Below are 115,343 nucleotides of genomic sequence, written 5' to 3'. Positions count from 1 at the left end.
CAAACGAGCGCCCGAGAAATTGCGGCTTTTCGAGAAGAAAATGTGCGTGTTGTTCCGGCGCAACATCACCTGTTGGTGAGGCCGAACGCAATAGAACCTTCGATGGGATGAACGTCAGCCGCGGCTGGACCGGCGATTGGCGGCGACTTGAATCCCGGGCGAGCCGCGATCGGCGCGCGCGAACTCGGCAAGCAGGCGTTCGGAGCAGATGACGCGGTTGCGGCCGAGCCGTTTTGCCGCATAGAGCGCCTCGTCGGCCGCACCCAGCAGCCGGTCGGGGCTGCCGTCGGCCTCAGTGGGAATATGACTGGCGACGCCGACGCTGAGGGTGACGTGGTCGCCGGCTCCAACAGCTCCATGAGCGATCCGCAAGGCCAAGACGGCACCGCGGATCTCCTCGGCGATGGCGCAGGCGGCATCGCAATCCATGTCGGGCAGGATCAGCGCGAACTCTTCCCGCCATAGCGGCTGGCGAGGTCGAGCGGGCGCACGGCGTGGCGGCTGACGACATCAGCGACCGCACGCAGGCATTCGTCGCCGCTCTGGTGGCCGTGCCGGTCGTTGAACAGCTTGAAATGATCGACGTCGACGAACAGCAGCGCCATCGGCTTCTGCGTCCGCTGGGCGCGAGCCCATTCGCTCATCAGCATCTGGTCGAAGGCGCGCCGGTTCGACAGGCCGGTCAGCCCGTCCTTGGTGGCGAGCTCCTTCAGTGCCATCTCGGCGCGCTTCTGATCGGTGAGGTCGCGCAACGTCTCCACCACGGCGATCAGATGGCCGGCCTCGTCGTGGATAGGACCGGCGTCGATCGCGAGATAGAGCTGGCTGCCGAGCTTGGGCATTACGCACCAGTTCTCCGCGGAAAAGCCGAGCCCGTTGTGGCCGCGTGCGGCATATTCCGAATAAAACTCCGGCAGCTGCTCGGGACGGTCGAGCGCGACCAGGTCGGCGAGGCAGGGGCGCCGGGTCTCGTAGAAGGCCTGCCAGTGTTTCGTCGTGCCGATCACCTCCGCGGCGGGGACGCCGGTCAGCCGCTCGCAGGCTCTGTTCCAGATCACGACGCGGCGCTTGGGGTCGATCACGAAGGTCGGCACCACCAGATGCTGCATCAGCCGTACGGCATAGGAATCCGCGACGTCGACGGCTTTCGCTGACGTTTTCCTCGGCTTCGCCATCTCAGGCCACCGCCGCCACCGGCGCGGCATCGTTCGGACCGAACAGCTTTCGCACCTCGGCGGCCGGCTTCGGTTTGCTGAACAGATAACCCTGCATCTCCGTGCAGCCGAGCGCGCGCAGCATCTCGCGCTGCGCCTCGGTCTCGACGCCCTCGGCGACGGTGGTCATGTGGCTCGCCGCGGCGATGTTCACCACCGCCTGCACGATCACGGGCGCGCCACTGGTCTCCGCGATGTCGGCGACGAAGCAGCGGTCGATCTTGATCTTGTCGAACGGGAAGCGCTTCAGATAGCTCAGCGAGGAATAGCCGGTGCCGAAATCGTCGAGCGCGATGCGCACGCCGATGGACCGGAGCTGGTGCAGGATCGAGAGCGCGGCCTCGTCGTCGCGGATCAGCACGGCCTCGGTGATTTCGAGCTCGAGCCGGGAGGGAGAGAGCCCGGAGGCGGCGAGTGCGCCGGCAATCCGCAGCGCCAGCGTGTCGCATTTGAGCTGCACCGGCGAGACGTTGACCGCAATCCGCACATGCGCCGGCCAGGTCGCGGCCTCGTTGCAGGCCATGCGCAGCACCCAGTCGCCGAGCTCGTTGATCAGGCCGGTATCCTCGGCGATCGGAATGAACTCCGCCGGTGACACCCAGCCGCGTTCGGGATGCCGCCAGCGCAGCAGCGCCTCGCAGCCCGACACGTCGTTGGTGCGCAGGTCGACCAGCGGCTGGTAGTGGATCTCGAAGCCGCCGTTCACCAGCGCCCTGCGTAGATCCTGCTCCATGGTCAGGCGCGCCTTGGCGCTCGCATCCATCTCCGGCTCGAAGAAGCGGTGGGTGCGGCGTCCTTCGGCCTTGGCGCCGTACATCGCAAGATCGGCGTGCTTGATGAGCTGGTCGAGATCGGTCCCGTCCTGCGGCGCCAGCGCGATGCCGATGCTGGCGTCGGTGGAGAGCTGATGGCCGAGGCAGTGATAGGGCTGGCGGATCGCCTCGTAGATCCGCGTCACGAACGACAGTACGTCCGCAGAGGACTGGATTCCGGTCTGGATCACCGCGAATTCGTCGCCGCCGAGCCGCGCGATCAGGTCGCTCTTCTTGAGGCAGCCGCGCAGCCGGGTCGCGATCGCCTTCAGCAGCTCGTCGCCGACGTGATGGCCGAGCGAATCGTTGATGCCCTTGAATTCGTCGACGTCGATATAGAGCAGCGCGAACTGCTCGCCGCCGGCGACCTTCGCCAGCTCGCGCTCGATCTGTTCGCGGAACAGCGTGCGGTTCGGCAGGTCGGTCAGCGCATCGTAATGCGCCATATGCGCGATCTTCTCATGGGCGCGCCGCCGCTCGGTGACATCCTCGACGACGCTGATGAGGTAGCGCGGCTCGCCGGACTTGTCGCGAATGCCGATCCGGGTCGAGGTGATGTAGCGCGGTCCCTTGGTCTGGCTCTGCCAGGCGTGCTCGTCCTTGAACAATCCCCCGGGCGCCTGCAGCGCCTTGCTGTCGTCGTCGTTGACGATCCTGGCGGCGGCCTCCGGATACATGTCGAAAGGAGTCTTGCCGACGATGACGTCACCCGACTGGCCGAACTGCTCCTCGGCGGTCCGGTTGACCAGCAGATATTGCCGCGTCAGGGCATCCTTCACCGTGATCTGCGAGGGGATGTGATCGATGATCTCGCGCAGGAACATGTAGTTGCGGTCGCGCTCCTGCTCCAGATTGCGCCGCTCGGTGATTTCCTCGATCGTGGCGACCCATCCGCCCTGCGCCAGCGGGGTGTTGATGACCTGGAAGGCGCGGCCGTTGGGCAGTTCGTGGATCCTGCTGGAGACCTTGCCCTCGGCGACGACCCGCATCACATCGGTGCAAAACGTCTCGACGTCGCCGCCGAACGTGCCACGCTCCTTGCGATGCTGCATCGCCTCGCGGATGTGACAGCCGGGCTTGATGATGTCGTCGGACAGGCCGAACATCTCGGAGTAGCGGCGGTTGCAGGTGACGATAAATCCGGCGGCGTCGTACAGGATCAGCCCTTGCGACATGTTGTTCAGGGCGGTGTCGAGCCGCAGCCGTTCCGCTTCGATCCGCTCCTGGGCTTCCCGGTTCTGCCGGCTGATCTGGCGGATGATCAGGAAGAGGATCAATGCGATCACGATCGCCGAAAGCGTTGCCGTGGTGACCATGAAGCCGGTCTGCTGACGCCAGTCGGCCAGCGCGGCGCTCGTGGTGTTGGTCGCGACGATGACCAGCGGGAAATGCGACAGCGAGGCCCCCGAGCCGAGGCGGTCCTCGCCGTCGATCGGTCCCTTGACGCGCAGCGTGTGCCGGCCGCCCTCGGCCAGCATCTTGCGCATCAGCGGCGCGTCCTTGAAATTCCTGCCGATCAGCTCTTCGACATGCGGATAGCGCGCCAGCATCTTGCCCTCGCGATCGAACAGCGAGATCGCCGTACCCTCGGCAAGCGCGACAGAAGCGAAATACTGCCGGTAGCTGTCCGGATCGATTCGCCGGACCATGGCGCCGAGGAAGGTGCCGTCCGCGCCGCTCAGCCGCCGCGCGACGATCGTGGTCCATTTGCCGATGATGAAGCTGCGGACGGATTCCAGGATGACCGATTCGGCCATCGGATCGGTTTTGAACGTCTGGAAATAGGCGCGCGAGGAGACGTTGATCTTGGGCAGCGGCTCGGCCCGCGACCAGTTGATCAGCTCGCCGTCGGCATCGTAGATCGCGATGTCGCCGAGATAGGAGACGGAGCTGATCTTGCTCCGCAGCATCTGATTCGTCGCGAGCCCGGACATGCGCTCGCGGAACATCGCCGGCGAGGTGATCTCCGGCAGGTTCATCTGCCCGATCAGGTCGGCGGCGACGACGTCGGAATCCTGGAATTGCTGATCGAAGTGCCGTGCGATCAGCTGCACCGTGTTTTCCAGCTCGCGCTCGCGGTTGGCCAGGGTGCGCTCGCGGAATTCGCCGACGGCCATGGCGGTCACGGCGAAGATCCCGGCGACCAGCAACACGCCGCACAGGGTCAGCCAGAGGACAGGACCACGCCGCGCCAAGGCCGCCCAGCCGTTGGTCGCGGCTGATGACATTCCGGCTGTCACCGTGGAAAAGACCTGGCGCATTCCCCCTCCCTGGAAGGACAGGAATACACCGCACAAATGGCGCAAACCTTAGGAAAGCCAGTTACCTGAGCATTAATCCGGTTGTGCAGTCGCGCCCGTATGCAGTGGGGCGGGAATCACGTCGCGGTTGTGCTATGCCCATCACAACCGCTGCGCTGCATCATTAATGCCGGCTTAATGCAAGGCACCCGCGCTCTTGTCGCGGCCGGCATTGCGCAGACGTCCGACGACGCCGGTCGGGAAGAAGTAGACGCTGGCGATGAACAGCAGCCCGAGCCACAGCAGCCAGCGATCGGGATGCAACAGCCCCGGCAGCAACGGCAGGCCGGCTTCGCTCGCCGCCTTGGAGGCGACGCCCATCAGCGACTGAAGGTAGTTCTGGGCGAGGATGAAGATGGTGGCGCCGATGATCGCGCCGTAGATCGTGCCCATGCCGCCGATCACCACCATCAACAGAATGTCCAGCATGATCGAGAAGCTGAGCGAGGTGTCGGGACCGGCATAGCGCAGCCACAGCGCGTTCAAAATGCCGGCGCTGGCGGCGACCAGCGCGGCGAGGCAGTTGGCGTAGGTCAGGTGGAAGACGGTGCGAAAGCCGAGCGCCTCGGCGCGAAAGCGGTTCTCGCGGATCGCCTGGAGCACGCGTCCGAACGGCGAGTTCACGACACGCAACAAAGCGAGGATCATCAGGGCCGAGACGGCGAACACCAGGTAGAAGGTGAGGATGCGGCCGTTGATCTCGAATCCGAACAGGTTCTTGGAGATCAGCACCGTGCCGGGCCGCAGCAACTCCGGCAGCTGGAAGCTGCGTCCGTCCTCACCGCCGGTCAGCCAGGAGAGCTGCGAGGCCAGCACCTGGAAGGCGGAGGCGACCGCGAGCGTGATCATGGCAAAGAAGATCGCGGCGACCCGCAGCGAGAACAGGCCGATCGCGAGCGCGAGCAGTGCGGCGAGCGGCAGGCCGACGACGATGCCGGTTGCGACCGCGGCCCAGTTCGGACCCATCCCGTACAGCGCGATCGCGATCGCGTAGCTGCCGATGCCGTAGAACATGGTGTGGGCGAACGACACCGAGCCGGTATAGCCGAGCAGGAGGTCGTAAGAGGCGACGAGCGCGGCGAAGACGCAGATCTTGGCCGCGACGTTCAGCGCCTTGGCACCCGGGAACAGGAACGGCGTCGCCGCCAGCGCCAGGATGATGACGATGAGGAGGAGCGTGAGCACGCGGCTCTTCGGCGGATCGCCTGACAGGAGCATCATCGGCTGGTCACCGCATAGAGGCCGCGCGGCCGCCACATCAGAATGGCGACCATCAGCAGGATGTTGGAGACGAGGGCGAGTTTCGGCACCAGGAAGCCGCCGTAATTGGCCACCATCGCGACCAGGATGGCGCCGATGAAGCAGCCGCCGATCGAGCCGAGGCCGCCGATGATGACGACGATGAAAATCAAGACGGTGAGGTCGTCGCTCATGGAGGCGTGGACCTGCTCGCGATAGAGCGCCCACATCACGCCGCCGAGGCCTGCGAGCGCCGATCCCGTCATGAACACGCCGAGGAACAGGCGGCGGATGCGATAACCGAGCGCCTCGACCATCTCGCGGTTCTCGACGCCGGCGCGGATCAGAAGGCCGAGCTTGGTGCGGTTGAGCACGAGCTGGATCGCGATGAAGACGGCGAGGCCGATCAGCATCGCCAGCACGCGGTATTTGGCGATCGCGACGTCGCCGAGGATGAAGGAGCCCCGCAGCGATGTCGGCAACGGCATCGGGATGATCTGCGGTCCCCACAGCGCATAGAGCGTCTGCTCGGCGACGATCAGGCCGCCCGTCGTCATCAGGATCTGTTTCAGATGCTGGCCGTAGACGGGCAGGATCAGCACGCGCTCGACGACCAGGCCGAGCGCGCCGGACACCGCCATCGACAGCAGTGCCGCCGGCGCCAGCACCGCGAGGTTGATCCAGAGCGAATCCGCCTGCATCGAGGCCGCGAATGGCGCCAGCACGAGGGTTGCCACATAGGCGCCGACGGCGATGAAGGCGCCGTGGCCGAAATTGAGCACGTCCATCAGGCCGAACACCAGCGTCAGCCCCGAAGCCATGATGAAGATCATCATGCCCATGGCAAGACTCGCGGCGGTCAGCGTCAGCCAGGTGCTGGGTGACCCCACCAGAGGAATCATCGCAAGCGCCAGCGCGATCGGCAGCAGGATCGGCGCGAGATCGCGCTTCGGCTTCGGCAGCGGATCATTCGCGGCGAGTTCAGTCACTGATGCGCCTCCAGGCTCAGGCCGAGCAGCCGCTCCTGCAGCGGCACGTCGGCGGCGAGCGCCGCCATCTCGCCGCGATGGACGATGGTGCCGTTGTCCATGACCAGCACGTTGTCGCCGAGCTCGTGGGCGGCAAAGAAATTCTGTTCGACCATCAGGATCGTCGCGCCCTTGCGCTTGATCTCCTTCAGGCACTCGATCAGTGCCATGACGATCGCGGGCGCCAATCCCTTGGTCGGCTCGTCGATCAGCAGCAGCTTGCGCGGCTCGACGATGGCGCGCGCGATCGACAGCATCTGCTTCTGCCCGCCCGAGAGGCTTCCCGCGCGCGACAGCCAGAACCGGCGCAGCGCGGGGAAGAAGCCGAAGATCCAGTCGAGCTGGGTATCGTCGAGCGGCCCGTCACGCGCCGCCAGCACCAGGTTTTCCTTCACCGTGAGGTCGGAAAACACCGCCATGCTCTCCGGCACGTAGCCGACGCCGAGCCGCGCGATATCGGGCGTGGCGCGGCTCTCGATGCGCTCGCCTGCGAGCGTGATTTCGCCGCTGGAGGCCTGCCACAGGCCCATGACGGTGCGCAGCGTCGTGGTCTTGCCGGCGCCGTTGCGGCCGAGCAGCATGGTGGTCTGGCCCTGGGGGACTGCGAGGTCGATGCCCTGGAGGATGTGGTAGCGGCCGATATGCGTATGCACGCCGGAGAGTTTGAGCAGGTCGGTCATGCGGCACTCTTTGGAGCAACGCCGAGATAGGCTTCCTGCACGATCGGCGAGGCGATCACCTCGGCCGGCGGCCCGTCGGCGACAAGTTGTCCGTTGTGCAGCACGATGATGCGGTCGGCGAGCGAGCGCACCACGTCCATCTTGTGCTCGACGAGGAGGATGATCTTGCTCTTGTCTTGCTTGAGCTGCGCGATCAGGTTCAGCACGACCGGCACCTCGTCGATGCTCATGCCCGCGGTCGGCTCGTCGAACATGAACACTTTGGGTTCGAGCGCGATCATCAGCGCGACCTCGAGCTTGCGCTGGTCGCCATGCGACAGCGCAGTCGCCGCGACGCCGCGGCGATTGCCGAGTGCGACCTGGTCGAGGATGGCATCGGCACGGGCGATCAGGTCGCGGCGGACCATCCAGGGCCGCAGCATGTCGTAATGGGTGCCGCTGGCCGCCTGCACCGCGAGGCGGACGTTCTCTTCCACGGTGAGATTCGGAAACAGGTTGGTGAGCTGGAAGGCGCGGCCGAGGCCCGCGCGGGTGCGCAGCGGCGCGGAATGCTGGGTGATGTCGGTGCCGTCGAACAGGATGCTGCCGTGTGAAGCGCGCAGCTGGCCTGAGATCAGGTTGAAATAGGTGGTCTTGCCGGCGCCGTTCGGCCCGACGATGGCGGTGAGCTCGCCGGGGCGGAACGTGCAGGTGACGTTGTTGACCGCGACGTGGCCGCCGAAGCGGATGGTGAGGTCGCGCGTCTCTAACGTCAGGGCCATGAGGATAACTCTGGAATAGGGAAGGATCCTCTCCCCGCACGGGCGGGGAGAGGGGATTCGATATCAGCGCTTGTTGCGGACCGGAACGTCCATGTCCTCGATCTTCAGCTCGCGCACCGGCTCGAGCACGGCCCAGGCGACGTTCGGATCGACCTTGACCTTGAAGTGATACATGCTCTGCAGCGCCTGATGGTCCTCCTTGCGGAACACCATCTTGCCCTTCGGCGTGTCGAACTCCAGGCCTTCCATCGCCGTGATCAGCTTCTCGGTGTCGGTCGACTTCGCCTTGGTGACGGCGGCGACGACGGACATCGCAGCCGCAAAGCCGCCCGCGGTGAAGAAGTCCGGCGGCGCGTTGAAGCGCTTCTGGTGCTCGGCGACGAACCAGTCGTTCACCGGGTTCTTCGGGATGTCATAGTAGTAATAGGTCGCGCCTTCCATGCCGGGCAGGCCCTTGTAGGCGGCCAGTGCCGGCAGGATGTTGCCGCCGGTGGAGAGCTCGATGCCGTAGCGCTTCGGATCCATGTCCTGGAGCTTGGCCAGCGGATTGCCGGCGCCGGCCCAGATCACCCAGATCACCTTGCGGCCGGGCTTGTCCTTCAGCGCGTCGAACAGGCGCTGGCCGACCGCGGTGAAGTCGGTGGTCGAGGTCGGAGCATATTCTTCCGCGGCGAGCGTCGCGCCGGTCTTGGCCAGCGCCTCCTTGAAGGCGGCGACGCCGTCGCGGCCGAAGGCGTAGTCCTGCGCCAGCGTCGCCACGGTGACGCCCTGCTTGCCGATCGCGACCGCGTTCGAGATCGCGTCCTGCGACGAATTGCGCCCGGTGCGGAAGATGTAGCGATTCCACTTCTCGCCGGTAATCTGGTCCGCGACCGCGGGCTCGACGATCAGGATCTTCTTGTTCTCCTCGGCGACGGGGAGAATGGCGAGCGCCGCGGCCGACGAGGTCGTACCGATCGCGATGTCGGCCTTGTCGTCCTGATAGGCTTCCGCGAGCGCGGCCTTCGACAGGTCGGGTTTGCCCTGGTCGTCCTTGGTGATGACGACGATCTTGCGGCCGTCGAGCGTCATGGTGCCCTTGGTGGCGTATTCAAAACCCATCTGCAGGCCAGTTTCGGTCTGCTTGGCATAGGCTTCGAGCGGGCCGGTCTTGCCGTAGATCAGTGCGACCTTGAGGTCGTCGGCCTGCGCGGAGGTGTTCGCGGCCAGGCCGAGGATGGCTGCCGTGAGAATGAGCGATCGACGCACGATGATTTCCTCCTTGAATGAACTGCCTTGATCACAGCGATTTGCACAAGTGTGCATACATTGCAATTCCACCTTCCGGCGGAGCTTGCACGAGGCGCATGTGACAGTCTCTTGACGTGCGCGTGCCGGATCGTCGCAGGCCGCGACGAGTTCGCGTTAACGATCCCCTGGCTTCACATCAGCCGTTGCGTTTCCTCAGGCTGCCTCAGAGCAAGCCCTGCGCCAGATCCGGAGCTTTGCGCGGGAATGCCTGAAATTGCGGCGGATCGCGCGCGAACGCCACAGGCGAGTGCCGATATGACGGTGTCAGGAGTCCGAGACTCCGGACACGTGCCGTCTCGAAAGTCAGACAGGCGGCGACCCCGACGCCAGTCCGAACTTGGCGAGCTTCTTGTAGAACGTCGCGCGCGAGATACGCAGCATCCGCGCGGCTTCCGAGATCTGGCCGTTGCTGGCGGCGAGCGCATGCTCGAGCGTATGCTTCTCGAACTCCGCCTCGGCTTCGGCATAGGGGACGACCGAGCCGGTCATCTGCGGCGCCGGTCCAGGGCCGGCCTCCGCGCTGACCGGCAGGATGTGAACGAAATCGTCGCCGGTCAGGCGCCCGGAATCGCTCAGGATCAGTGCGCGCTCCAGAATGTTGCGGAGCTCGCGGACGTTGCCGGGCCAGTCGTAGCGCGCGAGCGCCGACAATCCGCTCGGCGTGATCCTGGCATTGAGGAAGTCGCCGGAGGCGCTGATGTCCTCGATCAACCGAGCGCAGATGTCGGGCAGGTCGTCGAGGCAATTTCTCAGGGGAGGCAGGTCGATCGAGAGCACGTTGAGGCGGTAGTAGAGATCGGCGCGGAAGGCGCCGTCGCTGACGCGCTTGCGCAAATCCACATTGGTCGCGGCAATGACGCGCACGTCGACCTTGCTGATCTTGTCCGAGCCGAGCGGCTCGATCTCGCGCTCCTGCAGCACGCGCAACAGCTTGGCTTGCAATTGCAGCGGCATCTCGCCGATCTCGTCGAGGAACAGCGTGCCGCCATCGGCGATCCGGAACTTGCCCTCGCGTCCCCTGCGGTCGGCGCCGGTATAGGCGCCAGGCGCAGTGCCGAAGAATTCGGACTCGATCAGCGTCTCCGGGATCGCCGCGACATTGACGCTGACGAACGGTTTTTCCGCGCGCGAGGACGCATTGTGGATCGCCTGCGCCAGCAGCTCCTTGCCGGTGCCGGTCTCGCCGGTGAGCAGCACTGTCACGCTCTGCCGCGCCGCGCGCTTGGCGAACTCCTTGGCCTGCGCGATCGCCGCTGTCGTGCCGACGAAATCGGCAAGGGTGAAGCGCGCCGCGCGGGCGTTAGACAATTGCCGCCGCGCCAGCCGCAGATCGCTCTCGAGCTGGGTGACGCGGGCGAGCAGCGGCTTGAGGCTCTCGAGGTGGTCATAGAGCACGAACCCGATCGCGCCGATAACGTTGCGGTCCTCGTCCTCGATCGGCATGCGCGTCACCACGAGCTGCTCGCCGCCGAGCTCCATGATGTCGAGCAGGATCGGCTCGCCGCTCTCGGCGACGTTCCGCATCAGACTGTTCGGGATGATCTCCTCGATCGGCCGGCCGATCGCTTCGGTGGTGTGCTTGAGGCCCAGCGAGGCCAGATATTTCTCGTTGACGTAGATCACCCGCCCACCGCGATCGATCGCGATCGCGCCCTCGCACAGATGCTCCAGCCGCTCGAACAGCGTCACCATCGCCCGCGCGCGGACATAGGCGGGATCGCTGACGTCTGGGGAGGAGGGCATGGCGTACCTCAGGGAAGTCCGCCTGTGTATTAGCAAAAGGGCAGCAATTTCAAAGGGGGAAATGGGTGTTGCGGATGCGAGCCGCCCCCACCGCTGTCATGCCCCGGCTTGACCGGGGCATCCAGTACGCCGCCGCCTATCGGTTCAACCACAACCGTCTCGGCGTACTGGGTCGCCCGGTCAAGCCGGGCGACGACATCGAGATTGGAGCGGCTTGTGCTCCTATCGCCGATACCCGCTCGCCCGCGAATAGCCCTGCCGGTTCTGCTGCGTCGGGCGGTTGGACACGCCGGGACGGGCTTCGCTGGAGGCGGGGGTCGCGAGCTTGAGCTCCTCCAGGAAGATCGGCCGGGCGAAATAATAGCCTTGCGCGTAGCGGATCTTGGTCGCGGCCTGGAGATAGGCCAGCTCCTCGTAGGATTCGAGGCCTTCGGCGATCACGGTCATGCCGAGCGCTTCGCTCAGGGATTCGATCGCGCGCAAGATGCCCTGGCTGCGCGGGCGCTTATGGATGTCGGTGATGAACGAGCGGTCGATCTTGATCTCGTCGGCGGTGATGTCGGCGAGCGCCGAGAGCGAGGAATAGCCGGTGCCGAAATCGTCGATGGAGATGCCGACGCCGAGCTTGCGGAACATCGGCAGGATCTCGGTCTGGAAATGATTCTTGGCGACGAAGGCGTCTTCCGTCACCTCGATCATGAAGCGCTGCGGGAAGCCGGTCTCGTCCAGCGCCCGCGCGAAACTGCGCATGAATTCGGGGTTGCCGGCCTGCTTGGCGGCGACGTTGATGCTGATGGTCGCTTCCGCGCCGAAGCTGTCGTTGATCAGGTCGATCGACTTGACGATCTCTGCGAGCACGAGATGGGTGAGCTCGTCGATCAGTCCCAATTCGCCGGCAAGGTTGATGAACGAGCCCGGCGCCTGGATCACGCCCTCGTCGTCGCGCAGGCGCACCAATGCCTCGATGCCGGTCACGGCCTGGGTGCGGATGTCGACCTTGGACTGGAACGCGCAGCAGAAGCGCTTTTCGAGGATGGCGAGCCGCAGCGACTGCTCGATCTTCATCCGCGCCAGCGCCTCGCGCTCCATGCTGGCGTCGAAGAAGGCCGCCGAGCCCTTGCCGCTGTTCTTGATGCGGTACATCGCGATGTCGGCGTTCTGGCGCAGCGTCTCGAAGCTGCGGCCGTGGTCGGGATAGAGGCTGACGCCGACGGAGGTGGAGGCGAAGACCTCCGAATTGTCGATGAAGAACGGTGCGGTCAGCCGCTCCAGCGTCGCTTGCATGAATTCGGCGACTTCCTCCTGGCTCTGGATCGGGGAGAGCAGCAGCAGGAATTCGTCGCCGGAGATGCGCGACAGCATGTCGGAATCGCGCAGGTCGCGCCCGAGCCGCTTCGACAGCTCGACCAGCAGCGCATCGCCGACGGCGTGGCCGTAATAGTCGTTGATGTGCTTGAAATTGTCGACGTCGAGAAAGGCGAGCGCGAAACGCTCGCCTTTGCCGTCGCGCGCGAGCAGGCTGGCGGCGCGATGCTCGATCACGCGCCGCGAGGGCAGGCCGGTCAGCTCGTCGAAATAGGCCGAGCGGAACAGCTGGTCCTCGAAATTCTTCTGTTCGGTGATGTCGGAGGAGGCCGAGATCAGCAGCTCGCGTCCGGCAACGCGGACGGGGCGATGGGTGGTCAGCAGCACCTGGCGTGCAGCTCCATCCTGGAGCGCTTCCTCGGAGATGACTGCCTCGCCGGACCTCAGTGCCCGCTGGCAGGCTTCCCGGCGCGGCGTCAGATCGGGCGACGGACGGCTGCCGTCCATGCCGAGCTGAGCGGCCGCGACATCGTTAACCAGGAGAAGCTCGCCCTGCGCGTCCTGCACGGTCAGACCGGCAGGCAGCATTCTAACGATTTCCTTGAGAAATCCGAGTTCGGCTTCACTCGCGCCGGAATATCTGTTGTCGTTCATAGAAGTCATGAATCTTGTTGTTTCAACGCGCCTTTGCAATGGACGCGATCTTGCGCAGTTCCCTCTTAGGTTTGGTTAAGGGGTACGGAGAAATACGGGGGTGTTTTGCGGCGATGCGACGCGCCCGACCCATCGTCATTAACGGAGCGTCAACGCGCGCAACGAAACTGCGAGCGGGGCGCGCGTCTCTTGCGCTCGTGCCGCGTCTAACCGTTCTGCGGGATGCGGCATTGCATGATGCAATGCAGGCCGGTCTTGAGATACGAGACCTCGGACTTGCCGTCGAAAGCCGACAGCGCTGACTTCAGCAGCTTGGTGCCGAAGCCGGGCTCGGAGACCTTGTCGATGCTCGGGCCCTCGGTTTCGTCCCAGGTGACGGTCAGACGGTCGCCGCTGACGGTCCACGACACCTGCAATAATCCGCGCGGCGCGGAGAACGCACCATATTTGCCCGCGTTGGTGGCGAGCTCGTGAAACATCAGCGACAGCGTGACCGCGAGCTTCGGCGGCAGGAACAGCCGGTCGCCGTTGAGCGTGAAGCGGACATGGCCGTAAGGTCCGAGCTCTGCGATCAGGAGATCGCGGATATCGCAGCCGCCCTTGTCGATCCGCGAGATCAGATCGTCGGTTGCAGCCAGCGACCGTAGCCGCGGATCGATCCGGGCCCAGACCTGCGGCTGGTCGTGCAGCACCTGGTGCAGCACGGCGTGCGCGGTCGACAGCTTGTTCTTCAGCCGATGCTGCAGCTCGTCGACCAGCAGCTTGCGGTATTCTTCTTCCTCGATCAGCCGTTTGGAAATCCGGCGCTGTTCCGCCAGCATCCCGCGATAGTGCTCGACGCCCCAGATCGTGAGTGCGGAGACGCCCCAATAAAGGGTCAGCAAGGTGAACCTGGAGCGATCGGCAAGAGCGTCGCTGAAATTGACGACGACGCCGAGCACGCCGCCGATCAGCGCGGTGATGATGCCGATCCGCAAGCCGCCGAACGCGGCGGCAAAGAACACGGCCGGAAAGTACGGGGTGAAGTAGACGTCGGGCCGCACATGCGCGAGACCCCAGCGCGCCACCGTCGCAACCAGCAGGCAGGCGACCGCGAAGCCGAGGCTCAGAGCGAGCGATGGCGCTGCCACGCCCTGCCAGCCCTTGCGGAATTCGTCGATCAGCTTCTCCATGCCCGGCCCGGTTGCGCTATGCGCGCGTAAATCGAGAAAGGAGCGGGAATGTTACGCATGTCGCATGCACAAGCAAAGCTTGCCTTGTCGCAGACCGGCAGGAATAGTGACTGTCGCGGCGCCGAGATCGATCGGCGTCCGCCATTTGACATCAAATCATTCGAAAACAGGAACATTCCATGGGTAGGTTGGATGGTAAGGTTGCGGTGATTACGGGCGCGACGAGCGGGATCGGCCTGCGTACCGCGGAAGTCTTCGTTGCCGAAGGTGCCAAAATTGTGATCGCGGGGCGGCGCATACCGGAAGGCGAGGCGCTGGCGAAGCAGCTCGGGGTCAATTGCATCTTTCGCCAGACCGACGTGACGGTCGAAGCGCAGATGCAGGCGCTGATCGCGCTCGCGGTCGAGAAGTTCGGCCGGATCGACTGCCTGTTCAACAATGCCGGCGGCCCGGCGCAGACCGGGGGCATCGAAGGCCTCGATGTCGAGCGGTTCGACGCGGCGATGGCGACCCTGGTGCGCAGCGTCATGCTCGGCATGAAGCATGCCGCGCCCGTCATGAAGAAGCAGGGTTCTGGCAGCATCATCAACAATGGCAGCATCGCAGGCCGTCTTGCCGGCTTTTCCTCGTCGGTCGTCTATGGCGCGGCCAAGGCGGCGGTGATCCATCTCACCAAATGCGTGGCGATGGAGCTCGGCGAGTCCAACGTGCGCGTCAACTCGATCTCGCCCGGTGCGATCGCGACCGGCATTTTCGGCAAGGCGCTGGGGCTCGCGACCGATGCGGCGGAGGCGACGCCTGCCGTGATGCGCGAAGTCTTCAAGACCGCACAGCCGATCCCGCGCGCGGGCCTCCCCGATGACATCGCGCAGGCCGCGGTGTTTCTGGCGAGCGACGAATCCAGCTTCGTCAACGGACACGATCTCGTCGTCGACGGCGCCGTCACCGGCGGCCGCAACTGGAGCCAGCAGCAGCAGGGTTACGTCGCCATGCGCAAGGCGTTCGATCAGGAGGCGTAGTAGCGGCAGGTGACGGTGCCGTAGGGTGGGCAAAGCGAAGCGCGCCCACCAATTCTTTCTTCGCGAGGAATGGTGGGCACGGCGCTACGCGCCTTTGCCCACCCTACGAAAACAGTGCCTAAACCGTCTTCACCCGCACCCGCAAGCCATCCCGCGGCTTCGGGATCGGCCACATCTGCCAGTCCGGCTTGTAGCCCGGCTCCAGCGACACTTCGAGGTTCTGCAAAAAGTGCCGGGCAAAACACTTCGCCTGCATGTAGGCGAAGTGCAGGCCGAGGCACATATGCGCGCCGCCGCCGAACGGCACCCAGGCGAAGCGATGCCGGTTGCGCTGGGCTTCCTCGGTGAAGCGCAAGGGATCGAAGCGATCCGGCTCCGGCCAGATGTCCTTCATGTGGTGGGTGTAGAGCGGATTGACGCCGACGGCGGTACCGGCCGGAATCGTAAAACCCTTGAAGGTGAAATCGCGCATCGCACGGCGCGGCATCGACGGCACCGGCGGCTTGATCCGCAGGGCCTCCTTGAACGCCATCTCCGACAGCGGCATTTTTTCGAGGTCGTCGAAGCTGCTCGGCGAACCCGGTGCGAGCCCCAGCGCAAGAACCTCCGCGCGCAATCTATCCTGCCAGTCCGGATTGGCGGCGAGCTCGCCGATGAAGGAGGTCAGCGACGAGGTCAGCGTGTCGTGCGCCGCCATCATCAGGAAGCTCATATGGTCGATGATGTCCTGCTCGGAGAGCAGGGCGCCATCCTCGTGGGTGGCGCGGCAGAGCTGCGAGAACAGATCGTCGCCGCCGTGATTGCCGCGTCGCAGCGGGATCTGCTCGCGGAAATAGGCCACGATGCGCTTGCGTCCCTTCACGCCGGCGGCCATCTGCGTGCCCGGCAGCGGCCGGCGGATCGGGGCGACCGCGGCCGCGACCATGTCGACGAACGCGCGGTTGATCTCGTCGACCTCCGGCCCGATATCGGCACCGAGGAACGACGCCGCCGCGAGGTCGAGCGTGAGCTGCTTCATCGCCGGATAAAGCTTCATCTCGCCAGGCTTCGCCTTCCACTGCGCGACGCGCGCGGCGATGCCGTGGTCGAGATCGCTCAAGTACGACTTCATCGGCCCCGACTTGAACGCGACCGACAGCGCCTTGCGATGCAGCCGGTGCTCGTCGAAATCGAGCAGCATCAGGCCGCGCGGAAACAACAGGCCGAGCACCTTGTTCCAGCCGTGCGTCGAGGAGAACAGCTTCTGCTGGTCGAACAGCACGAGCTCGTTGGCCTCGGGGCCGAGCAGCACGACATTGGTCTCGCCGAAAATATGGGTGCGGTAGACCGGGCCGTATTTGGCGCCGTTCGCCTCGATATGCCCCTTGGGATCGGCGAGTACCTGAAAGGTCTTGCCGATGATCGGCCAGCCCTCGTCGCCAGGGATGTGCGTCAGCTCGTTGCGCCTGGGTGCGGTGAACGGAAGCGCAGGGGCGACATTCTGCATCGACATGACGATTGCTCCGGTTGACCGACCGAACAGGCGCGCGAACACAGATGACTACGACCCGCGCCAGCTGACCGGGGTCAGCATAGCACAGGCCGGTATGTCTTTCTTGTGAACGTCGTTACAAGCGTAGTTCCGACGGGCCTACCGCTTCGCCGCTTCCTTCTGCAAATCCGGGGCGTTGACTGCGGGAATGGCGACGCGGCCGGCGCCGGTCACCTTCAGGGCCTCTGCAGCCTTCTCGTTCTCCATGATCTTCGCCATCACGGCCTGCCCGGCGCGTTCGAAGATCGCGCGGTTCTCAATCACGAACTTTTGCGACTTGCGCAGTCCGTCGATATAGCCGTTGATCTCCGGCACGACGTAGCGCGCCACCAGGTCCCAGCTTCGGCGGGTATTTTCGGGATTGGCCCAATCGTGCACGAAGCCGATCACGGCGCCGACGCCGCCCGACACCTGCATCACGTTCTTGATCATCTTGACGAGGTCGTCGGGCGTACCGATCACGGAGGCCGCACCGTCGACGAAAGCGGTCTTGTCCACGGCCTCGTCGGGCGAGGCGAACGCCGTCAGGCCCGGCCGCTGCAGCGTGCCGACATTATATTCGTTGTGCCAGCGCATTAGGCCGGGGCTGGCTTCGCGGCGGGCCTGCTCGCGGGTCTCGGCGAGGTGCCAGGTCAGCAGCACGCGCCAGTTCGCCCGATCCACCTTGGTGCCGTGCTTCTTGGCGGCGTCCTCGGCGAACTGCCATTGCTGTTGCAGGGACATCAAGCCCTGCGTCGTCATCGAGCCCAGCGAGATGATGCCGATGCCGTATTTGCCGGCGAGCGTCATGCCCGAGGGCGAGATCTGCGAGGCCACGACGAACGGCATCTCCTCCTGCAAGGGCAGGATCTGGAGCGCGGCGTCGTTCATGGTGAACCAGTCGCTCTTCGCGGTGACGCGCTCGCCGTTGAACAGGCGGCGGATCACGCCGATGGCCTCGTCCTGGCGGTCGCGCTGCGTCATCGGGTCGATGCCGAGCGTGTGCGCGTCCGACGCCAGCGCGCCGGGGCCGGAGCCGAAAATGGCGCGGCCACCGGTCATGTGGTCGAGCTGCACCATGCGCTGCGCGACATTGAAGGGGTGATGATAGGGCAGCGACACCACGCCGGTGCCGAGCTTGATCCGCTTGGTGCGCTCGCCGGCCGCGGCCAGAAACATCTCGGGCGAGGCGATCATCTCCCAGCCGGAGGAATGGTGCTCGCCGCACCAGAACTCGTCATAGCCGAGTGCGTCGAGCTGCTCGACCAGGTCGAGATCGCGCCGGAACTGGAGCATCGGATGCTCCCCGATCGGGTGATGCGGGGCAAGGAAGGCTCCGAACTTCAGGCGCGCCATGGCGTTCTCTCCGGCTGAATTTTCTGTTTGTTGAGGTAGCGAGGCTACGTGCTGGCGATAGCGAAGGCAATCGCGCGGTGTCCCGCGCGGCGGAATGCAGGCATGCGTTGAGACGCTGCAACGACCTGCTTGGCCTGCATGGTTCGAGACGCCCGCTTCGCGGGCTCCTCACCGTGAGGGTCTAACACCTCGCCGCGAAGCGAGACCTCATCCTGAGGAGACCGCGCAGCGGTCGTCTCGAAGGATGGCCGCAAAGGGACTGTTCGCCAAATTTGCCGCGAAGAACGCCGCTACCGCGTCATCCTGTTCCACGCATCCAGCCCGGCGATCTTGTACGCCTCCGCCAGCGTCGGATAGTTGAACGTGTTCTGGATGAAATAGTCGATGGTGCCTTTGAGGTTCAACACGGCCTGGCCGATATGGATCAGCTCGGTGGCGCCTTCGCCGAGGATGTGCACGCCGAGCAGCCGGCGCGTCTTGGTCGAGAAGATCATCTTCATCATGCCGCTGTTCAGCCCCATGATGTGGCCGCGGGAGGTCTCGCGGAAGCGTGCGATGCCGACCTCGTAGGGAATGCCGCGCGTGCGCACCTCTTCTTCGGTGAGCCCTGTGGTCGATATCTCCGGCACCGAATAGATGCCGTAGGGGAAGAACTCCGGCGGCGCGAGCGGCTCCATGCCGAGCGCGTGGCAGGCGGCGACGCGTCCCTGCTCCATCGAGGTGGAAGCAAGGCTCGGAAAGCCGATCACGTCGCCGGCGGCGTAGATGTGCGGCACGCTGGTCTGCAAGGTCACGGGATCGACCGAGATGCGGCCGCGATGGTCGACGACGATGCCGGCGGCCTCCAAGTTGAGCCGATCGGTGGCGCCGACGCGCCCCGCCGCGAACAGCAGCATTTCCGTGGTGACGTGCCGCCCGTCCGACAAATGCGTGACGATGCCACCCTGCGCAGTCTTCTCGATCGAATTGACCTTGGCGCCGAGCCGCAGCGCGACGTTGCGGTCGCGCAGCTCGTGCACGAATTCGTCGATCAATTCCTTGTCGATGAAATCGAGGAAGGTCGGCCGCGGCTCGATCAGGGTCACTGGCACGTCGAGCGCGCTGAAGATGGTGGCGTATTCGACGCCGATCACGCCGGCGCCGATCACAGCCAGGCTGCGCGGCAGCTTTGCCAGCTCGATGATCTCGTCGCTGTCGAGCACGGTGGTGCCGTCGAACGGCACGTAGTCGGGGCGGAACGGGCGCGTGCCGCAGGCGATCAGGATGAAGGCGGCCGACACCACCTTTACCTCGCCAATTGAGCTCGTGATCTCGACCTCGTGCGGTGAGACCAGCCGCGCCTCGCCATTGGCGGTGCGCACCAGGTTGCGGCTGAACTGATGCTCGAGTACCTCGACCTCATGGTCGAGCGTCTTCTGAAGACGGATCATCAGGTCGCTCGCCGCGATGTCCTGCTTCACCTTGTAGGAGCGGCCGTAAAAGCCACGCTCGCGCCAGCCGGAGAGATTGAGCACGGTCTCGCGCAGGGTCTTTGAAGGAATCGTCCCGGTATGGACCGAGACGCCGCCGACCCGTCGGCCCTTCTCCACCACCAGCACGGCCTTGCCGAGCTTGGCACATTGCACCGCGGCCCGGCGCCCCGACGGGCCCGAGCCGATCACCACCATGTCGTAGTCGTACATCCGGAAAACTTCCGAGCCCGCGAAACCAGCGGGAATTGCCATGCAGCAATCGGGCCAAAGCGGCAAGTCCTACCTCGGAGGTAATCGCGCCAATGACGCCGATCTGCGAGTTTTGCGCGCAAATAAATCGCCGAAGGCTCGCGCGAAAATGCATCAAACCGTCACAAAACAAGTCGATTCGTCGCGCCGCTGGGGCGTGCTGGCGATCGTCGTCGCTGCTCAATTCATGTTCGGCGTCGACGCGTTCATCGTGAACGTCGCCATTCCCACTATCGCGGTGGACCTGCATGCGACGCCGGCGCAGATCGAATCCGTCATCGCGATATATCTGATCGCCTACGCCACGCTGGTCGTCACCGGCGGCCGCCTCGGCGACATCCACGGCACGAAGAATGTCTTCCTGGCCGGCGTGCTCGGTTTCACGGTGACCTCGCTGTGGTGCGGGTTGGCGCAATCGGGCGCGGAGCTGATCATCGCACGGCTGGCGCAGGGCGCGACTGCAGCGCTGATGGTGCCGCAGGTGCTGGCGACGCTGCATCTGCTCTTCACCGACGAACAGCGCAGCCGCGCTTTCGCCATCTACGGCATCGTGCTCGGGCTTGCGGGCGCCGCGGGCTTCCTGCTCGGTGGTCTCCTGGTCACGATCGACCTCGCCGGTACCGGCTGGCGCTCGGTGTTCTTCGTCAACGTGCCCTGCGGCCTCGTCATTGCGGCCGCCGCCTGGTGCATCATGCCGTCGGTGCCGCGCCGGGCCGGCACGCGGCTCGATATCAAAGGGAGCGTGGTGCTGTTCGCGGGGCTGTTGTGCCTGATCGGACCGCTGCTGTTCGGTCACGATGTCGGCTGGGCGCCGTGGCTATGGGCCGTGATGGCGGTCGGCGGCGCGATCCTTGTCGCGTTCCTGAAGCTCGAGCATGCGGTGGCGCGCGCCGGCGGCATGCCGCTGATCGATCTGACGCTGCTGTCCGATGCAGCCTTCCTGCGCGGGCTCGGCGCGGCGTTCTTTTTCTTCGTCGCCAACCTCTCGTTCTATCTGGTCATGACGCTGTTCATGCAGCGCGGCCTGAAGATCCCGCCGCTCGCAGCCGGCATGGCCTTCATTCCGCTCGCGCTGGCTTTCGTGGTCGCGTCGCGCCACAGCGGCGCGCGGGCGCGCCATCGCGGGACCAAGGTGTTGATCGAAGGCTGCATGCTGCAGATCGCGGGCCTCGCCGCACTCGCGCTGGTCACGGGGTATATCGATGCGCCCGCGCCGATCCTGCTCGCGCTCGTCATGATCATCTTCGGCTGCGGCCAGGGGCTGGTGATGGCGCCGCTATCCGGTGCGGTGCTCTCGACGGTGAAGCCTGTCGCGGCAGGCTCGGCGTCCGGCATGTACGGCACGACGGCGCAGATCGGAAATGCGGCCGGAGTGGCCGCAATCGGCGCGGCGTTCTTCGCGGTTGAAGCGTTGCAATCGGCGCGCGCAGGCTTCTTCGTTTCGCTCGCCGCGTTTGCGGCGTTAATCACGATCTGCGCCGCATTTCTGGCGTGGATGCGCCGCGTCTCTGCACGAAGTTGAGGCATTGCGGTTAATTCATGCGTATTCCTGCGGATTTTTGCGTGATTTCGGGTGATAGACAGCACACGGGCTTTTTATTTTGCACCGCAGCAACTATTTGGTTTGGGTGAACGTTGAACGTCGCCTGCCAGGAGTTGCCGTGTCGCTTGCCAAAAATCTCGCTCTCTTGAGACATCTGCCAAAGGTGGATGGTCTGCGCCTTGCCGAATTCGGCCGGAGCGCGGACGTATCCAGCCCGTTGGAAGAAGTCACGGGCTTCGGCGACAATCCCGGAAACCTGCGCATGTTCGCGTTCGTGCCGGCGCAACTCCAGAAGCCGCGCGCGCTCGTTGTCGTGCTGCATGGCTGCGGCCAGACCGCCGCTGCTTACGATCTCGGCGCGGGATGGTCGACGCTCGCGAAGCATTACGGCTTCGCGCTGGTGATGCCCGAGCAGCAACGCGTCAACAATGGCAACACCTGCTTCAACTGGTTCAATCCGGAAGACACTGCGCGGGACGGCGGCGAGGCGCGGTCGATCCGCGAGATGATCGCGCATATGGCCGAAGCGCACCGCATCGATCCCAAGCGCGTCTTCATCACCGGTCTCTCCGCCGGCGGCGGCATGACGTCGGTGATGCTCGCGACCTATCCGGAAGTTTTTGCGGCCGGTGCGGTGATCGCCGGGTTGCCCTATGGCATCGCCTCGAATCTGCGCGAGGCGCTGGACGGCATGTTTCATTCGCCGCAGCGGCCGGAGCGCGAACTCGGCGACTTCGTGCGGCGTGCCTCGAACCATCGCGGGCCGTGGCCGAAGATGTCGGTGTGGCACGGCAGCGCCGACCGCACCGTCAATCCCGGCAACGCCAGCGAGATCGTCAAGCAGTGGCTCGATTTGCACGATCTGCCGGCCGTGCCGATGGCGGAGACCATTGTCGACGGCTATCCGCGCCAGGCCTGGTGGAACAAGGACGGCGAAACCCTGGTCGAGTCCTACGCCATCACCGATATGGCCCACGGCACGCCGCTCGGCCTCGCCGACAATGATCAGCGCTACGGCATCGAAGGCGCATTCCTGATCGAGGCCGGTATTTCCTCGTCGTACCACATCGCAAAATTCTTCGGCCTCACCGGCTGGATTCCGGACGCGGCCGGGAAGAAGGCCGGGCCCGGGACGTCGAAGCCGGCGCTTTCACCCGCGCCGCATCTCGCCCGCTCGATCCGTGCTGCAGTCGCCGTTGCCGAAGAGCCGGCCGAGCCGAAGCGCGCGGCGGCGCGCGGCTTCGATCTCGGCCAGATCATCACGCGCGCACTGACCGCCGCGGGATTGATGAAGTAGTTCGTCGCTCGATAAGCGACGGCTACGCCGTCTGATCGATCCATTCGATCGGCGCCACCGTCACCTCGCCGCCGGCGACCTTCCGCGTCATCTCCTGATAGGCCTTGAAGAAGTCGCGCGATTGCAGCGCTTTTTGCGCAGCCTCGTCGGTGACGCTGGCGAGGTGGAAGTAGCTGGCGTCGTCGCGGTTCTTCAGGACCCGATAGCCGATCCGCCCCTTCAACTCCGGATCGCCCTCGATCGCCTTGATGAAGCGGCCGATCTCCTGGTGCCAGGCTTCCGTCGTGCCGTTTTTGAATTCGTACCTGATCATGAAATGCTTCATGTGACGCTCCCTGTTCGTCATGTGCGCCATCATCTGCGCCTTGCGGGCGATCCTGCAAGTATGGACAAAATTGATAGTATGGACTTTTTCGACGTCGCTCCTATCCTCCCGCAAGCTGGCTGCGTATGGAGGAGGCGACATGGCAAGGGCAAACCCGGCGCGCACCTGTCCGGTTACGGCCTTTCAGAAGATGATCAGCGGCAAGTACAAGCTCCGCATCGTCTGGGACCTCAAGGACGGTCCGCGCCGCTATGGCGAGATCAGGAGCGGCCTGTTGCGCGGCATGGCCGGCAGCGCCGAGATCACCCCGCGCGTGCTCAGCCGCGAATTGAAGGCGCTGACCCAAAGCGGCCTGATCGACCGCAAGGATTTTGGCGAGGTGCCGCCGAAGGTCGAGTATCGCCTGACGCGCAAAGGCAAGAGCTTCGTGCCGGTCGTCGCCGCGATCCGCGACTGGGGCGAACGCAACCTCAGTGACACCGCGGCGTTGGCGGAGGCCGCCGAGTAGAGCATGATCCGGAAAAGTGTGAAGCGGTTTTCCGAAAAGATCATGCTCAAGTAAAAGGCTACATCTCGCCGGTGATGAACGGATTGGTCATCCGTTCCTGGCCGATGCTCGAGCCGGCGCCGTGGCCGCAGATGAAGCCGACGTCGTCGCCGAGCGGCAAGAGCTTGGTCTTGATCGAGTTGATCAGCGTGGCGTGACTGCCGCCGGGCAGGTCGGTGCGCCCGACCGAGCCCGCAAACAGCACGTCGCCGACATGGGCAAAGCGCAAGTCCTTGTTGAAGAACACCACGCTGCCGGGCGAGTGGCCCGGGCAGTGCAAAATATCGAACTGCAGGCCGCCGATCGACACGCTGTCGCCCTCGTCGAGCCAGCGGTCCGGCTCGAAATTGCGGCCGCCGGTCATGCCGAAGCGCGCGCCGCTCTCGACCACGTTGTCGAGCAGGAATTTATCCGCGACATGCGGCCCCTCGATCGGCACCTTCAGCGCATCGCGCAATTCGGCCGCGCCGCCGACATGGTCGATATGGCCGTGGGTCAGCCAGATCTTCTCTACGGTGACGCCGGTCTGCTTGATCGCGTCCAGAATCTTCGGCACGTCCCCGCCGGGGTCGATCACCACGGCCTTCTTGCCGGGCTCGTCCCAGATGATGGTGCAGTTCTGCTCGAACAGCGTCACGGGGACGATGATCGCGCCAGCCTTGGCTTGCTGTGATTCTTGGGTATTGTTTTGCTCGGTCATGGCCTCACAATGCCGATTTTTGCCATGCCGCCAAGCAAAAGATTTGTGTCGTAGCCCCGGGAACAGCCGGTCGTCACACGGCCGTCCCAATTGGCCTGCTGGTTTGAACCGGGGCGTTCCTTTCGCGTTTTCTCGCGCAGGGTAGATTAGTGAGTGGTATTCCGGCCATGGCTCAGGGCGGCGACAATTGGTGGCGCGACGGCATCTTCTATCAGATCTACCCGCGCTCCTTTCAGGACTCAGACGGTGACGGCGTCGGCGATCTCGCCGGCATCCTGCGCCGGCTGCCTTACGTGAAATCGCTCGGCGTCGACGCGATCTGGCTGTCGCCGATCTTTCCCTCGCCGATGGCCGATTTCGGCTACGACATCTCCGACTATACCGGCATCGATCCGCTGTTCGGCACGATGGCGGATTTCGATGCGCTGCTCGCGGCTGCGCATGAAACCGGGCTGAAACTGATCCTCGACCTCGTGCCGAACCACACATCAAGCCAGCATCCCTGGTTCGTCGAGAGCCGGTCCTCGCGCGACAATCCCAAGCGCGACTGGTACGTCTGGCGCGATCCGGCCGCCGATGGCGGTGTCCCGAACAACTGGCTGTCCGAATTTGGCGGCAGCGCCTGGCAATTCGACGAGACGACAGGTCAATATTACTACCACGCCTTCCTTGCCGAGCAGCCGGACCTCAACTGGCGCAATCCGGATGTCCGCGCGGCGATCTACGACGCGATGCGGTTCTGGCTGGAGAAAGGCGTCGACGGCTTCCGCGTCGATGTGATCTGGCACCTGATCAAGGATGCCGAATTCCGCGACAACCCGCCGAACCCGCATTACGTCGAGGGCCGGCCGCCGAACGAGAGGATCCTGACGCAATACTCCACCGACCAGCCGGAGGTGCATGACGTCATCGCCGAGATGCGGCGCGTCACGGATGCGTATCGCGACCGCGTGCTGATCGGCGAAATCTATCTGCCGCTGCACCGTCTGATGGCCTATTACGGCAACGATCTCACCGGCGCGCAGATGCCGTTCAACTTCGCGCTGCTCTCGACGTTCTGGAGCGCGCGCTCGATCGAGACAATCGTCGAGGATTACGAGAAGGCGCTGCCGAAGGGCGCCTGGCCGAACTGGGTGCTCGGCAATCACGATCGTCCGCGCGTCGCGAGTCGTGTCGGGCCGGAGCAGGCCCGCGTCGCCGCCATGTTGCTGCTGACGCTGCGCGGTACGCCGACGCTCTATTACGGCGACGAGATCGGCATGCATCAGCTGGCGATCTCCCCCGAGGACGTGCGCGATCCCTTCGAGAAGAATGTGCCCGGCATCGGAGTGGGGCGCGACGGCTGCCGTACGCCGATGCAGTGGGATGCGTCGCCGGCCAGCGGCTTCTCCGGCGTAAGGCCCTGGCTGCCGCTGCCGGAGGACCATATCCGCGAGAACGTCGCCGATCTCGAAGCCGATTCGCGTTCGATCCTCAGTCTGTACAAGCGGCTGATTGCCTTGCGGAAGGCATCTCCGGCGCTGGTCGAGGGCGACTACCATCCGATCGCCGCGCAAGGCGATCTGCTGGTCTATCGCCGCGAGGCCGAGGGCACCGCGATCATCGTCGTGCTCAATCTCGGGCCCGACCCGATCGCCGTGACCACCAGCGCGATCCGTTTCAACAGCGAGATCTTGCTGTCGACGTTTCTGGATCGCGAGGGCGAGAGGCTGGAAGGCGTGCTGGATCTGCGCGGGAACGAGGGCGTGGTGGTGATGCCGCCATATATCTAGCCGTTCGCGGGGACGACAGATGAGCGTGTGGCCGCGGTTCATCGGACAGTGTCCGCACCAACCGGAATCGGCTAAGCTCCCCCCATGGACAGCCCCGCCCGCAACATCGCTCTCGTTCCGCCGCCCGATCGCCGCCAGTCCGAGACGGCGCTTGCGATCGCGCGCGGCACGGCGCGGTTGCTGCGCTCGCTCGGCTTTACCTGCATCAGCGAATTACCGCTGCCGTCGGGCCGGCGCGCCGATCTGGTGGCGCTCAACGAGCGCGGCGAGATCTGGATCGTCGAGATCAAATCGTCGGTCGAGGATTTGCGTGCCGACCAGAAATGGCACGAATACCGCGCCCATTGCGACCGGCTGTTCTTCGCCTTCACGCAGGATCTGCCGTGCGAGATCTTCCCGCAAGACACCGGCCTGATCATTGCGGACGCCTATGGCGCGCACATGCAGTGCGAGGCGCCCGAGCACAAGCTTCAGGCCGCCACGCGCAAGCAGATGACGGTGCGTTTCGCGATGGCGGCAGCGCTCCGGATCAACCGTCTGGTCGACCCGCAGGGCCACGCGGATTTTTGGGAATGAAGTCGTAGGGTGGATTAGCGTAGACGCCGTAGGGTGGGCAAAGCGTAGCGTGCCCACCATCCAAGCCGATCAAAATTGAAGCAGAGTTGGTGGGCACGGCGCTACGCGCCTTTGCCCACCCTACGAGACCGTTACCGCGGCGCGCGCTTCGCCAGAATCCGCTGCAACGTACGACGGTGCATATTCAGCCGGCGCGCCGTCTCCGAGACGTTGCGGTTGCACATCTCGTAGATGCGCTGGATGTGCTCCCAGCGGACGCGGTCGGCGGACATCGGGTTGGTCGGCAACTCGGATTTCTCCGAGCTGGTCGAGAGCAGGGCGGCGACGACGTCGTCGGCATCCGCGGGCTTCGACAGATAATCGATCGCACCCATCTTCACGGCGGTCACGGCGGTGGCGATGTTGCCATAGCCGGTCAGCACGATCGCGCGGGCTTCGGGGCGCTTCTTCTTTAGCGCGGAGACGACGTCGAGACCATTGCCGTCGCCGAGCCGCAGATCCACGACGGCGAATGCGGGCGCGGCCTTGCCGATCTGCGCGAGGCCATCCGAGACGGTGTCACACGACGTCACCGCAAAGCCACGGGTCTCCATCGCGCGCGACAACCGCTCCAGGAACGGCTTGTCGTCCTCCACGATGAGAAGCGAGCGGTCGGTCTGTTCGTTCAGTTCGGCGATGGCGTTCAAGGTGTTGTCCTCTCTCTGCACATCTACATATGGCGTCGCAATCAGGCGGTGCCAAGGCCGCAAATAGTCGATCGGCCCTGCTGTGCGACGCAAGGTCGCGGCCTATCCTATTGTTTCTTCGAGCGTCTCGATAGTCTCAAAACGCTCTCTCGGCCAATTGATGTGAACCACAGCACCGTGTTCCGGAAAGGTCCGGTTGGTAAACGAGACCTTGGCCCCGGTGCGTTCCAGCAAGGTGCGCGCGATGAACACGCCAAGCCCGAGCCCGCGCCGCTCGCCGCCGCCGTCATCCAGATTGCGCCGCCGCGACAAATAGGGCTCGCCGATCCGGTTAAGGATATCGGGCGGAATGCCCGGGCCGTCGTCGGAGATCACGAGCTCGATCGTGTCCTTGTTCCACCATGCATTCACCTCGACGGTGGTGCGGGCGAAATCGACTGCGTTCTCGACGATGTTGCCGACGCCGTAGAGGATCGCCGGGTTGCGCGAGCCGATCGGCTCGGCGAAGGCCGCCACCGCGATCCGCACCTTGATGTCGACGCCGAAATCGCGGTGCGGGGCCACCACCTCCTCGATCAGCTCAGACATTTTCATGCGGTCGAACGGCGCGCCTTCGGAGGAAAGCTGGGTGATCTTGCTCAAGATGTCGCGGCAGCGCTGGGTCTGCTCGCGCAGGGTTTTCAGGTCGGCGGCGAAACTTGGGTCCTTCACCGTCTTTTCCAGCTCGCGCGAGATCAGGAAGATGGTCGCGAGCGGCGTGCCGAGCTCGTGCGCGGCTGCGGCGGCCAGGCCGTCGAGCTGGGTCAGATGCTGCTCGCGTGTCAGCACCAGCTCGGTCGCAGCCAGCGCGTCGGCGAGCTTGCGCGCCTCCTCCGTCACCTGGAACGAGTAGAGACTGGTGACGCCGATCGCGAGCACGATCGAGAGCCAGATGCCGATGAGATAAATCGGCGGCAGCACCAGGGGATCGTCGGAATCCCAGGGCAGCGGCAGATGGAAGAAGAACAGGACCGAAGCACAGGCCACCGCGAGCAGGCCGAGGCCGAAGGTGAGGCGGGCCGGCAGCGCCGTGGCCGAGATCAGAACGGGCGCGAGGAACAGGAACGAGAACGGGTTCTGCAGCCCGCCGGTGAAGAACAGCAGCCCCGCCAGCTCCACGATGTTCAGCGCGAGCAGTCCGGCCGCCTGCATCGGCTCCAGCCGTTGCAGCGGATTGGACACGGTCTGGAGCGCCAGGTTGAGCGCCGCCGACAGCGCGATGATGCTGACGCAGGGGACGATCTCGACGTTGAACTCCAGCCCCTGCGCCACGATGAAGATCGCCGCGAGCTGGCCGAGCACCGCGAGCCAGCGCAGCCGCAGGATCGTGTCCAGGCGGATATGCCGCTGTGCGTGGCGGAAATCGGTATCGGCAGTCTCAGTCATCTCGGCCAATGTGGCGGTGCCTTCTCGGTCACAAACGCGGGGCTCGCGGAACCACCCGGATTACAAGCCTTGCGCTATCCGCTGCAATAGCAGAAGAACGGCTAGCATGACCGGGAACGACAAAGCTTCAAGTCCGCCGACTGTCGCGGAGCGCGGCTCCTCTGCGGCCATTGCGGTCGATCACCTCGTCAAGGTCTACAAGCAGACCCGCGCCGTCGACGATATCTCCTTTTCGCTGCCGCGTGGCAGCATCACCGGGCTCCTGGGCGGCAACGGCGCCGGCAAGACCACGACCATCGCGATGATCATGGGCCTGGTGCTGCCGACCTCCGGCCGCGTGCAGGTGCTCGGGCATCGGATGCCGGAGCAGAGCGCGGCGGTGCTGGGGCGGATGAATTTCGAGAGCCCCTATGTCGACATGCCGATGCGCCTCACGGTGCGGCAGAACCTCACCGTGTTCGGCAAGCTCTATGCGGTGAAGAACGTCTCCGATCGCATCGCCAGGCTGGCCGACGAGCTTGATCTCACCGAATTCATCGACCGCGCCAACGGCAAGCTCTCCGCCGGGCAGAAGACCCGCGTCGCGCTGGCGAAGGCGCTGATCAACCAGCCCGCGCTTTTGTTGCTGGACGAGCCCACCGCCTCGCTCGACCCGGATACGGCCGACTGGGTGCGGGCGCATATGGAGCGCTATCGCAAGGAGAACAACGCGACCATCCTTCTGGCTTCGCACAACATGCTCGAGGTCGAGCGTCTGTGCGACCGCGTCATCATCATGAAGCGCGGCCGCATCGAGGACGACGACACGCCGGAGGCCATCATGGCGCGCTACAACCGCACCACGCTGGAGGAGGTGTTCCTGGACGTCGCGCGCGGGCGGGTGAACGGTGCGAAGGAGGCGGCGCGATGACCGAGCTCTCCCTCCACCGCGGCATTTCCATCCATCGCATCGGCGCGATGATCCTGCGCTACTGGTATCTGTTGATGTCGTCCTGGCCGCGGCTGCTCGAGCTGCTTTATTGGCCCGCGCTCCAGGTCATCACCTGGGGCTTTCTCCAGCTCTACATCGCCGAGAACGCCAATTTCTTCGCGCGCGCCGGCGGCACGCTGATCGGCGCCGTCATCCTCTGGGACATCCTGTTCCGCGGCCAGCTCGGCTTCTCGATCTCGTTCCTGGAGGAGATGTGGGCGCGCAACATCGGCAACCTCATGATGAGCCCCTTGAAGCCGATCGAGTTTCTGCTGTCGCTGATGATCATGAGCATGATCCGGCTCGCGATCGGCGTCATCCCGATGACGCTGCTCGCGCTGTTCCTGTTTCACTTCAACGTCTATGCCCTCGGTCTGCCGCTGATCGCGTTCTTCTGCAATCTGATCTTCACCAGCTGGGCGGTCGGCATCTTCGTCTCGGGGCTGGTCTTACGAAACGGCCTTGGCGCCGAGAGCATCGTCTGGACCCTGATGTTCGCGATCATGCCGCTCGCCTGCGTCTACTATCCCGTCAGCGTGCTGCCGGCATGGCTGCAGTACGTCGCCTGGTCGCTGCCGCCGACCTATGTGTTCGAGGGAATGCGGGCGCTCCTGATCGAACAGACCCTCCGGATCGATCTGATGTTGCGTGCGTTGGCCATCAACGCGGTGCTGCTGGTTGCATCTTTTGGGGCATTCCTTGCCCTTTTGCGGAGCGCCAAGAAGCACGGCTCGCTGCTCTCGAGCGGTGAATAATCTCACTTTCCCGTGGATTCAGGCTGATTTAGCCGTTCCGGCTCCGTAGATGTACGGAACCATGCATTGACGCAATATTACGCATTCGGCAGTATGTTGCGATGCGAAGAGGATTTTAACGATGCCTATTGGTGAGTTCGGCGGCGCGCCGCCCCTGGCGGCCGAAGGCAGTCCGGTCCTGACGACGCCGATGTACTGGATGTACGAGATGGGGCAGGCCTCTCTCAATCCGGCGCGTGCGGTCACCGATGCGACCAAGCTCCTGTTTCAGAATCCCCTCAATCCGTGGGCGCGCACCGAGGTCGGCAAGTCCGTCGCCGCGGCCTGTGAATTGTTCGAACGCACCACGCGCCGTTACGGCAAGCCGGAATGGGGCCTCAACGACACCGAGGTCAACGGCATCCGCGTTCCCGTCGAGGTCCGCTCGGTCTGGGAAAAGCCGTTCTGCAAGCTGCTCTACTTCGATCGCAAGTTCGCCCGTCCCTTGCGCAGCCCGCAGCCGCGCGTGCTGATCGTGGCGCCGATGTCCGGCCACTACGCGACGCTGCTGCGCGGCACGGTCGAGGCGTTCCTGCCGGCGCATGAGGTCTACATCACCGACTGGGCCGACGCCCGCATGGTGCCCCTGAGCGAAGGCCGCTTCGATCTCGACGACTACATCGACTACGTCATCGAGATGCTGCACGTCCTTGGCGGCAACACCCATGTCATGGCGGTGTGCCAGCCCTCCGTTCCCGTCGTTGCCGCCGTCTCGATCATGGAAGCGCGGCGCGACCCCTTCGTGCCGACGTCGATGACGCTGATGGGCGGCCCGATCGACACCCGCCGCAATCCGACCGGGGTGAACAAGCTCGCCCAGGAGCGCGGCATCGACTGGTTCCGCAACACCGTCATCACCAAGGTGCCGTTCCCGCATCCGGGCATGATGCGCGACGTCTATCCGGGCTTCCTGCAGCTCAACGGGTTCATCAGCATGAACCTCGACCGGCACATGGACGCCCACAAGCGCCTGTTTGCCAATCTGGTGAAGGGCGACGGCGACCTCGTCGACAAGCATCGCGACTTCTACGACGAATATCTCGCGGTGATGGATCTCTCCGCCGAGTATTATCTGCAGACGGTCGACACCGTGTTCGTGAAGCACTCGCTGCCGAAGGGCGAGATGACCCATCGCGGAACACGCGTCGACCCCTCGAAGGTCACGCGCGTGGCGCTGATGACGGTCGAAGGCGAGAACGACGACATCTCCGGGCTCGGTCAGACCGAAGCAACGCACACATTGTGCAGCTCGATCCCCGATCATCGCCGCGTTCATTACGTCCAGAAGGGCGTCGGGCATTACGGCGTGTTCAACGGCTCGCGATTCAAGTCGGAAATCGTGCCGCGCATCCATGACTTCATGGTCTCGGCTGCGAATCCGAGCTCGTTGCAGGCTCTTGCGGCCGAATAAACGCGTTTTTCGGCTTTCCCGCTGAAAATCGGCGCCCTGTCAGAGGTTCCGGCAGGGGGTGGTTCCCTCCAGATTCGCGGTATTTAGGTAGCCTTATAGGAGTGAGTCCCACCTCAGCCCTTGGGGGTGCCGCATGCGTCCAGCGGGGGCGAAAAAACCGGGTTCCAACCCCAGTCTGTAGGGTCTCCCGGACGCTAGACCGCTGTATATTGGGCAAATGATTTGTTTTTGCGCCGAGCGCTTTCCCTGGCGGCGGTTATGGCAGAATCCGGGCGCCCTCCTGCCCCCCGGACTGACAGACATGGCCACTCGCGCACTCCTCTATCGACGGCCCCACGAGCCGAAGACCCTGGTCATCACCCATGGATCGCAGTTTTTTGCGATTCGATTGCGTCGGCACCGCCGCGCGCGCCGCTACACGCTCAGAATCCATCCGAGCGATCGCGAAGCCATCCTCACCATCCCGCCGCGCGGCACGCTGGCCGAAGCCAAGGACTTCGCACAACGTCACGGCGCGTGGATCGCTGCACGTCTCGGCCGTTTGCCGAAGGCTGCGCCGTTCCAACCCGGCACAGTGATACCGCTACGCGGCACGGCCCATCGTATCGTTCATCGTGCCGGCACGCGCGGCACGGTATGGACGGAAGTGCGCGACAGCGGTGAACGCATTCTCTGCGTCGCCGGCGGGGTCGAGCATGTCGACCGCCGCGTCAGCGACTTCCTCAAGCGCGAGGCGCGCCACGATCTCCAGCGCTCGGCGGAGGCCTATGCCGTCGAGCTCGGCGTCAGGGTCAAGCGCCTCTCGATCCGCGATCAGTCCAGCCGTTGGGGCTCCTGCACCTCGGCCGGTTCGCTGTCGTTCTCCTGGCGCCTGATCCTCGCGCCGCCCTACGTGCTCGACTACCTCGCCGCGCACGAGGTCGCCCATCTCGTCGAGATGAACCACTCGGCGCGGTTCTGGCGCGTCTGCGGAAAGGCCTGCCCGTCGATGGAGCGCGCCAAGAAGTGGCTCGATACGCACGGCAACGACCTGCACCGCTATGGGGTCGAGGATTGATCCTCGTCGCAGACTAGGCCTCGCTGCTAGCCCAACACTCACTGTCGTCGCCCGGCTTGACCGGGCGACCCAGTATTCCAGAGGCGGTCATTGTTAAGCCGAGAAGCCACAGCGTACTGGATTCCCCGCTTTCGCGGGGAATGACAGCGGAGGACGGGGCGACATCAGTGCGTCTCGTGCCACGCTTCCCGATTTTCCCGAACGACCGACCATCGGACTATCTAAGGCGAGCAGCTCTCGTCGTGCGACATCGCGGGCGTTGAACGCCGACGATGGCTGCTCGTTGTTCGGCGTCAGCCGGGATGATCTTGCTTGATGTGCTTTGACAAAATTCGTCGCCCGGATGCCGCGCGTCCTCAAACCATCTCTCAGGTCAGGCGCTGATATCTGCGCTTGTCCCCGGCTGCGCGCGCGAGGCGAGATAGGACGATTGCAGTTGCACGGCGGCCTTCTGGCCCTCGGCCAGCATCGCTTGGAAGACCGCGTCGAGTTGATCGCGACTATAGGTCGCAGAATTGCTCTGACGCGGTGTCCATTGCGATTGCGTGATCGCGGTGGATGCTTTTTCGACGGTGCCGCCAAGCAGCTTGGCGTAATTGTCGGCTCGCCATTGCGCCAGATCAGGTCCACTCAGACCGGGAGGATCCTCGAGCTTGCCGATCTTTGCGGCCGCCGCGTTGGTCATCGTCGAGGACCCGCCATTGTACAGTGTGGCCACCACCTTGCCGTCAACCTTCACCTGGGCATAGGTGTTCTCAGGTGCATCGTCCGAGACGGCCGGTTGAGTCGCGTTCGCGCCGTGGGTCATCAGCCAATTCGTTGCCATCAGGTCGCGCAGGACCGGGTTATCCGCCACTGAGATCGGCTTGGCGCCTTGCAGCGGCTTGAGTTGCGACACGCTGATTCCGGGGCTGCTGGTCGCAGCGTCAGTTGCAGTCGACGCCTCCGGCTGGAGATCCGATGTCGTTGTCGCATTGGAACCGGTCGTTGATGCAGGGCGCAGATAGGGCAACGCCGCGCTGGATAGACCTGTAATCATGGAACGCTCCTTCCCACTAAATAAACCCGAGTCTTCGGAACTCAACCTAAGAGAGCAATTCCTGGGCCGATGTCGGAGCCTTTAAGAGACTGGTGTTTTGGCGTTCAGGGATATTTCGGCATCGGTAAATCTTGCCGTCTTGGGCAGGACTTGCCTTGGGCAGGACTTGCCGAAGCCGTGGCGCGATGTCAGCCCGAGCAAACGCTGCTGGCCGCATCCATCACTGTCATCGCCCGCGAAGGCGGGCGATCCAGTACGCCGCGGCAGCTGTTTTGAATCTCGACGTCTCGGAATACTGGATTCCCCGCTGGAGCCTGTCATCGGGCTCGCCCAAGGCGAGACCCGGTGGCGGGGAATGACAGTTGAGAGTGGGGCGACGTCAGCGCGCTTTGCGCGATGCTCGCCGCACCTCGCGACGATTGCGCGGCACGCTCGATTTGCCCCGCCGGATCAAACGTTTCCTACAATCCACCGTGCGGCGCGCCTGACATCACCGGCTACTGTGCATGGGGTTGTTTTCGCGTTTTTTGTTTTGAGGCCCTGGGGACCTCAGCTCGAAGCTACCGATTTCCGCCGAACAGCCGGTCCATCAGCCAGCCGTCGAGGCCTGCTGCGGCTTCCGGCCGCACATTCGCGCGCGTCGGAGGAGGGCGATAGCCGCCACTGCTCGCCGGTGCCGGTCCGGGTGCTGTCGTCGCCGTCGGCGGCGATACCTGCGATGCCGCCTGCGCGAGGTTCGACAGGCCCCAGCTCGCTTGCGAGTTCGGCAAGGCGGCCACCGGCACGCCCTCGTGCGCCGTGCGCATGAAGCGCGACCAGACTTCGACGGGCAGGCCGCCGCCGGTCGCCTTCTTGGTCGGCGAGTTGTCGTCATTGCCGAGCCAGACGCCGGTGACGAGGTTGGCGGTGTAGCCGATGAACCAGGCGTCGCGATAATCCTGGCTGGTACCGGTCTTGCCGGCCGCCGGCCAGCCGGGGATCTCCGCCTTCTTGGCGGTGCCTGATATCAGCGTCTCCCGCATCATCGTGTTCATCATGCCGACATAGCGCGGGTCGATCACCTGGTTGCGCTCTTCCGCTTGCCGCATGTAGAGCAGCTTGCCACTGAGCGTCCTGATCCGCGTGACGACGTGCGGCGCCACGGCGAAGCCGCCATTGGCGAAGGGGGCATAGGCGCCGACAAGCTCGACGACCGAGACTTCGGAGGTGCCGAGCGCGATCGAGGCATTGGGCTCGAGCTTCGAGGAGATGCCGAGCCGGTGCGCGGTGCGCACCACGTTCTTCGGCCCGACCTCGAGACCGAGGCGGATGGCGACGGTGTTGAGCGACATCGCCAGCGCCTGCGTCAGCGTCACCGCGCCGAAATATTCATGGGTGTAGTTCTCGGGCTTCCAGCCCTTGACCTCGATCGGCGCGTCCTGGCGCACCGTGTCCGGCGTCAGCCCCTGCTCGAGCGCGGTCAGGTACACGAACGGCTTGAACGAGGAGCCCGGCTGGCGCTTCGCAGTGACCGCGCGGTTGTACTGGCTGTCGGAATAGTTCCGTCCGCCGACCAAGGCGCGCACCGCGCCGTCGGGCGTCATCGCCACCAGCGCGCCCTGGCTGACATTGAACTTGACGCTCTTGGCCGCGAGCTCGTCGATGATGGCGGCTTCCGCCACGCTCTGCAGCTTCGGATCGATCGTGGTCTCGACCTTGATGCTCTCGTCGATCTGGCCGACCAGATCGTCCAGCACCTCGCCGATCCAGTCGGCGACGTAGTTGAGCGTGCCGGCGCCGGCCGGCTTCACGTTGTAGGAGGGGTGGCCGATCGAGGCCTGCGCCTGTGCTTCGGTGATGAACTTGGCATCCGCCATCGCCGCGAGCACGATCTGCGCGCGCGCTTCCGCGCCTTCCGGATTGCGGTTCGGCGCCAGCCGCGACGGCGATTTGACGAGGCCCGCCAGCATCGCGGCCTCGGCGACGGTGACGTCCTTCGCCGACTTGCCGAAATATTTCTGCGCAGCGGCCTCGACGCCATAGGCGCCCGAGCCGAAATAGACGCGGTTGAGATAGAGCTCCAGGATCTCGTTCTTGGAATGCTTGCGCTCCAGCCAGATCGCGAGCTCCGCCTCCTGCAGCTTGCGCGCCATGGTCCGTTCCTGGGTCAGGAACAGGTTTTTCGCGAGCTGCTGCGTCAAGGTCGAGCCGCCCTGCGAGACGCCGCGATGGAGTACGTTGGTGACGAGGGCCCGCAGGATGCCAATCGGGTCGATGCCGAAATGCGAGTAGAAGCGGCGGTCCTCGATGGCGATGAAGGCCTTCGGCAGATAGGGCGGCAGGTCCTTCAGCGAGACGTTGGCGCCCGCCATCTCGCCGCGCTGCGCCAGCATGCTGCCGTCGATGCCGACGATCTGGATCGTCGGCGGCCGCTTGGGAATCTCCAGCGACTGGATCGGCGGCAGATGGGCGCCGACATAGATCACGACGCCGATCACCGCGATCATGCCCCACAGGCCGAGCACCGCACCCCAATAGACGAGGCGGCCGAGGCTGAAGCCTCCACCCGATTTCGACCGGCGCTTGGCGCCGCTGCGGCCGGCTTGTGCCTTCCGCTCGCGCGGCGGCTCGTCGCCTGCATCCTCGCTCTTGCGCTTGGCGGATGGTTTCGTTGATTTCTTCGGCTTGTCCTCGCCGCCGGGGACGCGGTCGGCCGCGGTCAGGCGCAGATCGGCGAGCGCAGCAGGCAAGCCGAACAACGGCTCCTTCCGCCCACCCTTTTTCTTTCCCCACGCCATACACAAAACGCCCGGTCAGCCCGCCCCGCCGCACGCTACCGGTCGCAGTTTAAGGCCCGGTTACCCAGAGCTTAACGCGCGATTAGGAGGTGCGGCATTCGCCTGCCGCAGTTCCGCTCGCCGGGCGGCAGAGCTAGGATCGCCCGCATAAAACAAGAGGGAACCGGCATGGGCCATATCGATCCGAGCAAGGAGATTTTTGCGCAGTTCCGGGACAACGACCGCCCCGGCCCGATCCACATGCTGAACCTCGTGCGCTTGCGCGAAGAGGCCGCCTATCCAGACGGCCGCAAGGCGAGCGGCGCGGAAGCCTATGCGGCCTACGGCCGCGAGAGCGGCCCGGTGTTCGAGCGCCTCGGCGGCCGCATCGTCTGGCAGGGCAAATTCGAGCTGATGCTGATCGGCCCGCAAGAGGAGCGCTGGGACCATTGCTTCATCGCTGAATATCCAAGCGTTGCCGCCTTCGTCGAGATGATCCGCGATCCCGTCTATCGTGAAGCGGTGAAGCATCGGCAGGCCGCGGTGGAGGATTCACGGCTGATCCGGCACGCGGTACTGCCGGTGGGGAAGAATTTTGGGGAGATACCGGAGTAGATGTCTCTGCGCGCATCTCCCTCCGCCGTCATGGCCGGGCTTGACCCGGCCATCCACGCCCTTGCCTTGCCGCTCCAAGAACGTGGATGCCCGGGACAAGCCCGGGCATGACGTCGTTGAGGCAGTTGTTTCCGAGAACTAATCGATCGGGCCGGCATCCTCCAGGATCGGGCCGAACAGCTCCCAGCGCTCGCCGTTGAACTTCATCATCTGAAGCTGCTTGTTGACGCGGTAGTCGGTCGCCGAGGTGTTGGCCTTGATACCGGGCAGCGCGATATCGCTGGTGACGTCCTTCAGCGACGCCGCCTGCTTCATGACGTTCTCGCGCGTCAGGTTGTCGCCGCATTGCTTCAACACATGGACCAGGAGCTGGGCTGTGCCATAACCATAGGTGTTGAAGTTCGAGTCCTTGTCGCCGTCCGGATAGTACTTCGCCATGAAGTCAAAATACTTCTTCAGGCCGGCGTCGTCCTTCCAGGTTGGATCGAGCGGTTCTTTGCCGTAGTTGACGCTGATCAGGCCCTTGGCCGCATCAAGGCCTGCCGGCTTCAGCACCGCACCGACCGAGGTGGCGTTGATGTCGACGATCTGGATCGGATGCCAGCCCATTTCGGCGATCTTCTTGATCGCCTGTGCGGCCTGCTTCGGCGTTGTGGCGCTGAAGAACAAATCGGCGCCGGCGTCCTTGATCTTGAGGATCTGCGAATCCACGGTCGGATCGGAGACCTCGTAGGACGCTTCGGTCACGATCATCTTGGCGGCTTTGTCGCCGAGGCCGGCCTTGATGCCGTTCAGATAGTCCTTGCCGAGGTCGTCGTTCTGATAGAGCACGCCGATCTTGGCGTCCGGATGCTGCTTCAAAATGTATTGGCCGTAGATTCGGCCTTCGACGAAGTAGTTGGGATTGTAGCCCATGGTCCACGGAAAGTTCTTCGGATCGGTGAACCTCGAGGCGCCGGTCGCTGCGAACAGCTGCGGCACCTTCTTGGAATTGAGATATTTCTGGACGGCCGCGTTCACAGGCGTGCCAATGATTTGGAAAGTCAGCAGCACCTCGTCGCTCTCGACGAGCTTGCGTATCTGCTCCACGGCTTTCGGCGGCGAATAGGCGTCGTCATACTGGATCAGGTTGATCTTGCGACCATTGATGCCGCCCTGGTCGTTGATCATTTTGAAATAGGCGGCCTGGGTCTTGCCGATCGACGAATAGGCCGACGCCGGTCCCGAAAACGGCATGGTCTGTCCGACCTTGATCTCGGTGTCGCTGGCGCCCGGATCATATTTTTTCTGGGCACTGGCCGTGGTGACCGACAGCGCCAGGGTCAGCGCCGTTGCCGCGGCCAGATGCAGCATTCCATTCCTCATTCGCAATTTCCTCAGTTTGTTATTGCCGATGATCTGCCCGGGTGCTCTTGCGCACAGGACGTCACCGCTGAGGGCGATTGTGGATGAGGCGTTGCTGCAACGCAAGGTGGGTGGAGACGCGCAGTTCGTAGGGTGGGTCAGCCTTGCGGCTGCGCGAAGCGCAGTCCGCCAGGCGTAACCCACCACTTCTGTTGCGCGCGGATGTCGAAGAGGTGGATTACGCCGAGCAGATGCGCTTTGCGCATCTGCAGGGCTAATCCACCTACGCAGTTACTAACCGGCCGGGCCGTTGTCCTCGATGATCGGGCCGAACAGCTCCCAACGCTCGCCGTTGAACTTCATCATCTGCATCTGCTTGTTGACGCGATAATCGTTCGGTCCGGTGTTGATCTTGATGCCGGGCAGCGCGAAGCTCGGGGTGAAGTCCTTGATGTTGGCGACCTGCTTCATCACGTTCTCACGCGACAGGTCGTCGCCGCACTGTTTCAGCACCTGCGTCAGCAATTCGGCGACCGAATAAGCATAGGTGTTGACCGTGTTGAGCTTGTCGCCTTCGGGGAAATACTTGTCCATGAAGGCGAAGAACGCCTTCACACCCGGATCGTCCTTCCACTGCGGATCACTCGGCTCCTTGCCGTATTGGGTCGAGATGATGCCCTTGGAGATGTCGAGGCCGGCCGGCTTCAGCGTCGCCGAGATCGGGCTCGCATTGATGTCGAGGATGTGCACCGGCGTCCAGCCGAGCTCGGCCACCTTCTTGATGGCCTGCGCCGCGAACTTCGGCGTCGAGGCATCGTAGAAAAGATCTGCGCCGAGCGACTTCAGCTTGACCACCTGCGAATCGACGGTCGGGTCGGTGACCTCGTAGGACACTTCGCCGACGATCATCTTCGCGGCCTTGTCGCCGAGGCCGCTCTTGAGGCCGGCGAGATAGTCGCGACCCATGTCGTCGTTCTGGTAGAGCACGCCGATCTTGGCATTGGGGTGATTGGCGAGAATGTACTTGGCGTAGATGCGTCCCTCGGACACGTAGTTGGGATTGTAGGCGATGGTCCAGGGATAGTTCTGCGGATCGTTGAAGCGTGCGGCGCCGGTGGAGGCCAGCAGCTGCGGGATCTTCTTGCCATTGAGATATTTTTGCACGGCGGCGTTCGCGGCCGTGCCGATGATCTGGAAGGTGAACAGCACTTCGTCGCCTTCGACGAGCTTGCGCACCTGCTCGACCGTCTTCGGCGGCGAATAGGCGTCGTCATACTGGATCAAATTGATCTTGCGGCCGTTGATGCCGCCCTGATCGTTGATCATCTTGAAGTAGGCGGCCTGGGTCTTGCCGATATTGGCGTAGACGGAATAGGCGCCGGAGAACGGCACGGTCTGGCCGATCTTGATCTCGGTGTCGCTCGCGCCGGTGTCGTATTTCTTCTGGGCGAGGGCTTGATTGAAGGGGGCTTGGCTGGCGGAGAACGCGAAGGCGAGCGCCGCCGTGGCAGCTATGAAGGCTCTGCGATTGCTCATGTTGGGTTGTTCCTCCTGACGGAATTTCCGGCCGACGGTCTTTTCCCGTTGATTGCAACGGTCGCCATCGCTGCCGGAGAGTGTGGAGGAAGGCGAGGTGCCGCGCAAGGATCGCGACGCTGCGCCGAAGCGTCTCAGGTCAGGAGAATCAGGTCAGAAACAGCGCAACCAGCGCGATCGCCGCCGGCAGCGCCTGCACGAGCAGGATGCGGGTGCTGACGGTCGCCGCGCCGTAGGCGCCGGCCACGATCACGCAGAGCAGGAAGAATGCCTTGATCTGGAACGCGAAGGCCGGGTTGCCGTGGACGAGGCCCCAGATCAGGCCGGCGGCGAGGAAGCCGTTATAGAGCCCTTGGTTGGCCGCTAGCACCTTCGTGATCTCGGCCTTTTCAGGCGTATTGCGGAATGTCTTCAAGCCAAGCGGCTTGTCCCAGAGAAACATCTCCAGGATCAGGAAGTAGGCGTGCAGTGCGGCGACCAGCGCCACCAGGACATTGGTGATCAGAATCAAGTTGAGCCCCCCAAAGCGTCAGCTTTCGGGTGGACGTTAGCACGGCTGGCATGGCAAGTGCGATGGCGTGTTTCGATGGCCTGGTGTCGCAATGCCCGCTCGATCAACCAACCCGCCTGAACTATTCGGCCTCGATCGCCTGACGACGCCGATCGGGATCGCGCTGCTCGTCACCGATGCCGAGGGCGCCTTGCGTGCGCTCGACTGGGAAGACTACGAGCCCCGCATGCGCGAGCTGTTGCGCCTGCAATACGGCGCCGTGGATCTGAGCGATCAGCCTGCGCCGACGGAGATGCGGACGGCGCTGTCGGGCTATTTCGAAGGCGATCTCGGCCAGCTCTCGGGCGTCGCATGGCGCATCGCCGGCACGCCGTTCCAGCAGAAGGTCTGGACCGCGTTGGCAAAGATCCCGGCCGGCACCACGATGAGCTATGGCGCGCTGGCCGCTAGGATCGATATGCCCAAAGCCATTCGTGCCGTCGGTCATGCCAACGGCTCCAACCCGATCAGCGTGGTGCTGCCCTGTCACCGCCTGATCGGCGCCGACGGCTCGCTGGTGAAATATGGCGGTGGCCTCGAGCGGAAGAGGTGGCTGCTGCGGCATGAAGGGGTGGAGGTCTAGAGGCGTTGCGCGCCAACCTCTCTCCTCGGTCATTCCGGGGCGTCGCGCAGCGGCGAGCTATGGTGCGCAATTGCGCACCTGAGAATCCATATTCACCAGCCGGGGTTATGGATTCCGGGCCTGTCCCTTCGGGCCATCCCGGAATGACGAGAGGAGAGAGCCGCACTCGAACGGTAGACCTCACGCCGCCGGTGCAGCAACCGCCTTGTCGCCGGCCATCACATGGGTCAGCGCGCTCTTGATCGCGGACTGGCGCGTCGGTGCGTTGATCTGTGCGCCGAGGAGGTCGGTGACGTAGAACACGTCGCGGGCGCGCTCGCCGAAGGTCGCGACATGGGCCGAGGCGATGTTGAGGTTGAGCTTCGAGATCGCGGTGGTCAGCTCGTAGAGCAGGCCAGGGCGGTCGAGGCCGGACATCTCGATCACGGTGTAGCGGTCGGACCATTGGTTGTTGATGGTCACTTCCGGCTCGATCGTGAAAGGGCGCGCCTTGCTGCGCACGGTGCGCCGCGCCACCACTTCGGGCAGACGCAGCTTGCCTTCCAGCACGTCCTCGATCATCTCGCCGATGCGCGTGGCGCGCCGGCCCTCGTCCTCGTCGCGGTCGTATTCCCTGGAGATCGAGATCGTGTCGAGCGCGCGGCCGTCGGTCGTGGTGTAGATCTGCGCGTCGACGATGTTGGCGCCGGCCGAGGCGCAGGCGCCGGCGATGATCGAGAGCAGCCAGGGATGGTCGGCGGCGAAGATCGTGAGCTCGGTGACGCCGCGCACCTCGTCGAAGCCGACATTGATCGCGAGCTTGTGGCCGGCCTGTTCGCTGGAGCGGACGAAGCGGGCATGGCGGATCTTTCGCGGCAGCTCGACCTTGAGCCAATAGGCGGGATAGTGCCGGCCGATATAGGCATCGAGCTCGTCCGCTGGCCACTCGGCGAAGGCCATACGGAATTCGGCGTAGGCGGCCGTCAGGCGCTTGCCGCGGTCGACTTCCGAGAAGCCGCCGGTCAGCACCGGTTCGGTTTCATAATAGAGAGAGCGCAGCAGCTGCGCCTTCCAGCCGTTCCACACGCCCGGGCCGACGCCGCGGATGTCGGCGGTGGTCAGGATCGTGAGCAATTTCATCTGCTCGACCGACTGCACCACGGCGGCGAAATTCTCGATCGTCTTGCGGTCGGAGAGGTCGCGCGACTGCGCGACCGTGGACATCGTCAGATGTTCCTCGATCAGCCAGGCCACGAGCTCGGTGTCGGCCGCGCTGAAGCCGAGCCGCGGGCACAGCCGGCGCGCCACCTTGGCGCCGGCGATCGAGTGATCCTCCGGCCGTCCCTTGGCGATGTCGTGCAGCAGCGTCGTGATGTAAATCACCGCACGGTGCTCGGGCCGGATCTTGCGGAAGAGATCGCTGGCGAGCGTGAACTCCTCAATGCCGCCGCGCTCGATGTCCTGCAGGAAGCCGACGCAGCGGATCAGATGCTCGTCGACAGTGTAGTGATGATACATGTTGAACTGCATCATCGAGACGATCTTGCCGAAGGCGCGGATGAAATGGCCGAGCACGCCGGTCTCGTTCATCCGCCGCAGCACGATCTCGGCGTTGTCGGAGGTCAGGATCTCCATGAACAGCCGGTTGGCTTCCGGGTTCTCGCGCAGCTGCGCGTTGATCAGTCCGAGCGAGCGCGTCACGTCGCGCATCGCGTCGGGATGGAAGGCGAGGTTGTTCTTCTGCGCCAGGCGGAAGATCCGGATCAAATTGACCGGATCGTGCTTGAACACGTCGGGCGCGGCGACGTTGATGCGGTTGTTGTCGACGAGGAAGTCGTCGCTGTCGGGGACGCGGCGCTTCGCGGGGGCGGGGCGCAGCCGCGCCATCATCCGGCTCAGCACCGGCGCGGGCTTGGCCTGCTGGTCCTCGAGCTTGGCGCAGAGGATGGCGGTGAGGTTGCCGACTTCCTTGGCGACCAGGAAGTAGTGCTTCATGAAGCGCTCGACGTCCTGCATGCCGGGATGCGAGGTGTAGCCGAGCCGGACCGCGATCTCGCGCTGGAGATCGAAGGAGAGGCGCTCCTCCGCGCGGCCGGAGTAGAAGTGCAGATTGCAGCGCACCGACCAGAGGAAGTCGGCGCAGCGGCGAAAGGTGCGGTATTCCTGCGCGTCGAACACGCCGCGCTCGACCAGCTCGTCGGTATCACGGACGCGGTAGACGTATTTGGCGATCCAGAACAGCGTGTGCAGGTCGCGCAGGGCGCCCTTGCCGTCCTTGACGTTGGGCTCGACCAGGTAGCGCGACTGGCCGCCGCGGCGGTGGCGCTCCTCGCGCTCGGCGAGCTTTGCGGTGACGAATTCGGATGCCGTGCCCTGCACCACGTCCTTGTCGAAGCGCGCGACCAGTTCGTCATAGAGCGGCTGGTCGCCGGTCAGGAAGCGCGTTTCCAGAATCGCGGTGCGGATGGTCATGTCGCCGCGTGCCTGCCGGATCGATTCATCGACCGAGCGCGTGGCGTGCCCGACCTTCAGCCCCATGTCCCAGAGACAGTAGAGAATGGCCTCAGCCACCTGTTCACCCCAGGCGGTCTGCTTGTAGGGCAGGATAAACAGGAGATCGATATCGGATTCCGGGGCCATCAGGCCGCGGCCATAGCCGCCGGTCGCGACCACCGCCATGCGCTCCGCGCCGCTCGGGATCGGCGAGCGGTAGAGATGCCGGGTCGCCGCCGAATACAGGATGCGGATGATCTCGTCCTGCACGTGGCACAGCCGCTCGGCGCAACGCCTTCCATGACGGTCCTTCAGCAGGATCGCCTGCGCCGCGGCGCGCGCCGCGATCAGCTCGGCCTTCAGCAATTGCGCCATGGCCGTGCGGAACGTGTCCTCACGTCCCTGATGTTTCTCGGCAAGCGCATCGACCGCGGCGGTGATCCGCGCGGTGTCGAAGCGATCGTCCACCTCGGCCTTGTGCTCAGTCGCGACGCTGTCCATGTCTCACCGGATATAAGAGGTGACAGGCGCTGTCACCCGCCATTCTCTGGCAATAGTCGTTCCATGCTGGAAAAGGCCGGCCTCGGGCAAAATCGTTCTCGGTCGAGGGGCTTTCGGGATAGCGATTTTCTCGTTGACCTCTAGAAATAACTCATTGAAAAACAATGAAGTTTTTGAGGAGGCTGGGCATGACCGGGATTACACGACGCATTCTGTTGGCGGGGGCTGTTGCGCTCGCCATGACCCCTGCGGCACGGGCGGCGGATCCGCTTAAGGAAATCCGCATCGACTGGGCGACCTACAATCCGGTGTCGATGGTCCTGAAGCAGAAGGGTCTGCTGGAGAAGGAGTTCGCCAAGGACGGCATCAGCATCATTTGGGTGCAGTCGGCCGGCTCCAACAAGGCGCTCGAATTCCTCAACGCCGGCTCGATCGATTTCGGCTCGACCGCGGGCTCGGCGGCGCTGGTGGCGAAGATCAACGGGAACCCCATCAAGTCGATCTACGTCTATTCGCGTCCCGAATGGACGGCGCTGGTGACATCAAAGGATTCCAAGATCGCGAGCGTTGCTGATCTCAAGGGCAAGCGCGTCGCGGTGACGCGCGGCACCGATCCGCACATCTTCCTGGTGCGCGCGCTGCTCGGTGCCGGCCTGACAGAAAAGGACATCACGCCGGTGCTGCTCCAGCACGCCGACGGCAAGACCGCGCTGATCCGCGGCGACGTCGACGCCTGGGCCGGTCTCGATCCGATGATGGCGCAGGCCGAGGTCGAGGAAGGTGCAAAACTGTTTTATCGCAAGGCGGATGCCAACACCTGGGGCATCCTCAATGTGCGCGAGCAGTTCTTGAAGGACTATCCGGACGCCGCCCGCCGCGTGCTTGCGGTGTATGAAGAGGCGCGCAAATATTCGCTGGCGAATTACGATGATCTGAAGAAGACCTTCATCGCCGTGACCAAGCTGCCGGACGCCGTCGTCGACAAGCAGCTCAAGGAGCGCACCGAGCTCACCCACAGCCGCATCGGCGCACCCCAGCGCGAGTCGATCCTCGCTGCCGGCCTTGCGCTCCAGCAGGCCGGCGTCGTCGACGCCAAGGTCGATGTGAAGGCGACGCTGGATGCCCTGATCGACGACCAGGTCCCGTTGCCGACGAACTAGTTCTGCGCAAGAGGCAGGCGCGCGCAACAAACTCCGCTGTCGTCCCGGGGCGCGAAGCGAGCCCGGGACCCATAACCCCAGGGAGTAGTTTGACGCGAAGGCGGTCACTCCGAGTCCCCGTAACCATATCGCCCTGTGGTTATGGGCCCCGGATCTGCGCTTCGCTTGTCCGGGGCGACAACCGAGATTGCCGCGCGCCCTTGCATTCCCCGACCAGACGCGCTTCCTACCGGCCATGATCTCCGACGCGCCAGTCCTGCAGCAGACCTCGGAACCGGCCGAAAGTGCCGCCGCGCCCTCGCGGCTGTCGCGTTATGCGCGGCCGTTGCTTGGAATCTTGCTGCCGCTCATCCTCGCGCTCGGCTGGGAGCTGGTGGTGTGGTCTGGCTGGTCCAACGGCCGTCTGGTGCCGCCGCCCTCGCGCGTGTTTGCGACCATCACCGAGCTCGCCCGCTCCGGCGAGCTGGTCCGCCACATCGCCGCGACGCTGTGGCGCGTCGGTCTCGGCTTCGCCTTCGGCGTGATCGCGGGCACCGTGCTCGGTGCCATCTCCGGCTATTGGTCGCTGGCGCGGCGGCTGCTCGATCCGACCGTGCAGGCGCTGCGTGCGATCCCTTCGCTGGCCTGGGTGCCGTTGTTCATCCTCTGGCTCGGCATCTTCGAGACCTCCAAGATCGCGCTGATCGCGGTCGGCGTGTTCTTCCCGGTCTATCTCGGCGTGATGGGCGCGATCCTTTCCGTCGATCGCAAGATCGTCGAGGTCGGTCGTACCTTCCGTCTCTCCGGGTTCGCCATGATCCGCCGCATCCTGCTGCCCGCGGTGCTGCCGGCCTATGTGGTGTCCTTGCGTGTCGGCCTTGGTCTGGGCTGGATGTTCGTGGTGGCGGCCGAGCTGATCGGCGCCTCGGAAGGCCTCGGCTATCTCCTGCTCGACGGCCAGCAACTTGGCAAGCCCGCGCAGATTCTCGCCGCGATCGTGATCTTCGCCATCCTCGGCAAGCTCACCGACTGGCTGATCGAGGTCGGGGCTGCGCCGTTCCTGCGCTGGCAGGACGCCTTCGGGCGCGCGAAGGGAACGTAACGCGATGCTGGCGCTCGACCGGGTCAGCAAGACCTATCCCAACGGCGTGCAGGCGCTGGCGCGTTTCTCCGCCGAGATCAAGCAGGGCGAGATCGTCGCCATCATCGGCGGCTCCGGCTGCGGCAAGTCCACGCTCTTGCGCGCCATCGCAGGCCTCGATCGCGCGAGCGCAGGCACGGTGACGCTCGACAGCGAGGCGATCAATTCGCCGCACGCAAAAATCGGCATCATCTTCCAGGAGCCGCGGCTTTTGCCCTGGCTCAGCGTCGCCGACAATATCGGCTTCGGCCTTGCCGACCTGCCCGCGACTGAGCGGCGCGAGAAGGTGGCGCGCGCGCTCGCCCGCGTCGGGCTCACTGATAAGGCGCAGGCCTGGCCGCGCGAGCTCTCGGGCGGGCAGGCGCAGCGTGTCGCGATCGCGCGTGCGCTGGTGCCGCAACCGGAAGTGCTGCTGCTCGACGAGCCGTTCTCCGCGCTCGACGCCTTCACCCGCAGGGATCTCCAGGATCATCTGCTCGACCTCTGGGCCGACACCCGGCCGACCTTGATCCTCGTCACACATGACGTCGACGAGGCCGTGGTGCTGGCCGATCGCGTGCTGGTGATGCGGCCGCGGCCGGGCCGGCTGTTCGACCAGATCGAGATCAATCTGGGCCGGCCGCGCGACCGCAATTCGCCGTTGTTCGAGAATTTCAAGCGAAGTGTGCTGACGTCACTCGACCGTTCGCTCGACCGCAACGTGCCCGACCGTGACGCAACCCAGGGTCCCGGTCAGGCCATGTGGTGGTGACATTTTCTCTCTGAGCCGGTACATCGCAAGCCGGTACTTCGTAGGGACGATTTTTCCGGGAGAGAACAAGATGGACGCCGCAGCACTGCGCCAGATGCAGGCCCCGATCAAGGAACGCTACAAGACCGATCCCAAGACCGCGATGATCACGCTGAAGGCCAAGGGCTCGACCGACAGCGAAGGCATCGCCTGCAAGGTCGAGACCGGCCGCGCCATCGCAATGGCTGGCCTGCATCCCGCCACCGGCGGCACCGGCCTCGAGCTCTGCTCCGGCGACATGCTGCTGGAAGCCTTGGTCGCCTGTGCCGGCGTCACCCTGAAATCGGTCGCGACCGCCATCGAGATCCCGCTGAAGACCGGCAACGTCTATGCCGAGGGCGATCTCGATTTCCGCGGCACGCTCGGCGTCGACAAGGAGACCCCGGTCGGCTTCGCCGAGATTCGCCTGCGCTTCGAGGTGGACACCGACGCGCCGCAGGACAAGCTCGATCTGCTGCTGAAACTCACCGAGCGCTATTGCGTGGTCTACCAGACCATCAAGAACGGCCCGAAGGTTTCGGTGTCGATGCAGCGGATGTGACTTCCTGACCCTCCCCTTGAGGGGGAGGGTCGATCGCGCGCAGCGCGAGCGGGGTGGGTGATCTCTCCACTCGGGCGCCGTATCCGTCGAGAGACTGTCACCCCACCCCGTCTCATATTTCGCTACGCTCCATATGAGCCGACCCTCCCCTTCAGGGCAGGGTAAGAAGCAAAAAATGCCCCCCGAGCTCCACTTCATCATCTTCCTCGTCCTGCGCATGGCGATCGCCGCGGCGTTCGTCGTGTCCGCGTCGTTCATTGCCGAGCGCACCGGTCCGGTGATCGGCGGACTGGTGGCGACCTTGCCGATCTCGGCCGGTCCTTCCTACGTCTTCCTCGCGCTCGACCATGACGCCGCCTTCATCGCGCAAGGCGCGTTGTCGAGCCTTCCGGTCAACGCCGCGACGATCGTCCTTGGGCTCACCTATGTCGTGCTGGCGCAGCGGAACAATCTGCTGGTGAGCGCCGGCAGCGCGGTCGCAGTGTGGATCGTGCTGGCCTCCATCATCCGCCTGTTCGACTGGACTTTGACCGCCGGGCTCGCCGTCAACCTGGTCGCCTTCGGCATCTGCATTCCGCTGCTCGCACGGTACCGCCATGTGAAGATGCCGCTGGTGACGCGTCGCTGGTACGACATTCCATTCCGCGCCTCGCTGGTCGCGACGCTGGTTGCGATCGTGGTCTCGACCTCGGGCTGGGTTGGCCCGCGGGTGAGTGGCGTCATCGCGCTCTACCCGATCGTGTTCACCAGCATGATGGTGATCCTGCATCCGCGCATCGGCGGCCCGCCGACCGCCGCCGTGCTCGCCAACTCCGCCTGGGGCCTGCTCGGCTTCGGTCTGGCAATTGCGGTGCTGCACGTCGCCGTCATGCAGTTCGGCTCGGCGATCGGCTTGAGTTGCGCACTCGCCACCTGCATCGGCTGGAACCTGACGCTGTGGAGGATGGGACGACGGAAGAGGCCGATGCATCAGCCGCGCCGCGCTTCGTAGGCGAGATACGCTACGCTTGGGACCTCAGCCCTGCGTCAGGATAGTTAGTTACCCGGGCCGGCAGACCCGCTAAACTGGCAACAGAGCAAGATCGGGGCGTGCGGTGGAGGGATTGTACAAGGTCGAATACGATATCAACGACGGCTCCGGCCGCAGCGTGCTGTACGCCCATGCCGGGAAAATGCTTGGCGGCAACACGGCCTTCGCGCACTTCGGCACCTACGAGATTGTGGACGGCGAAATCGTCGCCAGGCTCCGGACGAAGCGCCACAGCCGGTCGCCGCAGCACAGGTCGCTGGTCAGTTCCGACGCCGTCACAATCAGCATTCGTGGTCGACAGCAGGGCAGGCTCTACCGCTTCGAGGGAGAAGTGGTCGAGGACGCCTCGGTGTTTCGCGCCGTGATGACGCCGCTCGGCGATGATGACGTTCCCCCGCCTGGTGCGGTCGGCGATGGTGGCATCGTCAGCGGACTCTATTCGATCGATATCCGGATGCTGGATGGAATTACCGGTGGCCATACCGGCGTGATGTTGCTGCGCGACGGCCGCATCCTCGGCGGCGATGCCTTCTTCTATTATCTCGGCGCCTATTCTTCGGCGAACGGTCGCTGGAAAGGTGAATTCGTCAATCAGGAACACACGCTGGCAAAGAGCGAGCATCCCTTGTTCGGTGGCTATGAGGTGGGCATCGGCTTCTCCGGCCACTGCGATGACAAGGGCGCCGACATGGAAGCGATCGCGCTCGCCGGCAAGCGCAGCATCCGCCTCGCCGCCACCTTGAAGCTGATCGAGCCGTTTGCCAGGGTGGGCCGCTGACGGCCGCCGGAAGGCGTTGCGTTAATGGGGCAGCATCCTGGACGGTAGTCGCGCGGAAAAGCGCGCGCGGGGCCGCAATCCGTTCATGTCGCGACGTCGCTAAGTATCGATTTGATCGTTGCTAATTCGCGTTTCGGCCGTTTCTTCCGCCGGCCATTTTCGGTTCCATCACTCCGTATTTCTTCGGAGATGGGCTGCCCGATTCCGATAGGTGCATTAATCTAAATTTGGTGCATTCCCCGTAAAGCTACTCGTCGGTTGTCGTTTCCGCGTTTGGGCGGACATGGGCATCAAGGCGGGTCCTCTGTACGCGTGAACGGACCCACATAGTTCACAGCTAGTCATATTCCAACGCTCGGTCTGTCCGAGGGCGTCCGCTCGCCTGTCTTTGAGGCGCGTTGCGCTGCGGCACCATGCGATCCATTCTGGAGATGTTTTGATGTTTGGTCGTAATCCCCATGGAAATGCCCAGGCACAGCTCGACGCCATCGGCCGTTCGCAGGCGACGATCGAATTTGCACTGGATGGCACCATCCTCACCGCGAACGAGAATTTCCTGAAGGCCCTGGGCTATGGGCTGGAGGAGATCAAGGGAAAGCATCACTCCATGTTCGTGCCCGCCGATCAGCGAGGCGGCGCGGCGTACAAGGCGTTCTGGTCCGCGTTGAAGAGCGGCGAGTTCCAGGCCGCGGAGTTCAAGCGGATTGCAAAGGGCGGTCGCGAGATCTGGATCGAGGCGTCGTATAATCCCGTGCTTGACGGCGACGGCAAGCCAGTCAAGGTCGTGAAGATCGCGACCGATATCACCGCGAAGAAGATCAATGCCATGACGGAAGCCTCCAAGGTGTCCGCCATCGGCCGCGCCCAGGCCGTCATCGAGTTCAAGCTCGACGGCACTATCGTGACTGCGAACCAGAATTTCTGCCAGGCGCTCGGCTATTCGCTGGCCGAGATCGAGGGCAAGCATCACAGCCTGTTCGTAGCCCCCGCTGAGCGCGACAGCGCGGCCTATCGCGAATTCTGGGCCAGGCTCAACCGCGGTGAATACCAGGCGGGCGAATACAAACGTATCGGCAAGGGCGGCCGCGAGGTCTGGATCCTCGCCTCTTATAACCCGCTGCTCGACGAGAACGGCAAGCCGTTCGGCGTTGCCAAATTTGCGACCGACGTCACCGCGGAGAAGCTAAAGAACGCCGACCTCGCTGGTCAGATCTCGGCGATCGACAAGGCGCAGGCCGTGATCGAATTCAACATGGACGGCACGATCATCACCGCCAATGCCAATTTTCTCGGCACGCTCGGCTATTCGCTGGCCGAGATCAAGGGCAAGCATCACAGCATGTTCGTCGAGCCGTCGGAGCGCGACCGCGCTGCCTATCGCGAGTTCTGGGCAACGCTCAATCGCGGCCAGTACCAGGCGGCTGAATACAAGCGCATCGGCAAGGGCGGCAAGGAGGTCTACATCCAGGCCTCCTACAACCCGATCCTCGATCTCAACGGCAAGCCGTTCAAGGTCGTGAAATACGCCACTGACACCACGCGGCAGGTGCTGGTCCGCATGGGCAATGAGCGCGTCCGCGGCATGATGGAATCGGTCGCCGCAGGCTCGGAGGAGCTGAACGCGTCGGTGCGCGAGATCTCCGAAGCGATGACCAAGTCCCGCGAGACCGCGATGAGCGCGGTGGAGCAGGTTGCCTCTGCCGACGCGCAGGCGCAGCGGCTGACCGAAGCGGCGAAGGCGATGAGCGGCATCATCGAGATGATCAACAGCATTACCAGCCAGATCAACCTGCTCGCGCTCAACGCCACGATCGAATCGGCGCGCGCCGGCGAGGCTGGCCGCGGCTTCGCGGTGGTCGCTTCCGAGGTGAAGAGCCTCGCCAATCAGGCGAGACAGGCGACCGACAAGATCGGCCAGGAGATCGGCAGCCTCAACGGCATCTCCGGGGACGTCGTCAGCGCGCTCGGCTCGATCAAGCAGGCCATCAACAACGTCAGCGAATACGTCACCTCGACAGCCGCCGCCGTCGAGGAGCAGAGCACGGTCACGAACGAGATGTCGACCAGCATGCAGCGCGCCGCCGCGGAAGCTGCTGCGATGGCGGCAAGGGCGTAAGCCAAGCGCGCAGAAGTCGTAGGGTGGGCAAAGGCGCGCTCTTCGCGCGCCGTGCCCACCATCTTTCCGCGAATTGGTCGTTGAATGGTGGGCACGCTGCGCTTTGCCCACCCTACGGCACCGTCACTGCTTCGGCAGCTTGGCCTTCAACGCATAGAGCGCATCCAGCGCCTCGCGCGGGGACATCTCGTCCGGGTGGAGGGCCTTCACGGCGTCCATCAATAGCTCGGCCTCGGTCGGCGGTGCGGCTTCGGCGGCGGCGCGCGAGGGCACCGCGAACAGCGGCAGATCGTCGGCGAGGGCGCGGGCGGTCTGGCCGCGGTCTTGGGCCTCGAGTTTTGCCAGCACCGATTTGGCGCGCGTGATCACCGCCGGCGGCAGGCCGGCGAGCTTGGCGACCTGGATGCCGTAGGAGCGGTCGGCCGAGCCCGGCAGCACCTCGTGCAGGAACACGACATTGCCCTGCCATTCCTTCACCCGCACCGTCGCGTTGAACATCCGCGGCAGTTTTGCCGAGAGCGCCGTCAGCTCGTGATAATGCGTCGCGAACAGCGTGCGGCAGCGGTTGCTCTCGTGCAGATGCTCGATCGCGGCCCAGGCGATGGAGAGGCCGTCGAACGTCGCGGTGCCGCGGCCGATCTCGTCGAGGATCACGAGCGCGCGCTCGCCGGCCTGGTTCAGGATCGCTGCGGTCTCGACCATCTCCACCATGAAGGTGGAGCGGCCGCGCGCGAGGTCGTCGGCGGCGCCGACGCGCGAGAACAGGCGGTCGATGATGCCGATCCGCGCGCGCGTCGCCGGCACGAAGCTGCCGATCTGCGCCAGCAGCGCGATCAGCGCGTTCTGGCGCAGGAAGGTCGATTTACCGGCCATGTTGGGACCGGTGAGCAGCCAGAGCTGGCCGGATTTCTGCGCCGGTGTTGGCGAGAGATCGCAGGCATTGGCAATGAACGGCTCGCCATTGCGCTTGAGCGCCTGCTCGACGACGGGATGGCGGCCCGCCTCGATCGCAAAGCCGAGGGAGTCATCCACGTCCGGCCGCACATAATTGTCGTCGACCGCGAGCTTGGCCAGCGAGGTCGCGACGTCGAGCAGCGCGAAGGCATGGGCGGCGGCGCGCAGATCGTCGCTGATATCAAGCGCCTTCGCGGACAGCCGCTCGAAGATCTCGAGCTCGAGCCCGAGCGCACGGTCGCCGGCATTGGCGATCTTGGCCTCGATCTCGCCGAGCTCCGAGGTGGTGAAGCGCACCTGTCCGGCCAGCGTCTGGCGATGGATGAAGGTCGCATTCAGCGGCGCCGACATCAGCTTGCCGCCGTGCTGCGCGGTGACCTCGACGAAATAGCCGAGCACGTTGTTGTGCCGGATCTTGAGGCCCTTCACGCCGGTATGATCGGCGTAGCGCGCCTGCATCGAGGCCACCACCAGGCGCGAGGCGTCACGCAGATTGCGCGCTTCGTCGAGGGCGGGCTCGTAGCCCTGGCGAACAAAGCCGCCGTCGCGCTTGATCAGCGGCAGCTGGTCATCGAGGGCACTTGCGAATTCAGCGGCGAGCTCGCGCGACGGACGCTGCAGGGCCGCCATCACCACCGCGATCTCCTGCGGCGGCTGGTCGAGCTCGCCGAGGCGCGTCAGCACCTGGTCGGCGGCAATGATGCCGTCGCGCAGGCCGGCGAGGTCGCGCGGTCCGCCGCGGCCGACCGAAAGACGGGCCAGCGCCCGCGACATGTCGGGCGCGCCGCGCAGGATGCTGCGGATGTCTTCACGCGCGGCGGAGTCCGCAACGAAGGCGCTGACGGCGTCGAGCCGCCGCGCGATTGCGGGCGCGTCCGTCAGCGGCGCCGCGAGCCGCTGCGCCAGCAGGCGCGAGCCGGCCGAGGTCACCGTGCAGTCGATCGCGTCGAGCAGCGAGCCGCGGCGTTCGCCCGCGAGCGTTCGCGTCAATTCGAGATTGGCGCGGGTGGCCGGATCGATCGCCATGGTCGCGCCCGAGGCCTCGCGCGCGGGCGGCGACAGCGGCGGATGCTTGCCGACCTGGGTCCGGTCGACATAGGTGACGGCGGCGGCTGCAGCGGTCGCTTCGAGCCGCGTCAGTTGCGCCAGCCCGTCCATGGTCGCGACGGCGAAATAATCGCACAGGCGCTTTTCCGCGGTGGCGCCATCGAAGACGTCGCGGGTCAGCGGCGTCACCGCCGGCAGCTCGCGCAAGGTCTGTCCGAGCTCGCTGTCGTTGTAGAGCGCGTCGGTGACGATCGCCTCGTTCGGATTGATGCGCGCCAGCGTCGCGGCGAGCTCACCGCTAGAGCATTCCATCACGGTGAATTCGGCGGTCGAGATGTCGATCCAGGCAAGACCGAAGCGGTCGCCGCCACCGGAGGCGCGGGCGCGCGCGATCGCCAGCAGATAATTGTTGGCGCGCGCGTCTAACAGCGTGTCCTCGGTCAGCGTGCCCGGCGTCACCAGCCGCACCACGCCACGGCGCACCACGCTCTTGTTGCCGCGTGCTTTGGCGGCGGCGGGATCCTCGGTCTGCTCGCACACCGCGACCCGGTGGCCGGCGCTGATCAGGCGATGCAGATAGTCCTCGGAACGCTCGACCGGCACGCCGCACATCGGAATGTCGGCGCCCTGATGCTTGCCGCGCTTGGTCAGCACGATGCCGAGCGTCTTCGAGGCGATCTCGGCATCCTCGAAGAACAGCTCGTAAAAGTCGCCCATCCGGTAGAACAGCAGCAGGCCCTGATGCGCCGCTTTGATCTCCAGATATTGTTCCATCATCGGCGTGACGCGCGCGGCAGCTTCCGCCGGCGGTGCGGGCGTGGATTCGGGTTCTGGCGCGGGGATGGGCTGTTGCATTGTCATGGGCGGCGCAACCTACAAAATTTCGCCTCCTGCTCCTACCGGTTTGGCCGGCGAGGGGAGGTTTTCCACGTTGTCCGCACCGCGGCATGCATTGGCAGCGTGCGCACCCCTCGGAACACGCAAGAAACCGTCAATTGACCTGCCGCGGGCGCCCTCCTAAAACTCCGCGGACATTGAAGAATTTGGGCCGGACCGCGGCATTCAGGGAGAACAACGATGCGTGACGTCTTTATCTGCGATGCCGTGCGGACCCCGATCGGCCGTTTCGGCGGCTCGCTCGCCAAGGTGCGCGCCGACGACCTCGCGGCGGCCCCGATCAAGGCGCTGATGGCCAAGCATCCCAATCTCGACTGGGCACAGGTCGACGAAGTCTTCTTCGGCTGCGCCAACCAGGCCGGCGAGGACAACCGCAACGTCGCGCGCATGGCCCTGCTGCTTGCGGGCCTGCCGGATTCGGTTCCCGGGCAGACCCTGAACCGGCTCTGTGCCTCCGGCCTGGACGCGGTCGGTGCGGCCGGCCGCGCCATCCGTTCCGGCGAGATCGAGCTTGCGATCGCCGGCGGCGTTGAATCCATGACCCGCGCGCCCTTCGTGATGGGCAAGGCGCAGGAAGCCTTCTCGCGCTCCGCCGAGATTTTTGACACCACCATCGGCTGGCGTTTCATCAATCCGCTGTTGAAGGCGCAATATGGCGTCGACGCCATGCCGGAGACCGGCGAGAACGTCGCCGAGGAATTCCAGGTCTCGCGCGCCGACCAGGACGCCTTCGCCATCCGTTCGCAGCAGCGCGCAGGCGCGGCGATCGCGGCGGGTTATTTCGCCGAGGAAATCACGCCGATCACCATCCCCGGCGGCAAGGCCGGCCCGATTACGGTCGACAAGGACGAGCATCCGCGCCCGGAGACGACGCTGGAAGGCCTGGCAAAACTGAAGCCGATCGTGCGCAATCCCGGCACCGTGACCGCCGGCAACGCCTCCGGCGTCAATGACGGCGCGGCCGCGATGATCCTGGCTTCTGAAGCCGCCGTGAAGAAGCATGGCCTCACCCCGCGCGCACGCATCCTCGGCCTCGCCTCGGCCGGCGTGCCGCCGCGCATCATGGGCATCGGCCCGGTGCCGGCGACCCGCAAGCTGATGGAACGCCTCGGCAAGAAGATCAGCGATTTCGACCTGATCGAGCTCAATGAGGCCTTCGCCTCGCAAGGCATCGCCTGCATGCGCCAGCTCAGCGTTGCAGACGATGCCGATTTCGTCAATCCGCATGGCGGCGCCATCGCGCTCGGCCATCCCCTCGGCATGAGCGGCGCACGCCTCGCGCTCACCGCCGTCCACGGCATGGAAAAGCGCGGCGGCAAGCTCGCGCTGGCCACCATGTGCGTCGGCGTCGGCCAGGGTGTTGCCGTTGCGATCGAGAAGCTGAACTGAACTCTCTCCTCCCCCTCTCCCCGCTTGCGGGGAGAGGCGAAGATTCCGGGCTCGTTCGTTTCACTCGCGCCCGGAATGACGGGTAATCCGGAGACGAGCATGATCATCGAACGCGAGCAGGACGTCACGGCCGCTGCACTGGCGGTGATGGAGCGGACGTCCGATCCGCGGCTGCGCCAGATCATGGTCTCTCTGGTCAAGCATCTGCACGCCTTCGTCCGCGATGTCCGCCTGACTGAGAAGGAGTTCCGGGACGCGACCGCGATCGTGGCCGAGCTCGGCAAGCTCACGACCGACACGCACAACGAAGTCGTGCTGATGGCGGGCTCGCTCGGCGTCTCGCCGCTGGTGTGCCTGCTCAACAACGGCGATCAGGGCAATACCGAAACCGATCAGTCGCTGCTCGGACCGTTCTGGCGGTTGAACTCGCCGCGGGTCGAGAATGGCGGCTCGATCGTCCGCTCGGAAACGCCCGGTGCGCCGCTGTTCGTCAGCGCCCGCGTCGTCGACAAAGACGGCCGTCCCGTCACGGGTGCGGAGGTCGATGTCTGGCACGCCTCGCCGGTCGGTCTCTACGAGAACCAGGACCCTGATCAGGCCGACATGAACCTGCGCGGCAAGTTCACGACCGACCAGGATGGGCGCTTCGCCTTCCGCTCGGTGATGATGGTCGGCTACCCCATCCCGACCGACGGCGTGGTCGGCCGCCTGCTCGAGGCGCAGGGCCGGCATCCCTATCGGCCCGCGCATCTGCACGCGCTGATTTTCAAGCCCGGATTCAAGGTGCTGATCTCGCAGGTCTACGACCCCGCCGACCCCCATATCGACAGCGACGTGCAGTTCGGGGTGACGCAGGCACTGATCGGCAAGTTCCGGCGCCATGACGCGCCGCATCCGACCGCACGAGACGTCGCGACCCCCTGGTATTCGCTCGACCACACCTACCGGCTGGAGGCCGGTGAGGCCGTGCTGCCGCGTCCGCCGATCAAATAGCGTGGTCCTGCCGGCGCAGGACACCTGCCAAACCCGCTTCCCTAGATTAGTTATGTTCTATAATGATCGGGGGAAGCGTTGACCGGCCGGAGCAAAATGGCCGGGGAGGAGTTCGCCAATGACATTCATCTATCCCGTCGACAGCAACAAGGCGCATCCGCTGCCGCTGTCGCCCGAATACAAGAGCTCGATCAAGCGCGCGCCGAACAAGCCCTTGATCCCGATGCGGCACACGCTGTCGGAATTGACCGGCCCGGTCTACGGCCACGAGACCGTGCGCGAGGGCGATGCCGATCTCACCACCCAGCATACCGGCGAGCCGATCGGCGAGCGCATCATCGTGCACGGCCATGTGCGCGACGAGGACGGCCGCGGCGTGCCGAACTCGCTGGTCGAGATCTGGCAGGCCAATTCCTGCGGCCGCTACGTTCACGTCCGCGACCAGCATCCGGCGCCGCTCGATCCGAATTTCACGGGCGCGGGCCGCACCGTGAGCGATGCCGCCGGCTATTACCGTTTCGTCACCATCAAGCCTGGCGCCTATCCCTGGGGCAATCACCACAACGCCTGGCGTCCCGCGCATATCCATCTGTCGGTGTTCGGCCATTCCTTCGTCACGCGGCTCGTGACGCAGATGTATTTCCCTGCTGACCCGCTGTTCCCGTTCGACCCGATCTTCAACTCGGTGCCGGACGAGAAGGCGCGGGCGCGGATGGTCTCGTCTTTCGACCTCGAGAACACCCAGCCCGAATGGGCGCTGTGCTACCGCTTTGACATCGTGCTGCGCGGCAAGAACGCCACGCCAATGGAGAACACTTAAGTGCAGGACAACGGTATTACCCCATCGCAGACCGTCGGTCCGTTCTTCAAATACGGCCTGACACCGACCGGCGAATACGCCTGGAACGACGCGTTCACCAATTCGACGCTGACGCCCGACGTCACCGGGGATCGCGTCCGCATCGAAGGCCGCGTGTTCGACGGCGACGGCGTCGTTGTGCCCGACGTCATGCTGGAGATCTGGCAGGCGGATGCGCAGGGCCGCTTCGCCGACCCCCAGGACAAGCGCGCGCTGCCCAATGCCAGCTTCCGCGGCTTCGCCCGCTGCGGCACCGACAAGGACGGCAATTATTCCTTCGACACCATCAAGCCGGGCGCGGTGCCCGATCCCGACGGCAAGCCGCAGGCGCCGCACATCGTGCTTGCGGTGTTCGGCCGCGGCATGCTGCGGCATCTCTACACCCGTATCTATTTCAGCGACGAGGCCGGCAATGCCGCCGATCCCGTGCTGGGACTGGTGCCGGCCGATCGCCGCGCGACGCTGATCGCGACGCGCGAGGCGGGGAAGGCGGTCTATCGGCTCGACCTGCGGCTTCAGGGCGACGACGAGACGGTCTTCTTCGACATGTGAGGCAGCAACGCGTGGCGGCGATATCGACAGCCGCCACGCGTTTCTCATCCAGCGCAACTGAGCTAGTTGCTGCGTTTCATCGGGCCTGAGACGTTTCTCTCCGTGCCCTGAGTTGGTCTCGCTGACTCAAAAACGACCGACTGACGTCCTCTTTTCGTAATTTTCCGGTGCCCGCGGGATACAATTTCCGCGCGAAGCAATCCCGTGTTTACCGCAGTTGTTTAGGGTCCGTTCGGATTTCGACCTGCGCCATTGGATTGTTTCATGAAAATTCGTCTCTCGCTTTCTTCTGCGGTCATTGCATTCGGGATCGTTCTCGCCATCGGCTTTACTGCCGTCGTCTCGACCAGCCTTTACGCCCTGCGCGAGCTCAAGGTCGGCGGTCCGCTTTATTCCGACATCAAGCTCGGCAACGACCTCATCGCGGACATCCTGCCGCCGCCCGAATATGTGATCGAAGCCTATCTCGAGGCCACGCTCGCCATGCGCGAGCCGGACCAGCTGTCGGCCCATGGCGAACGCCTGGTCCAGCTCCGCAAGGATTACGATGAGCGCAAGGCATTCTGGACCACCTCCAACCTCTCCACCGATCTGAAGACGGCGCTGGTGTCGAAATCCGACGCCGAGGTGCAGAAGTTCTGGAAGCTCTTGTCCGACCAGCTCCTGCCAGCCCTCAGAGCCAAGGACGTGGCCGGCGCCGAACGCGCCTATGCGCAGCTCAAGGACGCCTACACCGCGCACCGCGCCGTCATCGACAGCATCGTCGAGAGCGCCAACAAGCAGAATGCCGACATGGAGAAGCTGGCGGCCGAGCGCGACAGCTCGATCCTCTACATTCTCCTCGGCGTCTCCGCAGCCGTCCTGGCCCTCATTGCCGCAGGCCTGCTCGGCGTCGCGCTTGGCGTGGTGCGCCCGATCGTGCGCATGACGGACACGATGCAGAAGCTCGCGACCGGCGATCTCGCCGCCGACATCCCCTTCGCGCACCGCCAGGACGAGGTCGGCTCGATGGCGGGTGCGCTCCAGGTGTTCAAGCAGGGGGCGATCGAGAATTCGCGCCTGCGCGAGGAGCAGTTGCGGAAGGAGCACGAGGCCGCGACGGCCAAGCGTGGCGCCCTGCACCAGATGGCCGAGACCGTCGAGCGCGAGACCGGCCGCTCGGTCGATTCCGCGAGCGTGGCAAGCCAGGGCGTCGAACGGGCCGCCTCCAGCCTGTCCGAGATCGCCCGGTCGCTGTCCGCGGAGTCGCAGGCGGTCGCCTCGGCGTCCACCCAGGCGCTGGGCAGCTCGCAGACCGTCTCGGCCGCGGCCGAACAACTGAGCGCCTCGATCCGGGACATCGCAACGCAGGTGGCGCGGACCAGCACGGTCACGAAATCGGCGGTCGCCGGCCGCGAGCAGGCGCGTTCGACCATCCAGGCGCTGGCGGGCGCGGTGAAGAAGATTGCGGAGGTCTCCGACCTCATTGGCGGCATCGCCGGCCAGACCAACCTCCTGGCGCTCAATGCCACGATCGAGGCCGCGCGGGCCGGCGAGGCCGGCCGCGGCTTTGCGGTGGTTGCGGCCGAAGTGAAATCGCTGTCCGACCAGACCGCCAAATCCACCGAAGAGATCGGGCGCCTGATCGCCGAGGTGCAGGCCTCGACCCAGGCCGCGGTCGATGCGGTCGAGACGATGGGAGGCCACATCGTCGAGATCGACGGCGTGGCGACCTCGGTCGCGGCGGCGATGGAGGAGCAGGACTCCGCAACGCGGGAGATCGCGCGGTCGATTTCCGAATCGGCATCCGCTGCGAAGGAGGTCTCGGCCAAGATCGCCAATGTCAGCCGCGACGCCGCCTCGGTGGACGAGCGCGCCACGGAGGTGAGGCAGGCGATCGCGGGCATGGCGGCCAACCTGGAATCGCTGCGGTCGGTCGTCGTCCGGACCGTGCGCGACTCGACCGCAGCGGCTTGAGCCGGGCGCCGGGTCTGCGGCTGGTGCGTGGGGTCGTGATCGTGCAGTATTGCGCGGGACAGGGGCATCGTGGTCATGACACCTCCACAACTGCCGGCGGTCGTTGAGCCCGCCCAACTGACGGCTGCGCTGCGCAGGGGTGGCGTGCTGGACGCTGGCGCCGTGCGCGAGGTGAAGGTGCTGCATCAGCGTGACACCGTCGTGTCACACATCGTCCGCCTCGGCCTGCGCTATGTCGGGGAATCCGCCGGTGCGCCGCAATCGCTGATCCTGAAGACCGCCAATTCCGCGTTTGCGCAGACGCTCGCCAATGCCGGCCGGCACGAGGTGGCGTACTACACGCAGCCTGCGCCGAAGATGCCGCTGGGATTGGTGCCGCGCTGCTTCGACGCGCATTTCGACGAAGAAAGCCTCGCCTGGCACCTGCTGCTCGAGGATCTCACCGACAGCCACGAGGTCGCAACGCAATGGCCGCTGCCGCCGTCACGCGAGCAGGCGATCGCGATCGTCACGACGCTGGCGCGCTGGCATGCGGCCTGGTGGGACCATCCCGATCTCGGCGAGACCGTCGGCAGCTGGGCGAGCACCGAAGACAGCACGCAGCACATGGAGGCGTTCGCGGGTCATTACGACCGCTTTGCCGATTTGCTCGGTGACCGTCTCAGCGAGGAGCGACGCCTCATCTACCGTCGCCTCATCGATCAGTCGGCCCGGCTATCCGAGCGCTATCATTCGCGCCGTCATCTCAGCATCACCCATGGTGATGCCCATAGCTGGAATTTCCTGCTGCCCCGCACCGGTGTCGCCGATACCGCGCGCATCTTCGACTTCGACCTGTGGGGCATCGACGTCCCGACCAACGATCTCGCCTACATGATGGCGATGCAATGGTACCCGGAGCGACGGCAGGCGCTCGAACGCTCGCTGCTCAATTTCTATCATGACACGCTGATCGAAAGCGGCATCACGGGCTACACGCGAGGTGCGCTCGATCGCGACTACCGTTGGTCCGTGCTCTGGCACATCACCAAGCCGGTATGGCAGTGGAGCGTCAACATCCCGCCGGTGATCTGGTGGAACAATCTGGAGCGGGTGATGATGGCGGTCGAGGATTTGGGCTGCGAGGAGTTACTGTAGTAACTCGTGCCGCCTGCTCGCTGTCGTCGCCCGGCTTGACCGGGCGACCCAGTATTCCAGAGACGGTTGTGGGCTTCGGAGAAGCCGCGGCGTACTGGATGCCCCGCCTTCGCGGGGCATGACACCTGTGGCTACTCCATCACCGCATGCTCCGGCCCGGCCGCCTGCTTGCGCAGCGTGGCCTTGGTCGAGCCGATCAGCAAGGCGAGCGGGATGGTGCAGAGGATGAAGATCATCACCAGCATATAGTCGTGCGCAAATGCGATGATCTGCGCCTGCACGCTGACCATCCTGTCGGCCATGGCGCGGCCGGCGTCGGTGGAGAGATTGATCATGCCGCTGACGCTGGGCATCTGGAGCGCGTGGTTGAACGGGTTGATGTACTCGGACAGGATCGCGTAGGTCCGCCGCGTTCCCTGCGTCAGTTCGGCGATGACGACGGAGATGCCGACCGAGCTCGCGACGTTGCGCATCAGGGTCAGCATCGCGGTGCCGTCAGTACGCAGCTCGTTCGACAGGGTCAGGAATGCCACCGTCGAGAGCGGCACGAAGACGAGGCCGAAGCCAAAGCCCTGGATGACGCTGACGGTGACGATCTCCGGCACCTGGGTCAGGTCGGTCCACCCGGTCATCTGGAACAGCGAGCCCGCGGTCAGCGTCAGGCCGGTGATGATCAGCGTGCGTGCCTCGAAATAACGCATCATGCGGCCGACCAGCATCATGGCGAAGAAGGTGCCGAAGCCGCGGCTCGCCAGCAGCAGGCCGGCGGTGATGATGGGATAGCCGATCACGTTCTGCATGTAGGGCGAGGCCAGCGCCATGGTCGAGAACAGCACGAGCCCCATCACGACCATGAACATGCAGCCGGTGACGAAGTTGCGATCCTTGAACAGCGCGAAGCGGATGAACGGCGTCGACGTCGTGAAGGAGTGCGCGAGGAAGAAGTAGAAGGCGACGGCCGAGACGATGAACTCTGCGATGATCTCATTGGATTCGAGCCAGCCCAATTGCTCGCCCCTGTCCAGCGCGAGTTGAAGCGAGCCGATCGCGACCGCCAGCGCGGCAAAGCCGAACCAGTCGAATTTGAGGCTGATATCCTTCCGGGTCTCGTCCATGAAGACGATCAGGCCGAGCACGGTGACGGCGCCGAACGGCAGGTTGACGAAGAACACCCAGTGCCAGGAATAGGTCTCGGTCAGCCAGGCGCCGAGCGAGGGGCCCATGATCGGGCCCATCATCACGCCCATGCCCCAGATCGACATCGCCTTGGCGCGTTCCTGGAGCGTGTAATAATCGAGCATGACCGATTGCGACAGCGGCACCAGGGCGGCGCCGAACACGCCTTGCAGCAGGCGGAACAGCACCATCTGGTTGATGTCCTGCGCGAGCCCGCACAGCACGGATGCGAAGGTGAAGCCGGCGGCGCAGATGATGAAGATGCGCTTGCGGCCGAAGCGGTTGGCGATCCAGCCGACCGGCGCCGTCATGATCGCGGCGGCGACGATGTAGGAGGTCAAGACCCAGTTGATCTGGTCCTGCGAGGCCGACAGTGAGCCCTGCATGTAGGGCAAGGCGACGTTGGCGATGGTGGTGTCCAGCGCCTGCATGATGGTCGCGGTCATGGCGCAGATCGTCACCATGTTCCGGCGCAGGCCGGGGACCATCAGGCTGGCATTGGGGCCGGACATCGGATCAGTCCTTGTCCTGGTTCGCCGTCGCCGACAATCCGAACAGGCCGGCGAGCGAGCGCTTGTGGCCGGTGTCGATGGTGGCGTAGACGCTCATGCCGGCCTTCAGCTTCCGCACGTATTTGTCGGTCTCGTCGAAATAGATCCTGATCGGCACGCGCTGCACCACCTTGACGAAATTGCCGGTGGCGTTCTGCGGCGGCAGGATCGCGAATTGCGCGCCGGTGCCGGGCGAGAGCGAACCGATCTTGCCCTTGAAGACGTGGTTCGGAAACGCGTCGACCTCGAGGGTCACAGGCTGTCCCTCGGTGACGTGGGTGAGGTCGCTCTCCTTCGGATTGGCGTCGACCCAGGGGTGAGCGACGTCGATGATGGAGAACACTGGCGTGCCGGCGGTGACGTAGCGGCCGAGCTGAATCTGCTCGACCTGCGTCGCAACGCCGCCCATCGATGCCCGCACCACGGCGTGGTCGAGATTGCGCTCGGCATTGTCGAGCTTGGACTTGGCCTGCGCGTAAGGCGGAAATTTCTCCAGCGGCAGGTCGGTGTCGCCGAGCAGCTGCGTCTTGGCCGTCGAGATCTGCTGCTTGACGTATTGCGCGATCGAACCTGATGTGACCAGCGCGTTCGCGGCGTTGTCGAGGTCGAGCTGCGAGCCGTAGCTGTTCTTCACCAGCGCCTGCTTGCGCTCGACGTCGCGCTGCTTCAGGTCGACGCCCTGTTGCGCGAGGTTGAGCATGTCGCCGTAGATCTTGATGTTGGCGCGGAGGTTGTCATAGGTCGACTGCGCCTGCATCAGCTGCGCCCTCGCCTCGTCCACCGCGAGGCGGAACGGCACGGGATCGATCTCGAACAGCTCGTCGCCTTGCTTGACGATCTGGCCTTCCCTCACGACGACCTTCTGGATCTTGCCGGAGATGTCGGGCGTCACCAGCACCTTCTGCGCGCCGACATAGGCATCGTCAGTGCCGACATAGCGGCCGCCGTTCAGATAGAAGGTGAGGCCGCCGACGGCGACGACGAGCGGCAGCACGACCAGGAGCAGGACGCGGCGATAGCGGCGCAGGCCCGCCACCAGGCGGCGGCGCGGATCGGTGCCGGCTTTCTTGGTGGGCTTACCGCTGTCGCTCTTCTGCTCGGGCTGGAACTTGAGGACCTGATCAGCCATAGCGCTGCTCCTTACGCGCTTGTTCCGCGCCGGATGTCTGGATCGCGTTACGCACGTTTTCCTTGATGGATTCGAGTTGGGTGAGGAGACGGTGGGCGTCCGCCGGGCTGATGCCGTCGAGTGCGTTCGCCGTGAGTTCCGATTTCAGGCCGCTCATCTTGCCGAGCAGCGCACGGCCGGCCTTCTTGAGATAGAGGCGCTTGACGCGGCGGTCCGAGGCGTCGCTGCGGCGCTCGATCCAGTCGCTGTCGCAGAGCTTGTCGATCAGGCGCGTCAGCGTGATCGGCTGCATCTCCAGCAACTCGGCGAGTTCCGACTGCTTCATGCCCTCGCTGCGCTCGACCTTGGCAAGGACCGCCCATTGCGCGCGGGTGATGCCGAAGCGCGATGCCTCCTTGTCGGCATAGACTCGCAAGAGGCGGTAGAGTTCACCGAGCGTGAACAGGAAGTTCTGGTCGACAGACCCGCGGGTCATAACGTTATCTCCAATGAGCTTGACTATAATAAGCAAGCTTATGATTATTTCGTGGCGGATTAGCGGGACGCTGTCCCGCAGCAAGAGCATGGCTGACAGGCGCATTCCCGGTCGCGCTTTGGGTTCCACGGCCGAAATGCTAGAAGGCAGGCCACATGACCCTCGCAAAGCCGGCATTTCCGACGCCTGACCACGATCACGGCCGCTGCACCGCGGACGCGCTGGCGCACGCCGAGACGGTTTGCGAGGCTCGCGCGCAGAAATTCACGCCGATCCGCCGCCAGGTGCTGGGGGCGCTGCTGTCCAGCCACCGGCCGCTCGGCGCCTATGAGATCATCGACGAATTGGCAAAGTCGATGCCGCGGCCGGCGCCGATCACGGTCTACCGTGCGCTCGATTTCCTGATGGCCAACGGCCTCGTGCACCGCATCGAAAGCCGCAACGCCTATCTCGCCTGCGCCGCCCACGACCACGACGCGACCTCGGCGGTGGCGTTCCTGATCTGCGAGCGCTGCGGCCTGGTCGGCGAGATCCCGTCGGCATCCTTCGCCAAGGACCTCAATGCCGCCGCGCGCAGCTCAGGCTTCGCACCAAAACTGTCCGTGGTGGAGATTACGGGCGTCTGCGCCCATTGTCAGAAAGCTGCATAAAGCAACAACGGCGCAAGCCGGTATTCGGGAAGAAATGTCCGCACCACAAGCCATACCGTCCGCCGGTCGCCCCCTCAGTGCCGGCGCCATCGCCCTGATGCTCATGCTGTGCCTGACCTGGGGTTTCAATCAGATCGCAGTGAAGCTGGTGCTGCCGGAGGTGCCGCCGATGCTCCAGGCGATGATCCGCTCGATGGGTGCGTTGCCCGTGCTGTTCATTATCGGCAGCTTGCGCGGCGTCAAATTCTTCGAGCGCGACGGCACGTGGAAGGCCGGCCTGATCGCCGGGCTGATGTTCGGCGTCGAGTTCGTGCTGATTTTCCAGGGCCTGCGCCTGACCTCGGCCTCGCGCGCGGTGGTGTTCCTCTACACGGCGCCGTTCTTCGTCGCGCTCGGGTCCTACCAGGTGCTCGGCGAGCGGCTCGGCGGCACCCAATGGCTGGGGCTGGCCGTGAGCTTTGCCGGAGTTGCGCTCGCGATCGGCGTGCCGCAGCCCAATGTGGATTCGCACATCCTGCTCGGCGACCTCCTGATCGTGGCCGGCGCAGGGCTTTGGGCGGCGACCACGCTGGTCGCCAAGGGCACCCGGCTGCGCTTCGCGGCGCCGGAAAAGGCACTCGGCTATCAGGTCGCGACCTCGATCCCGATCCTGGGCACCGCCGCCTGGCTGTTTGGGGAGACCTTCACCCAGACCCCGTCGCCGCTGTCGCTCGGCCTGATGGCCTTCCAGGCGATCTGGGTGGTCGGAACCACGTTCACGCTTTGGTTCGCGCTGGTGAAGACCTATTCGGCCAGCAAATTGTCGGCTTTTACCTTCATCACCCCTTTGTTTGGCGTGGTGGGTAGCTATTTCATCATGCACGACACCTTGAGCCTGACATTCGGGGCCGCTGCGATCCTTGTAATTGCTGGGCTTTTTCTGGTTAACCGTCCCAGCTCAACGGCTGCGGCGCCGCGCGATGCATTGCTCAACGTCACCAAAACCTGATATTTGGACCCCATGAACAAGCTCGAAAACCCCATTGATTCCGACATCGCGGGCCCGGCGCCCCGGCACCGGACCACCCAGGTCAAGGTCGGCGACGTCGCCGTTGGCGGCGGTGCGCCGATCGTCGTGCAGTCGATGACCAACACCGACACCGCCGACATCGACGGCACCATCGCCCAGGTCGCAGCGCTTGCGCGCGCCGGCTCCGAAATGGTCCGCATCACCGTGGACCGCGAGGAGGCCGCTGCTGCCGTTCCGCATATCCGCGACGGCCTGGCCAAGCGTGGCATCACCACGCCGCTGATCGGCGACTTCCACTATATCGGCCACAAGCTGCTCGCGGCCTATCCGGCCTGCGCCGAGGCGCTCGCCAAATATCGCATCAATCCCGGCAATGTCGGCTTCAAGGACAAGCGCGACACCCAGTTCGCCGACATCATCGAGATCGCGAACAAGAACAGCAAGCCGGTCCGCATCGGCGCCAATTGGGGCTCGCTCGACCAAGAGCTGCTGACCAAGCTGATGGACGAGAACGCCGCGTCCGCCAATCCGCGCGACGTGCGCGCGGTGACGCGCGAGGCCATGGTGCAGTCGGCGCTGCTCTCGGCCGCGCGCGCCGAAGAGCTCGGCATGCCCAAGGATCGCATCATCCTGTCCGCCAAGGTGTCGGCGGTGCAGGATCTGATCGCGGTCTATCAGGATCTCGCGGCGCGTTCCGATTACGCCATCCATCTCGGTCTCACCGAGGCCGGCATGGGCACCAAGGGCATCGTGGCCTCGTCGGCCGCGCTCGGCATCCTGCTTCAGCAGGGCATCGGCGACACCATCCGCATCTCGCTGACGCCGGAGCCCGGCGGCGACCGCACCCGTGAGGTGCAGGTCGGCCAGGAACTCTTGCAGACCATGGGCTTCCGCACCTTCGTGCCGCTGGTCGCAGCATGCCCCGGCTGCGGCCGCACCACATCGACTACGTTCCAGGAGCTGGCGAGCTCGATCCAGGCGTTCATCCGCGACGAGATGCCGGGCTGGAAGACGAAATATCCGGGCGTCGAAGAGCTCAACGTCGCGGTGATGGGCTGCATCGTCAACGGCCCCGGCGAATCCAAGCACGCCAATATCGGCATCTCGCTGCCGGGCACCGGCGAAGCGCCGGCCGCGCCCGTCTTCGTCGATGGCAAGAAATTCCGCACGCTGCGCGGCCCGACCATCTCCGCCGACTTCAAGGCGCTGGTGATCGACTACATCGACCAGCGCTACGGCCAGGGCGCCAAGGTGCCGGTGACCGCGGCGGAATAAGCGCCTACTGAACATTGAAATTGTAGGGCGGGTTAGCGCAAGCGTAACCCGCCTTATTTTTTGCGCGACCGTGAAATCCGGGGCGCTGCTCACCGCGGAACGACCGTTCCCGGATTGCGCTTCGCTCCGTCCGGGCTACGATGTCCCCAATCAACAATGATTGGGAGCAACACCCATGAGCTCGCTATCCGGCAAGCAAGGTCCGCGCTACCGCCACACGGCCGAAGACGGCGCGGCTTACGAGACCATCGCGGTCGAAAAGCTCACCCCCATCATCGGCGCGGAAATATCCGGCGTCGATATCGGCAGCCTCGTCGATGGCGATTCCCGCTCCAACCGGCAGATGGACGAGATCCACCGCGCGCTTGCCGAAAACCTCGTCATCTTCTTCCGCGATCAAAACATCACGCCAAAACAGCATCTCGCGTTCGGCCGCAAGTTCGGCGAGCTGCATTTCCATCCCGCCGCGCCGCACGAGGACGAGGATCCCGCGCTGATGAAGATCTACGCCGACAAGAACTCGCCGCGGGCGAACGGCGAGGGCTGGCATTCGGACGTGTCCTGCGATCTCGAGCCGCCGATGGGCTCGATCCTCTACATCAAGCAGTGCCCGCCGCGCGGCGGCGACACGCTGTTCGCCAACATGTACGCGGCCTATGAGGCGCTGTCGGACCGGATGAAGGCGTATCTCGACGGGCTGACCGCGCTGCATGACGGCGAGCCGATCTATCGCGGGCTTTACGCCAATTACGGCGTCGCCGATCGTCCGTCCTATCCGAGCGCCGAGCATCCGGTGGTGCGCACGCACCCGGTGACGGGGAGGAAGGCGCTCTACGTCAACCGCGGCTTCACCCGCCACATCAACGGCATCCCGCGCGACGAGAGCGATGCGATGCTCGCCTACCTCTACCAGCACGCCGAGAACCCGCTGTTCCAGTGCCGCTTCCGCTGGACCGAGAATGCCATCGCCTTCTGGGACAACCGCTGCACCCAGCACCGCGCGATGTGGGACTACTGGCCGCATACGCGCTCGGGCACGCGCGTGACGGTGAAGGGGGAAAGGCCGATTTAAACGGCCACCGTCGCCAATCGCTCAGTGACCTGAATCACGGACTTGGGATCGCCCCCGTCGAATGATGTGGGCTCGCGGTGCTGCTTGCAGGGGCTACAACCAGCGATATACTCGCAAAGGGCGATTTGGGGGGAATTATGCGCTGGGTGGCGGCTACCATTCTTGCGCTCGTTTTTTACGGGTTCGCGGGTCAGGCGCTGGCCGAGAAGCGCGTCGCTCTGGTGATTGGCAATTCGTCGTACCGGAATGTCCCGAGCCTTCCGAATCCCCGGAATGACGCCGCCGAGATTGCCTCCCTGTTCAGATCTGCAGGATTTTCCGCGATCGATGCCCGCCGTGATCTTGGGATTTCAGACATGCGGCGCGCGATCAGCGATTTCGCCGAGATGGCAAGCGATGCCGACGTGGCCGTCGTCTATTTCGCCGGCCATGGCATCGAGGTCGATGGTGCAAACTACGTCATCCCCGTCGACGCGAAGTTGTCGCGCGATTTCGACATCGAGGATGAGGCTATTTCCCTCGATCGCATTCTGAAATCAATCGAGCCCACCAGGCGGCTTCGCCTCGTCATCCTGGATGCGTGCCGGGACAACCCGTTCTTGAAGACCATGAAGCGAACCATAGCGTCCCGATCGATCGGTCGCGGGTTGGCGAAGGTCGAGCCCGCGATATCCGATACGCTGATTGCCTTCGCGGCCAAGGCCGGATCGGTTGCGCTGGACGGCGATGCCAAAAACAGTCCTTTCACGGCCGCGCTGCTGCACAACATCGCCGCTCCCGGCTTGGACTTGAGGATTGCATTCGGCCGAGTTCGCGACGAAGTGCTGAAGGTCACCAATCGTCACCAGGAGCCGTTCGTCTATGGATCATTGGGCGGCTCTGTCATCTCGATCGTCGATGCACCGAAACTGCTGCCACCGCCAACGACGGATGACATCGTCTGGAACGCCGTGAAGGATTCGACCTATCCGGCCGTGTTCGAGGAGTTCATCGCGAAGTTTCCGACGACGCCACATCTGAAGGCGGCCCAATCACGGCGTGATGAGCTCAAGCAGGCGCAAGCTGCGGCTGCCGCGCGCATACCCCCGCCGCCGACCGCCGACGAAATCGTCTGGGCGGCGATCAGGGATTCGAACTATCCCGCGATCTTCGATGATTTCCTCAGCAAGTTTCCAGCCAGCAAGCATCGAGCCGAGGCGCAATCGCGTGCCGACGAGCTGCAAAAGCAGATCGCTGCCGCTGCCGCCCGCGTTCCACCGCCTCCGACCGCCGACGAGGTCGTCTGGGATGCCATCAAAGGCTCGACGTATCCGGCAATCTTCGATGATTTCGCCAGCAAGTTTCCGGCAAGCCCGCATCTGGCGGACGCCCTGAGGCGCAAGGATGAGCTGAAAAAGCAGATTGCCGCCACGCAAGCTCCGCCACCTCCCGCCGCCGAGGACATCGTCTGGGCCGCGATCAAGGGATCGCGCGATCCCGCGATCTTCGATGAGTTCGTGAGTAAATATGCGGCGAGCCCGCACATCGCGGACGCACGACAGCGCGGGGATGACCTGAGGAAGGAGATCGCTGCTGCTCAAGCGCCGCCACCTCCGCCTGCAGATGAGATCGTCTGGAACGCGATCAAGGAGTCGCACGATCCCGCGATCTTCGAGGAGTATTCCGCAAAATATTCCAGCAGTTCGCACGTCTCTGCCGCGCTGTCGCGTCGTGACGAGCTGTGGAAGGAACGCGCGGCGGCAGCTGCACCGCCGCCGGCCCCGCCCGCGACCGATGAGATCGTCTGGAATGCGATCAAGGATGGGCGCTCGCCGGCGATGTTCGAAGAGTTTCTGAGCAAATTTCCCGAAAGCGCGCGCTCCGCAGAGGCGCGCGAACGGTTCAAGGCGTTACAGGCGGTGCAGGTGGCCTCCACCAACGCCACGCTTCCGGCTCCAGACACGACCCCGCAGCGCGAAGGACTGACTGCGATTGGCATCAAGGTGTTGTCCGATTCGGAAGAGGCGGCTCTGAAGCAGAAGGCCAGCTTCAAGGAATGTGAAAAGTGTCCGGAGATGGTTGTGGTCCCGCCGGGCGCGTTCATGATGGGGACGTCGGAGAGTGCATCGAAACGCACCGCGGAATCGTCTCGCCACAAGGTGACGTTCGCCCATTCATTCGCGGTTGGCCGTTACGCTGTCACGTTTGCGGAATGGGACGCCTGCGTCGCCGATGGGGGATGCAATGGGTACAAGCCCTGGGACAACGGTTGGGGCCGCGGGAGACGACCGGCGATCAACATTTCCTGGTCGGATGCCAAGAGCTATGCAGCCTGGTTGTCGGCCCGCACCGGCAAGACGTACCGCCTCCTGAGCGAAGCCGAGCGGGAATATGTGACGCGCGCGGGAACGACGTCATCGTTCTGGTGGGGAGTCTCCGTGTCTCGGGGCCAGGCCAACTACGATGACAGGGCCAGCCAGGACAAGAATGCAAAGGGTGCCTCCGGGCAAAAGACGGCTCCTGTCGATTCCTTCCAGCCGAATCCGTGGGGCCTCTATCAGGTGCACGGCAATATTTGGGAATGGGTCGAGGATTGCGTCAACGACACTTATGAGGGCGTGCCTGTGGACGGGAGTCCTTGGCTGAAAGGCCGATGCGAGCAGCGTGTCCTCAGGGGAGGCTCCTGGGTCAGCAAGGCGGATGCAGTCGAAGCGGGGAGCCGTTACGGCGTGCAGTCCGAAGGACGCGTGAGCAACGTTGGATTTCGAGTCGCGAGAACCTTGAGATAGCCGGGCACGAGTGCATCGGCCTCGCCAGCCGGAACAATCCCATACAATAACTCTAAGATTTTTTCATTGGAGACTTATGAAATGACAACCTACCCGGTACGCCTACCGTCGGCCCTCTTGATCAAAATCACCGCGGGGCTCGTCCTGTTCTTCGGAATCCTCTGTGGCGCACATGCGGGCGGGGGGAACACGTCGCTCGTCGTGAAATCGGGCGAGGCAAAGGAAATCTGCAAATGCGGCGGACACTGGCGCGTCGACAGCAGTGGCAAGGTCTGGCCCGTCAGCATTGAAGTCGTGACTCCGCCGAAGAGCGGTGCCGTGACGACGCGAGCGAGCACCGGGCAACGCAAATTGAGAAGCGGAGAGGCCAAGACCGTGCGGCTGACCAGCGTGGTGTACCAATCCAAGAAGGGTTATGTCGGTGAAGACTCCTTCACGTATCGGCGCGTGACGGCGGACCCTACCGACCCGGATAATGGCAAGGTATACACAGTCGCCGTCACCGTCAGGTAATTGCGATGGGGGCGGATAGGAGCCCTAAGATCTGCCCCCTTCGGCCTGCGATAAAGGCGGCGATTGCGCTGCGCCAACCCACTTCACGAAGCCGTTCTTGCGTTGACGTCTTCCCGCGTCCGCGCCAATCTTCCCGAAAATCAAATCGGGAGGATCCGCCATGCTCCGCGCCGAGGACAACAAGTTCCAGATCGAGTCCGGCTCGGTCCCGGCGGACGCTATGCCCGAGCTGTCCGATCTGATCGCGGCAGCGGAGTAGGACTTGTCGTTAGGGCGGGGCATCGTCACAATTCTCCTCGTGTCGCTGGTCGCACTGTTGCTTCCGTCGATCGACGCGGGCCGTGCTGCCCCGGCCCGGAAGGTTGCGAAAGCCAGACCTAAGCCTGCGCCCGCACCAGCCAAATGTGAGATGCCGAAATTCCGGATCGTCGTCGACGTCGGGCACACCCCGGACTCCTACGGCGCGTTGAGCGCGCGCAATGATCCGGAGTTCGGCTTCAACTTCCGGCTCGCAAGGCTGGTCACGGCAAAACTCAAATCCGAAGGCTTTACCGCAACCCGGCTGCTCGTCACGGACGGCAAGGCGCGGCCGAGCCTGTTCAAGCGCGTCAGTGCCGCGAATGACGGCCGGGCCGATCTCGTGCTGTCGATCCATCACGACTCAGTGCCGGACAAGCTGCTCGAGACCTGGGAATTCGACGGCGCAAAGAGCTATTTCAGCGACCGCTTCTCGGGTCACTCGCTGTTCGTGTCCGAGCGCAATCCACACTTCACCAGCAGCCTGAAGCTGGCCCGAATGATCGGCAGACAGTTGAAGGAGCAGGGGCTGCACTATGCCAGCCAATACACCCTGCCGGTGATGGGCCGCTACCGGCGCCAGCTGCTCGACAAGGATGTCGGCGTCTACCGCTATGACGGGCTCGTCGTGCTGTCGCGAACGCGAAGCGCGGCCGTGCTGCTCGAAGCCGGCTCGATCATCAACCGCGACGAGGAGATGGAGATGAACTCGTCGGAGCGGCAGGAGATGATTGCGGGCGCCGTCGCGGCGGGGGTCGGGGATTTTTGCAAGATGCGATAGTTGGCGCTGCCGTCATTGCGAGCGAAGCGAAGCAATCCAGAGTCTTTCCACGGCAGCAGTCCGGATTACTTCGCTTCGCTCGCAATGACGAAAAAGCTACAACGGCACCCCCCGATACTCCCTGTTCGCCAGGCTTGCCTCTTCCAGGTCCAGATCGCGCTCGATCCGGCGCCGCGTCTCGTCGGTGATCTGGCCGTCGCGCAGGAGGTCGTGGATGAACTTTCGCTCGGCGACGATCAGGTCGCGGGTCAGAGCGGTGCCGGCGGCGGAGACGTCGTGATGGTTGGGGTCGAGTGAATCCGGAAGCTGGTTGACACGAATCTCGTGACGCGCGCGCAGGAGCCGCATCACCTCGTCCGACACATCCTTTTCTTCGGTCATCGCGTCGAGCGACTTCAGCGCCGCCTCGAGCGCCTGGCGGCGTGCCGCGATCTCGGCCTCGTGCTCGGCGACATGCTCGTTGCGGCCGGCCTCGGCGACACCGAGCCAGCGCACCACCGGTGGCAGCGTCAGGCCGACGCCGATCAGCGTCACGAAGATGACTCCGAAGGCGACGAACAGGATCAGGTCGCGATACGGGAAGGCCTGGCCGCCCGGCAACGTGAACGGCAGCGCCAGCGCGGCCGCCAGCGACACCGCGCCGCGCACGCCGGTGAAGGCGAGCACGAACGGCCATTGCCATGGTGGCGATGGGTCGCGCTTGCGCAGGCTCTTGCTCAATATCCGCGGCAGATAGATCGCAGGATACAGCCAGACGAAGCGTGCGATGACGATGACCGCCAGGACCACTGCGGTCGCGATCATGATATCGTCGAGCGGAAACGCCTTCGACTTCTCGTAGAGTGCCCGCATCTGGAAGCCGGTGAGCAGGAACAGCAGGCCCTCGATCAGGTAGATGATGAGGTCCCAGAAGAAGATGCCTTGCAGGCGCGTCGACGCCGAGATCAGCAGCGGCCCGTTCCAGCTCACATAGAGGCCGCAGGCCACGGTCGCGATCACGCCGGAGCCGCCGAGATGCTCGGGCAGCCAGTAGGACACGTAGGGCGTGATCAGCGACAGCGTCAGCTCGACCTGCGGATCCCTGGACCATTTGCGGAAGCGAAGGGAGAGCCAGCCAATGCCGATGCCAAAGGCGATCTCGCTGGCGACGATGAGGACAAACTCGCCGGCCGCCAGCGGCAGCGAGAAATGGCCGACCATGATGGCCGCAAGCGCGAAGCGGTAGAGGATCAGGGCGGTCGCGTCGTTCGCGAGTCCCTCGCCCTCGAGGATGACCAGGAGCCGGCGCGGTATGTTCAGGCGGCGCGCGATCGCGAGCGGCGCCACCACGTCGGGCGGCGCGACGATGGCGCCCAGCAGGAATCCGATGGTCCAGGGCAGGCCGATCACATAATGCGTGGCCGCAGCCACCAGCGCCGCGGTGAAGATCACCGCGCCGACCGCGAGCAGCACGATCGGCCGCAGATTGTTCCTGAACTCGCGCCAGCTCATCGCGACGCTCGCCGAGTAGATCAGCGGCGGCAGCACCATCAGCAGCACCAGTTCCGGCGGCAGTTCCACCGGCGGCATGCCCGGCACGAAGGCGAGGCCGACGCCGGACAGCATCAGGAGAATGGCGGGCGCGATGTTGAAGCGGCGGGCAACCAGCGCGGTGCCGGCCAGCACCGTGAGCAGGATGAGAAAGGTCTGAAATTTCGCTGCGATCATGGCCTGTCTTGGCCCGGAAGCGGCCAAAAGGTCAATGCGTCGCGGCTCACGCCAGCCGTTCGGCCACCATGCGTCCGACGCGCGCGAACGCGGCTTCGATCTGCGCGGCGTTGGGCCTGCCGCCCTGGGTATAGGCCGCGATCAGGATTGGTACATCCGCCTTGTTGTCGAGCTTGGGCCAGACAACCGCGATATCGCCCGACGCATCCTTGCCGTTGTTGCCGGTCTTGTCGCCGATCTTCCAGCCTGCCGGCAGGCCGCCGCGCAGCCGGTTGGCGCCGGTCTTGCAGCCCGCCATCCATTCGGTGAGCTGGGTCCGCGAGGCCGGCGACAGTGCTTCGCCCACCACCAGCCGCTTCAGATTTCCGGCCATCGCCGCCGGCGTCGTGGTGTCCCGGGGATCGCCGGGCGGTGAGCGGTTGAGCTCGGGCTCGTTGTGGTCGAGCCGCGAGGTGGTGTCGCCGAGCGATCGCCAGAAGGCCGTGAGCGCGGCGGGGCCGCCGATCCGCGCCAAGAGCAGGTTGGCGCAGGTGTTGTCGCTGAGCTCGACGATCGCCTTGCACATGTCGGTGACCGACATCGTGCCGGCGGCGAGATTTTGTTTGGCGACCGGCGCGTAGTCGAGCAGGTCGGCCTTGCCGTAGGGGATCATGGCCGCAAGCTGCTCCTCGCCGCGATCGGCCCGCGCCAGCACGCAGGCCGCGAGCGAAGCCTTGAATGTCGAGCACATGACGAAGCGCTCGTCGGCGCGCCATGCGAGCTTCGCGCCAGTCGCGAGGTTCTCGGCATAGACCCCGATGCGCCCGCCGGTTTCGCGCTCGTAGGATTCGAGCTCCGGCGGTGCGTTTGCAGCAAGTGCGGGGGAGGTGGCCATCCAGGCGAGCGAGGCGAGCAGGGAACGGCGGTCGAGCGGCATAAGGGACTTTCAGACATCGTCATTGCGAGCGCAGCGAAGCAATCCAGAATCTTTCCGCGGAGACAGACTGGATTGCTTCGCTTCGCTCGCAATGACGGAAAATCAAAGGCGAGTTCGTCAGAATTCGGGCAGCGGAAGGGTCGTCCCCCTCACTCCCTCAGGTCATACCGGTACGATTTCGACACGATCTGCCAGCCGTCGGCGAGCTTCATCGCCACCAGATAGTCCGTGAAAAAGCGTGGCGGCAGCTGGCACCTGACCTTGATGAAGGCGGTCTTGTCGTCCGAGCGGTCGATGGTGACGATGAAATCCTCGCGCGGCTTGCCTTCGGCCTTGCCGGAAGGGCGCTTGCGGACGCGATCGAGCCAGTCGGGCACGGTCAGCACCTGAAGCTCGCCCTTCTCGACCCAGCGCAAATCGGCGGAGGGATGGAAGATGGCGCCGAGTTTTTCGGCATCGCCCTCGTAAAGTCCGTCGAAATAGGATTGCACGACGGCTTCGACGCTCGAACGGTTCTGGCTCATGGGACATCCCTTTGAATGATGGCTTGGGGCGAACTTAGTCGTACACATCAAAATGCGCTATGGGTGTCTGCGCCAATTGGGCGAGGACGCTGGAATGACCGGATCAGAAAATTCGAACGCTCGTATCCTCACCGGTGAATGCTATTGCCGTGCCGTGCGCTACGAGGTCGCGGACGCGTTCTCTTACGCACTGAACTGCCATTGCTCGAACTGCCGCCGCACCACCGGCTCCGCCTTCAAGCCGTTCGCCGGGATCGTGCAGGACAAGCTCCGCATCATCCGTGGCGAGGACCAGCGCCTCATCTATGGCGACGACACAACCCATGACGCGCACTGCGCGCGCTGCGGCTCGCTGCTTTATTCCCGGGTGCGCGAGGGAAAATGGGTCCATGTCGCCATGGGAACCCTGGTTGACGCCCCCTCGATTCGGCCGAGCGCCCACATCTTCGTGGGCTCGAAAGCGCCCTGGCATGAGATCACGGACGAGCTGCCGCAATACCGGGGACACATCGGGGCTGACTGAGCGCATACTTGGCCTGCGCCAGCGAACCGCTATCGTTCTGGCGAGACTAAAGAGTTTCTTGGCAGTTTGCAGGCATCGTCTTCGTGATCTCAATCACAAATGCGACGGCGGATTCTGCGACCGAATTGCTCCCGATCTCTGGAAGTTCTGTCATGCGTAGCCTGCTCGGACTTTGTCCGCTTTTTCTGGCTCTCTTGTTCGGCGCTGCGCCCGCTCTCGCCGGAAAGCGCGTGGCGCTGGTCCTTGCCAACTCGTCCTATCAGTACGCGCCGTCGCTCGCGAACCCCGTCAATGACGGTGCAGTGATGGCGAAGACGCTGAAGGACGCCGGCTTCGAAATTGTGGAGTCCCGGCATGATCTGTCCGCGCTGGAGACGCGGCGCGTGCTGCGCGATTTTGCCGATGCGACGCGCGATGCCGACATCGCCGTGATCTACTATGCCGGCCACGGCATCGAGGTCGAAGGCTCGAACTATCTGATCCCTGTTGACGCCAAGCTCGAACGCGACACCGATGTCTACGACCAGGGGCTGTCGCTCGACCGCGTCCTGGTCACGGTCGAGCCCGCCAAGCAGCTTCGCCTGGTGATCCTCGACGCCTGCCGCGATAATCCGTTCGGCAAGACCATGAAGCGCACGGTTGTCTCGCGCGGCATCGGCCGCGGCCTGGCCCAGGTCGAGCCGAACAGCCCCAACACGCTGATCGCGTATTCGGCCAAGGCCGGCTTCACGGCGCAGGATGGCGACGGCGCCAACAGCCCGTTTACGGTCGCGCTGTCGAAGCATCTGACGACGCCGGGCCTCGACGTCCGCCGCGCCTTCGGCTTCGTGCGCGACGACGTGCTCAAATCGACCGGCAACAAGCAGGAGCCGTTCGTGTACGGCTCGCTCGGCGGCGAGGACGTGCCGCTGGTGCCGGTCAAGGTGGTCGCGGCCGCTCCGGTGGCGCCGGTGGCGAACCCGCAGGCGGCCGATATCCGCCGCGACTACGAGCTCGCGCTCCAGGTTGGCAACAGGCCGGCCTGGGAGGCATTCCTGGCCCAGCATCCTGTCGGCTTCTATGCGAATCTCGCCAAGCTTCAGGTCGAAAAGATCGGTGCCGAGCAGGCCCATGCGGCGGCCACCGAGAAGGCGAAGCAGGCCGAGGCCGAACGCGATCGTCTTGCCGCCCTCGGCGCGCAGAAGGATGCGCAGGCCAAGGCTGCGGCTGATGCGAAAGCCGCCGAGCAGGCGCAACTCGCCGCGCAGAAGGCCAAGGAGCAGGTGCAGCAGCAGGCGGCCGCGGCCGAGCAGCAGCGCGTCAACCTCGCCGCCGCGGCGCCAGGTGCCGCACCCGCCAGCACGGCGAGCCCCGCCGGCGCCAGCGTCGCTTCGCTGACGCCGACGACCACGCCGGTCGACCTCAGCCGCTTGGTGCAGACCGAGCTCGGCCGCGTCGGCTGCTTCTCCGGGCAGGCCGATGGCAACTGGAATACGACTTCGCGGCGGTCACTGTCGCAGTTCAACCGCTATGCCGGCACCAGGCTCGACGTGAAAGTGGCGAGCACAGATGCGCTCGATACGGTCAAGTCAAAGCCGTCGCGCGTCTGCCCGCTGGTCTGCGAGCACGGCTTCAAGGCCGACGGCGACAAGTGCACGAAGATCGTTTGCCGTGAGGGCTATGCGATCAACGACGACAATGAGTGCGAGAAGCAGCGCATCGCCAAGCCTGCGACGGTCAAGCCTGCGACGGCCAAGCCCACAACCGTCAAGCGCGACGACGGCGATGAGCGTTCCGCACGGCAGCGCCGTCAGGCCGGTGGCGCGGCGGGCGGCTATGGTGCCGCCGCGGGCATTGCGGCTGCCGCGAGCGCCGGCCGCGCCTCGGGTGGCGGGCAGATTTTCTGCAATGGCGGCAGCTGCCGCCCGGTCAACCGCGGCTGTCATCTCGAATATCGCGGCGGCGGCGGCCCCGGCAACGACGCCAATGCCGAGGTGTGCAACTAGGATCTCGCCTTCGACGTCGTCGTCTCGGCGCTTGCCGGGACGACGTCAGTTCGAGATCGCGCTCGCCGCGATGTTCACTGTCAGCGCCAGCAGCGCCGTGTTGTAGATGAACGACACGATGCCATGCGCGGTCGCGGTGCGGCGGATGGTCTTGTCGGTGATGCCGACGTCGGAAACCTGCGCGGTCATGCCGATCACGAACGAGAAATAGACGAAGTCCCAATAATCGGCGTGATCTTCCTTGTCGCCGCTCGGAAACTGCAATCCGCCCGGCGGGTGCCGGTAGTAATCATGGGCGTAATGCAGCGCGAAGGTCGTGTGCACGGCGGCCCATGACAGCGCGATGGTGGCGATCGCGATGGTCAACTCCCACGCCCCGCGATGCGGCGTGCCGAGCTCAGACATGATCGCTGCGATGCTGGCGAAGGCGCCGATCGCCGTCACCAGCAGGATCACGAAGCGGCCGTCGTCCTGCATTGCGGCACTACGGCGGATGTGCTGCTGGTCGTTGCACAGCATCATCGCGTAGACCAGCACGAGATAAACCGCGATCAACGCATCCCAGCCGAACAGCAGCCGCGTCACCAGCCGGTGCGATCCCGGCAGCAGCAAGCAGACCAGAATGCCGGCGGCGAGCGCAATAAAGGTGCGCGGCCGCGCGTAAATCAGCCGCATCGGCCGCGACATCTTGCGGAAGCGGGCGAGGACGGGATCATCTTTGTCGGTGGCCATGATGGCTCCAGCCCTCTCGCTCAACTCTCGTTGTCGCCGCAGCGGCGGCCTGCTCCCTCGCCCCGCTTGCGGGGAGAGGGTTGGGGTGAGGGGGCGCCTCCGCAAGGACGGTGAGAGCTGGATTCGCGGAGGCTCCCTCTCACCCGATATTCAAGCCGCGCTTGAATATCGACCTCTCCCCGCAAGCGGGGCGAGGTGAAGATCGTGCACTACATCAGTTCTTCCGCTCGGCGACGAAGCGCGCGGCGGCCTGCAGAACGGCGGCGCGGTCGCCGAAGATCGACACGGCGCCGTCGGCCCGCGCGAGCAGGTCGCGCACGCGCTGCTTGGCGCCTTCAATGCCGAGCTGGGTGACGAAGGTGGTCTTGCCGAGTGCGGCATCGGCGCCGGCCGGCTTGCCGAGGGCCGCCGCATCGCCTTCGACGTCGAGCAGATCGTCGGCGATCTGGAAGGCTTCGCCGAGCGCGCGGCCGTAATCGTCGAGTGCCTGATATTCCTTTTGCGAGGCCTGGCCGAGGATCGCGCCCGCGATGCAGCCATAGCGCAGCAGCGCACCGGTCTTCATCTGCTGAATGCGGGCGACATCGATCGGCTCGTTGCCGCCAAAACGGCCTTCGCCGGCGAGATCGAGAATCTGGCCGCCGACCATGCCGCCGATGCCGGCGCAGCGCGCCAGCGCGCGCGTCAGCAGGAGGCGCACATTGGCGTCGCGGTGGATCTCATCGCGGGTGATGATGTCGAAGGCGAGCGTCAACAGGCCGTCGCCGGCGAGGATCGCGGTCGCGTCATCGGTCTTCTTGTGCAGGGTGGGGCGGCCGCGGCGCAGGTCCGAATTGTCCATCGCCGGCAGGTCGTCGTGGATCAGCGAGTAGCAGTGGATGCATTCGAGCGCGGCGCCGGCGAGCAGGGCGGCCTCGCGGGAAACGCCGAATACGGCCGCGCTCTCGACCACCAGGAACGGCCGCAGACGCTTGCCGCCGTTGAGGCTCGAATAGCGCATTGCGTCCATCAGTCGCTTGGGACGGGCGATCTCATCGTGCAGGATGTCGTCAGCCAGCAGGCGTCCAAGCAGGGCTTCGGTGTCATCAGCGGTCTTGTCCAGGCGTTTGGCGAAATCGGACGGGGACGTGCCGGTCATCAAGAAGGGCTCCAGAACTAAAATTCGGCGGGACAATCCTTTATGCGCCCGCCCCAGTCAATCGTTTGGAAGGCCTAAAAAGTGCTGGAAAAGGCCCGAATTATCACAGACTTAATGGCGGGATCCGTGGCCGCGTTTCATTTTGCGCCGGAAAGGTCGATTTGCGCATCGTCAAGATCCTGCTGGTAGCGCTCGTGGTCGTGGCTCTCGCGCCCTACGTGATCGCGCCGTTCTACCGCACCGGCCATCCCGTTTCGACGCTGATGGCCTGGCGGTCGCTCAGGGGCGCGCCGATGCATCGGGAGTGGATTGATCTGGCCGCGATGTCGCCCTCGCTGCTGCGATCGGTGGTGGCGGCCGAGGACGCCCACTTCTGCAAGCATCACGGCATCGACTGGGGCGCGCTGCGCGAGGCGATCGACGATGCGAAGGAGGACGGTACGCCCTTCCGGGGCGCCTCCACCATCACCCAGCAGGTGGCAAAAAACCTGTTCCTCTGGCAGGGGCGGGATTTCGTCCGCAAGGCGCTGGAATTCCCGCTGGCACTGTGGATCGATCTCGTCCTGCCCAAGGCGCGAATCCTCGAGATTTACCTCAACATCGCCGAGCTCGGTCCCCAGGGCCAGTTCGGGGTCGAGACGGCCAGCGCCTACGCCTTCGGCAAATCGGCGGCCAACCTCTCGCCTCGGGAGGCGGCACTTCTGGCCTCGATCCTGCCCAATCCGGTCAAGCGGAGCGCCCGGACCCCCGGGCCTGGCGTCCGGCGGCTGGCGGGGACCTATGTGGCGAGGGCGCAGGCGAACTCGCTTTTGACCTGCTGGCGGGAAATTCGCTGATTTTGGGCCCTGTTCGGACGTATTTTCCGGTCCAAAAGCCTAGATTTACGGCCAGCCTTCCTCTATAAGCCCGGCCTTGATCGGCATTCAGCTCGCCTCGGTTTGCGGGTGCTGAGCCGTCCCCTCGCGGACGATGCCCTGACAACACCAATCCCTAGAGGATATTGAAATGGCCGTTCCGAGAAGAAAAACCTCGCCGTCGCGTCGTGGCATGCGCCGCTCGGCAGACGCCATCAAGAAGCCGACCTATGCGGAAGACAAGGACTCCGGCGAGCTCCGTCGTCCGCACCATCTCGACCTCAAGACCGGCATGTACAAGGGCCGTCAGGTCCTGAAGAAGAAAGAGTCCTGAATTTAGGACCTTTCTCCGGGCAGGATCATTTCGCCTGCCTGATTTCGGCCACCCAATGAGATATGACAATGACGGCGGCGGAGCTAATGCTTCGCGGCCGCATTGTCCTGTCCGGATATCTTGATCGAGAAGGCATTTCGCCGATGGTCGGTTTCCCGCTGCTCCTGATCCCGCTCGCGGTCTACAACATCATCGCCTTCTTGATGCCGTCCGTGTCCTTTACGGACGTGCTGTTCAAGGTGCCGATGATCACGGGCGAGACCTGGCCGGTCACGCTTGCCGACGTGATGCTCGCGCTCGGTATCGTGTTGCTGCTGCTAGAGGTCGTCAAAGGCGCGCGGCCCGGCTCGAAATTCCTGATGGATCATCTGCTGTCGCTGATCGTGTTCGGTGCTGCCGCGGCCGAATTCGTGATGTGGCCCAAATTCGGCAACTCCACCTATTTCCTGCTGGTGCTGCTCGCGATGGCCGATTTCCTCGGCGGTATCGCCCAGCGCACGCGCCGCCGCGTCACCTATGTCGCGGAGACGACAGTGCCGGCGCCGCGCAAGGCCAAGCGCCAGGCCGAAGCGGCAGCGGACGACGCGGCGCCCGAACCCAAGTTCGAGCCGGTGTCTGCGCCGGCGGTGCCACCCGCGCCGTCAGCGCAGTCGGTCGCCGAATCCGTGCTGAAGGATCACCCCGCGCCGAAGCCGGTGAACCCGCCCTCGCCGGAAATTCCCTCGCCGGATTTGCAACCGGGCAACGGCACGCCGCCGTCTCCCGACGCGCCGCGCTGATCGTGAGTCGCCGCCGCAATGGCGGTGCGCTCCCTCGCCCCGCTTGCGCGGAGAGGTGAAGGGCACCGCCTCTCTCAGAAAATTCGTCGTGCTTAAGCCACCTGCCGCGTGCGCGCGGTGACGCTTCCGAGCGGGTGCTTGTCGCCATAGGCCATCTGCGCATCCTCGGACGAGGCGCGGCGGAGCCGGCTGGCCTGGGGCAGGTGCTCGGCATTGGCGATGAGTTGGGTGACGAAGCTCGGATCGGGACGGGGCAGCGGCGCCTTGTGGACCCACTGCAACGTCGGCAGCAGCGGCACCAGGGCCGTGCCCGTGCCGTTGTCCGCGCATTCCGATCGATCAGTACTTAACATCGCAATCACCGTTGATCCGGCGAGGCCTGTCGCGTTTCGAGACGCTGGCGCCGGTGCGTGTCATGTACTCGCAAGGCCTATGCCGGCCGGGCCGGTTTGGTTCCGCGGGCCTGCGAAACATGGTTTCCAAATTGTTTATGAACTTTGCCTAGAGTCGGAGTCGAATCTGGCCGTATTCTGTGCCGACTCAGGACTCCCTGCTGTCCCGAAACGAGGCGATTTTGACCCCTGCATTGCCGCAAGCCTCCGACATCCTGGCCGCTCTTGGTCAGGCCGTTTTCGCCTGGGACATCGCCAGCGATTCCATCGTGTGGGGTGAGCAGGTCGCCAGCGTCTTTCCCGGCATCCCGCCCGAGCGGCTCGCGACCGGCGCCGAATTCGCCAAGCTGATCGAGCCCGCACAGACGCTGCGGACCGCCGCGCTGGCGCAGACCTCGCCGGTGCACGGCGCCGACGGCACGCCCTACCGGGTCGAATACGGCGTGCGCGTGAGCGCCGCCGATCCCGTGGTCTGGATCGAGGAGACCGGCCGCTGGTTCGCCGGCCCCGATGGCCGCCCGGTGCGCGCGATCGGCTCCATCCGCATCAACAATGAGCGCCACGCCCGCGACGAGGAATTGACCAAGCTGGCTCGGCTCGATCCCTTGACCGGCGAGCTCAATCGTTCCCACCTGATCGCGGCGCTGGCCGAGGCGATCGAGGAGACGACCCGCTTCCGCTCGACCGCAGCCTTCATGCTGGTCAGCATCGATCATCTCGCCCGCGTCAACGACGCCTTCGGCTTCGATGTCGCGGACGCCGTGATCCTCGACGTGGCCAAGCGCATCCGCGCCCGCCTGCGCGGCGGCGACGTGCTCGGCCGTTTCTCCGGCAACAAGTTCGGCCTGATCCTGAAGAACTGCACCGTCGATGACATGAACGTCGCCGCCGAGCGCTTCCTTGCCGGCATCCGCGACGAGGTGGTGCCGACCAAATCCGGCCCGGTCTCGGTCACGGCGTCGATCGGCGCGGTCAGCGTGCCGCGTTATGCCCGCAGCACCGACGAGGCCGTCAATCGCGCCCATGAAACGCTGGACGCGGCAAAACAACGCCGCGTCGGTTCGTTCGCGGCGTGGCGCCCGGATGCCGCGCGCGACGCACAGCGCCGCGTCAACATCCGTGTCACCGACGAGATCGTCACCGCGCTGAACGAGCGCCGCATCAAGCTCGCCTATGAGCCGGTGGTCTCGGCGGTCTCGCGCGACTGCGCGTTCCACGAATGCCTGGTGCGGATGGACCAGGGCGACGGCCAGGTGCTGCTGGCACCCGACATCGTGCCGGTTGCCGAACGGCTCGGCCTGATCCGCCTGGTCGATCACCGCGTGCTCGAGCTCGTCGTCGCCGAGCTCGCGGCCGCGCCCGACATCTGCCTCAGCCTCAACATCTCGCCTGATACGACGATGGATCCGGACTGGTGGGCGGGAATTGAGTCGCTGATGCTGGCCCATCCCGGCGTCGCCGAGCGGCTGATCGTCGAGATCACCGAGACGGTCGCGATCCAGGACATCGATGACGTGCGCGGCTTCGTCACGCGGCTGAAGAATTTCGGCAGCCGCATCGCCATCGACGATTTCGGCGCCGGCTACACCTCGTTCCGAAACCTGCGCAAGCTCGGCGTCGACATCGTCAAGATCGACGGTGCCTTCGTGCAGAACATCACCCGTTCCGCCGACGATCGCGCCTTCGTGCAGACCCTGATCGACCTCGCCCGCCGCCTCGACATCAAGACGGTCGCCGAGTGGGTGCAGGACGAAGAGGCCGCCGCCATGCTGCGCGACTGGGGCTGCGACTACATCCAGGGCCGCCTGATCGGGCTCGCCTCAGCCGACCGCCCATGGGGCACGCCGCCGGACAGCGCGCTGCCTGCTGCAGGATAGAGCTGCGTCCCTTGCTTCGTCGGATAACGACGAGCTGCGCGGGGCTTTCCGCATGCTCGCTGTCATCGCCCGACTTGATCGGGCGATCCAGTATTCCAGAGACAGTTGTGTTTAAGCCGAGAGGCCGCGGCGTACTGGATGCCCCGGTCAAGCCGGGGCATGACAGCTGAGTGGGAGGCGCGCAGCTACGCGACGCAAATACCGGGCACCGCGATCTTCTGGAACAGATGCGGGCTTGCGACTGCGGATGCGGGGTAGGCGGCGATCTTTGCGCGGAATTCCGGGTGGGTGAAAGCGGCGCGGAAATGCGCGTTGGATTCCCACACCGCCTAATTCAGATAGGTCGGGCTGTCGCCGACGGCGCGGTGAAGCTGGGTGGAGATGAAACCGGGCTGGCGCTTCATGAAGGCGGCGTCGTCCTGCCACGTCTTGAGGAAGCTCTGCTCATCCTCGGCGTCGAGCGTGAACACGTTGACGAGCACCACGGGGCCGGTTTCGAGCGCGATCTGACGGTCGATCGGGAAGGCAGGGTCGAGGGGGCGCATGAGGGGCATGACATTGCTCCGGTCAATTTGGTATCATAATGTCAATTCGACAGTTCCCGGATATAGCTAATTGACATCATAATGTCAATGCGGAGCAGTGGTGCCAAATGACCAAGACGAAGCGGACCCCGGCGGGCGAAGCCCTGACCGGCCTCATCCTCGACCTGTTCCGCGCCAACAGCCTGCTTCTGACCGCTGGCGATCGGCTGGTGACATCGCTCGGCCTCACCAGTGCGCGCTGGCAGATCCTGGGGGCGATCGCCGACGCCGAGCGCCCGGAGCCGGTCGCCTGGCTCGCCCGCAATCTCGGCGCCAATCGCCAGAACGTGCAGCGCATCGTCAACGACCTCGAGCGGGATGGTCTCGTCGTGTTCGAGACCAACCCGCATCACCGCCGGGCGCAGCTTGTGGTCCTCACCGACAAGGGCCGGCAGGTCTACGACGCCGCCGGCCGGTTGCAGGTCCCCTGGGTCAACGGCCTTGCGGATGGATTGTCGGTCAGGGATATCGACGTGGCCCATCGCGTCGTGACCGCACTGCGAGCCGGTCTGAAAGACGCCGGTGAAGCGAACGAGTAAGCAAGCGAGGCGCCGGGGGACACGAGGCGTACATCGTGTGAGCCCATTTCGGACTCAAATCCGCCGCCGACTCAATCGATGTATCCAAATGCGGTTGGAGGCATGTCCTGAGTTGGGGAATTTGCCATGAGTGATGAAGATTTAATGCGTCATAAGAGACAGAAGCTGATTTCCACTGCCGAAGATATCGTGCGTGACGAGTCTTTCGAACTCTTGTCGCAGCAGCTCTGCGAAGGCGCTAGCTTTTCGGACGATGAATCCCCGTCGAACGACGTTTTTTTGCTTCTTGAGGAGAATGCGCGGCTTCGTGCGCTTGCCATCAGCCTTTCCAGCCTGGTCGGAGACCTCTCCGAACGGGAGTGGAGCAATGCGCTCGCATCGGCCGATCGTGCCACGCTCAATCGCCTGAGGTCGTGTCGGGCGTAACGATAGAGAGAGCGACGAGGTGAAGCGGAGCGTCACGCCACGCGCCTGACCGCGTTCAGTCGCTCGATCGTGTGGCCGACCTCGGCTGCCGGGCACGGCCTGCCGAAATAATAGCCCTGGACCGCGGTGCAGCCGCATTCGCGGACGAAGTCGAGTTGCTCGATCGTCTCGACGCCCTCCGCCGTGGTCTCGACGCCGAGCACGGAGCCGAGGCTCGCGATGGTGCGAACGATTGCGACGCTCTCCGGGCTTTCGCCGAGCGTGCCGACGAAGGAACGGTCGATCTTGATGCGGTCGAACGGAAATTTGCGCAAATAGCTCAGCGAGGAATAGCCGACGCCGAAATCGTCGAGGCTGACGCGCACGCCAAGAGCGCGGAGCTGGTGCAGGATCTCGATTGTCGCCTCGCTGTCGTCGAGCAGCGCTGTCTCGGTGACCTCGAGCTCGAGCCGCCGTGGCGGCAGGCCGGCTTCCGCAAGCGCGCTCGTGACCATCGCCACCAGTGCGCGCGAGCGGAACTGCACCGGCGACAAATTGACCGCGACGGTGACATCGGGCCAGGACGCCGCGGTCGCACAGGCCGTGCGCAGCACCCATTCGCCGATCGGGACGATCAGCCCGTTCTCTTCCGCGAGAGGAATGAATTCGGCCGGCGAGACCAAGCCGCGCGAGGGGTGTTTCCAGCGCAGCAGCGCCTCGAAACCGGTGAGCTCGGTGGTGTCGAGCCGCACCTGCGGCTGGAACACGAGGTGAAATTCGCGTGCCTCAAGCGCGCCACGCAGATCGTGCTCCAGCGCGTGCCGGCCGCGCGCCTGTTCCTCCATCTCGGGCTCGAACAGCTGGTAGGCGCCGCGCCCCTTGGCCTTGGCCTGGTACAGCGCAAGGTCGGCGCATTTCATCAGCTCGTCGGCATCGAGCCCGTGATCGGGCGCGATCGCGATGCCGACGGAAACGCCGACATGGATCGACTGGCTTTCCAGCGGCGGCGGGTGGCCGATGATCTCGACCAGGCGGCGGGCGAGCCGTTCCGCCGATTGCGGCTGCGGTCCGCGCTGGAGAACGGCGAACTCGTCGCCGCCGAGGCGGGCGACGGTGTCATGCTCGCCGACATTCTCCTTCAGCCGCGCCGCGACCCAGCGCAGAAGCCGATCGCCGGCGGCGTGGCCGAGGCGGTCGTTGACCGTCTTGAAATTATCGAGGTCGAAGCACAGCACGGCCATCGCACCGCCGGCGATCGCGACCTGGTTCAGTCCCTCGCCCATTTTGTCGCGGAACAGCGTGCGGTTGGGCAGGTCGGTCAGTGAATCGTGCTGCGCCATGTGCGCCACGCGGGCCTGGGCCTTGTGGCGCTCGGTGACGTCCTCATAGGTGACGACCCAGCCGCCATGCTCCATCCGCTTGTGATTGAGCTTGATGATGCGGCCGTCGTTCAGGTGGCGGTGCAGCGTGTGTTCGCCCTCGCGCAGCCTCTCGACATAGTCGGCATAGATCCTCGCGGCCGTCGTGTTCGGATGGATGCCGAGATCGCAGCTATGCTCCATGATCTCGCGCATCGAGACGCCGGGCTTCACGACATCGGGCGACAGCCCATACATCTCGATGTAGCGGCGATTGCAGACGATGACGCGCAGGCTCGCATCGAGCATGCACAGGCCCTGGCTCATGTTGTTCAGCGCCGCGTCGAAGCGGCGGTATTGCTCGCTCAGCTCTTCGATCGCGCGCTCGCGGTCGGTGATGTCCTCGTAGGTGGCGACGAAGCCGCCCTCGGGCAGCGCGCAGTAGCGCACCGAGATCACGGTGTCGTTCGACATGCGCCGGCGCATCGGCGAGGAATCGTGGTTCGCGATCCTCGCGCTGGCGGCTTCCAGCAGCTGTTGCGGACTGTATTCGGAAGTGAACGCCCCGTTCACCATCGACCGCTCGATCAGCTCGCCGAGATGCGTGCCAGGCCTGGTTTCCTCCGGCGACAGCCGATAGATCTTGCGGTAGGTGGTGTTGCAGACGCGCAGGCGCATGTCGCTGTCGTAGAAGGCGAGCCCGTGCGCCATGTTCTCCAGCGCCGCATCGAGGATGAAGTTCTGTTGCCGCAGCGCTTCTTCGTACTGCAGCCGCTCGGTGACGTCCTCATGCACCGTCACCCAGCCGCCGTCGGGCAGGAAGCGGGACACCGCCTGCACCATCCGGCCGTCATAGCGCATCACCAGCAGGGTCTTCGCTTTCCTGGCGCGCACGTCCTCCAGGCGCGTGTGGCGGAATTCGTCAATCGGCATGCCCGGCAGGTTGCCGCGCGACATCCAGTGTTCGATCACTGAGCAATGCGAGACGCCCGGCTTCACGATGTCGGGGTCGAGATTGTAGAGGTTCAGAAACCGCTCATTGCAGACGACGACACGGCTGTCGCCATCGTACATGATGAGGCCGTGCGACATGTTGGCGAGCGCGTGCTGGCTGCGCTCCGTCTGCACGCGTAATTCCGCCTCGAGCCGGGCGAGGCGGCTGACGTCATCGCAGATCGTCATCCAGCCGCCGCCGGGAAGCGGCTTCAGCTCGAGCGCCATGACGAGTCCGCTCGCCAGTTGCTGCTCCGTGCGGAACGGCTTCCCGCCTGCGATCTGCGCGATCCGCTTCGTATACAGCGCGTCGAGCTCGTCCTGAGGAAAGTTGCCGCGCGCCGCGCTGTGTGCGAGCACCTCGCGGTAGCTCGTGCCGACATGCACGATGTCGGCCGACATGTCGAACAGCGACAGATAGCTCTGGTTGACCAGCACGATCCGGTTGTCGGCGTCGTAGACGCAGACGCCCTGCTCCATGTGATCGAGCGCAAGCTGGCTCAGCCCGACGAGGGCCTGCGGGCGCTCTGCGTGGCGTGCACCAAGCTCGTTATCGCGGATCGGCGTCATGGGATCGACGGGTCTCGGCCGGCAATAGACTTAACGCAACGTAGTTCAGCCACTGAGCGTAGCGAAGAGGCCGGAAAATTCCCTTAAGCGCAGTAGTTTACGGAGGGTGACTGGGGATGCGTAGAGTGTGTGCCGGCGCGCGAATGCGGAAGTGCCTGCAAGCCAGAGTTGGCCGAGAGCCTGCAACAAATCAGGTGTCGTCCCTGCGAACGCAGGGACCCATGACCCCAGGGCGCAGTTTGGCGAAGACTGATCCGGAATGATCTTCCCGCGGTACCGGCGTCTGGGCTCACAGGTAGATCACGCGGTATGGGTCCCTGCGTTCGCAGGGACGACGGCGGATGTTGGGCCCGACCTTACCCTACGGCCCGTACAGCACGAGTTCCGTGTCCGTGAGGTCGCCGAGCTGCGGCCGGTGCGGGCCCTTGAAATATTTACGACCGCGCCGCTCGGTGTAGATGCCGGCGAGGCCGGGTATCGGGCCATTGGAGTCGATCGCCACCGAGATCTTGCCAAGTCGCAGCAGCAGCCGGCCGATGCGGCCTGCGCAGGCGGCGTATTCGGCGGCGCTGCGGCAATAGATCAGCTTCATCGCCGGCGGTGCGATGAAGCCGCGGCGGATGCGCACCGGCTGCAGGACGAAGGGGAACGTTCCCTTCGGCGTGCGGCAGACCAGGCTGAGGCAATTGTAGCGGGCATGCCGCGTGAGGAGCTGCGTCTCGTCGTCGGTCAGCCCCTCGATCGCCTTGGCGTGCTGCGAGATGACCTCGATCTTGCTCCAGCGCGGAGGGCGCGCGAGTGCAGGCACGGAGAAGAAGATGCCGTGGCAATAGGCACGAAAGCCCTGCGTCTCGATGATCGGCCAGGTCCACGGCGCCGGGCTGATGTTGAGATAGGTGACATCCTTGTGCCGCTGCGCGATCTTGGTCAGCAGCGGGGCGTAGTTGCGGTAGGCCGGATCGACATACCAGCTCGACAAATTGCACTGGATGGCGGCCTCTTCGCCGTGCTTTCGCGCCGTGTAGATCAGCAGCAGCACGCCGACGGGCGCGCCGTCATTGTCGAGCATGTAGCCGAAGCGCGGATAGCCCTCCGGCACGGGCCGGAAGGCCTGTCGGCGCAGCCCCTGAATCCAGTAATTGCGCGAGCGGCCGACGAAGCCGCGCGTCAGCAGGTCCGCGACCGCATCGACGTCGGCCTCGGTGATCTCGCGGCATCGGACCTTGGTGTGGATCACGCTCGTTTTACCCGTGGAAATGGGAGGCCTCGTTCGCTCTATCGTTTCAGCATGATCTTTCGGAAAACCGCCCCGCAGTTTTCCGGATCACGCTCTAGCGCCAGCCTTCACCATGGGCATCGGCCGTGGCTAACGGCTGCATGCCCATGATCTCCCGCACCTTGGCGGGCCAGGCGGCGAGATCGGTGCCGTGGGTGTGGAACATGGCGACGGCCAGGCGGTCCATGCCGAAGGCGACGCAGCCGGTGTGGGCCGGTTCGCCATTGGCGTCCTGGATGCCCCAGGTCGTGCCAAAATGTTCGCGGTGATAGTTGAAGCTCATGCAGGCGGTCGGCTGATCCTCCGAGCGGAGCGGGATCAGGAGCTCGAACTTGAGCTGCTGCTGCTTCTGGCTCACTGCCTTGATCTGACCGACGCGGCCGAAGAAGGGGTCGCTGGCATAGTCGACGCGGAAGGTCAGGCCGAGGTCGCGGGCAATCGCCTGCGCGCGCACCATCCAGCGCTCGCGGAAATCGGCGACGTCGTCGGGGCTGCCGATGCAGACATATTCGCGCATCCGGAACGATTGCAGCCGGTCGAGATGTTTCGACGGCTCGCGGCGGAAGCAGTCGGCGGCGACGTCGAAGCGCAGGCCGCCCTTCGGCAAAGGTCCGCGGCTCGCCGCGATCGGATAGACCGGGTAGCACGCGGCGGGCGACAGCACGAGGTCGGCCGGCGAGAGCGATGAAGTCCAGTCGCCGCCGGCGTCGAAGCGGCTCACCGCCGCGTTGATCTCGCGTTCGGTGCCGTGCAGGCCGCAGACGCAGCCGAGCAGGTTCGGAAAACTCTTGAGATAGCCGGATTTCTCGAGCTGGGCCCGGCTCATCACCGGCGGAAAGCGCATGACCTCGGTGCCGGCCTCGCGATCGCTCGTGATCAGCGCGGCGAGACGCTCGACGACGCCCTCATAGAGCGCGGTGCGGGCGTAGACGCCGTCCGAGCCCATGGGGTGGAACAGCTTGTCGGCGAGATGATCGAGCGGATCTGCGATTTGCGGCGCGGTCTCGGGCGAGTTGGGGAGAACAGCAATGTTCATGTTCGACTTCCTGCTATCTGAAATTGTTCTTTTTGGCCGAAAGGCACGTCAGTCGCGAAGGCTTTCTAGTCCCGAAGGCTTGCCGGAATGCCGCTCATCAGCGTCGACGTGGCGGCGTTGGCGAGAATGCGGTCGTTGTTGATCATGATCGGTGAGGACAGCACGTCGCGCAGGTGGCGGCCCATGGTGAACTCGCCGTCGTTGCGGTAGCCGGAGAGGCCCGCGGTGCGCATCGCATGCATCACGGTCTCGACCGCGAGCTCGGAGGCCTGCACCTTCAACAGCGTGATCGAAGACTGGAAATCGAGCGAGCTCAGCGCGCGCTCGTCATGTTCGGCGCGGGCAAAGGTGTCGACATTGGCTGCGATCAGCGCGCGCAGCTTGGCCAGCGACATCTTCGCGGCCGTGAAATGCGCCGCGGCCGGCGGCATCTGGCCGCCCGAGGTGCGGGCCGCCTTGCGAACGAAAGCCTGCGCACGGGTCACGGCCGCAGCCGCGATGCCGGCCCAGGCCGAGGACCAGCACAGATGCGCGAACGGCGTCATGGTCTGGGCATGGATCTTGTCATAGGATTCCGGGAAGATGCGGTCGGCCGGGCAATCGACCTTCAGCTCGAAGCCGGTCGAGCAGGTGCCGCGCATGCCGAGCGTCTCCCAGCCCTGCGTCTGCTTCAGCGAATAATCGTCCTTGGCGAGCGCCAGCAGAACCTGGTCGGAGGCGGCGGCCTCGGTGGCGCGGCGGGCGATGGTGACGAGGCCGTCGGCCTCCGCACCGTAGGAGATCACGGTGGCGTCGCGCATCAGCGAGACTGCGTCGCCGGCGTGGTCGACTGCCGCGGCGCTAGCGCGGATGTTGCCGCCGTTCTGGCCTTCGGTGGTGGAGGAGGCGAGCAGCCACTGGTCGCGGGCGACCCGGCGCATCATCGTTTCCATCCAGGGGATGCCGTGGCCGTGCCTGATGACACAGGCGACCTTGGTCGTGTGCATCGCATAGATCATCGCGGTCGAGGCGCAGGCGCGCCCGAGCGTGTAGCAGATGTCGGTGACGTCGTAGATCGAAGCGCCAAGGCCGCCGAACTCGACCGGGATCATGACGCCGAGCAGTTTCTGCTCACGCGCGACCTCGAAAGCCTTGTGGGGGAAGCGGGCGTCGCGATCGACCCCGTCCGCGTCGGCCGCCGCCGCAGTGGCGGTCCGGGTGGCGCGTTCGATGAGGGAGGGGCCGTGTTCGAGAAAGCTCGTTTGCGTTTCGTCGACAGTGAGGACTGCTTCACGCACGTTCATACTCGTCCGCCTCCGGTTTGCCGTTCAGGATCGCCGGCATCATTCGCGATGCCGTGCAAGCGATCCTCCGACCATTTTGCTTGTGAGACGAGGCTACGGATTTAATTCAAATTCGTCGATGAAATAGAGGGTAAACAAACCGCAATTCCCAACGAACAGTTAAGTTCGGGTTGTTTGCATCGCCGACAATTCCGTGATCGCGTTAGGGATCTGGAAGAACCCGGAATTCCAGACAATCTGAGTCATCGTTTACTAAGAAAGGCGAAGTAATGGTGGCGCCCATTGTGGGATCGGCCCGTCGCGCCCATCGTAGCCGGCAACCGGTCCGACCGTTGAATAGACAGATGGGAATTTACCGATGCAGGCCTTCGATACCGACGTGCGCGATCGCGTCATCAAGCTGGTGAAGGGCATCCTCGAGCAGAACTCGCTCACCGCGGACATCACGCCACAGGCGAGGCTCGTCGATGCGGGCCTGACCTCGATGGACATGGTCAATCTGATGCTCGGCGTCGAAGCCGAGTTCGACTTCACCATCCCGCAGTCCGAGATCACGCCCGAGAACTTCCAGTCGGTCGAGACGCTGGAGCGGATGGTCGCGAACCAGCTGCAGCTGGCCGCGGCGGCTTAATTAGACGTACCTATCTCTCCCCGGGTCGTCCCTGCGAACGCAGGGACCCATACCGCGGAATCTATCGATCGTTGAGGGTCGCAGTACAGAACGACGAACCCTCGCCAAACTGCGCCCTGTGGCTATGGGTCCCTGCTTTCGCGGGGACGACATCGAGTGTGAGGCGAGCACTCCACGCCCCTCACAGCACCGGCATCGCCCCACCACCCCCGTTTCAAAATCGCCGCAAAACTGGCATAGCTTAACCATGTCGCACATAGCTGACAGGGTGGAGCAGGCATGACGCAGGCGGTATTGGGCATCATTGGTGGCTCCGGCATCTACGATCTGCCGGGTCTCGAGGGTGCGCGCGAAGAAGTGATCAAGAGCCCCTGGGGCGAGCCGTCGGCCCCTCTGCGGCGCGGCTCGATTGCCGGCCTGCCGATCGTGTTCCTGCCGCGGCACGACAAGGGTCACCGGCTGTCGCCCTCCGACATCAACTATCGCGCCAACATCGATGTTCTGAAGCGGGCCGGCGTCACCGACCTGATCTCGCTCTCGGCCTGCGGCTCGTTCAGGGAGGAGCTGCCACCCGGCACCTTCGTTCTCGTCGACCAGTTCGTCGATCGCACCCACAAGCGCGAGAGCTCGTTCTTCGGTCGGGGCTGTGTCGCGCATGTGTCGATGGCGCATCCGGTCTCGCCGCGGCTTCGTATCCATCTTGGGGCGGCAGCCGAAGCCGAGGGCATCGCGTTTGCGCGCGGCGGCACCTATGTCTGCATGGAGGGGCCGCAATTCTCCACCTATGCGGAAAGCATGACCTACAAGACATCGGGCTATTCCGTGATCGGCATGACCAACATGCCCGAGGCAAAGCTCGCGCGTGAGGCCGAGATCTGCTACGCCACGGTCGCGATGGTGACGGATTTCGACTGCTGGCATCCCGACCACGACGCCGTCACCGTCCAGGACATCATCCGCGTGCTGACCTCGAACGCCGACAAGGCGAAGGCGCTGGTGGCGCGGCTCGCGACGGATTTTCCGCGCGAGCACGAGCCGTGCCCGATCGGTTCGGACCGCGCGCTCGACACCGCGTTGATCACGGCGCCCGAGGCGCGCGATCCCGAGCTCTTGAAGAAGCTCGATGCGGTGGCCGGGCGCATCCTGCGGGCGTGATACGAAAGGCAGAATGCCATGAAGGTTGACGGCAAGCATTTTCGCAGCATCTGGCGCGAGCGCGATGGCTGGTCGGTCGGCGCGATCGACCAGCGCCGGCTGCCGCATGAGTTCGTCATCGCTAAGCTGACTTCTTGCGAAGACGCTGCGGTCGCCATTCGCGACATGCTGGTGCGCGGCGCGCCGCTGATCGGTGCAACCGCGGCCTACGGCATGGCGCTCGCCATGCGCGAGGACTCATCAGACGCCGGCCTCAAGCGCGCCTATGACACGCTGGTCGTGGCGCGGCCGACCGCGATCAATCTGAAATGGGCGCTCGACGAGATGCGCACGGCGCTCGCGCCGGTCGATCCGGTTGAACGGGCGGAGGCGGCCTATGCGCGCGCCGACGAGATCGTCGAGCAGGACGTCGAGATCAACCGCGGCATCGCCGGCAACGGCTTGAAGCTGATCGAGGCGATCGTCGCAAAGAAGAAGCCGGGCGAGACCGTCAACGTGCTGACCCATTGCAATGCCGGCTGGCTCGCCACCGTCGACTGGGGCACCGCAACGGCGCCGATCTATCTGGCGCATGAGCGTGGCATCAAGATCCATGTCTGGGTCGACGAGACCCGTCCGCGCAACCAGGGCGCCTCGCTCACGGCCTGGGAGCTCGGCCATCACGGCGTGCCGCACACGGTGATCCCCGACAACACCGGCGGACACCTGATGCAGCACGGCATGGTCGACCTCGCCATCGTCGGCACCGACCGCGTCGCCGCCAATGGCGATGTCTGCAACAAGATCGGCACATATTTGAAGGCGCTTGCCGCGCACGACAACGGCGTGCCGTTCTATGTCGCATTGCCGTCGCCGACGATCGATTTCGCCGTTGATGACGGCATCCGCGACATTCCGATCGAGCAGCGCAGCGGCACGGAGGTGACCGACATGACCGGCCGCACCGCCGACGGCCGGCTGGAGACGGTGCGCATCGTGCCGGAGGGCTCGCCGGTCGCGAATTACGCGTTCGACGTGACGCCGGCGCGGTTGGTCACTGGTCTCATCACGGAGCGCGGTGTGCTGAAGCCGGATAGAGCATCGCTGGCGGCCGCCTTTCCGGAGCGGATCGCCGCCGCGGCGGAGTAGTCAGTCTGCCAGGCGAGATGGCTCTACGCCGTCATTGCGAGCGCAGCGAAGCAATCCAGAATCCCTGCGCGGAAAGACTCTGGATTGCTTCGTCGCTTCGCTCCTCGCAATGACAGGCTAGACTAGCGCAGCTTCAGCCCCGTCGCCGCCTCGAGCTCGGCGATGGCCTGGGCCCCGCTGGCTACCTTGATCGTCGTCATGCCCATCTCGCGCGCGGGTTTTAGATTGACGCCGAGATCGTCGAGATAGACGCAATTCTTCGGATCGACCCTCAGCGTCTCGACCATCATCCTGTAGATGCGCGGGTCGGGCTTGCGCAGGCCGATCTTGGCGGATTCGATGACGTGGTCGAACAGAACCATCACCTCGGCGATGTAGAGTGAGCGCCCGGTCATGCTGCCGATCGCGTTGGCAGGCAGATTGTTGGTGATACAGCCGGTCTTGAATTGCGCCTTGATGCGCTTGAGAGCTTCGACCATCTCGGGACGCAGATCGCCCTGAAGCAGCGGCAGCACGTCGCGGCCGCGCACCTCCGCGCCGAGCGCGCGCGATTCTTCCGCGAAGAGCTTGTCGAAGGTGTCGATGTCGACCTCGGCTCGCTCGAACTTGGCCCAGGCGTTTTCCAGATGATTGGCGGCGTTGGTGCGCCGGATGATGTCGACGGGCAGACCGCGCTCGGTCTCGTACCGCGCGAACGCCTCGAACGGCGAGCTCGTCAGCACGCCGCCAAAATCAAAGATCACAGCCTCGATCGTCAAGATCCCGCCCTCGTCAATTCCTTCCCAAGAGCGCTAGCATGCGCTATCGGCAAGGGCCAGTCCGAAGCAATCCCGCCGTCACCGATGCTGACGCCAAAGCGTGTTCCCATGAAGAAGCTTGCAACCCTCATCGCAGCCGCGCTGCTGCTCGCTACGCCCGCACACGCCATCGTCGGCGGCGGCACGCCGCAGGCCGATGGTGTCGCGCGCGCGGTCGTCACCATCGTCGGCTCGCGTGGCAATTTCTGCACCGGCAGCCTGATCGCTCCGAAGGTCGTGCTGACGGTTGCCCACTGTGTGCAGCCCGGCGCGGACTACAAGATCGTCGATCGCGGCGCTGACGGTGCGCCGCAATTGCTGAATGTGCGTACCGTCGCGATCCATCCGAACTTCAACATGCAGGCAATGCAGGCGCATCGCGCCACCGCGGACGTGGCATTGTTGCAACTGGAAATTCCACTCAAGGGAAAATCGACGGTGTCGGTCGGTGCGCCGACCATTCCAATCCAGGTTGGCAGCCGCTTCGTCATCGCCGGTATCGGCGTCACCGTCCGTGGCGACGGCAAGAGCGGCGGCGCGACGCGCGTTGCCGGGCTCGTGGCCACGGGCCAGCCCGGCACGTTCCAGATCCGGCTGGTCGATCCCGTAACCAACGGTGTTCGCGACGGAATTGGCGCCTGCACCGGCGATTCCGGCGGTCCGGTGTTCGAGGACAAGCCGAACGGTCCGGTGCTTGTCGGCGTCATCAGCTGGTCCACGGGACCGAACGGCGCCGCCGGCTGCGGCGGATTGACCGGCGTCACGCCGCTCACCCTCTATCGCGACTGGATTTTGCAGACCGCGCGGAGCTGGGGTGCGGCGTTATAGTTTGACCGCGAATTGATCTGTGTCATTTTGAAGTGGAAGCGCGATGGGCGACCATGCCCGTCGCGGAGGAAACGCGCCGTCCGGTCAAGGGCGGCCACAAAAACAAGCAAGGCACAGAAGCAACAATGAATGTCGCTGTCCGCAGTCACGCCACAACCAAGCAGGCCTCTGAACATTTCGACGTGCTGATCGTCGGTGCCGGCATCTCCGGCATCGGCAGCGCCTATCACATCGAAAAGCAGCTTCCCGGCACGAGCTACGTCATCCTGGAAACGCAGGCGACGTTCGGCGGCACCTGGAGCACGCATCGCTATCCCGGCATTCGCTCGGACAGCGATCTCCATACCTTCGGTTATAGCTTCAAGCCCTGGGTCGGCCCGCCGATCGCGACCGCCGAGGAAATCCTCACCTACATGAACGAGGTGATCGAAGACAACGATATCGCCCCGCACATCCGCTACAAGCACCAGATCAATTCCGCGAGCTGGTCGAGCGAGCAAAATCTCTGGACCATCGAGGCGACGACGACCGACACCGGCGAGGCGAAAACGTTCACCGCCAACTTCCTCTGGATGTGCCAGGGCTATTATCGCCATTCCGAAGGCTACACGCCGGAATGGAAGGGCATGGACCGCTTCAAGGGCCGCATCGTCCATCCGCAGAGCTGGCCCGACGATATCGACCTCGCGAACAAGAAGGTCGTCGTGATCGGCTCGGGCGCGACCGCGGCGACGCTGGTGCCGAACATCGCCGACGCCTGCGCGCATGTCACCATGCTGCAGCGCTCGCCGACCTATTTCCGGCTCGGCCGCAACGCCATCGAGATCGCCGAGGAGCTGCGCCGGCTTCAGGTCGACGAGGAATGGATCCACGAGATCGTCCGCCGCAAAATATTGTTCGAGCAGGATGCTTTCACAAAGCTCTGCATTGCCAAGCCGGAGCAGGTGAAGAAGGATCTGATCGACCAGATCCGCGCGGTTCTCGGGCCGGACTACGACGTCGAAACGCATTTCACGCCGACCTACCGGCCGTGGCGGCAGCGTATCGCCTTTGTGCCCGATGCCGATCTGTTCAAGGGCATCGCCAGCGGCAAGGCCTCCGTCGTCACCGACGAGATCGAATGTTTCGTCGAGAACGGCATCCAGCTCAAGTCCGGCAAGCTGCTGGAAGCCGACGTCGTCGTCACCGCAACCGGCTTCAATCTTGCGGCGCTCGGTGACATCGCCTTCGAGATCGACGGCAAGCCGCTCGCCTTCGGCGACACCGTGACCTATCGCGGCATGATGTTCACGGGCGTGCCGAACATGGTCTGGGTGTTCGGCTATTTCCGTGCGAGCTGGACGCTGCGCGTCGACGTCGTCGCCGATTTCGTCTGCCGGCTGCTCGGCCACATGAAGGCCAAGGGCACGAAGAAGGTCGAAGTCAGGCTGCGCGCTGAAGACCACAACATGCCGATCCTGCCCTGGATCGATCCGGAAAACTTCAACCCCGGCTACATCATGCGCAACATGGACCTGCTCCCCAAGCGCGGCGACAAGCCGGAATGGCAGCACAGCCAGGATTACTGGACCGAGAAGGACGAGATCCCGAAGACGGATCTGGATGACGGGGCGTTTGTTTACGGGTGAGTGATTGTTCGTGTGAGGGGCGGTAGCGATTGCCACGCACACGGCTGTCGTCCCGGGGCGCGAAGCGAGCCCGGGACCCATACTCCCAGGCAGTGGTTCTAGGGCGAACCGCTCACTCCGAGTCTTCGCCAAACTTCTCCCTGTGGTTATGGATCCCGGATCTGCGCTTCGCTTGTCCGGGACGACACTGTTTGTTGGGCGAACTGCGTCTCAACTCATTTGCAGTGCTGCTACGAATTCCTTCGCGTTGCATTCGTTGCAATCGCCGCCGCCGCGGTCCGGTTCTCCACGCCGAGCTTGGCGTAGATCTGCTCCAGGTGCTTGTCGACGGTGCGCGGGCTCAAGCCCAGGATCTGCGCGATGTCGCGGTTGGTCTTGCCCTTGCTGAGCCAGGCCAGCACCTCGCCCTCGCGGGTGGTGAGGCCGAGCTCGCTGGTGAATTCGGGCGGCAGCGCCGTGCCGGACTCCTTGGACAGCCGCAGCAGGAACTCGTTCGGCGCGGTTTCGCCCATGTAGTAGAGCCGCAGTTGCGGATTGTCGGGCAGGGGAGCCGCCTGCGACTTCGAGCTGCCCTTGTCCTTCGCCTGCTCCAGCCATTGCAGGAGTGATGGCGGCAGGACGAAGTCGTCGGCCTGCGCGCCATGATGATCGGCCAGCAGTTTTTGCGCCTGCGGGGTGGCCCAGAGGATGTGGCCCTGGCGGTTGACTGCGAACAGGAAGCGGCCGGAGACGTCGAGCGCGGCACGCGCGCTCTGAGTCAGGCGGGCATTGCCGAGATGGACGCGGATGCGCGCCAGCATCTCCTCGATCACAATCGGTTTTGTCACGTAGTCGACGCCGCCGGCCTCCAGCCCGCGCACGATGTGCTCGGTCTCTGCAAGGCCTGTCATGAAGATCACGGGCACGTTGGCAACGCCCGCGTCGCGCTTGAGGCGGCGGCAGGTCTCGAAACCGTCCATGCCGGGCATCACGGCGTCCAGCAGCACGATGTCGGGCGTGATCTGGTCGACGATGCGCATCGCGGCCGCGCCGTCGAGCGCCACCATCACCGTCATCCCGGCGCCGTCGAGCGCATCGGTGAGCAGCCGCAGCGTCTCCGGGGAGTCATCGACAACGAGCGCGACATCGCGCTTCCTCGACTCAATGCTCATGCGCATGCAACGTCTTCAATGTGGCCATGTACCGGTCGAGATCGAAGCGGTCGACGAGCGACCGCATTTCCGCAACGAAGTCGGCATGCTCGGGGTGCTCGCTGCCGATCTCGTCCAGCTTCAACTGGATGCCCTTGACGTAGCCGATCTGGCCCAGCCCCATCAGCGCCTCGATGTGCCGCACCGGTGGCCTTGATCCGCTCTCGAGCCGCCAGAACGGCACCGCGATCTGGTCCGAGCCGTACTGCCATTCGATCTTTAGGAGTTGGCGGATCGTCTCCAGCAGCCGCGGGATGTCGATTGGCTTCATCAAATAGCCGTCGTGGAAGGGCTGCGCCAGCGGCGTGCCGTGAGCCTCCAGAGCGCTCGCCGACACCATCAGGATGCGCGCCTGGTGATGGCCGCTCGTGCGCAAGGCCTCCGCGACGGCCCAGCCGTCCATGGCAGGCATCGAGATGTCGAGCAGGAACAGGTCGGGCCGGCAATGCTGCGCCAGCGCGAGGCATCCTGGCCCATCGGGTGCACTGAGCAGGATGAAGCCGAGCGGCGCCAGCACCTCGCGCAGGAGGTCGCGATGCACGGGGTCGTCGTCGGTGATGAGGATGGTCTTGCGTGCGCCCCGATAGCCGGAGACCGGCGCCTCCACCGGCGCGATGCGCAGCGGATTGGCGACTTCCGACAGCAGCATCTTGACCTTGAAGGTGCTGCCGGCGCCAACCGTGCTCAGGACCTTGATGTCGCCGCCCATGACGCCGGCGAGCAGCCGGCTGATGGTCAGGCCCAGCCCGGTGCCCGTCTGCGGCTGCGAGACGCCGAGCGCGCCACGCTCGAAGGGTGCAAAGATGCGTTCGAGGTCGTCGCCCTGGATGCCGGGGCCGGTGTCGATCACTTCGAACTCGGCAACGGGGCTGCGATAGTGCACGACGAACTGCACGCTGCCGGTCTGGGTGAACTTGATCGCGTTGGAGAGCAGATTGATCAGCACCTGACGCAGCCGCTTCTCGTCGGCGTAGACCACGACCGGCAAATGCGCGGGCCGCCTGAACACGAAGTCGATGCCCTTGGCGGCCGCCTGGAGACGGAACATGCCGACGAGCTGGTCGAGGAATTCGCTCAGCCGCACTTCGTCGCGCGACAGATACAGCCGCCCGGCCTCGATCTTGGAAATATCCAGAATGCCGTCGATCAGGCCGGAGAGGTGATCGGCGCTGCGACGGACGACGCGGACCTGGTCGCGCGGCTTGGTGTTGAGCGTCGCGTCCTGCTCCAGGAGCTGGGCATAGCCGCTGATCGCGTTCAGCGGTGAGCGCAGCTCGTGGCTCAGGCCCACCACGTAGCGGCTCTTGGCGAGGTTGGCGGATTCGGCGACCTCCTTGGCGCGCTGAAGCTCGGCGTCGGTGCGCTTGTGCGCGTCGATCTCCTGGATCAGCAGCGTCGTCTGCCGCCGCGTCTCGGCCTCGGCGGCGCGGCGGCTCTGCTGCGCCAGCACGAACAGCCAGGCCACCACGCCGATGATGATGCTGAGCGAGAAGAACACCTTCCAGAGCACGTTCGAGACGAGCAAATTCTCGCCGGGCACGCTCGCCGAGGTCTGGAGATAAATCAGTCCCAGCACCAGCGCGACGAGGCCGGCGGAGACCATGAACACGCCGATATAGTGGCCGAACTGCGAGTTGATCCGCCGGTAGATCGGTTCAGGAAGAATCCTGCCGAGCGCTTCGGCGAACTGCACCTGCGCGCGCGCATGCGGTTTGCAGAGGTCGTGGCAGCGTGCATCGAGCGAGCAGCACAGCGAGCAGATCGGGCCGGCGTAAGCGGGGCAGGACGTCATGTCCTCCGGCTCGAAACTGTGCTCGCAGATACAGCACTGGATCGACTCGATATTGGCCCAGCTCCGCTTCGGCTTGCGCGCGATGTAGTACTTTCCGTCGGTGAGCCAGGCGATAACAGGCGCGGTGACGAAGGCGACCGTGAGCGCGACGAAGGCGGCGAGCGCCTTCATGGTCGGACCGAACAGGCCGTAAAACGCCGCGATCGAGACGATGGTCGCGATCGTCATGGCGCCGACACCGACCGGATTGATGTCGTAGAGATGGGCGCGCTTGAACTCCATCTGCGGCGGGCGCAGGCCAAGCGGCTTGTTGACGACGAGATCGGCGACGAGCGCGCCGACCCAGGCGATCGCGACGTTGGAATAGAGCGCCAGCGTCTGCTCCAGCGCCTTGTAGACGCCGATCTCCATCAACAGCAGCGCCACCATCACGTTGAACACCAGCCAGACGACCCGGCCGGGATGGCTGTGCGTCAGACGCGAGAAGAAGTTCGACCAGGCGATCGAGCCGGCATAGGCGTTGGTGACGTTGATCTTGAGCTGCGACAGGATCACGAACATGCCGGTGAGCGCCAGCGCCAGATCCGGCTGCGACAGCACGTAGCGAAACGCTTCGAGATACATGTGCGCGGGCTCGGCCGCCAGCTCGCCCGAGAGGCCGTGGCTTAGCGCAAAGAAGGCGAGAAACGAGCCGAGCAACAATTTCAGTGCGCCGAAGATGATCCAGCCCGGTCCCGCGATCAGCAGGGCGATCCACCACGACGTTCGCGACGTGCGGCGGTCGCGCGGCAGAAACCGGAGGAAGTCGACCTGCTCGCCGATCTGCGCCACCAGCGAGAACACCACCGAGGATGCGACACCGAACAGCAGCAGATCGAAATGTCCGCTCGGGTCGCCATGCTCGCCGGCGAACTTGCGCCACTCCGTGAACGAGTAGGGGTTGGCCCAGGCGATCGCGGCAAAGGGCAGGATGTGCAGGATGATCCAGATCGGCTGCGTCCAGAGCTGGAAGCGGCTGATCAGCGTGATGCCGTAGGTCACGAGCGGAATGATCGCCACCGCGCTGATGAGGTAGCCGATCGGGCGCGGAATGCCGAAGCACATCTCGAGCGCCGTTGCCAGGATCACCGCCTCGATGGCGAAGAAGATGAAGGTGAAGGAGGCGTAGATCAACGAGGTGACGGTCGAGCCGATATAGCCGAAGCCGGCGCCGCGGGTGAGCAGGTCAATGTCGATGCCGCACTTGGCTGCGTAATAGGCAATCGGCACGCCGCAGAAGAAGATGATGATGGAGACGACGAGGATCGCGGCGCTGGCGTTGGTTACGCCGTAGTTCAGCGTGATGGTGCCGCCGATCGCTTCCAGCGCCAGGAAGGAGATGGCGCCGAGTGCAGTGTTGGCGACACGGGCGGCAGACCAGCGGCGCGCGCTCTTGGCGGTGAAGCGCAGCGCGTAGTCTTCCAGCGTCTGGTTGGCGACCCACTGGTTGTACTGGCGCCTGACGCGGTCTATTCGCTGCCGCCCTGCCACTCGTTACCCCACTCCCGATACGTCCCAGAGCCCTCGCAAATTCCGTACCAGAAGCCTACGTCGGTATTTTGCGGTGCAGTATACGCGATCTTGCGTATGCTTGCGCTGCACAAATTCGAGCCATCCTCACGGCACCAATCGCGTGTCCTCGAACAAAAGTGGGGTGCTCATGTCAGACGAAGCAAACAAGGGCCTGTTGTCGCCGCTCCGGCGCAAACTATTGATGGGAATGGCCGCCGTGCCGGCCATTACGATGCTGCCGCGGGCCTCTTTCGCGCAGGCTCCGGCGACCTCGGCGATCAACACGACGGGCCTGGCGGTCACCGACACCGAGGTGACGGTCGGCATCCTGCACTCGGCGACCGGCACCATGGCCATCTCCGAGACCGGCTCGATCGAGGCCGAAAAGCTCGCCATCGAGCAGATCAACGCCATGGGCGGCGTGCTCGGGCGCAAGATCAAGTTCATCCAGGAAGACGGCGCCAGCGATTGGCCGACCTTTGCGGAGAAGGCCAAGAAGCTGCTCGTCAACGACAAGGTCGCGGCGATCATGGGCTGCTGGACCTCGGCATCCCGCAAGGCGGTGCTGCCGGTCATGGAGCAGTACAACGGCATGCTCTATTACCCGACCTTCTATGAGGGCCTCGAGCAGTCCAAGAACGTGATCTACACCGGCCAGGAGGCCACCCAGCAGATTCTCGCCGGCCTGAACTGGATCGCCAAGGAAAAGGGCGCCAAGTCGTTCTTCTTCATCGGCTCCGACTACATCTGGCCGCGCACCTCGAACAAGATCGCACGCAAGCACGTCGAGAATGTGCTGAAGGGCAAGGTCGTCGGCGAGGAGTATTATCCGCTCGGCAACACCCAGTTCAACTCGGTCATCAACAAGATCAAGCTGACCAAGCCCGACGTGATCTTCACCGACGTCGTCGGCGGCTCGAACGTGGCGTTCTACAAGCAGCTCAAGGCCGCCGGCATCGACCTTTCGAAACAGGCGCTGCTGACGATCTCGGTGACCGAAGACGAAATCGACGGCATCGGCGGCGAGAACATCGCGGGCGCCTATGCCTGCATGAAGTACTTCCAGTCGCTCGATAATCCCAACAACAAGACCTTCGTGCCCGCGTTCAAGAAGATGTGGGGCGAAAAGACCGTGATCGGAGACGTCACCCAGGCTGCCTATCTCGGCCCGTGGCTGTGGAAGTTGACGGTGGAGAAGGCGGGCTCGTTCGACGTCGACAAGATCGCGGCGGCCTCGCCCGGCGTCGAGTTCAAGGGTGCGCCGGAAGGCTATGTCCGCATCCACGAAAACCATCACCTCTGGTCGAAGACCCGGGTGGGACGCGCCAAGCTCGATGGCCAGTTCGAGCTGATCTACGAGACCGCCGATCTCGTCGAGCCGGATCCGTTCCCCAAGGGTTACCAGTAAGTCGCGACGTCGCTCGCGCCTTTCCTCAACACCAAGCCTCTCCCTGGCGTGGACAGCAAATCCACGCCCAAGACCCCCGCGTCGCGAACCTGCTCGCGACGCGGGACCTTATCCCTGACGGAGGACATCGATGTTCGGCGACTATTCGCTTGGTGATCTTGGCTCCATCTTCGTCATGCAGGGGTTTGCAGGACTGATCCTGTTCTCAGTCTACGTCCTGATGGCGCTTGGGCTTGCGATCATCTTCGGCCAGATGGGCGTCATCAACATGGCTCACGGCGAGTTCATGATCCTCGGGGCCTACGTCACCTGGATGACCTCGAATTTCTTCCAGGCCTATTTGCCGAGCCTGTTCAGCGGCTACTTCTTCCTGGCGATGATCCTGGCCTTCGTCGCATCCGGCGCGCTGGGAATGCTGGTGGAGTGGGTGCTGATACGGCATCTCTACAAGCGCCCGCTCGATACGCTGCTTGCGACCTGGGGCCTCAGCCTGATGCTGCAGCAGGCCTATCGTTCCGTGTTCGGCGCGCGCGAGGTCGGCGTCGAGCTGCCGCAATGGATGCTCGGCTCGCTGCACGTCACCGACAGCATCGAGGTGCCGATCAACGGCGTCTTCGTGATGTGCCTCACTTTGCTGATCACCATCGGCGTCGCCTATGTCATGTACAAGTCGCGCTGGGGCCGCCAGGTCCGCGCCGTCGTGCAGAACCGCATCATGGCCGGAGCCGTCGGCATCAACACCGAAAAGGTCGATCGCTACACCTTCGGTCTCGGTTGCGGCATCGCCGGTGTCGCCGGCAGCGCCTTTACGATGATTGGCTCCACCGGGCCAACCTCCGGACAGCTCTACATCGTCGATACGTTCCTGGTGGTCGTGTTCGGCGGCGCCGCCAGTTTGATCGGCACCATCGCCTCGGCCTTCTCGATCTCGCAGACGCAATCGACCCTCGAGTTCTTCATGTCGGGCTCGATGGCGAAAGTGCTGACGCTGCTCGCGGTTGTCGGAATCCTGATGCTGCGGCCGCAAGGGCTGTTCGCCCTCAAGGTCCGCAAGTGAGAAACTGGGGCTGATGCAATGACCGACAATCGTTTCTTCAATCGATCGGAGTTCATCGGAATTCTGGTGCTCGCGGTCTTCCTGGTGGTAGTTCTGCCGCTTACGCTTGATGTCTTCAGGCTCAATCTGGTCGCGAAATATCTGACCTATGCCTTCGTCGCGCTGGGGCTGGTGATCTGCTGGGGCTATGGCGGCATTCTCAGCCTCGGTCAGGGCGTGTTCTTCGGGCTCGGCGGCTACTGCATGGCGATGTTCCTCAAGCTCGAGGCATCGAGCGTGGAGAACACCAAGATCCAGTCGACGCCCGGCATTCCCGATTTCATGGACTGGAATCAGATCACTGCGCTGCCGCTGTTCTGGAAGCCATTCAGCAGCCTCACCTTCACGATCGCCGCCATCATTCTCGTGCCTGGCATCTTCGCTCTCATCATTGGCACCGCGATGTTCAAGCGCCGGGTCGGCGGCACCTACTTCGCCATCATCACCCAGGCGGTCGCGGCCATCCTCACCATCCTGATCGTGGGACAGCAGGGCTACACCGGCGGCATCAACGGCATGACCGACCTGCGGACGTTGAAGGGCTGGGACATCCGGCCCGATCACGCCAAGATCGTGCTGTACTTCTTCGAAGTCGGACTGCTGTTCGCCTGCATCATGATCGCGCAGTTCGTCCGGCACTCCAAGCTCGGGCGCATCCTGGTCGCGATGCGGGAGAAGGAGGACCGGGTCCGCTTCTCCGGGTACAGCGTCGCGAACTTCAAGATCTTCGCCTTCTGCATCGCCGCCGTGTTCGCCGCGATCGGCGGCGCCATGTTCGCGCTCAACGTCGGCTTCATGTCGCCGTCCTTCGTCGGCATCGTGCCGTCGATCGAAATGGTGATCTACACGGCGGTCGGCGGCCGGCTTTCGATCCTCGGCGCGGTCTACGGCACGCTGCTGGTTAACTTCGCCAAGACCAGCCTGTCGGAAACCTTTCCCGAATTGTGGCTGTTTGGCCTCGGCGGTCTGTTCATCGCCGTGGTCCTGGCCTTCCCGAACGGTCTCGCCGGGATCTGGGGCGACTACGTCCAGCCGCGCATCAATCGCCTGATCTCGTCGCGCAAACCGAAACCCGAAGGCTGGACCGACAGCTCCGTCGCCGACGGCGCCCCGGCGGAGTGAGGAGATCATCATGCTCGTAGGTCACCACGATGCCGATGCCACGCTGGCAGTGAGGAGATAGATCATGCTCGTCGGTCATCAGCCCAAGGAATTCCTGCTCGCCGTCGAGGCACTGACCGTGTCGTTCGACGGGTTCAAGGCGGTCAACGATCTCTCTTTCTACGTCGACGAGAACGAGATCCGCGTCATCATCGGTCCCAACGGCGCCGGCAAGACCACCGTGCTCGACCTGATCTGCGGCAAGACCAAAGCAACGTCGGGTTCGATCCAGTTCCGTGGCAAGGAGCTGACGCGGATGAAGGAAAACGAGATCGTCAAGACGGGCGTCGGCCGCAAATTCCAGAACCCGTCGATCTACGACGATCTCACGGTGTTCGAGAATCTGGAGATCTCCTATCCGCGCGGACGCTCGGTGTTCGGCGCGCTGACCTTCACCCGCGACGCCGCCGTGCGCGACCGGGTGCATGAAGTCGCCGAAATGATCTTCCTGAAGGATCGGCTCAACGTGAACGCCGATCTGCTCAGCCACGGCCAGAAGCAGTGGCTCGAGATTGGCATGCTGCTGATCCAGGACCCGGATTTGCTGATGCTCGACGAGCCCGTCGCGGGCATGAGCGTGTCCGAGCGCGCCAAGACCGCCGAGCTGCTCAACCGCATCATCAAGAACCGTTCGGTGCTGGTGATCGAGCACGACATGAAATTCGTCGAGGACATCGCGCACAAGGTCACCGTGCTTCACCAGGGGCAGATCCTCTCCGAGGGCACCATGGAAAAGGTGAAGAACGACCCCAAGGTCGTCGAAGTCTATCTGGGCCATTAAGGAGTCGCGACGATGCTGGCTATTTCCGATCTTCACGTCGCCTACGGCCAGAGCGAGGTGCTGCACGGGCTCAACGTCAAGGTCGCGCCCAACGAGATCGTTGCGATCATGGGCCGCAACGGCATGGGCAAGACCACGCTGATGAAATCGCTGATGGGCATTCTCCCCGCCAAAAGCGGCTCGGTGACCATGGACGGTGCCGAGCTCGGCGGCCTGCCGAGCTACGAGCGCGTCGCCAAGGGCCTCGCTTATGTGCCGCAGGGCCGCATGATCTTCTCGACCATGACGGTGAAGGAGAACATCGAGACCGGCCTCGTCGTCTCCGGCGGGACCGAAGTGCCGGCCGACATCTACGAATTGTTTCCGGTGCTGCTGGAGATGAGAGGCCGCCGCGGCGGCAATCTCTCCGGCGGACAGCAGCAGCAGCTCGCGATTGCGCGTGCGCTCGCAACCAAGCCGAAAGTGTTGCTGCTGGACGAACCGACCGAAGGCATCCAGCCGTCGATCATCAAGGAGATGGCGCGCACCTTGAAGCGCATCCGCGACGAAAAGGGGCTCTCGATCGTGGTGTCGGAGCAGGTCCTGAGCTTCGCGCTCGACATCGCCGACCGCGTGCTGGTGATCGAGAACGGCGAGATCGTGCGCGACGATCCGCGCGACGCCGTCGATGCCGCGCAGGTCTCGAAATATCTGTCTGTCTAACCAACCGTGTAGAAAGGGGAGCATCTCGATGCCAGAGACACTGATCAAGGTCGATCTCACCAAATCGGCTTACGATAATGACATGGTGCACAACCGCTGGCACCCCGACATCCCGATCGTGGCCTGGGTCAATCCCGGCGACGACTTCATCATCGAGACCTATGACTGGACCGGCGGCTTCATCAAGAATAACGATTCCGCCGACGATGTGCGCGACATCGATCTCTCGATCGTGCACTTCCTGTCCGGCCCGATCGGCGTCAAGGGCGCCGAGCCCGGTGATCTCCTCGTCGTCGACCTGCTCGACGTCGGCCCGATGAAGGAAAGCCTTTGGGGCTTCAACGGCTTCTTCTCCAAGCAGAACGGCGGCGGCTTCCTGACCGACCATTTCCCGCTGGCGCAGAAGTCGATCTGGGACATCAAGGGTCTCTACACCTCGTCGCGTCACGTCCCCGGCGTGAACTTCGCCGGCCTGATCCATCCCGGCCTGATCGGCTGTCTGCCCGATCCGAAGATGCTGGACATGTGGAACAAGCGCGAGGCCGAGCTGATCTCGACCAACCCGACCCGCGTGCCCGGCCTCGCCAATCCACCATTCGCGCCGACCGCCCATGGCGGCCGCGCCAAGGGTGACGTCAAGGACAAGATCGGCGCGGAAGGCGCGCGCACCGTTCCGCCGCGCGAGCATGGCGGCAATTGCGACATCAAGGATCTCTCGCGCGGCTCGAAGATCTACTTCCCGGTCTACGTGCCCGGCGCCGGTCTATCGATGGGCGATCTGCACTTCAGCCAGGGCGATGGCGAGATCACGTTCTGCGGCGCGATCGAGATGGCCGGCTGGCTGCATCTGAAGGTCGAGGTGATCAAGGACGGCATGGCGAAATACGGCATCAAGAACCCGATCTTCAAGCCGTCGCCGATCACGCCGAACTACAAGGACTATCTGATCTTCGAGGGCATCTCGGTCGACGAGCAGGGCAAGCAGCACTATCTCGACGTCCACATCGCCTATCGACAGGCCTGCCTCAACGCGATCGAATATCTGAAGAAGTTCGGTTACTCCGGCGCCCAGGCCTATTCGATCCTCGGCACCGCGCCGTGCCAGGGCCACATCTCCGGCGTGGTCGACGTGCCCAACGCCTGCGCCACGCTGTGGTTGCCGACGGAGATCTTCGACTTCGACGTCATGCCCTCGGCGGCAGGACCGATCAAGCACATCACTGGCGATATCCAGATGCCGATCTCGCCGGACAAATAGTCTCCCTGCGCGACGGGATGCGGGACGGCGCGACTTTGCCGCCCCGCATCCGCCGCGGGAATTCTCTCACAGGCAACAGCGTAGGGATGATGCGATGCCGGTCTATGAATATCTCTGTGACGATTGCGGGCCGTTCAAGGACCTGCGCCCGATGGCGGAATGCGACGATCCGCAAAACTGTCCGCACTGCGAGACGATGGCGCCGCGGGTGATCCTGACCGCGCCGAATTTCTTCTGCATGCCGGCGGAGAAGCGCAAGGCGCACGCCGTCAACGAGCGCAGCACGCATGCGCCGCAGACGCTCGCGCAATACAAGGCCTCGCACGGTCCCGGCTGCGGTTGCTGTTCGTCGGGCAAGACCGTGAAAGACAAGAGCTCGTCGGACAGAAAGAAGCCAGCGCGGCTGATGACCAAAACCGGGAGCGGCGCCAAGGGCTTTCCGACCGCGCGGCCCTGGATGATCAGCCACTAACTCGGTCGCTCGATCGACGGCAACCTCAAACAAATAAAAGGCAGGAGCGCTCAACATGCTTCACGGTGACATTTCCAGCAGCAACGACACCGTCGGCGTCGCGGTGGTCAACTACAAGATGCCCCGCCTGCACACCAAGGCCGAGGTGCTCGACAACGCCCGCAAGATCGCCGACATGCTGGTGGGCATGAAGGCGGGCCTGCCCGGCATGGATCTCGTGATCTTCCCGGAATACTCGACCCAGGGCATCATGTACGACTCCAAGGAGATGTACGAGACGGCCTCGGCGGTGCCAGGTGAAGAGACCGCGATCTTCGCGGAGGCCTGCCGCAAGGCGAAGGTCTGGGGCGTGTTCTCGCTGACCGGTGAACGCCACGAGGAGCATCCGCACAAGGCGCCCTACAACACCCTGATCCTGATGAACGACAAGGGTGAGATCGTCCAGAAGTACCGCAAGATCATGCCATGGGTGCCGATCGAGGGCTGGTATCCCGGCAATTGCACCTATGTCTCCGACGGCCCGAAAGGGATGAAGGTCAGCCTGATCATCTGCGACGACGGCAACTTTCCGGAGATCTGGCGCGACTGCGCCATGAAGGGTGCCGAATTGATCGTGCGCTGCCAGGGCTACATGTATCCGGCCAAGGAGCAGCAGGTCATGATCTCCAAGGCGATGGCGTGGGCCAACAACGTCTATGTCGCCGTAGCCAACGCCGCCGGCTTCGACGGCGTCTATTCCTACTTCGGTCACTCCGCGATCATCGGCTTCGACGGCCGCACGCTCGGCGAGTGCGGCGAGGAGGACTACGGCATCCAATATGCCCAGCTGTCGAAACATCTGATCCGCGATGCGCGCCGCAACGGCCAGTCGCAGAACCATCTCTACAAGCTGGTCCACCGCGGCTACACCGGCATGATCAATTCCGGCGAAAGCCCGCGCGGCGTCGCGGCCTGCCCCTATGATTTCTACAAGAACTGGATCGCCGACCCGGAAGGGACGCGGGACATGGTCGAGGCGATGACCCGTTCGACGCCGGGGACGGAGGAATGTCCGATCGACGGCATCCCGAATGGGTCGGCGGCGAGCAATTACTGAGCTATTGCGGACGGCGCGCTTGCCATTCATGCGAATGCACCGAGGAATGGGGGCACGGGGCGCGGCCCTGGATGATCAGCCAAGATGTGAACAGCTGTACATAGAACGGACATTCTGACGCATGGGCGCATGCACGGGGTAGGAATTGAGCCCGGCAAAACCGTGGCTCGGTTGCAACATGAGTTGTTGAATCTGCTCAAGTTGCGGTCCCGTTGGCTGATTCTCGAGGAACCGTAGTTCTACCGGCCAGCCTCATGGCCTAAGTTCCTCGCGGCGCCGCTGGGGAGCGCCGCGGGTGAGGGGAAGAGCGTGGGGGCTTGGTTGCCATCGAGCGGGCGGGGTTGCTCGCGTCGTGCCACCGCTGTTCGCGCGGCATTCTGGATCGGCCTCGCCTTGAGCGCGGCGGCGGCGGCGAGCCCCGCAGCAGCGCAGCAAATCTTCAACGGGTCGCAGACCACGCCGAACGGCGCCGTCAACGGCGGAGGCGGCGTCTGGGACACCACCACCACGAATTGGACGGACGTCTTCGGTTCGACCAGCACTGCTTACGATCCCTCGTCAGTCGGCACGGTGTTCGGCTACTCGGGAGTCTCGACGCCGGCAAGCGGTGGCACGGTGACGGTTACGCCAGGCGGCGTGCAGCTCACCAGCCTCGTGGGCTTCGACCTCACCGGCGACGGTTCTGTCTACACCATTCAGGGCGGCGATCTCAGGCTAGCCTCCGGGGGGACGACGTTCTTCACCAACGATGTCACCGGCACGACAGACCCATCGGCCGTGATCGCCTCGCGCATCACCGGCAGTGGTGGCATCTCCGTGCAGGGACCCGGCATCCTGGCACTGCTCGGTGCCAACACCTATACCGGCGACACTTTCATCTGTTCGTGCGCAGCGCTGCAACTCGGTGACGCCACCCACACCGCGAGCATCATTGGCGCCGTCAACAACGAGGGCCTCTTCAATATTGTCAATGCCGATACGTCGGGAATTACATCGCTCCTGAACGCTATCTCCGGCACGACGATGTTCCTCAACGCGACCTCCGCCAGCTCTATGGTGATCACCAATAACGGCCAGCTGTACTTCGGTGATCCGCTCGGGGGCGGCACCGACACCGCCACGGCCGGCCGGGCGACCATCATCAATGACGGCGGCTTGACCGGCTTCTTTGGCCGGACCAATGCGGGCACGGCCAACATCACCAACCAGAATGGCGGCGGCACCGCATTCCTCGATCAATCCTCGGCGGGCTCCGCGACCATCGTGAACAAGGATTTCAGCGGGACCGTGTTTGGTACGCTGTCCGGGTCCGATACTGCGACCGCCGGCAATGCAACCATTATCAACGAGGCCGATGGCCTGACCAATTTCGGTGCGTTCACGACGGCCGGCAACGCCACGATCATCACCAAGGACGGTGGCAAGACCGAGTTCTTCGATAATTCCACCGGCGGCAATGCGCGCTTCATCACCACCGGCACAGGCGTCGTCGATTTCGGGATCAGCCTCGGCCCGAACGGCGACGGCCGCATCACGGCCGGTTCGATCGAAGGCAATGGCACCTACTATATCGGTGGCGGCAACACGCTCGTCGTCGGCAGCAATAACCGCTCCGCGCTGGTCGATGGCGTCATCGGCGACTACGATCCCTGCGGGTGTGGTTTCATCGGCTCCGGCTCGCTGGAAAAGGTCGGCAGCGGAACGCTGATCCTCTCCGGCACAAACACTTACACCGGCACGACGACCGTCAATGGCGGCATCCTGCGCGTCGATGGTGATATCTCGCAATCGAGCCTGACCACCGTGAACGCGGGTGGTGCGTTGTTCGGCGCCGGCATCGTCGGCAACACGTTTATCGCCAACGGCGGTATCTACGCGCCCGGCGACGGCGGCCCGGGCTCAAGCATGCAGGTCCAGGGTGATCTCACCTTGCAGCCCGGCTCGGTCTATGTTGTGCAGGCCGGTAGTGGATTCAGCACGAGCCATGCGCTCGTCAGCGGCAACGTCACGCTGGACGGGACCGTGGGTGTCGCGCTGTTTCCCGGCAGCAAGATAATGCAGCACTACTCGATCATGCAGTTTTTCGGCAGCGCCACCGGTAATTTCGCCGGCGTTGCCGCGCCGGGTGGCCTAGTCGGCACCACGACGGTCGGGTCAAACGAAGTGTTCCTCGATTTCACGCTGAACTATGGCGCGAAATACGCGCTCAACATCAACCAGCAGAACGTCGCCACGACGCTTCAGAATTTCTTCAACGCCAATGGCTTCCTTCAAGCCGAATTCGCGGGCCTCGGCCCCAACGGCCTGACCCAGGCCTCCGGCGAACCGGCAACGGGTTCGCAGCAGACGACCTTCAATGCGATGAACCTGTTCCTTGGCCTCTTGACCGATGTGTTCGGCTCGGGACGCAGCGGCACATCAGGTGCGACGCCCTATGCTGACGAGCCAAGCGCGAATGCCTATGCGGCGACCGGCAAGGGCGGGCGTGACAAGAACGCGCGTGACGCCTTCGCCTCGATCTACCGCAAGGCACCGGCCGCAACCTTCGAGCAGCGCTGGGATGTGTGGGCGGCCGGCTATGGTGGCTCGCAGACCACCGACGGCAATGTCGCGCTCGGTTCGAACACCACCACCAGCAGCGTCTATGGCACCGCCGTCGGCCTCGACTATCGCTTCTCGCCATCGACGATCGCCGGCTTTGCGCTCGCCGGCGGTGGGACCGGCTTCAACGTCAACGGGCTCGGCTGGGGCCGCTCCGACCTGTTCCAGGCCGGCGCCTTCGTTCGTCACACGGCAGGACCTGCCTACATCACCGCTGCGCTGGCCTATGGCTGGCAGGACGTCACGACCAACCGCATCGTCACGGCCGCCGGCGTCGATCAGCTGCGGGCGCAGTTCAACGCTAATGCGCTCTCGGGCCGTGTCGAGGGCGGTTACCGCTACGCTACGCAGTGGATCGGCCTCACGCCCTATGCGGCGGCCCAGGCCACCATGTTCAGCCTTCCGAACTATTCGGAGTTCGCGGTGGTCGGCAACAGCACCTTCGCACTCAACTATGCCGCCAAGGACGTCACCAGCACCCGCACCGAGCTCGGCCTGCGCGCCGACAAATCATTCGCCGCGGCCGGTGGCCTGATGACCCTGCGCGGCCGCGTCGCCTGGGCGCATGATTACAATCCGGATCGCAGCGTCGGCGCGGTATTCCAGACCCTGCCGGGATCGGCCTTCGTTGTGAACGGTGCAGCGCTGGCGCGCGATTCCGCGCTGACCACGGCGGCGGTGCAGATGAACTGGATGAACGGCTGGTCTGCGTCGGCGACCTTCGAGGGCGAGTTCTCGAACGTCACCCGCTCTTACGCCGGCAAGGGCGTCGTGCGCTACGCGTGGTAGAGCGTTGCCACCCTCCCCTGGAGGGGGAGGGTCGATCGCGCGAAGCGCGAGCGGGGTGGGGTGATCTCTCCACTCGGGCACTGCATGCTGGGAAGCACTTTCACCCCACCGCGGGTGGCGGGTGGGGTTGGTGCAGGGGGTCCGCTGCTGCCCCTC

94 protein-coding genes and 2 pseudogenes (1 of these 96 running past the window's edge) are annotated in these 115,343 nt (G+C 64.4%); 55 read left to right on the top strand and 41 right to left on the bottom strand.

The genetic code is table 11. From position 1 onward, the window contains the following. A protein-coding gene (locus ABIB99_RS19655; protein ID WP_354177408.1) for a hypothetical protein crosses the window boundary here: on the top strand, positions 1 to 79 show its end. The gene continues 371 nt to the left of window position 1, outside the view; 79 of the gene's 450 nt are visible here — the last part of the coding sequence; its start codon lies off the left edge, out of view; it ends in the stop codon at positions 77 to 79. A gap of 35 nt (positions 80 to 114) precedes the next feature. Here ABIB99_RS19655 and ABIB99_RS19650 read toward each other — a convergent pair. The 10 genes and pseudogenes from ABIB99_RS19650 to ABIB99_RS19605 all read right to left on the bottom strand — a co-directional run bounded on the left by ABIB99_RS19650 (position 115) and on the right by ABIB99_RS19605 (position 14,198). Next, positions 115 to 1,175, bottom strand: a pseudogene (locus ABIB99_RS19650) (sensor domain-containing diguanylate cyclase). Position 1,176: 1 nt separating this feature from the next. Next, the gene (locus tag ABIB99_RS19645) at positions 1,177 to 4,287 is read right to left on the bottom strand and encodes a bifunctional diguanylate cyclase/phosphodiesterase (protein WP_354177183.1); all 3,111 of its coding nucleotides are present in this window, start codon (positions 4,285 to 4,287) and stop codon (positions 1,177 to 1,179) included. Between the two features lie 174 nt (positions 4,288 to 4,461). Beyond that, positions 4,462 to 5,547 (bottom strand): branched-chain amino acid ABC transporter permease, encoded by a 1,086-nt coding sequence (locus ABIB99_RS19640; protein WP_354177181.1) that lies wholly within the window; start codon positions 5,545 to 5,547, stop codon positions 4,462 to 4,464. Beyond that, on the bottom strand, positions 5,544 to 6,554 hold the full coding sequence (locus tag ABIB99_RS19635; protein ID WP_248880549.1) for a branched-chain amino acid ABC transporter permease: 1,011 nt from the start codon (positions 6,552 to 6,554) through the stop codon (positions 5,544 to 5,546). Before ABIB99_RS19635 ends, ABIB99_RS19640 begins: the two co-directional genes overlap by 4 nt. Then, positions 6,551 to 7,273 (bottom strand): ABC transporter ATP-binding protein, encoded by a 723-nt coding sequence (locus tag ABIB99_RS19630; protein WP_354177179.1) that lies wholly within the window; start codon positions 7,271 to 7,273, stop codon positions 6,551 to 6,553. Before ABIB99_RS19630 ends, ABIB99_RS19635 begins: the two co-directional genes overlap by 4 nt. Then, a complete protein-coding gene (locus ABIB99_RS19625) occupies positions 7,270 to 8,034 on the bottom strand; it encodes an ABC transporter ATP-binding protein (protein ID WP_028155337.1) in 765 nt (254 codons plus the stop codon). Before ABIB99_RS19625 ends, ABIB99_RS19630 begins: the two co-directional genes overlap by 4 nt. Before the next feature lie 63 nt (positions 8,035 to 8,097). Further along, entirely contained in the window at positions 8,098 to 9,282 is a 1,185-nt protein-coding gene (locus tag ABIB99_RS19620) for a substrate-binding domain-containing protein (protein WP_354177178.1), read from the bottom strand. A gap of 345 nt (positions 9,283 to 9,627) precedes the next feature. Further along, on the bottom strand, positions 9,628 to 11,067 hold the full coding sequence (locus ABIB99_RS19615) for a sigma-54 interaction domain-containing protein (RefSeq protein WP_354177176.1): 1,440 nt from the start codon (positions 11,065 to 11,067) through the stop codon (positions 9,628 to 9,630). A gap of 222 nt (positions 11,068 to 11,289) precedes the next feature. Beyond that, a complete protein-coding gene (locus ABIB99_RS19610) occupies positions 11,290 to 13,026 on the bottom strand; it encodes a putative bifunctional diguanylate cyclase/phosphodiesterase (protein ID WP_354177175.1) in 1,737 nt (578 codons plus the stop codon). 206 nt (positions 13,027 to 13,232) lie between these two features. Then, positions 13,233 to 14,198, bottom strand: coding sequence for a sensor histidine kinase (locus tag ABIB99_RS19605; protein ID WP_063980064.1), 966 nt, complete (start codon positions 14,196 to 14,198; stop codon positions 13,233 to 13,235). Between the two features lie 179 nt (positions 14,199 to 14,377). Between ABIB99_RS19605 and ABIB99_RS19600 the strand changes: the two genes are divergently transcribed. Continuing rightward, complete coding sequence (locus tag ABIB99_RS19600; RefSeq protein WP_354177174.1) at positions 14,378 to 15,217, top strand: SDR family NAD(P)-dependent oxidoreductase; 840 nt, start codon at positions 14,378 to 14,380, stop codon at positions 15,215 to 15,217. 118 nt (positions 15,218 to 15,335) lie between these two features. Here ABIB99_RS19600 and ABIB99_RS19595 read toward each other — a convergent pair whose 3' ends face one another. The 3 genes from ABIB99_RS19595 to sthA all read right to left on the bottom strand — a co-directional run bounded on the left by ABIB99_RS19595 (position 15,336) and on the right by sthA (position 19,765). After that, positions 15,336 to 16,709, bottom strand: coding sequence for a cytochrome P450 (locus ABIB99_RS19595; protein ID WP_354177172.1), 1,374 nt, complete (start codon positions 16,707 to 16,709; stop codon positions 15,336 to 15,338). Between the two features lie 138 nt (positions 16,710 to 16,847). Beyond that, the gene (locus ABIB99_RS19590) at positions 16,848 to 18,083 is read right to left on the bottom strand and encodes an LLM class flavin-dependent oxidoreductase (RefSeq protein WP_354177170.1); all 1,236 of its coding nucleotides are present in this window, start codon (positions 18,081 to 18,083) and stop codon (positions 16,848 to 16,850) included. Positions 18,084 to 18,373: 290 nt separating this feature from the next. After that, positions 18,374 to 19,765 carry a Si-specific NAD(P)(+) transhydrogenase gene (gene sthA, locus ABIB99_RS19585; RefSeq protein ID WP_063980061.1) on the bottom strand — a complete coding sequence of 464 codons (1,392 nt, stop codon included), beginning with the start codon at positions 19,763 to 19,765 and terminating at the stop codon, positions 18,374 to 18,376. A 148-nt stretch (positions 19,766 to 19,913) separates the two neighbouring features. Between sthA and ABIB99_RS19580 the strand changes: the two genes are divergently transcribed. Both ABIB99_RS19580 and ABIB99_RS19575 read left to right on the top strand, forming a co-directional pair. After that, a complete protein-coding gene (locus ABIB99_RS19580; RefSeq protein ID WP_063985949.1) occupies positions 19,914 to 21,326 on the top strand; it encodes an MFS transporter in 1,413 nt (470 codons plus the stop codon). A 139-nt stretch (positions 21,327 to 21,465) separates the two neighbouring features. Beyond that, positions 21,466 to 22,644 carry an extracellular catalytic domain type 1 short-chain-length polyhydroxyalkanoate depolymerase gene (locus tag ABIB99_RS19575; RefSeq protein WP_354177169.1) on the top strand — a complete coding sequence of 393 codons (1,179 nt, stop codon included), beginning with the start codon at positions 21,466 to 21,468 and terminating at the stop codon, positions 22,642 to 22,644. A 22-nt stretch (positions 22,645 to 22,666) separates the two neighbouring features. Here ABIB99_RS19575 and ABIB99_RS19570 read toward each other — a convergent pair whose 3' ends face one another. Further along, positions 22,667 to 22,969 carry a hypothetical protein gene (locus ABIB99_RS19570; RefSeq protein ID WP_231143720.1) on the bottom strand — a complete coding sequence of 101 codons (303 nt, stop codon included), beginning with the start codon at positions 22,967 to 22,969 and terminating at the stop codon, positions 22,667 to 22,669. Positions 22,970 to 23,108: 139 nt separating this feature from the next. Here ABIB99_RS19570 and ABIB99_RS19565 point away from each other — a divergent pair, with 139 nt between their 5' ends. Beyond that, a complete protein-coding gene (locus ABIB99_RS19565; protein ID WP_063980058.1) occupies positions 23,109 to 23,477 on the top strand; it encodes a winged helix-turn-helix transcriptional regulator in 369 nt (122 codons plus the stop codon). Positions 23,478 to 23,535: 58 nt separating this feature from the next. On the opposite strand, the gene ABIB99_RS19560 is transcribed toward ABIB99_RS19565, so the two are convergent. Then, positions 23,536 to 24,216 carry an MBL fold metallo-hydrolase gene (locus ABIB99_RS19560; protein WP_063980057.1) on the bottom strand — a complete coding sequence of 227 codons (681 nt, stop codon included), beginning with the start codon at positions 24,214 to 24,216 and terminating at the stop codon, positions 23,536 to 23,538. 167 nt (positions 24,217 to 24,383) lie between these two features. On the opposite strand from ABIB99_RS19560, the gene ABIB99_RS19555 reads away from it, so the two are divergent. Together ABIB99_RS19555 and ABIB99_RS19550 are read left to right on the top strand one after the other, a co-directional pair. Beyond that, positions 24,384 to 25,988 carry an alpha-amylase family glycosyl hydrolase gene (locus ABIB99_RS19555; protein WP_063980056.1) on the top strand — a complete coding sequence of 535 codons (1,605 nt, stop codon included), beginning with the start codon at positions 24,384 to 24,386 and terminating at the stop codon, positions 25,986 to 25,988. 84 nt (positions 25,989 to 26,072) lie between these two features. Next, entirely contained in the window at positions 26,073 to 26,564 is a 492-nt protein-coding gene (locus tag ABIB99_RS19550; protein ID WP_063980055.1) for an MmcB family DNA repair protein, read from the top strand. Between the two features lie 131 nt (positions 26,565 to 26,695). Here ABIB99_RS19550 and ABIB99_RS19545 read toward each other — a convergent pair whose 3' ends face one another. Together ABIB99_RS19545 and ABIB99_RS19540 are read right to left on the bottom strand one after the other, a co-directional pair. Next, entirely contained in the window at positions 26,696 to 27,250 is a 555-nt protein-coding gene (locus ABIB99_RS19545; protein WP_014491094.1) for an ActR/PrrA/RegA family redox response regulator transcription factor, read from the bottom strand. Between the two features lie 102 nt (positions 27,251 to 27,352). Continuing rightward, the gene (locus ABIB99_RS19540; protein WP_028149359.1) at positions 27,353 to 28,675 is read right to left on the bottom strand and encodes an ActS/PrrB/RegB family redox-sensitive histidine kinase; all 1,323 of its coding nucleotides are present in this window, start codon (positions 28,673 to 28,675) and stop codon (positions 27,353 to 27,355) included. A gap of 106 nt (positions 28,676 to 28,781) precedes the next feature. Here ABIB99_RS19540 and ABIB99_RS19535 point away from each other — a divergent pair, with 106 nt between their 5' ends. From ABIB99_RS19535 to ABIB99_RS19520, 4 genes are all read left to right on the top strand, one after another. Beyond that, on the top strand, positions 28,782 to 29,585 hold the full coding sequence (locus tag ABIB99_RS19535) for an ABC transporter ATP-binding protein (protein WP_354177166.1): 804 nt from the start codon (positions 28,782 to 28,784) through the stop codon (positions 29,583 to 29,585). Then, entirely contained in the window at positions 29,582 to 30,400 is an 819-nt protein-coding gene (locus tag ABIB99_RS19530) for an ABC transporter permease (RefSeq protein WP_063980053.1), read from the top strand. Before ABIB99_RS19535 ends, ABIB99_RS19530 begins: the two co-directional genes overlap by 4 nt. Before the next feature lie 121 nt (positions 30,401 to 30,521). Continuing rightward, positions 30,522 to 31,850, top strand: a complete 1,329-nt coding sequence (locus ABIB99_RS19525) for a polyhydroxyalkanoate depolymerase (RefSeq protein ID WP_071909004.1) — start codon at positions 30,522 to 30,524, stop codon at positions 31,848 to 31,850. Positions 31,851 to 32,067: 217 nt separating this feature from the next. Then, positions 32,068 to 32,907 carry a M48 family metallopeptidase gene (locus ABIB99_RS19520; RefSeq protein WP_063980051.1) on the top strand — a complete coding sequence of 280 codons (840 nt, stop codon included), beginning with the start codon at positions 32,068 to 32,070 and terminating at the stop codon, positions 32,905 to 32,907. Between the two features lie 373 nt (positions 32,908 to 33,280). Here ABIB99_RS19520 and ABIB99_RS19515 read toward each other — a convergent pair whose 3' ends face one another. Next, complete coding sequence (locus ABIB99_RS19515) at positions 33,281 to 33,946, bottom strand: hypothetical protein (protein ID WP_354177401.1); 666 nt, start codon at positions 33,944 to 33,946, stop codon at positions 33,281 to 33,283. Between the two features lie 560 nt (positions 33,947 to 34,506). Continuing rightward, positions 34,507 to 36,723, bottom strand: coding sequence for a transglycosylase domain-containing protein (locus tag ABIB99_RS19510; protein ID WP_354177164.1), 2,217 nt, complete (start codon positions 36,721 to 36,723; stop codon positions 34,507 to 34,509). A gap of 168 nt (positions 36,724 to 36,891) precedes the next feature. On the opposite strand from ABIB99_RS19510, the gene ABIB99_RS19505 reads away from it, so the two are divergent. Beyond that, on the top strand, positions 36,892 to 37,317 hold the full coding sequence (locus ABIB99_RS19505) for a DUF1330 domain-containing protein (RefSeq protein ID WP_028149366.1): 426 nt from the start codon (positions 36,892 to 36,894) through the stop codon (positions 37,315 to 37,317). 138 nt (positions 37,318 to 37,455) lie between these two features. Here the strand turns inward: ABIB99_RS19505 and ABIB99_RS19500 are convergent, their stop codons facing one another. The 3 genes from ABIB99_RS19500 to ABIB99_RS19490 all read right to left on the bottom strand — a co-directional run bounded on the left by ABIB99_RS19500 (position 37,456) and on the right by ABIB99_RS19490 (position 40,702). Beyond that, positions 37,456 to 38,682, bottom strand: a complete 1,227-nt coding sequence (locus ABIB99_RS19500; RefSeq protein WP_354177162.1) for an ABC transporter substrate-binding protein — start codon at positions 38,680 to 38,682, stop codon at positions 37,456 to 37,458. Positions 38,683 to 38,955: 273 nt separating this feature from the next. Continuing rightward, on the bottom strand, positions 38,956 to 40,197 hold the full coding sequence (locus ABIB99_RS19495) for an ABC transporter substrate-binding protein (RefSeq protein WP_354177161.1): 1,242 nt from the start codon (positions 40,195 to 40,197) through the stop codon (positions 38,956 to 38,958). A gap of 148 nt (positions 40,198 to 40,345) precedes the next feature. Further along, the gene (locus tag ABIB99_RS19490) at positions 40,346 to 40,702 is read right to left on the bottom strand and encodes a DUF1304 domain-containing protein (protein ID WP_187388035.1); all 357 of its coding nucleotides are present in this window, start codon (positions 40,700 to 40,702) and stop codon (positions 40,346 to 40,348) included. A gap of 97 nt (positions 40,703 to 40,799) precedes the next feature. Between ABIB99_RS19490 and ABIB99_RS19485 the strand changes: the two genes are divergently transcribed. Continuing rightward, a complete protein-coding gene (locus ABIB99_RS19485; RefSeq protein WP_354177160.1) occupies positions 40,800 to 41,330 on the top strand; it encodes a methylated-DNA--[protein]-cysteine S-methyltransferase in 531 nt (176 codons plus the stop codon). 180 nt (positions 41,331 to 41,510) lie between these two features. On the opposite strand, the gene ABIB99_RS19480 is transcribed toward ABIB99_RS19485, so the two are convergent. Then, the gene (locus ABIB99_RS19480; protein ID WP_354177159.1) at positions 41,511 to 44,303 is read right to left on the bottom strand and encodes a [protein-PII] uridylyltransferase; all 2,793 of its coding nucleotides are present in this window, start codon (positions 44,301 to 44,303) and stop codon (positions 41,511 to 41,513) included. Positions 44,304 to 44,491: 188 nt separating this feature from the next. Here ABIB99_RS19480 and ABIB99_RS19475 point away from each other — a divergent pair, with 188 nt between their 5' ends. The 7 genes from ABIB99_RS19475 to ABIB99_RS19445 all read left to right on the top strand — a co-directional run bounded on the left by ABIB99_RS19475 (position 44,492) and on the right by ABIB99_RS19445 (position 51,838). Next, positions 44,492 to 45,463, top strand: a complete 972-nt coding sequence (locus ABIB99_RS19475; RefSeq protein WP_014491109.1) for an aliphatic sulfonate ABC transporter substrate-binding protein — start codon at positions 44,492 to 44,494, stop codon at positions 45,461 to 45,463. 235 nt (positions 45,464 to 45,698) lie between these two features. After that, positions 45,699 to 46,544 (top strand): ABC transporter permease, encoded by an 846-nt coding sequence (locus ABIB99_RS19470; protein WP_354177400.1) that lies wholly within the window; start codon positions 45,699 to 45,701, stop codon positions 46,542 to 46,544. Positions 46,545 to 46,548: 4 nt separating this feature from the next. After that, positions 46,549 to 47,334, top strand: a complete 786-nt coding sequence (locus ABIB99_RS19465; protein ID WP_063980041.1) for an ABC transporter ATP-binding protein — start codon at positions 46,549 to 46,551, stop codon at positions 47,332 to 47,334. Positions 47,335 to 47,404: 70 nt separating this feature from the next. After that, positions 47,405 to 47,914 carry an OsmC family protein gene (locus ABIB99_RS19460; protein ID WP_354177157.1) on the top strand — a complete coding sequence of 170 codons (510 nt, stop codon included), beginning with the start codon at positions 47,405 to 47,407 and terminating at the stop codon, positions 47,912 to 47,914. Between the two features lie 175 nt (positions 47,915 to 48,089). Further along, entirely contained in the window at positions 48,090 to 48,905 is an 816-nt protein-coding gene (locus ABIB99_RS19455; RefSeq protein WP_354177156.1) for a hypothetical protein, read from the top strand. A gap of 103 nt (positions 48,906 to 49,008) precedes the next feature. Further along, positions 49,009 to 49,722, top strand: coding sequence for a GrlR family regulatory protein (locus tag ABIB99_RS19450; protein ID WP_354177154.1), 714 nt, complete (start codon positions 49,009 to 49,011; stop codon positions 49,720 to 49,722). A 439-nt stretch (positions 49,723 to 50,161) separates the two neighbouring features. After that, positions 50,162 to 51,838, top strand: a complete 1,677-nt coding sequence (locus tag ABIB99_RS19445) for a methyl-accepting chemotaxis protein (RefSeq protein ID WP_354177153.1) — start codon at positions 50,162 to 50,164, stop codon at positions 51,836 to 51,838. 123 nt (positions 51,839 to 51,961) lie between these two features. Here ABIB99_RS19445 and mutS read toward each other — a convergent pair whose 3' ends face one another. Further along, positions 51,962 to 54,700, bottom strand: a complete 2,739-nt coding sequence (gene mutS / locus ABIB99_RS19440; protein WP_354177151.1) for a DNA mismatch repair protein MutS — start codon at positions 54,698 to 54,700, stop codon at positions 51,962 to 51,964. 216 nt (positions 54,701 to 54,916) lie between these two features. Here mutS and pcaF point away from each other — a divergent pair, with 216 nt between their 5' ends. From pcaF to ABIB99_RS19410, 6 genes are all read left to right on the top strand, one after another. After that, on the top strand, positions 54,917 to 56,125 hold the full coding sequence (pcaF, locus tag ABIB99_RS19435) for a 3-oxoadipyl-CoA thiolase (RefSeq protein WP_354177150.1): 1,209 nt from the start codon (positions 54,917 to 54,919) through the stop codon (positions 56,123 to 56,125). A 99-nt stretch (positions 56,126 to 56,224) separates the two neighbouring features. Then, positions 56,225 to 57,118 carry a dioxygenase family protein gene (locus ABIB99_RS19430; RefSeq protein WP_354177149.1) on the top strand — a complete coding sequence of 298 codons (894 nt, stop codon included), beginning with the start codon at positions 56,225 to 56,227 and terminating at the stop codon, positions 57,116 to 57,118. Between the two features lie 118 nt (positions 57,119 to 57,236). After that, complete coding sequence (pcaH, locus tag ABIB99_RS19425) at positions 57,237 to 57,938, top strand: protocatechuate 3,4-dioxygenase subunit beta (RefSeq protein ID WP_071909017.1); 702 nt, start codon at positions 57,237 to 57,239, stop codon at positions 57,936 to 57,938. Then, positions 57,939 to 58,529 (top strand): protocatechuate 3,4-dioxygenase subunit alpha, encoded by a 591-nt coding sequence (gene pcaG / locus ABIB99_RS19420; RefSeq protein ID WP_166347797.1) that lies wholly within the window; start codon positions 57,939 to 57,941, stop codon positions 58,527 to 58,529. A 264-nt stretch (positions 58,530 to 58,793) separates the two neighbouring features. Continuing rightward, a complete protein-coding gene (locus tag ABIB99_RS19415) occupies positions 58,794 to 60,485 on the top strand; it encodes a methyl-accepting chemotaxis protein (protein WP_354177148.1) in 1,692 nt (563 codons plus the stop codon). A gap of 48 nt (positions 60,486 to 60,533) precedes the next feature. Beyond that, positions 60,534 to 61,622 carry a phosphotransferase gene (locus ABIB99_RS19410; RefSeq protein ID WP_354177399.1) on the top strand — a complete coding sequence of 363 codons (1,089 nt, stop codon included), beginning with the start codon at positions 60,534 to 60,536 and terminating at the stop codon, positions 61,620 to 61,622. Between the two features lie 131 nt (positions 61,623 to 61,753). On the opposite strand, the gene ABIB99_RS19405 is transcribed toward ABIB99_RS19410, so the two are convergent. Genes ABIB99_RS19405 through ABIB99_RS19395 form a run of 3 tightly spaced genes read right to left on the bottom strand, consistent with a single transcriptional unit; the run spans position 61,754 to position 64,953 of the window. Further along, entirely contained in the window at positions 61,754 to 63,310 is a 1,557-nt protein-coding gene (locus ABIB99_RS19405; protein WP_208067681.1) for an MDR family MFS transporter, read from the bottom strand. Positions 63,311 to 63,314: 4 nt separating this feature from the next. Continuing rightward, positions 63,315 to 64,478, bottom strand: a complete 1,164-nt coding sequence (locus ABIB99_RS19400) for an HlyD family secretion protein (protein ID WP_354177146.1) — start codon at positions 64,476 to 64,478, stop codon at positions 63,315 to 63,317. Continuing rightward, positions 64,471 to 64,953, bottom strand: a complete 483-nt coding sequence (locus ABIB99_RS19395; protein ID WP_014491125.1) for a MarR family winged helix-turn-helix transcriptional regulator — start codon at positions 64,951 to 64,953, stop codon at positions 64,471 to 64,473. Before ABIB99_RS19395 ends, ABIB99_RS19400 begins: the two co-directional genes overlap by 8 nt. 155 nt (positions 64,954 to 65,108) lie before the next feature. Between ABIB99_RS19395 and ABIB99_RS19390 the strand changes: the two genes are divergently transcribed. The 7 genes from ABIB99_RS19390 (at position 65,109) to ABIB99_RS19360 (ending at position 73,318) form a co-directional block, all read left to right on the top strand. Continuing rightward, entirely contained in the window at positions 65,109 to 65,603 is a 495-nt protein-coding gene (locus ABIB99_RS19390) for a Fur family transcriptional regulator (protein ID WP_038943833.1), read from the top strand. Positions 65,604 to 65,637: 34 nt separating this feature from the next. Next, positions 65,638 to 66,591 carry a DMT family transporter gene (locus ABIB99_RS19385; RefSeq protein WP_354177398.1) on the top strand — a complete coding sequence of 318 codons (954 nt, stop codon included), beginning with the start codon at positions 65,638 to 65,640 and terminating at the stop codon, positions 66,589 to 66,591. 12 nt (positions 66,592 to 66,603) lie between these two features. After that, the gene (ispG, locus tag ABIB99_RS19380; RefSeq protein ID WP_354177143.1) at positions 66,604 to 67,887 is read left to right on the top strand and encodes a flavodoxin-dependent (E)-4-hydroxy-3-methylbut-2-enyl-diphosphate synthase; all 1,284 of its coding nucleotides are present in this window, start codon (positions 66,604 to 66,606) and stop codon (positions 67,885 to 67,887) included. Between the two features lie 175 nt (positions 67,888 to 68,062). Beyond that, positions 68,063 to 68,959, top strand: coding sequence for a TauD/TfdA dioxygenase family protein (locus tag ABIB99_RS19375; protein WP_354177142.1), 897 nt, complete (start codon positions 68,063 to 68,065; stop codon positions 68,957 to 68,959). 137 nt (positions 68,960 to 69,096) lie between these two features. Further along, positions 69,097 to 71,727, top strand: a complete 2,631-nt coding sequence (locus tag ABIB99_RS19370; protein WP_354177140.1) for an SUMF1/EgtB/PvdO family nonheme iron enzyme — start codon at positions 69,097 to 69,099, stop codon at positions 71,725 to 71,727. A gap of 81 nt (positions 71,728 to 71,808) precedes the next feature. After that, positions 71,809 to 72,240, top strand: a complete 432-nt coding sequence (locus ABIB99_RS19365) for a hypothetical protein (protein WP_063980026.1) — start codon at positions 71,809 to 71,811, stop codon at positions 72,238 to 72,240. A 262-nt stretch (positions 72,241 to 72,502) separates the two neighbouring features. After that, positions 72,503 to 73,318 (top strand): N-acetylmuramoyl-L-alanine amidase, encoded by an 816-nt coding sequence (locus ABIB99_RS19360; protein WP_354177138.1) that lies wholly within the window; start codon positions 72,503 to 72,505, stop codon positions 73,316 to 73,318. 96 nt (positions 73,319 to 73,414) lie between these two features. On the opposite strand, the gene ABIB99_RS19355 is transcribed toward ABIB99_RS19360, so the two are convergent. From ABIB99_RS19355 to ABIB99_RS19345, 3 genes are all read right to left on the bottom strand, one after another. Then, positions 73,415 to 75,025: a Na+/H+ antiporter gene (locus ABIB99_RS19355; RefSeq protein ID WP_354177137.1), complete on the bottom strand. Its 1,611-nt coding sequence runs from the start codon at positions 75,023 to 75,025 to the stop codon at positions 73,415 to 73,417. 46 nt (positions 75,026 to 75,071) lie between these two features. Then, a complete protein-coding gene (gene bla / locus ABIB99_RS19350) occupies positions 75,072 to 75,941 on the bottom strand; it encodes a class A beta-lactamase (protein ID WP_354177135.1) in 870 nt (289 codons plus the stop codon). Positions 75,942 to 76,090: 149 nt separating this feature from the next. Then, positions 76,091 to 76,465, bottom strand: coding sequence for a nuclear transport factor 2 family protein (locus tag ABIB99_RS19345; protein ID WP_007598116.1), 375 nt, complete (start codon positions 76,463 to 76,465; stop codon positions 76,091 to 76,093). A 94-nt stretch (positions 76,466 to 76,559) separates the two neighbouring features. Between ABIB99_RS19345 and ABIB99_RS19340 the strand changes: the two genes are divergently transcribed. Together ABIB99_RS19340 and ABIB99_RS19335 are read left to right on the top strand one after the other, a co-directional pair. After that, positions 76,560 to 76,988 carry a GFA family protein gene (locus ABIB99_RS19340; protein ID WP_354177134.1) on the top strand — a complete coding sequence of 143 codons (429 nt, stop codon included), beginning with the start codon at positions 76,560 to 76,562 and terminating at the stop codon, positions 76,986 to 76,988. Positions 76,989 to 77,140: 152 nt separating this feature from the next. Then, positions 77,141 to 78,973 carry a caspase family protein gene (locus ABIB99_RS19335; RefSeq protein ID WP_354177133.1) on the top strand — a complete coding sequence of 611 codons (1,833 nt, stop codon included), beginning with the start codon at positions 77,141 to 77,143 and terminating at the stop codon, positions 78,971 to 78,973. Between the two features lie 45 nt (positions 78,974 to 79,018). Here ABIB99_RS19335 and ABIB99_RS19330 read toward each other — a convergent pair whose 3' ends face one another. Together ABIB99_RS19330 and ABIB99_RS19325 are read right to left on the bottom strand one after the other, a co-directional pair. Continuing rightward, a complete protein-coding gene (locus tag ABIB99_RS19330; RefSeq protein ID WP_354177132.1) occupies positions 79,019 to 79,705 on the bottom strand; it encodes a DUF1345 domain-containing protein in 687 nt (228 codons plus the stop codon). A 214-nt stretch (positions 79,706 to 79,919) separates the two neighbouring features. Next, positions 79,920 to 80,843: a polyprenyl synthetase family protein gene (locus tag ABIB99_RS19325; RefSeq protein ID WP_354177130.1), complete on the bottom strand. Its 924-nt coding sequence runs from the start codon at positions 80,841 to 80,843 to the stop codon at positions 79,920 to 79,922. A 161-nt stretch (positions 80,844 to 81,004) separates the two neighbouring features. Between ABIB99_RS19325 and mtgA the strand changes: the two genes are divergently transcribed. The 3 genes from mtgA (at position 81,005) to ABIB99_RS19310 (ending at position 82,810) form a co-directional block, all read left to right on the top strand. Beyond that, the gene (gene mtgA, locus ABIB99_RS19320) at positions 81,005 to 81,679 is read left to right on the top strand and encodes a monofunctional biosynthetic peptidoglycan transglycosylase (RefSeq protein WP_354177129.1); all 675 of its coding nucleotides are present in this window, start codon (positions 81,005 to 81,007) and stop codon (positions 81,677 to 81,679) included. Positions 81,680 to 81,848: 169 nt separating this feature from the next. Beyond that, complete coding sequence (gene rpmF / locus ABIB99_RS19315; protein ID WP_028149139.1) at positions 81,849 to 82,031, top strand: 50S ribosomal protein L32; 183 nt, start codon at positions 81,849 to 81,851, stop codon at positions 82,029 to 82,031. Between the two features lie 143 nt (positions 82,032 to 82,174). Continuing rightward, entirely contained in the window at positions 82,175 to 82,810 is a 636-nt protein-coding gene (locus ABIB99_RS19310) for a hypothetical protein (protein WP_071917057.1), read from the top strand. Between the two features lie 92 nt (positions 82,811 to 82,902). On the opposite strand, the gene ABIB99_RS19305 is transcribed toward ABIB99_RS19310, so the two are convergent. Beyond that, a complete protein-coding gene (locus ABIB99_RS19305; protein WP_247313000.1) occupies positions 82,903 to 83,163 on the bottom strand; it encodes a hypothetical protein in 261 nt (86 codons plus the stop codon). A 221-nt stretch (positions 83,164 to 83,384) separates the two neighbouring features. On the opposite strand from ABIB99_RS19305, the gene ABIB99_RS19300 reads away from it, so the two are divergent. Beyond that, positions 83,385 to 85,079, top strand: coding sequence for an EAL domain-containing protein (locus ABIB99_RS19300; RefSeq protein ID WP_354177128.1), 1,695 nt, complete (start codon positions 83,385 to 83,387; stop codon positions 85,077 to 85,079). A 185-nt stretch (positions 85,080 to 85,264) separates the two neighbouring features. Here ABIB99_RS19300 and ABIB99_RS19295 read toward each other — a convergent pair. Continuing rightward, positions 85,265 to 85,633: pseudogene (locus ABIB99_RS19295) on the bottom strand (antibiotic biosynthesis monooxygenase family protein). Positions 85,634 to 85,731: 98 nt separating this feature from the next. Between ABIB99_RS19295 and ABIB99_RS19290 the strand changes: the two are divergent. Further along, positions 85,732 to 86,202, top strand: coding sequence for a MarR family winged helix-turn-helix transcriptional regulator (locus tag ABIB99_RS19290; protein ID WP_071909035.1), 471 nt, complete (start codon positions 85,732 to 85,734; stop codon positions 86,200 to 86,202). Between the two features lie 126 nt (positions 86,203 to 86,328). Continuing rightward, positions 86,329 to 86,628, top strand: coding sequence for a hypothetical protein (locus ABIB99_RS19285; RefSeq protein ID WP_038942196.1), 300 nt, complete (start codon positions 86,329 to 86,331; stop codon positions 86,626 to 86,628). 32 nt (positions 86,629 to 86,660) lie between these two features. On the opposite strand, the gene ABIB99_RS19280 is transcribed toward ABIB99_RS19285, so the two are convergent. The 4 genes from ABIB99_RS19280 to ABIB99_RS19265 form a co-directional block, all read right to left on the bottom strand. Further along, positions 86,661 to 89,528 carry a PAS-domain containing protein gene (locus ABIB99_RS19280; RefSeq protein ID WP_354177127.1) on the bottom strand — a complete coding sequence of 956 codons (2,868 nt, stop codon included), beginning with the start codon at positions 89,526 to 89,528 and terminating at the stop codon, positions 86,661 to 86,663. Positions 89,529 to 89,889: 361 nt separating this feature from the next. Continuing rightward, complete coding sequence (locus ABIB99_RS19275; RefSeq protein ID WP_063980012.1) at positions 89,890 to 90,765, bottom strand: GNAT family N-acetyltransferase; 876 nt, start codon at positions 90,763 to 90,765, stop codon at positions 89,890 to 89,892. Positions 90,766 to 90,859: 94 nt separating this feature from the next. Further along, positions 90,860 to 91,840 (bottom strand): amino acid--[acyl-carrier-protein] ligase, encoded by a 981-nt coding sequence (locus ABIB99_RS19270; protein WP_063980011.1) that lies wholly within the window; start codon positions 91,838 to 91,840, stop codon positions 90,860 to 90,862. Between the two features lie 65 nt (positions 91,841 to 91,905). Further along, positions 91,906 to 93,123: an acyl-CoA dehydrogenase family protein gene (locus ABIB99_RS19265; RefSeq protein ID WP_231143714.1), complete on the bottom strand. Its 1,218-nt coding sequence runs from the start codon at positions 93,121 to 93,123 to the stop codon at positions 91,906 to 91,908. A 358-nt stretch (positions 93,124 to 93,481) separates the two neighbouring features. On the opposite strand from ABIB99_RS19265, the gene ABIB99_RS19260 reads away from it, so the two are divergent. The 3 genes from ABIB99_RS19260 (at position 93,482) to mtnA (ending at position 96,037) form a co-directional block, all read left to right on the top strand. After that, complete coding sequence (locus ABIB99_RS19260; protein WP_063980009.1) at positions 93,482 to 93,754, top strand: phosphopantetheine-binding protein; 273 nt, start codon at positions 93,482 to 93,484, stop codon at positions 93,752 to 93,754. 279 nt (positions 93,755 to 94,033) lie between these two features. Further along, complete coding sequence (locus ABIB99_RS19255) at positions 94,034 to 94,909, top strand: S-methyl-5'-thioadenosine phosphorylase (protein ID WP_063980008.1); 876 nt, start codon at positions 94,034 to 94,036, stop codon at positions 94,907 to 94,909. An 18-nt stretch (positions 94,910 to 94,927) separates the two neighbouring features. After that, positions 94,928 to 96,037 (top strand): S-methyl-5-thioribose-1-phosphate isomerase, encoded by a 1,110-nt coding sequence (gene mtnA, locus ABIB99_RS19250; RefSeq protein ID WP_063980007.1) that lies wholly within the window; start codon positions 94,928 to 94,930, stop codon positions 96,035 to 96,037. A 122-nt stretch (positions 96,038 to 96,159) separates the two neighbouring features. Here the strand turns inward: mtnA and ABIB99_RS19245 are convergent, their stop codons facing one another. Continuing rightward, positions 96,160 to 96,795 (bottom strand): HAD-IA family hydrolase, encoded by a 636-nt coding sequence (locus tag ABIB99_RS19245; RefSeq protein WP_063980006.1) that lies wholly within the window; start codon positions 96,793 to 96,795, stop codon positions 96,160 to 96,162. A 108-nt stretch (positions 96,796 to 96,903) separates the two neighbouring features. Between ABIB99_RS19245 and ABIB99_RS19240 the strand changes: the two genes are divergently transcribed. Then, the gene (locus ABIB99_RS19240) at positions 96,904 to 97,662 is read left to right on the top strand and encodes a S1 family peptidase (protein WP_063980005.1); all 759 of its coding nucleotides are present in this window, start codon (positions 96,904 to 96,906) and stop codon (positions 97,660 to 97,662) included. Positions 97,663 to 97,787: 125 nt separating this feature from the next. Continuing rightward, on the top strand, positions 97,788 to 99,290 hold the full coding sequence (locus ABIB99_RS19235; protein ID WP_063985944.1) for a flavin-containing monooxygenase: 1,503 nt from the start codon (positions 97,788 to 97,790) through the stop codon (positions 99,288 to 99,290). Positions 99,291 to 99,520: 230 nt separating this feature from the next. On the opposite strand, the gene ABIB99_RS19230 is transcribed toward ABIB99_RS19235, so the two are convergent. Both ABIB99_RS19230 and ABIB99_RS19225 read right to left on the bottom strand, forming a co-directional pair. Further along, positions 99,521 to 100,447 carry a response regulator gene (locus ABIB99_RS19230; RefSeq protein ID WP_049812732.1) on the bottom strand — a complete coding sequence of 309 codons (927 nt, stop codon included), beginning with the start codon at positions 100,445 to 100,447 and terminating at the stop codon, positions 99,521 to 99,523. Further along, the gene (locus tag ABIB99_RS19225) at positions 100,431 to 103,802 is read right to left on the bottom strand and encodes a hybrid sensor histidine kinase/response regulator (RefSeq protein WP_063980004.1); all 3,372 of its coding nucleotides are present in this window, start codon (positions 103,800 to 103,802) and stop codon (positions 100,431 to 100,433) included. The genes ABIB99_RS19230 and ABIB99_RS19225 overlap by 17 nt, the downstream gene beginning before the upstream one ends. Before the next feature lie 169 nt (positions 103,803 to 103,971). Between ABIB99_RS19225 and urtA the strand changes: the two genes are divergently transcribed. From urtA to ABIB99_RS19180, 9 genes are all read left to right on the top strand, one after another. After that, entirely contained in the window at positions 103,972 to 105,231 is a 1,260-nt protein-coding gene (gene urtA / locus ABIB99_RS19220) for an urea ABC transporter substrate-binding protein (protein WP_063980003.1), read from the top strand. 130 nt (positions 105,232 to 105,361) lie between these two features. Then, positions 105,362 to 106,288 (top strand): urea ABC transporter permease subunit UrtB, encoded by a 927-nt coding sequence (gene urtB, locus ABIB99_RS19215; protein WP_085404025.1) that lies wholly within the window; start codon positions 105,362 to 105,364, stop codon positions 106,286 to 106,288. A gap of 18 nt (positions 106,289 to 106,306) precedes the next feature. After that, positions 106,307 to 107,449, top strand: coding sequence for an urea ABC transporter permease subunit UrtC (gene urtC, locus ABIB99_RS19210; protein ID WP_354177123.1), 1,143 nt, complete (start codon positions 106,307 to 106,309; stop codon positions 107,447 to 107,449). A gap of 64 nt (positions 107,450 to 107,513) precedes the next feature. Beyond that, entirely contained in the window at positions 107,514 to 108,269 is a 756-nt protein-coding gene (gene urtD, locus ABIB99_RS19205) for an urea ABC transporter ATP-binding protein UrtD (RefSeq protein ID WP_011083791.1), read from the top strand. Between the two features lie 12 nt (positions 108,270 to 108,281). After that, on the top strand, positions 108,282 to 108,971 hold the full coding sequence (urtE, locus tag ABIB99_RS19200; protein ID WP_354177122.1) for an urea ABC transporter ATP-binding subunit UrtE: 690 nt from the start codon (positions 108,282 to 108,284) through the stop codon (positions 108,969 to 108,971). Positions 108,972 to 108,999: 28 nt separating this feature from the next. Then, a complete protein-coding gene (gene fmdA / locus ABIB99_RS19195; protein WP_354177120.1) occupies positions 109,000 to 110,229 on the top strand; it encodes a formamidase in 1,230 nt (409 codons plus the stop codon). Between the two features lie 94 nt (positions 110,230 to 110,323). Next, the gene (locus ABIB99_RS19190; protein ID WP_354177118.1) at positions 110,324 to 110,701 is read left to right on the top strand and encodes an FmdB family zinc ribbon protein; all 378 of its coding nucleotides are present in this window, start codon (positions 110,324 to 110,326) and stop codon (positions 110,699 to 110,701) included. 55 nt (positions 110,702 to 110,756) lie between these two features. Beyond that, a complete protein-coding gene (locus ABIB99_RS19185) occupies positions 110,757 to 111,797 on the top strand; it encodes an aliphatic amidase (protein ID WP_063979998.1) in 1,041 nt (346 codons plus the stop codon). Positions 111,798 to 112,190: 393 nt separating this feature from the next. Continuing rightward, positions 112,191 to 115,187, top strand: a complete 2,997-nt coding sequence (locus ABIB99_RS19180; RefSeq protein ID WP_354177117.1) for an autotransporter outer membrane beta-barrel domain-containing protein — start codon at positions 112,191 to 112,193, stop codon at positions 115,185 to 115,187. Positions 115,188 to 115,343 lie beyond the last annotated feature (156 nt).

The organism is Bradyrhizobium sp. LA6.1, from assembly GCF_040547805.1.
Taxonomy (GTDB): Bacteria; Pseudomonadota; Alphaproteobacteria; order Rhizobiales; family Xanthobacteraceae; genus Bradyrhizobium; species Bradyrhizobium barranii.
The sequence above is the reverse complement of the archived record's forward strand: the minus strand, read 5'-3'. Positions and strand labels throughout refer to the sequence as shown.

Excerpts from the sequence above, each read along its gene's own strand:
- mutS (WP_354177151.1), bottom strand. The coding sequence starts at position 54,700 with ATGACAATGCAACAGCCCATCCCCGCGCCAGAACCCGAATCCACGCCC.
- ABIB99_RS19330 (WP_354177132.1), bottom strand. The coding sequence starts at position 79,705 with ATGGCCACCGACAAAGATGATCCCGTCCTCGCCCGCTTCCGCAAGATG.
- ABIB99_RS19325 (WP_354177130.1), bottom strand. The coding sequence starts at position 80,843 with ATGACCGGCACGTCCCCGTCCGATTTCGCCAAACGCCTGGACAAGACC.
- ABIB99_RS19345 (WP_007598116.1), bottom strand. The coding sequence starts at position 76,465 with ATGAGCCAGAACCGTTCGAGCGTCGAAGCCGTCGTGCAATCCTATTTC.
- ABIB99_RS19500 (WP_354177162.1), bottom strand. The coding sequence starts at position 38,682 with ATGAGGAATGGAATGCTGCATCTGGCCGCGGCAACGGCGCTGACCCTG.
- ABIB99_RS19415 (WP_354177148.1), top strand. The coding sequence starts at position 58,794 with ATGAAAATTCGTCTCTCGCTTTCTTCTGCGGTCATTGCATTCGGGATC.
- pcaF (WP_354177150.1), top strand. The coding sequence starts at position 54,917 with ATGCGTGACGTCTTTATCTGCGATGCCGTGCGGACCCCGATCGGCCGT.
- pcaH (WP_071909017.1), top strand. The coding sequence starts at position 57,237 with ATGACATTCATCTATCCCGTCGACAGCAACAAGGCGCATCCGCTGCCG.
- ABIB99_RS19515 (WP_354177401.1), bottom strand. The coding sequence starts at position 33,946 with ATGATTACAGGTCTATCCAGCGCGGCGTTGCCCTATCTGCGCCCTGCA.
- sthA (WP_063980061.1), bottom strand. The coding sequence starts at position 19,765 with ATGTACGACTACGACATGGTGGTGATCGGCTCGGGCCCGTCGGGGCGC.
- ABIB99_RS19580 (WP_063985949.1), top strand. The coding sequence starts at position 19,914 with ATGCATCAAACCGTCACAAAACAAGTCGATTCGTCGCGCCGCTGGGGC.
- ABIB99_RS19625 (WP_028155337.1), bottom strand. The coding sequence starts at position 8,034 with ATGGCCCTGACGTTAGAGACGCGCGACCTCACCATCCGCTTCGGCGGC.
- ABIB99_RS19470 (WP_354177400.1), top strand. The coding sequence starts at position 45,699 with ATGATCTCCGACGCGCCAGTCCTGCAGCAGACCTCGGAACCGGCCGAA.
- ABIB99_RS19520 (WP_063980051.1), top strand. The coding sequence starts at position 32,068 with ATGATTTGTTTTTGCGCCGAGCGCTTTCCCTGGCGGCGGTTATGGCAG.
- ABIB99_RS19185 (WP_063979998.1), top strand. The coding sequence starts at position 110,757 with ATGCTTCACGGTGACATTTCCAGCAGCAACGACACCGTCGGCGTCGCG.
- ABIB99_RS19600 (WP_354177174.1), top strand. The coding sequence starts at position 14,378 with ATGGGTAGGTTGGATGGTAAGGTTGCGGTGATTACGGGCGCGACGAGC.
- ABIB99_RS19565 (WP_063980058.1), top strand. The coding sequence starts at position 23,109 with ATGGCAAGGGCAAACCCGGCGCGCACCTGTCCGGTTACGGCCTTTCAG.
- mtnA (WP_063980007.1), top strand. The coding sequence starts at position 94,928 with ATGAAGGTTGACGGCAAGCATTTTCGCAGCATCTGGCGCGAGCGCGAT.
- ABIB99_RS19190 (WP_354177118.1), top strand. The coding sequence starts at position 110,324 with ATGCCGGTCTATGAATATCTCTGTGACGATTGCGGGCCGTTCAAGGAC.
- ABIB99_RS19400 (WP_354177146.1), bottom strand. The coding sequence starts at position 64,478 with ATGGCTGATCAGGTCCTCAAGTTCCAGCCCGAGCAGAAGAGCGACAGC.
- ABIB99_RS19305 (WP_247313000.1), bottom strand. The coding sequence starts at position 83,163 with ATGTTAAGTACTGATCGATCGGAATGCGCGGACAACGGCACGGGCACG.
- bla (WP_354177135.1), bottom strand. The coding sequence starts at position 75,941 with ATGCCGCTCGACCGCCGTTCCCTGCTCGCCTCGCTCGCCTGGATGGCC.
- ABIB99_RS19525 (WP_071909004.1), top strand. The coding sequence starts at position 30,522 with ATGCCTATTGGTGAGTTCGGCGGCGCGCCGCCCCTGGCGGCCGAAGGC.
- ABIB99_RS19605 (WP_063980064.1), bottom strand. The coding sequence starts at position 14,198 with ATGGAGAAGCTGATCGACGAATTCCGCAAGGGCTGGCAGGGCGTGGCA.
- ABIB99_RS19340 (WP_354177134.1), top strand. The coding sequence starts at position 76,560 with ATGACCGGATCAGAAAATTCGAACGCTCGTATCCTCACCGGTGAATGC.
- ABIB99_RS19530 (WP_063980053.1), top strand. The coding sequence starts at position 29,582 with ATGACCGAGCTCTCCCTCCACCGCGGCATTTCCATCCATCGCATCGGC.
- ABIB99_RS19430 (WP_354177149.1), top strand. The coding sequence starts at position 56,225 with ATGATCATCGAACGCGAGCAGGACGTCACGGCCGCTGCACTGGCGGTG.
- ABIB99_RS19255 (WP_063980008.1), top strand. The coding sequence starts at position 94,034 with ATGACGCAGGCGGTATTGGGCATCATTGGTGGCTCCGGCATCTACGAT.
- ABIB99_RS19535 (WP_354177166.1), top strand. The coding sequence starts at position 28,782 with ATGACCGGGAACGACAAAGCTTCAAGTCCGCCGACTGTCGCGGAGCGC.
- ABIB99_RS19385 (WP_354177398.1), top strand. The coding sequence starts at position 65,638 with ATGTCCGCACCACAAGCCATACCGTCCGCCGGTCGCCCCCTCAGTGCC.
- ABIB99_RS19375 (WP_354177142.1), top strand. The coding sequence starts at position 68,063 with ATGAGCTCGCTATCCGGCAAGCAAGGTCCGCGCTACCGCCACACGGCC.
- ABIB99_RS19365 (WP_063980026.1), top strand. The coding sequence starts at position 71,809 with ATGACAACCTACCCGGTACGCCTACCGTCGGCCCTCTTGATCAAAATC.
- ispG (WP_354177143.1), top strand. The coding sequence starts at position 66,604 with ATGAACAAGCTCGAAAACCCCATTGATTCCGACATCGCGGGCCCGGCG.
- ABIB99_RS19355 (WP_354177137.1), bottom strand. The coding sequence starts at position 75,025 with ATGATCGCAGCGAAATTTCAGACCTTTCTCATCCTGCTCACGGTGCTG.
- ABIB99_RS19465 (WP_063980041.1), top strand. The coding sequence starts at position 46,549 with ATGCTGGCGCTCGACCGGGTCAGCAAGACCTATCCCAACGGCGTGCAG.
- ABIB99_RS19555 (WP_063980056.1), top strand. The coding sequence starts at position 24,384 with ATGGCTCAGGGCGGCGACAATTGGTGGCGCGACGGCATCTTCTATCAG.
- ABIB99_RS19570 (WP_231143720.1), bottom strand. The coding sequence starts at position 22,969 with ATGAAGCATTTCATGATCAGGTACGAATTCAAAAACGGCACGACGGAA.
- ABIB99_RS19480 (WP_354177159.1), bottom strand. The coding sequence starts at position 44,303 with ATGGACAGCGTCGCGACTGAGCACAAGGCCGAGGTGGACGATCGCTTC.
- ABIB99_RS19370 (WP_354177140.1), top strand. The coding sequence starts at position 69,097 with ATGCGCTGGGTGGCGGCTACCATTCTTGCGCTCGTTTTTTACGGGTTC.
- ABIB99_RS19630 (WP_354177179.1), bottom strand. The coding sequence starts at position 7,273 with ATGACCGACCTGCTCAAACTCTCCGGCGTGCATACGCATATCGGCCGC.
- ABIB99_RS19390 (WP_038943833.1), top strand. The coding sequence starts at position 65,109 with ATGACCCTCGCAAAGCCGGCATTTCCGACGCCTGACCACGATCACGGC.
- ABIB99_RS19285 (WP_038942196.1), top strand. The coding sequence starts at position 86,329 with ATGAGTGATGAAGATTTAATGCGTCATAAGAGACAGAAGCTGATTTCC.
- ABIB99_RS19260 (WP_063980009.1), top strand. The coding sequence starts at position 93,482 with ATGCAGGCCTTCGATACCGACGTGCGCGATCGCGTCATCAAGCTGGTG.
- ABIB99_RS19310 (WP_071917057.1), top strand. The coding sequence starts at position 82,175 with ATGGTCGGTTTCCCGCTGCTCCTGATCCCGCTCGCGGTCTACAACATC.
- ABIB99_RS19335 (WP_354177133.1), top strand. The coding sequence starts at position 77,141 with ATGCGTAGCCTGCTCGGACTTTGTCCGCTTTTTCTGGCTCTCTTGTTC.
- ABIB99_RS19615 (WP_354177176.1), bottom strand. The coding sequence starts at position 11,067 with ATGCCCTCCTCCCCAGACGTCAGCGATCCCGCCTATGTCCGCGCGCGG.
- urtB (WP_085404025.1), top strand. The coding sequence starts at position 105,362 with ATGTTCGGCGACTATTCGCTTGGTGATCTTGGCTCCATCTTCGTCATG.
- ABIB99_RS19590 (WP_354177170.1), bottom strand. The coding sequence starts at position 18,083 with ATGGCGCGCCTGAAGTTCGGAGCCTTCCTTGCCCCGCATCACCCGATC.
- ABIB99_RS19595 (WP_354177172.1), bottom strand. The coding sequence starts at position 16,709 with ATGTCGATGCAGAATGTCGCCCCTGCGCTTCCGTTCACCGCACCCAGG.
- ABIB99_RS19395 (WP_014491125.1), bottom strand. The coding sequence starts at position 64,953 with ATGACCCGCGGGTCTGTCGACCAGAACTTCCTGTTCACGCTCGGTGAA.
- ABIB99_RS19495 (WP_354177161.1), bottom strand. The coding sequence starts at position 40,197 with ATGAGCAATCGCAGAGCCTTCATAGCTGCCACGGCGGCGCTCGCCTTC.
- ABIB99_RS19550 (WP_063980055.1), top strand. The coding sequence starts at position 26,073 with ATGGACAGCCCCGCCCGCAACATCGCTCTCGTTCCGCCGCCCGATCGC.
- urtD (WP_011083791.1), top strand. The coding sequence starts at position 107,514 with ATGCTCGTCGGTCATCAGCCCAAGGAATTCCTGCTCGCCGTCGAGGCA.
- ABIB99_RS19505 (WP_028149366.1), top strand. The coding sequence starts at position 36,892 with ATGGGCCATATCGATCCGAGCAAGGAGATTTTTGCGCAGTTCCGGGAC.
- ABIB99_RS19235 (WP_063985944.1), top strand. The coding sequence starts at position 97,788 with ATGAATGTCGCTGTCCGCAGTCACGCCACAACCAAGCAGGCCTCTGAA.
- rpmF (WP_028149139.1), top strand. The coding sequence starts at position 81,849 with ATGGCCGTTCCGAGAAGAAAAACCTCGCCGTCGCGTCGTGGCATGCGC.
- ABIB99_RS19460 (WP_354177157.1), top strand. The coding sequence starts at position 47,405 with ATGGACGCCGCAGCACTGCGCCAGATGCAGGCCCCGATCAAGGAACGC.
- ABIB99_RS19240 (WP_063980005.1), top strand. The coding sequence starts at position 96,904 with ATGAAGAAGCTTGCAACCCTCATCGCAGCCGCGCTGCTGCTCGCTACG.
- ABIB99_RS19280 (WP_354177127.1), bottom strand. The coding sequence starts at position 89,528 with ATGACGCCGATCCGCGATAACGAGCTTGGTGCACGCCACGCAGAGCGC.
- ABIB99_RS19475 (WP_014491109.1), top strand. The coding sequence starts at position 44,492 with ATGACCGGGATTACACGACGCATTCTGTTGGCGGGGGCTGTTGCGCTC.
- urtC (WP_354177123.1), top strand. The coding sequence starts at position 106,307 with ATGACCGACAATCGTTTCTTCAATCGATCGGAGTTCATCGGAATTCTG.
- ABIB99_RS19265 (WP_231143714.1), bottom strand. The coding sequence starts at position 93,123 with ATGAACGTGCGTGAAGCAGTCCTCACTGTCGACGAAACGCAAACGAGC.
- ABIB99_RS19290 (WP_071909035.1), top strand. The coding sequence starts at position 85,732 with ATGACCAAGACGAAGCGGACCCCGGCGGGCGAAGCCCTGACCGGCCTC.
- ABIB99_RS19640 (WP_354177181.1), bottom strand. The coding sequence starts at position 5,547 with ATGATGCTCCTGTCAGGCGATCCGCCGAAGAGCCGCGTGCTCACGCTC.
- urtE (WP_354177122.1), top strand. The coding sequence starts at position 108,282 with ATGCTGGCTATTTCCGATCTTCACGTCGCCTACGGCCAGAGCGAGGTG.
- ABIB99_RS19510 (WP_354177164.1), bottom strand. The coding sequence starts at position 36,723 with ATGGCGTGGGGAAAGAAAAAGGGTGGGCGGAAGGAGCCGTTGTTCGGC.
- urtA (WP_063980003.1), top strand. The coding sequence starts at position 103,972 with ATGTCAGACGAAGCAAACAAGGGCCTGTTGTCGCCGCTCCGGCGCAAA.
- ABIB99_RS19445 (WP_354177153.1), top strand. The coding sequence starts at position 50,162 with ATGTTTGGTCGTAATCCCCATGGAAATGCCCAGGCACAGCTCGACGCC.
- ABIB99_RS19645 (WP_354177183.1), bottom strand. The coding sequence starts at position 4,287 with ATGCGCCAGGTCTTTTCCACGGTGACAGCCGGAATGTCATCAGCCGCG.
- ABIB99_RS19485 (WP_354177160.1), top strand. The coding sequence starts at position 40,800 with ATGCCCGCTCGATCAACCAACCCGCCTGAACTATTCGGCCTCGATCGC.
- ABIB99_RS19610 (WP_354177175.1), bottom strand. The coding sequence starts at position 13,026 with ATGAACGACAACAGATATTCCGGCGCGAGTGAAGCCGAACTCGGATTT.
- ABIB99_RS19230 (WP_049812732.1), bottom strand. The coding sequence starts at position 100,447 with ATGCGCATGAGCATTGAGTCGAGGAAGCGCGATGTCGCGCTCGTTGTC.
- ABIB99_RS19540 (WP_028149359.1), bottom strand. The coding sequence starts at position 28,675 with ATGACTGAGACTGCCGATACCGATTTCCGCCACGCACAGCGGCATATC.
- ABIB99_RS19560 (WP_063980057.1), bottom strand. The coding sequence starts at position 24,216 with ATGACCGAGCAAAACAATACCCAAGAATCACAGCAAGCCAAGGCTGGC.
- ABIB99_RS19405 (WP_208067681.1), bottom strand. The coding sequence starts at position 63,310 with ATGTCCGGCCCCAATGCCAGCCTGATGGTCCCCGGCCTGCGCCGGAAC.
- ABIB99_RS19455 (WP_354177156.1), top strand. The coding sequence starts at position 48,090 with ATGCCCCCCGAGCTCCACTTCATCATCTTCCTCGTCCTGCGCATGGCG.
- fmdA (WP_354177120.1), top strand. The coding sequence starts at position 109,000 with ATGCCAGAGACACTGATCAAGGTCGATCTCACCAAATCGGCTTACGAT.
- ABIB99_RS19270 (WP_063980011.1), bottom strand. The coding sequence starts at position 91,840 with ATGAACATTGCTGTTCTCCCCAACTCGCCCGAGACCGCGCCGCAAATC.